This is a genomic window from Citrobacter sp. JUb117, from assembly GCF_024809055.1.
In the GTDB taxonomy this organism is placed as follows: Bacteria; Pseudomonadota; Gammaproteobacteria; order Enterobacterales; family Enterobacteriaceae; genus Citrobacter; species Citrobacter gillenii.
The window spans coordinates 230,204-345,546 of sequence record NZ_JANUFB010000005.1 but is presented as its reverse complement, the minus strand read 5'-3'; the positions used below and the strand labels follow the sequence as shown (position 1 = coordinate 345,546).

The 115,343-nt window shown below is 50.8% G+C and carries 95 protein-coding genes and 5 pseudogenes (2 of these 100 running past the window's edge); 62 read left to right on the top strand and 38 right to left on the bottom strand.

Going from position 1 to position 115,343, the window contains the following annotated elements:
- A protein-coding gene (locus tag M2374_RS13970) for a DUF1161 domain-containing protein (RefSeq protein WP_117343092.1) crosses the window boundary here: on the bottom strand, nucleotides 1–235 show its 5' portion. 71 nt of this gene lie to the left of the window's left edge; the window shows 235 of its 306 coding nt (coding positions 1–235); its start codon is at nucleotides 233–235; the stop codon falls past the left edge of the window.
- 106 nt (nucleotides 236–341) lie between these two features.
- On the opposite strand from M2374_RS13970, the gene M2374_RS13965 reads away from it, so the two are divergent.
- Complete coding sequence (locus tag M2374_RS13965; RefSeq protein ID WP_137363327.1) at nucleotides 342–1,052, top strand: YnfC family lipoprotein; 711 nt, start codon at nucleotides 342–344, stop codon at nucleotides 1,050–1,052.
- Between the two features lie 5 nt (nucleotides 1,053–1,057).
- Here M2374_RS13965 and speG read toward each other — a convergent pair whose 3' ends face one another.
- Together speG and M2374_RS13955 are read right to left on the bottom strand one after the other, a co-directional pair.
- Entirely contained in the window at nucleotides 1,058–1,618 is a 561-nt protein-coding gene (speG, locus tag M2374_RS13960; protein WP_115258532.1) for a spermidine N1-acetyltransferase, read from the bottom strand.
- Nucleotides 1,619–1,655: 37 nt separating this feature from the next.
- Nucleotides 1,656–1,997 (bottom strand): DUF1283 family protein, encoded by a 342-nt coding sequence (locus tag M2374_RS13955; protein WP_096757095.1) that lies wholly within the window; start codon nucleotides 1,995–1,997, stop codon nucleotides 1,656–1,658.
- A 153-nt stretch (nucleotides 1,998–2,150) separates the two neighbouring features.
- Between M2374_RS13955 and M2374_RS13950 the strand changes: the two genes are divergently transcribed.
- From M2374_RS13950 to M2374_RS13930, 5 genes are all read left to right on the top strand, one after another.
- Nucleotides 2,151–2,477 carry a YnfA family protein gene (locus M2374_RS13950; protein WP_181688145.1) on the top strand — a complete coding sequence of 109 codons (327 nt, stop codon included), beginning with the start codon at nucleotides 2,151–2,153 and terminating at the stop codon, nucleotides 2,475–2,477.
- A gap of 108 nt (nucleotides 2,478–2,585) precedes the next feature.
- The gene (gene rspA, locus M2374_RS13945; protein WP_096757093.1) at nucleotides 2,586–3,800 is read left to right on the top strand and encodes a starvation-sensing protein RspA; all 1,215 of its coding nucleotides are present in this window, start codon (nucleotides 2,586–2,588) and stop codon (nucleotides 3,798–3,800) included.
- A gap of 13 nt (nucleotides 3,801–3,813) precedes the next feature.
- Complete coding sequence (locus M2374_RS13940; protein ID WP_181688144.1) at nucleotides 3,814–4,833, top strand: Zn-dependent oxidoreductase; 1,020 nt, start codon at nucleotides 3,814–3,816, stop codon at nucleotides 4,831–4,833.
- Nucleotides 4,834–4,886: 53 nt separating this feature from the next.
- Nucleotides 4,887–6,266 carry an MFS transporter gene (locus tag M2374_RS13935; protein ID WP_117343094.1) on the top strand — a complete coding sequence of 460 codons (1,380 nt, stop codon included), beginning with the start codon at nucleotides 4,887–4,889 and terminating at the stop codon, nucleotides 6,264–6,266.
- Between the two features lie 155 nt (nucleotides 6,267–6,421).
- A complete protein-coding gene (locus tag M2374_RS13930; protein ID WP_181688143.1) occupies nucleotides 6,422–7,888 on the top strand; it encodes a mannitol dehydrogenase family protein in 1,467 nt (488 codons plus the stop codon).
- Nucleotides 7,889–7,964: 76 nt separating this feature from the next.
- On the opposite strand, the gene ydfZ is transcribed toward M2374_RS13930, so the two are convergent.
- The 3 genes from ydfZ to ydfG all read right to left on the bottom strand — a co-directional run bounded on the left by ydfZ (nucleotide 7,965) and on the right by ydfG (nucleotide 9,878).
- Complete coding sequence (gene ydfZ, locus M2374_RS13925) at nucleotides 7,965–8,168, bottom strand: putative selenium delivery protein YdfZ (protein ID WP_096757090.1); 204 nt, start codon at nucleotides 8,166–8,168, stop codon at nucleotides 7,965–7,967.
- A 190-nt stretch (nucleotides 8,169–8,358) separates the two neighbouring features.
- The gene (locus M2374_RS13920) at nucleotides 8,359–9,045 is read right to left on the bottom strand and encodes a GntR family transcriptional regulator (RefSeq protein ID WP_115258527.1); all 687 of its coding nucleotides are present in this window, start codon (nucleotides 9,043–9,045) and stop codon (nucleotides 8,359–8,361) included.
- Nucleotides 9,046–9,131: 86 nt separating this feature from the next.
- A complete protein-coding gene (gene ydfG, locus M2374_RS13915) occupies nucleotides 9,132–9,878 on the bottom strand; it encodes a bifunctional NADP-dependent 3-hydroxy acid dehydrogenase/3-hydroxypropionate dehydrogenase YdfG (RefSeq protein ID WP_181688142.1) in 747 nt (248 codons plus the stop codon).
- Between the two features lie 71 nt (nucleotides 9,879–9,949).
- Here ydfG and dcp point away from each other — a divergent pair, with 71 nt between their 5' ends.
- Nucleotides 9,950–11,995 carry a peptidyl-dipeptidase Dcp gene (dcp, locus tag M2374_RS13910; protein ID WP_181688141.1) on the top strand — a complete coding sequence of 682 codons (2,046 nt, stop codon included), beginning with the start codon at nucleotides 9,950–9,952 and terminating at the stop codon, nucleotides 11,993–11,995.
- A 151-nt stretch (nucleotides 11,996–12,146) separates the two neighbouring features.
- Entirely contained in the window at nucleotides 12,147–13,067 is a 921-nt protein-coding gene (locus M2374_RS13905; RefSeq protein WP_153879549.1) for a diguanylate cyclase, read from the top strand.
- Nucleotides 13,068–13,336: 269 nt separating this feature from the next.
- Here M2374_RS13905 and mgtS read toward each other — a convergent pair whose 3' ends face one another.
- Together mgtS and ydeE are read right to left on the bottom strand one after the other, a co-directional pair.
- Nucleotides 13,337–13,432, bottom strand: coding sequence for a protein MgtS (gene mgtS, locus M2374_RS13900; RefSeq protein ID WP_096757085.1), 96 nt, complete (start codon nucleotides 13,430–13,432; stop codon nucleotides 13,337–13,339).
- A gap of 243 nt (nucleotides 13,433–13,675) precedes the next feature.
- Nucleotides 13,676–14,863 (bottom strand): efflux MFS transporter YdeE, encoded by a 1,188-nt coding sequence (gene ydeE, locus M2374_RS13895; RefSeq protein ID WP_181688140.1) that lies wholly within the window; start codon nucleotides 14,861–14,863, stop codon nucleotides 13,676–13,678.
- A gap of 198 nt (nucleotides 14,864–15,061) precedes the next feature.
- Here ydeE and eamA point away from each other — a divergent pair, with 198 nt between their 5' ends.
- Entirely contained in the window at nucleotides 15,062–15,961 is a 900-nt protein-coding gene (gene eamA / locus M2374_RS13890) for an O-acetylserine/cysteine exporter (RefSeq protein ID WP_181688139.1), read from the top strand.
- 31 nt (nucleotides 15,962–15,992) lie between these two features.
- Here the strand turns inward: eamA and marB are convergent, their stop codons facing one another.
- The 3 genes from marB to marR are packed head-to-tail and all read right to left on the bottom strand — an operon-like array spanning nucleotide 15,993 to nucleotide 17,078.
- Nucleotides 15,993–16,211: a multiple antibiotic resistance protein MarB gene (gene marB / locus M2374_RS13885; protein WP_096757082.1), complete on the bottom strand. Its 219-nt coding sequence runs from the start codon at nucleotides 16,209–16,211 to the stop codon at nucleotides 15,993–15,995.
- 30 nt (nucleotides 16,212–16,241) lie between these two features.
- Nucleotides 16,242–16,625, bottom strand: a complete 384-nt coding sequence (gene marA / locus M2374_RS13880; protein WP_138140554.1) for an MDR efflux pump AcrAB transcriptional activator MarA — start codon at nucleotides 16,623–16,625, stop codon at nucleotides 16,242–16,244.
- Between the two features lie 18 nt (nucleotides 16,626–16,643).
- Nucleotides 16,644–17,078, bottom strand: a complete 435-nt coding sequence (gene marR, locus M2374_RS13875) for a multiple antibiotic resistance transcriptional regulator MarR (RefSeq protein ID WP_096757081.1) — start codon at nucleotides 17,076–17,078, stop codon at nucleotides 16,644–16,646.
- 256 nt (nucleotides 17,079–17,334) lie between these two features.
- Here marR and M2374_RS13870 point away from each other — a divergent pair, with 256 nt between their 5' ends.
- Nucleotides 17,335–18,000 carry a MarC family NAAT transporter gene (locus M2374_RS13870; protein ID WP_096757080.1) on the top strand — a complete coding sequence of 222 codons (666 nt, stop codon included), beginning with the start codon at nucleotides 17,335–17,337 and terminating at the stop codon, nucleotides 17,998–18,000.
- A gap of 53 nt (nucleotides 18,001–18,053) precedes the next feature.
- On the opposite strand, the gene M2374_RS13865 is transcribed toward M2374_RS13870, so the two are convergent.
- A complete protein-coding gene (locus M2374_RS13865; RefSeq protein WP_096757079.1) occupies nucleotides 18,054–19,244 on the bottom strand; it encodes a sugar transporter in 1,191 nt (396 codons plus the stop codon).
- A 149-nt stretch (nucleotides 19,245–19,393) separates the two neighbouring features.
- Nucleotides 19,394–20,269: a putrescine utilization regulator PtrR gene (locus M2374_RS13860; RefSeq protein ID WP_181688138.1), complete on the bottom strand. Its 876-nt coding sequence runs from the start codon at nucleotides 20,267–20,269 to the stop codon at nucleotides 19,394–19,396.
- 102 nt (nucleotides 20,270–20,371) lie between these two features.
- Between M2374_RS13860 and sad the strand changes: the two genes are divergently transcribed.
- The 6 genes from sad to M2374_RS13830 all read left to right on the top strand — a co-directional run bounded on the left by sad (nucleotide 20,372) and on the right by M2374_RS13830 (nucleotide 26,459).
- A complete protein-coding gene (gene sad, locus M2374_RS13855) occupies nucleotides 20,372–21,760 on the top strand; it encodes a succinate-semialdehyde dehydrogenase (protein ID WP_137363284.1) in 1,389 nt (462 codons plus the stop codon).
- Between the two features lie 117 nt (nucleotides 21,761–21,877).
- A complete protein-coding gene (gene glsB, locus M2374_RS13850) occupies nucleotides 21,878–22,804 on the top strand; it encodes a glutaminase B (RefSeq protein ID WP_181688137.1) in 927 nt (308 codons plus the stop codon).
- On the top strand, nucleotides 22,804–23,163 hold the full coding sequence (locus M2374_RS13845; RefSeq protein WP_117343108.1) for a DUF4186 domain-containing protein: 360 nt from the start codon (nucleotides 22,804–22,806) through the stop codon (nucleotides 23,161–23,163). The genes glsB and M2374_RS13845 overlap by 1 nt, the downstream gene beginning before the upstream one ends.
- Before the next feature lie 81 nt (nucleotides 23,164–23,244).
- Nucleotides 23,245–23,772, top strand: coding sequence for an N-acetyltransferase (locus M2374_RS13840; protein ID WP_135912062.1), 528 nt, complete (start codon nucleotides 23,245–23,247; stop codon nucleotides 23,770–23,772).
- A 106-nt stretch (nucleotides 23,773–23,878) separates the two neighbouring features.
- Nucleotides 23,879–25,330 carry a tagaturonate reductase gene (locus M2374_RS13835; protein ID WP_137400113.1) on the top strand — a complete coding sequence of 484 codons (1,452 nt, stop codon included), beginning with the start codon at nucleotides 23,879–23,881 and terminating at the stop codon, nucleotides 25,328–25,330.
- A 214-nt stretch (nucleotides 25,331–25,544) separates the two neighbouring features.
- Nucleotides 25,545–26,459 carry a bestrophin family protein gene (locus M2374_RS13830; RefSeq protein WP_181689099.1) on the top strand — a complete coding sequence of 305 codons (915 nt, stop codon included), beginning with the start codon at nucleotides 25,545–25,547 and terminating at the stop codon, nucleotides 26,457–26,459.
- 5 nt (nucleotides 26,460–26,464) lie between these two features.
- Here the strand turns inward: M2374_RS13830 and M2374_RS13825 are convergent, their stop codons facing one another.
- The gene (locus tag M2374_RS13825) at nucleotides 26,465–26,848 is read right to left on the bottom strand and encodes a GFA family protein (protein ID WP_115258515.1); all 384 of its coding nucleotides are present in this window, start codon (nucleotides 26,846–26,848) and stop codon (nucleotides 26,465–26,467) included.
- Between the two features lie 327 nt (nucleotides 26,849–27,175).
- Between M2374_RS13825 and M2374_RS13820 the strand changes: the two are divergent.
- Together M2374_RS13820 and M2374_RS13810 are read left to right on the top strand one after the other, a co-directional pair.
- Nucleotides 27,176–29,934 (top strand): annotated as a pseudogene (locus tag M2374_RS13820) (autotransporter outer membrane beta-barrel domain-containing protein).
- A 369-nt stretch (nucleotides 29,935–30,303) separates the two neighbouring features.
- Nucleotides 30,304–30,810, top strand: coding sequence for a CaiF/GrlA family transcriptional regulator (locus tag M2374_RS13810; protein WP_117343112.1), 507 nt, complete (start codon nucleotides 30,304–30,306; stop codon nucleotides 30,808–30,810).
- 104 nt (nucleotides 30,811–30,914) lie between these two features.
- On the opposite strand, the gene tam is transcribed toward M2374_RS13810, so the two are convergent.
- On the bottom strand, nucleotides 30,915–31,673 hold the full coding sequence (gene tam / locus M2374_RS13805; protein WP_117343113.1) for a trans-aconitate 2-methyltransferase: 759 nt from the start codon (nucleotides 31,671–31,673) through the stop codon (nucleotides 30,915–30,917).
- A gap of 157 nt (nucleotides 31,674–31,830) precedes the next feature.
- Between tam and M2374_RS13800 the strand changes: the two genes are divergently transcribed.
- The 3 genes and pseudogenes from M2374_RS13800 to M2374_RS13790 all read left to right on the top strand — a co-directional run.
- Nucleotides 31,831–32,385 carry a GNAT family N-acetyltransferase gene (locus tag M2374_RS13800; RefSeq protein WP_137400117.1) on the top strand — a complete coding sequence of 185 codons (555 nt, stop codon included), beginning with the start codon at nucleotides 31,831–31,833 and terminating at the stop codon, nucleotides 32,383–32,385.
- Between the two features lie 347 nt (nucleotides 32,386–32,732).
- Complete coding sequence (locus tag M2374_RS13795) at nucleotides 32,733–33,596, top strand: integrase (RefSeq protein WP_259155157.1); 864 nt, start codon at nucleotides 32,733–32,735, stop codon at nucleotides 33,594–33,596.
- Nucleotides 33,515–33,919 (top strand): annotated as a pseudogene (locus M2374_RS13790) (site-specific integrase); the annotation flags it as partial. The gene M2374_RS13795 and the pseudogene M2374_RS13790, both read left to right, overlap by 82 nt.
- A gap of 44 nt (nucleotides 33,920–33,963) precedes the next feature.
- Here M2374_RS13790 and M2374_RS13785 read toward each other — a convergent pair.
- From M2374_RS13785 to M2374_RS13770, 4 genes are all read right to left on the bottom strand, one after another.
- Nucleotides 33,964–40,014, bottom strand: coding sequence for an ATP-binding protein (locus M2374_RS13785; protein ID WP_259155155.1), 6,051 nt, complete (start codon nucleotides 40,012–40,014; stop codon nucleotides 33,964–33,966).
- Between the two features lie 317 nt (nucleotides 40,015–40,331).
- Nucleotides 40,332–43,394 carry a DEAD/DEAH box helicase gene (locus M2374_RS13780; RefSeq protein WP_259155153.1) on the bottom strand — a complete coding sequence of 1,021 codons (3,063 nt, stop codon included), beginning with the start codon at nucleotides 43,392–43,394 and terminating at the stop codon, nucleotides 40,332–40,334.
- Between the two features lie 1,011 nt (nucleotides 43,395–44,405).
- Complete coding sequence (locus tag M2374_RS13775; RefSeq protein WP_244958402.1) at nucleotides 44,406–44,720, bottom strand: hypothetical protein; 315 nt, start codon at nucleotides 44,718–44,720, stop codon at nucleotides 44,406–44,408.
- Nucleotides 44,707–44,835 carry a hypothetical protein gene (locus M2374_RS13770; RefSeq protein WP_255432753.1) on the bottom strand — a complete coding sequence of 43 codons (129 nt, stop codon included), beginning with the start codon at nucleotides 44,833–44,835 and terminating at the stop codon, nucleotides 44,707–44,709. Before M2374_RS13770 ends, M2374_RS13775 begins: the two co-directional genes overlap by 14 nt.
- Nucleotides 44,836–44,911: 76 nt before the next feature.
- Here M2374_RS13770 and M2374_RS13765 point away from each other — a divergent pair.
- Both M2374_RS13765 and M2374_RS13760 read left to right on the top strand, forming a co-directional pair.
- A pseudogene (locus tag M2374_RS13765) lies at nucleotides 44,912–45,334 on the top strand (carboxymuconolactone decarboxylase family protein); the annotation flags it as partial.
- Nucleotides 45,335–45,472: 138 nt separating this feature from the next.
- Nucleotides 45,473–46,537: an alpha/beta fold hydrolase gene (locus M2374_RS13760; RefSeq protein WP_259155149.1), complete on the top strand. Its 1,065-nt coding sequence runs from the start codon at nucleotides 45,473–45,475 to the stop codon at nucleotides 46,535–46,537.
- Between the two features lie 52 nt (nucleotides 46,538–46,589).
- Here M2374_RS13760 and M2374_RS13755 read toward each other — a convergent pair whose 3' ends face one another.
- Nucleotides 46,590–47,462, bottom strand: a complete 873-nt coding sequence (locus tag M2374_RS13755) for an aldo/keto reductase (RefSeq protein ID WP_259155147.1) — start codon at nucleotides 47,460–47,462, stop codon at nucleotides 46,590–46,592.
- A 220-nt stretch (nucleotides 47,463–47,682) separates the two neighbouring features.
- On the opposite strand from M2374_RS13755, the gene M2374_RS13750 reads away from it, so the two are divergent.
- Entirely contained in the window at nucleotides 47,683–48,582 is a 900-nt protein-coding gene (locus tag M2374_RS13750) for a LysR family transcriptional regulator (protein ID WP_117342776.1), read from the top strand.
- 89 nt (nucleotides 48,583–48,671) lie between these two features.
- Here the strand turns inward: M2374_RS13750 and M2374_RS13745 are convergent, their stop codons facing one another.
- Nucleotides 48,672–49,463 carry a carboxymuconolactone decarboxylase family protein gene (locus M2374_RS13745; RefSeq protein WP_404979225.1) on the bottom strand — a complete coding sequence of 264 codons (792 nt, stop codon included), beginning with the start codon at nucleotides 49,461–49,463 and terminating at the stop codon, nucleotides 48,672–48,674.
- Between the two features lie 299 nt (nucleotides 49,464–49,762).
- Nucleotides 49,763–50,812 carry an NAD(P)-dependent alcohol dehydrogenase gene (locus M2374_RS13740; protein ID WP_259155142.1) on the bottom strand — a complete coding sequence of 350 codons (1,050 nt, stop codon included), beginning with the start codon at nucleotides 50,810–50,812 and terminating at the stop codon, nucleotides 49,763–49,765.
- A 462-nt stretch (nucleotides 50,813–51,274) separates the two neighbouring features.
- On the opposite strand from M2374_RS13740, the pseudogene M2374_RS13735 reads away from it, so the two are divergent.
- Nucleotides 51,275–51,547, top strand: a pseudogene (locus M2374_RS13735) (aldo/keto reductase); the annotation flags it as partial.
- A gap of 34 nt (nucleotides 51,548–51,581) precedes the next feature.
- On the opposite strand, the gene M2374_RS13730 reads toward M2374_RS13735, so the two are convergent.
- On the bottom strand, nucleotides 51,582–52,475 hold the full coding sequence (locus tag M2374_RS13730; RefSeq protein WP_146716824.1) for a LysR family transcriptional regulator: 894 nt from the start codon (nucleotides 52,473–52,475) through the stop codon (nucleotides 51,582–51,584).
- A 148-nt stretch (nucleotides 52,476–52,623) separates the two neighbouring features.
- Here M2374_RS13730 and M2374_RS13725 point away from each other — a divergent pair, with 148 nt between their 5' ends.
- Nucleotides 52,624–53,415 (top strand): SDR family oxidoreductase, encoded by a 792-nt coding sequence (locus tag M2374_RS13725; protein WP_259155140.1) that lies wholly within the window; start codon nucleotides 52,624–52,626, stop codon nucleotides 53,413–53,415.
- A 203-nt stretch (nucleotides 53,416–53,618) separates the two neighbouring features.
- On the opposite strand, the gene M2374_RS13720 is transcribed toward M2374_RS13725, so the two are convergent.
- The 5 genes from M2374_RS13720 to M2374_RS13700 form a co-directional block, all read right to left on the bottom strand.
- The gene (locus M2374_RS13720) at nucleotides 53,619–54,101 is read right to left on the bottom strand and encodes a GNAT family N-acetyltransferase (RefSeq protein ID WP_259155138.1); all 483 of its coding nucleotides are present in this window, start codon (nucleotides 54,099–54,101) and stop codon (nucleotides 53,619–53,621) included.
- Complete coding sequence (locus M2374_RS13715; protein ID WP_168246960.1) at nucleotides 54,092–54,388, bottom strand: DUF1778 domain-containing protein; 297 nt, start codon at nucleotides 54,386–54,388, stop codon at nucleotides 54,092–54,094. The genes M2374_RS13720 and M2374_RS13715 overlap by 10 nt, the downstream gene beginning before the upstream one ends.
- Nucleotides 54,389–54,500: 112 nt before the next feature.
- Nucleotides 54,501–56,483, bottom strand: coding sequence for an alkyl/aryl-sulfatase (locus tag M2374_RS13710; RefSeq protein WP_259155137.1), 1,983 nt, complete (start codon nucleotides 56,481–56,483; stop codon nucleotides 54,501–54,503).
- Nucleotides 56,484–56,791: 308 nt separating this feature from the next.
- Entirely contained in the window at nucleotides 56,792–57,421 is a 630-nt protein-coding gene (locus M2374_RS13705; RefSeq protein WP_117342784.1) for a winged helix-turn-helix transcriptional regulator, read from the bottom strand.
- A gap of 279 nt (nucleotides 57,422–57,700) precedes the next feature.
- Nucleotides 57,701–58,888: an OmpP1/FadL family transporter gene (locus tag M2374_RS13700; protein WP_174360862.1), complete on the bottom strand. Its 1,188-nt coding sequence runs from the start codon at nucleotides 58,886–58,888 to the stop codon at nucleotides 57,701–57,703.
- Nucleotides 58,889–59,737: 849 nt separating this feature from the next.
- Here M2374_RS13700 and M2374_RS13695 point away from each other — a divergent pair.
- The 5 genes from M2374_RS13695 to M2374_RS13675 all read left to right on the top strand — a co-directional run bounded on the left by M2374_RS13695 (nucleotide 59,738) and on the right by M2374_RS13675 (nucleotide 69,977).
- Nucleotides 59,738–65,065 (top strand): peroxidase family protein, encoded by a 5,328-nt coding sequence (locus M2374_RS13695; RefSeq protein ID WP_259155135.1) that lies wholly within the window; start codon nucleotides 59,738–59,740, stop codon nucleotides 65,063–65,065.
- A 10-nt stretch (nucleotides 65,066–65,075) separates the two neighbouring features.
- Nucleotides 65,076–66,815 (top strand): type I secretion system permease/ATPase, encoded by a 1,740-nt coding sequence (locus tag M2374_RS13690; protein ID WP_137400132.1) that lies wholly within the window; start codon nucleotides 65,076–65,078, stop codon nucleotides 66,813–66,815.
- 2 nt (nucleotides 66,816–66,817) lie between these two features.
- Nucleotides 66,818–68,152 (top strand): HlyD family type I secretion periplasmic adaptor subunit, encoded by a 1,335-nt coding sequence (locus M2374_RS13685; protein ID WP_115258502.1) that lies wholly within the window; start codon nucleotides 66,818–66,820, stop codon nucleotides 68,150–68,152.
- Between the two features lie 157 nt (nucleotides 68,153–68,309).
- On the top strand, nucleotides 68,310–68,597 hold the full coding sequence (locus M2374_RS13680) for a VF530 family DNA-binding protein (protein ID WP_096757060.1): 288 nt from the start codon (nucleotides 68,310–68,312) through the stop codon (nucleotides 68,595–68,597).
- Nucleotides 68,598–68,609: 12 nt separating this feature from the next.
- Nucleotides 68,610–69,977 carry a glycoside hydrolase family 10 protein gene (locus M2374_RS13675; RefSeq protein WP_153879564.1) on the top strand — a complete coding sequence of 456 codons (1,368 nt, stop codon included), beginning with the start codon at nucleotides 68,610–68,612 and terminating at the stop codon, nucleotides 69,975–69,977.
- Nucleotides 69,978–70,017: 40 nt separating this feature from the next.
- Here the strand turns inward: M2374_RS13675 and M2374_RS13670 are convergent, their stop codons facing one another.
- Nucleotides 70,018–70,479 (bottom strand): helix-turn-helix domain-containing protein, encoded by a 462-nt coding sequence (locus M2374_RS13670; protein ID WP_137363555.1) that lies wholly within the window; start codon nucleotides 70,477–70,479, stop codon nucleotides 70,018–70,020.
- 375 nt (nucleotides 70,480–70,854) lie between these two features.
- Here M2374_RS13670 and M2374_RS13665 point away from each other — a divergent pair, with 375 nt between their 5' ends.
- Both M2374_RS13665 and M2374_RS13660 read left to right on the top strand, forming a co-directional pair.
- The gene (locus M2374_RS13665) at nucleotides 70,855–71,193 is read left to right on the top strand and encodes a DUF3302 domain-containing protein (RefSeq protein ID WP_096757054.1); all 339 of its coding nucleotides are present in this window, start codon (nucleotides 70,855–70,857) and stop codon (nucleotides 71,191–71,193) included.
- Nucleotides 71,194–71,195: 2 nt separating this feature from the next.
- On the top strand, nucleotides 71,196–72,335 hold the full coding sequence (locus M2374_RS13660; protein WP_259155134.1) for an HlyD family secretion protein: 1,140 nt from the start codon (nucleotides 71,196–71,198) through the stop codon (nucleotides 72,333–72,335).
- Nucleotides 72,336–72,383: 48 nt separating this feature from the next.
- Here M2374_RS13660 and M2374_RS13655 read toward each other — a convergent pair whose 3' ends face one another.
- Together M2374_RS13655 and hdeB are read right to left on the bottom strand one after the other, a co-directional pair.
- Entirely contained in the window at nucleotides 72,384–74,327 is a 1,944-nt protein-coding gene (locus tag M2374_RS13655) for a methyl-accepting chemotaxis protein (protein WP_115258499.1), read from the bottom strand.
- Nucleotides 74,328–74,483: 156 nt separating this feature from the next.
- Nucleotides 74,484–74,813: an acid-activated periplasmic chaperone HdeB gene (hdeB, locus tag M2374_RS13650; protein WP_115258498.1), complete on the bottom strand. Its 330-nt coding sequence runs from the start codon at nucleotides 74,811–74,813 to the stop codon at nucleotides 74,484–74,486.
- 400 nt (nucleotides 74,814–75,213) lie between these two features.
- On the opposite strand from hdeB, the gene M2374_RS13645 reads away from it, so the two are divergent.
- The 7 genes from M2374_RS13645 to M2374_RS13615 are packed head-to-tail and all read left to right on the top strand — an operon-like array spanning nucleotide 75,214 to nucleotide 82,139.
- Nucleotides 75,214–76,080 carry a MurR/RpiR family transcriptional regulator gene (locus M2374_RS13645; RefSeq protein ID WP_115258497.1) on the top strand — a complete coding sequence of 289 codons (867 nt, stop codon included), beginning with the start codon at nucleotides 75,214–75,216 and terminating at the stop codon, nucleotides 76,078–76,080.
- Nucleotides 76,081–76,094: 14 nt separating this feature from the next.
- Nucleotides 76,095–76,682 carry a D-alanyl-D-alanine dipeptidase gene (gene ddpX / locus M2374_RS13640; protein WP_181689096.1) on the top strand — a complete coding sequence of 196 codons (588 nt, stop codon included), beginning with the start codon at nucleotides 76,095–76,097 and terminating at the stop codon, nucleotides 76,680–76,682.
- Nucleotides 76,683–76,698: 16 nt separating this feature from the next.
- On the top strand, nucleotides 76,699–78,261 hold the full coding sequence (locus tag M2374_RS13635) for an ABC transporter substrate-binding protein (protein WP_096757049.1): 1,563 nt from the start codon (nucleotides 76,699–76,701) through the stop codon (nucleotides 78,259–78,261).
- Nucleotides 78,262–78,309: 48 nt separating this feature from the next.
- Nucleotides 78,310–79,332, top strand: coding sequence for an ABC transporter permease (locus tag M2374_RS13630; protein ID WP_096757048.1), 1,023 nt, complete (start codon nucleotides 78,310–78,312; stop codon nucleotides 79,330–79,332).
- Entirely contained in the window at nucleotides 79,329–80,225 is an 897-nt protein-coding gene (gene ddpC, locus M2374_RS13625; protein WP_181689095.1) for a D,D-dipeptide ABC transporter permease, read from the top strand. The genes M2374_RS13630 and ddpC overlap by 4 nt, the downstream gene beginning before the upstream one ends.
- Nucleotides 80,222–81,208 (top strand): ABC transporter ATP-binding protein, encoded by a 987-nt coding sequence (locus M2374_RS13620; RefSeq protein WP_137400136.1) that lies wholly within the window; start codon nucleotides 80,222–80,224, stop codon nucleotides 81,206–81,208. The genes ddpC and M2374_RS13620 overlap by 4 nt, the downstream gene beginning before the upstream one ends.
- Nucleotides 81,201–82,139, top strand: a complete 939-nt coding sequence (locus M2374_RS13615; protein WP_117342795.1) for an ABC transporter ATP-binding protein — start codon at nucleotides 81,201–81,203, stop codon at nucleotides 82,137–82,139. The genes M2374_RS13620 and M2374_RS13615 overlap by 8 nt, the downstream gene beginning before the upstream one ends.
- A gap of 27 nt (nucleotides 82,140–82,166) precedes the next feature.
- Here the strand turns inward: M2374_RS13615 and M2374_RS13610 are convergent, their stop codons facing one another.
- Nucleotides 82,167–83,057, bottom strand: a complete 891-nt coding sequence (locus tag M2374_RS13610) for a LysR family transcriptional regulator (protein WP_096757044.1) — start codon at nucleotides 83,055–83,057, stop codon at nucleotides 82,167–82,169.
- A 142-nt stretch (nucleotides 83,058–83,199) separates the two neighbouring features.
- On the opposite strand from M2374_RS13610, the gene M2374_RS13605 reads away from it, so the two are divergent.
- The 6 genes from M2374_RS13605 to M2374_RS13580 are packed head-to-tail and all read left to right on the top strand — an operon-like array spanning nucleotide 83,200 to nucleotide 88,915.
- The gene (locus tag M2374_RS13605) at nucleotides 83,200–83,907 is read left to right on the top strand and encodes a CoA transferase subunit A (RefSeq protein WP_096757043.1); all 708 of its coding nucleotides are present in this window, start codon (nucleotides 83,200–83,202) and stop codon (nucleotides 83,905–83,907) included.
- Nucleotides 83,908–83,909: 2 nt separating this feature from the next.
- Complete coding sequence (locus M2374_RS13600; protein WP_115258492.1) at nucleotides 83,910–84,566, top strand: CoA transferase subunit B; 657 nt, start codon at nucleotides 83,910–83,912, stop codon at nucleotides 84,564–84,566.
- 10 nt (nucleotides 84,567–84,576) lie between these two features.
- On the top strand, nucleotides 84,577–85,782 hold the full coding sequence (locus M2374_RS13595; RefSeq protein WP_181689094.1) for an acetyl-CoA C-acetyltransferase: 1,206 nt from the start codon (nucleotides 84,577–84,579) through the stop codon (nucleotides 85,780–85,782).
- On the top strand, nucleotides 85,772–86,695 hold the full coding sequence (locus M2374_RS13590; RefSeq protein WP_181689093.1) for a 3-hydroxyacyl-CoA dehydrogenase family protein: 924 nt from the start codon (nucleotides 85,772–85,774) through the stop codon (nucleotides 86,693–86,695). The genes M2374_RS13595 and M2374_RS13590 overlap by 11 nt, the downstream gene beginning before the upstream one ends.
- 43 nt (nucleotides 86,696–86,738) lie before the next feature.
- The gene (locus tag M2374_RS13585; protein WP_220133093.1) at nucleotides 86,739–88,133 is read left to right on the top strand and encodes a GntP family permease; all 1,395 of its coding nucleotides are present in this window, start codon (nucleotides 86,739–86,741) and stop codon (nucleotides 88,131–88,133) included.
- Nucleotides 88,134–88,144: 11 nt separating this feature from the next.
- The gene (locus M2374_RS13580) at nucleotides 88,145–88,915 is read left to right on the top strand and encodes a 3-hydroxybutyrate dehydrogenase (protein WP_096757038.1); all 771 of its coding nucleotides are present in this window, start codon (nucleotides 88,145–88,147) and stop codon (nucleotides 88,913–88,915) included.
- A 42-nt stretch (nucleotides 88,916–88,957) separates the two neighbouring features.
- On the opposite strand, the gene M2374_RS13575 is transcribed toward M2374_RS13580, so the two are convergent.
- Nucleotides 88,958–89,389 carry an OsmC family protein gene (locus tag M2374_RS13575; protein ID WP_096757037.1) on the bottom strand — a complete coding sequence of 144 codons (432 nt, stop codon included), beginning with the start codon at nucleotides 89,387–89,389 and terminating at the stop codon, nucleotides 88,958–88,960.
- A 228-nt stretch (nucleotides 89,390–89,617) separates the two neighbouring features.
- Here M2374_RS13575 and sra point away from each other — a divergent pair, with 228 nt between their 5' ends.
- From sra to M2374_RS13550, 5 genes and pseudogenes are all read left to right on the top strand, one after another.
- Nucleotides 89,618–89,758: a stationary-phase-induced ribosome-associated protein gene (gene sra, locus M2374_RS13570; protein WP_096757036.1), complete on the top strand. Its 141-nt coding sequence runs from the start codon at nucleotides 89,618–89,620 to the stop codon at nucleotides 89,756–89,758.
- 179 nt (nucleotides 89,759–89,937) lie between these two features.
- Nucleotides 89,938–91,635, top strand: coding sequence for a malate dehydrogenase (maeA, locus tag M2374_RS13565; protein ID WP_115258488.1), 1,698 nt, complete (start codon nucleotides 89,938–89,940; stop codon nucleotides 91,633–91,635).
- Between the two features lie 310 nt (nucleotides 91,636–91,945).
- The gene (locus M2374_RS13560; protein ID WP_181689092.1) at nucleotides 91,946–93,661 is read left to right on the top strand and encodes an ABC-F family ATP-binding cassette domain-containing protein; all 1,716 of its coding nucleotides are present in this window, start codon (nucleotides 91,946–91,948) and stop codon (nucleotides 93,659–93,661) included.
- Nucleotides 93,662–93,848: 187 nt separating this feature from the next.
- Nucleotides 93,849–94,126: pseudogene (locus M2374_RS13555) on the top strand (type II toxin-antitoxin system RelE/ParE family toxin).
- Nucleotides 94,126–94,410: a HigA family addiction module antitoxin gene (locus tag M2374_RS13550; RefSeq protein ID WP_096757032.1), complete on the top strand. Its 285-nt coding sequence runs from the start codon at nucleotides 94,126–94,128 to the stop codon at nucleotides 94,408–94,410. Before M2374_RS13555 ends, M2374_RS13550 begins: the two are co-directional and overlap by 1 nt.
- 104 nt (nucleotides 94,411–94,514) lie before the next feature.
- Here M2374_RS13550 and fdnI read toward each other — a convergent pair whose 3' ends face one another.
- The 3 genes from fdnI to fdnG are packed head-to-tail and all read right to left on the bottom strand — an operon-like array spanning nucleotide 94,515 to nucleotide 99,109.
- Nucleotides 94,515–95,171, bottom strand: a complete 657-nt coding sequence (gene fdnI, locus M2374_RS13545; RefSeq protein WP_096757031.1) for a formate dehydrogenase-N subunit gamma — start codon at nucleotides 95,169–95,171, stop codon at nucleotides 94,515–94,517.
- Nucleotides 95,164–96,048, bottom strand: coding sequence for a formate dehydrogenase N subunit beta (gene fdnH, locus M2374_RS13540; RefSeq protein WP_115258486.1), 885 nt, complete (start codon nucleotides 96,046–96,048; stop codon nucleotides 95,164–95,166). Before fdnH ends, fdnI begins: the two co-directional genes overlap by 8 nt.
- Before the next feature lie 13 nt (nucleotides 96,049–96,061).
- Nucleotides 96,062–99,109 carry a formate dehydrogenase-N subunit alpha gene (fdnG, locus tag M2374_RS13535; RefSeq protein ID WP_137398860.1) on the bottom strand — a complete coding sequence of 1,016 codons (3,048 nt, stop codon included), beginning with the start codon at nucleotides 99,107–99,109 and terminating at the stop codon, nucleotides 96,062–96,064.
- A gap of 288 nt (nucleotides 99,110–99,397) precedes the next feature.
- Between fdnG and yddG the strand changes: the two genes are divergently transcribed.
- The 3 genes from yddG (at nucleotide 99,398) to M2374_RS13520 (ending at nucleotide 102,343) form a co-directional block, all read left to right on the top strand.
- Nucleotides 99,398–100,279, top strand: coding sequence for an aromatic amino acid efflux DMT transporter YddG (yddG, locus tag M2374_RS13530; RefSeq protein ID WP_117342800.1), 882 nt, complete (start codon nucleotides 99,398–99,400; stop codon nucleotides 100,277–100,279).
- A gap of 460 nt (nucleotides 100,280–100,739) precedes the next feature.
- Nucleotides 100,740–101,819, top strand: a complete 1,080-nt coding sequence (gene ompD / locus M2374_RS13525; RefSeq protein WP_115258483.1) for a porin OmpD — start codon at nucleotides 100,740–100,742, stop codon at nucleotides 101,817–101,819.
- A 143-nt stretch (nucleotides 101,820–101,962) separates the two neighbouring features.
- Nucleotides 101,963–102,343: a GFA family protein gene (locus tag M2374_RS13520; protein WP_096759399.1), complete on the top strand. Its 381-nt coding sequence runs from the start codon at nucleotides 101,963–101,965 to the stop codon at nucleotides 102,341–102,343.
- Here the strand turns inward: M2374_RS13520 and M2374_RS13515 are convergent, their stop codons facing one another.
- The gene (locus M2374_RS13515) at nucleotides 102,344–103,831 is read right to left on the bottom strand and encodes an MFS transporter (protein ID WP_096757025.1); all 1,488 of its coding nucleotides are present in this window, start codon (nucleotides 103,829–103,831) and stop codon (nucleotides 102,344–102,346) included.
- Nucleotides 103,832–103,947: 116 nt separating this feature from the next.
- Here M2374_RS13515 and M2374_RS13510 point away from each other — a divergent pair, with 116 nt between their 5' ends.
- The 7 genes from M2374_RS13510 to M2374_RS13480 all read left to right on the top strand — a co-directional run bounded on the left by M2374_RS13510 (nucleotide 103,948) and on the right by M2374_RS13480 (nucleotide 113,845).
- Entirely contained in the window at nucleotides 103,948–104,526 is a 579-nt protein-coding gene (locus tag M2374_RS13510; protein ID WP_115258482.1) for a TetR family transcriptional regulator, read from the top strand.
- A gap of 207 nt (nucleotides 104,527–104,733) precedes the next feature.
- Nucleotides 104,734–106,119, top strand: a complete 1,386-nt coding sequence (locus M2374_RS13505) for a NarK family nitrate/nitrite MFS transporter (protein ID WP_096757020.1) — start codon at nucleotides 104,734–104,736, stop codon at nucleotides 106,117–106,119.
- A gap of 55 nt (nucleotides 106,120–106,174) precedes the next feature.
- Nucleotides 106,175–109,915 (top strand): nitrate reductase subunit alpha, encoded by a 3,741-nt coding sequence (locus tag M2374_RS13500; RefSeq protein WP_259155118.1) that lies wholly within the window; start codon nucleotides 106,175–106,177, stop codon nucleotides 109,913–109,915.
- On the top strand, nucleotides 109,912–111,456 hold the full coding sequence (narH, locus tag M2374_RS13495; protein WP_115258480.1) for a nitrate reductase subunit beta: 1,545 nt from the start codon (nucleotides 109,912–109,914) through the stop codon (nucleotides 111,454–111,456). The genes M2374_RS13500 and narH overlap by 4 nt, the downstream gene beginning before the upstream one ends.
- Nucleotides 111,456–112,151 (top strand): nitrate reductase molybdenum cofactor assembly chaperone, encoded by a 696-nt coding sequence (gene narW, locus M2374_RS13490; protein WP_115258479.1) that lies wholly within the window; start codon nucleotides 111,456–111,458, stop codon nucleotides 112,149–112,151. The genes narH and narW overlap by 1 nt, the downstream gene beginning before the upstream one ends.
- Nucleotides 112,148–112,828 carry a respiratory nitrate reductase subunit gamma gene (narI, locus tag M2374_RS13485; RefSeq protein WP_096757016.1) on the top strand — a complete coding sequence of 227 codons (681 nt, stop codon included), beginning with the start codon at nucleotides 112,148–112,150 and terminating at the stop codon, nucleotides 112,826–112,828. The genes narW and narI overlap by 4 nt, the downstream gene beginning before the upstream one ends.
- Nucleotides 112,829–112,948: 120 nt before the next feature.
- The gene (locus M2374_RS13480) at nucleotides 112,949–113,845 is read left to right on the top strand and encodes a PhzF family isomerase (RefSeq protein ID WP_181689091.1); all 897 of its coding nucleotides are present in this window, start codon (nucleotides 112,949–112,951) and stop codon (nucleotides 113,843–113,845) included.
- A 51-nt stretch (nucleotides 113,846–113,896) separates the two neighbouring features.
- Here M2374_RS13480 and nhoA read toward each other — a convergent pair whose 3' ends face one another.
- Nucleotides 113,897–114,742: an N-hydroxyarylamine O-acetyltransferase gene (nhoA, locus tag M2374_RS13475; RefSeq protein WP_259155115.1), complete on the bottom strand. Its 846-nt coding sequence runs from the start codon at nucleotides 114,740–114,742 to the stop codon at nucleotides 113,897–113,899.
- A gap of 157 nt (nucleotides 114,743–114,899) precedes the next feature.
- Between nhoA and M2374_RS13470 the strand changes: the two genes are divergently transcribed.
- Nucleotides 114,900–115,343, top strand: partial view of a flavin reductase family protein gene (locus M2374_RS13470; RefSeq protein WP_096757013.1) — the 5' portion only. The gene runs 129 nt beyond the window's last position; the window shows 444 of its 573 coding nt (coding positions 1–444); the start codon lies at nucleotides 114,900–114,902; the stop codon falls past the right edge of the window.

Here is a 115,343-nt window from a genome sequence, read left to right as displayed (position 1 = left end):
GCGCGTAAAGGATTTTATGCGTGTCGTTGGCACAATGTCCCACGACCAGAGAATCCGGTCGATCGGCCTGGTCGTTTGGCACGATACTTAAGGTGAAGCTGTCTTGTGCAACGCCATTATTAATAATACGCTGCTCAATATCGCTCCTGACTCTCTCGCACGATTCAGGTGCCGCCAGAACCTGTGGGGAGGCGAGGATAAGCAAACTTGCGACAATTCCTGTAGAGAATTTCATCACCAACTCCTTTCATGACAGACATTTATTAAGATTAGCATTTCTGGTGTAAATAACTGTATTTGCTAATATGATTGAGAATAATCTCTTTATGCCGGTGAAAAATGTGAAGAAACAGACCTTGTTAGGTTTCCTGTGCGTCGTGTTGATCGGCTGTGATAACGGCAAGGAGTTGGTTTCCTTCACGCCGGAAATGGCCAGTTTTTCCAATGAATTCGAGTTTGATCCGCTGCGTGGTCCGGTAAAAGATTTCAGCCAGACACTGCTGAATGAGAACGGTGAAGTGGCCAAGCGTGTGCGTGGCACTCTCTCGCAAGAAGGCTGCTTTGATACGCTGGAATTACACGATACTGAGAGCAACAGCGGAATGGCGTTAGTGCTGGATGCTAACTATTACCTGGACGCCGAGACGCTGGAAAAAAAGATCCGTTTACAGGGGAAATGCCAGTTGGCGGAATTACCTGCTGCCGGGGTGGTGTGGGACACCGACGATAACGGCTTCGTTGTTTCAGGATCGGGGAAAGAAATGCAGGTGCAGTACCGGTACGACGCGGAGGGCTATCCGCTGGGAAAAACCACCATCAGTAAAGACAACACGTTACGTGTTAATGCGAAACCGTCAGCCGATCCGCTGAAAAAACTGGATTATACGGCAGAGAGTCTATTGAACGATCGTTCGTTGGGAAACGTCACGCAAACGTGTGAATACGATGATCATGCGAATCCGCTCAACTGCCAGCTTGTCATCGTTGATGATAGCGTGAAGCCGGCAGTTGAACACCATTACACGATTAAAAACACCATTGATTACTACTAACCGCGTTACTGTGCAGTAGCCTGCAACAGGTTGGAACCGGGTGTTTTATGTTCCGCCAGATACTGATGCTGGAAGATACACATGCGGATGGTGTTACGGTACTGTCCGTTAATAAAGAACTCGTGAATTAACTCGCCTTCCACCATAAAACCAAGTTTGCGGTAGATGTGAATGGCTTTTTCATTCTCTTTATCAACGATCAGATACAGCTTATATAAATTGAGTACGGTGAAACCGTAATCCATCGCCAGTTTTGCCGCGCGTGTGGCGAGACCTTTGCCCTGGAAATCTGGCGAAATAATGATCTGGAATTCGGCACGCCGGTGTACATGGTTAATTTCCACCAGTTCCACCAGACCGGCTTTTTCACCGTTGCACTCCACCACAAAGCGGCGTTCGCTTTGGTCATGAATATGCTTGTCATACAGGTCCGACAGCTCAACGAACGCTTCGTACGGTTCTTCGAACCAGTAACGCATCACGCTGGCATTGTTATCAAGCTGATGGACAAATCGTAAATCTTCACGCTCCAGCGGGCGCAGCTTAACACTGAGGGCGCTTGTCATAACGTATCCTTTCCATTTCCTTTATTGGGCATAAAAATTATGGCGCGACGGTACGGCCGGTGCGGCGGTCAAGGCAGCGCAGGGTGTTCGGTTCCCAGTAGGCATTAATGTTGGCGCTTTGCTCGCATTTATCGCGGCTGTCAAAGGCCACGTCGGCTTTATCCCACTCTTTCTCGGTGCGCGTATTCACTTTCTGGCGTAACTGGCGCGTGTCGTTCCACTGTTCCTTTTCCATCGCCGCCTGTTGACGACTTTGGGCGCTGTCGCCGGACTCAATGACCAGTTTGCTGGTTTCAGCAAAGGCGGAGGAGGTGTATACAACTGCCGCCAGCGTCAACATGGCCGTCAGGCACAGGCGTTTGCTCAGTGTGTTGTTCATGGTGAATTCCTTTAATGAGAAAGGCAAAAAACGATAAAACAGGGTTAAATTCTACACCATTCCTGTTCCGGGTCATACCCGCCTGGCGGATATGGATAAACTGCCCGCATTCTGTCGTATCATGTGTAAACCAAACGTCACTGAATACTGTCCATGCTTAAAACGACATTACTTTTTTTCATCACCGCGCTGTGCGAAATTATCGGCTGCTTTTTACCCTGGCTCTGGTTAAAGCGAGGCGCAACGGCTTGGTTGCTTCTGCCGGCCGGGGTGTCACTGGCCTTGTTTGTCTGGTTGTTGACGCTGCACCCGGCCGCGAGCGGGCGCGTATACGCGGCGTATGGTGGCGTGTATGTGGTGACCGCACTGATGTGGCTGCGCATTGTCGATGGTGTAAAACTGAGCCTGTACGACTGCTCTGGCGCGCTGATCGCGCTGTGCGGAATGTTGATCATCGTGGCTGGATGGGGGCGCGCATAGCGCCTTTTTTTGTGATCAGCTAGCGATTTTACGATCATTATACTTGTATGGTAGTAGCTCAGTTGAGTAAGTTTCCTGCATCAGACACAGCGATGTAAGGAATAGAGAATGAAGATTGTAGGGGCTGAAGTTTTTGTCACCTGTCCAGGGCGTAATTTCGTCACGCTGAAAATTACCACTGAGGACGGGATCACGGGGTTAGGTGATGCCACACTGAACGGACGTGAGTTATCCGTTGCGTCCTATCTGAAGGACCATGTGTGTCCGCAACTTATTGGCCGCGACGCGCACCGCATTGAAGACATCTGGCAGTTCTTCTACAAAGGCGCGTACTGGCGCCGTGGTCCGGTCACGATGTCGGCGATATCTGCCGTTGATATGGCGCTGTGGGATATCAAAGCGAAAGCCGCGAATATGCCGCTGTATCAGCTGCTGGGTGGCGCGTCCCGCGAAGGCGTGATGGTTTACTGCCATACCACTGGCCGTACCATTGATGATGTGCTGGAAGATTACGCGCGCCATCAGGAGATGGGCTTTAAAGCGATTCGCGTCCAGTGCGGCGTGCCGGGTATGAAAACCACCTACGGTATGTCAAAAGGCAAAGGCCTGGCCTATGAGCCAGCGACCAAAGGGCAGTGGCCGGAAGAGCAGTTGTGGTCGACTGAAAAGTACCTTGATTTTACCCCTCAGTTATTTGACGCCGTGCGTAACAAATTCGGCTTCAACGAACACCTGCTGCACGACATGCACCATCGCCTGACGCCGATTGAAGCCGCGCGGTTTGGCAAAAGCATTGAGCAGTATCGTTTGTTCTGGATGGAAGATCCGACGCCAGCTGAAAACCAGGAATGTTTCCGACTGATTCGCCAGCACACGGTGACGCCGATTGCGGTAGGGGAAGTCTTCAACAGTATCTGGGATTGCAAACAGCTGATCGAAGAACAGCTGATCGACTACATCCGCACCACCATTACCCATGCGGGTGGCATCACCGGCATGCGTCGCATTGCGGATTTTGCGTCGCTGTACCAGGTGCGCACCGGCTCTCACGGACCTTCTGATTTGTCACCTGTCTGCATGGCTGCTGCGCTGCACTTTGACCTGTGGGTGCCAAATTTCGGCGTACAAGAATATATGGGTTATTCCGAGCAGATGCTGGAGGTCTTCCCGCATAACTGGACGTTCGATAACGGCTATATGCACCCTGGTGACAAACCGGGTCTGGGTATTGAATTCGACGAAAAACTCGCGGCGAAATATCCGTACGATCCGGCCTATTTGCCCGTCGCGCGCCTGGAAGATGGCACTTTGTGGAACTGGTAAGGAGTGGTTTGCTATGAAAAGTATTGTGATTGAAAAAGCGAATACGCTGGTGATTGAAGAAAGAGCAATTCCTACTCCAGCGTCGGGCGAAGTCAGGGTCAAGATTAAGCTGGCAGGAATTTGTGGCTCCGATAGTCATATCTATCGTGGGCATAATCCCTTCGCAAAATATCCACGCGTCATCGGCCACGAGTTTTTTGGCATTATTGATGCGGTAGGCGAGGGTGTTGATCGTTCGCGTTTAGGCGAGCGAGTATCTGTTGATCCCGTGATCAGCTGTGGACACTGTTACCCCTGCTCAATAGGTAAACCGAACGTCTGCACGTCGTTGGTGGTGCTGGGCGTCCATCGTGATGGCGGTTTCAGTGAATTTGCTGTTGTACCGGCAAAAAATGCCTGGCCGATCCCGGACTCAGTGAAAGATGAGCATGCCGTTATGGTTGAGCCTTTTACTATTGCGGCAAACGTGACCGGACAAGTTAAACCCACAGAAAACGACATTGCGCTTATTTACGGTGCGGGGCCGATGGGGCTGACGACTGTTCAGGCACTTAAACGTGTCTATAACGTAAAAACGGTGGTGATTGCCGACAGGATTGAAGAACGTCTGGCAATGGCTAAACAGTGTGGTGCTGACTGGACCATAAATAATGGTCAGCAATCGCTACAGGATTTTCTGGCTGAAAAAGGGTTAAAACCCACAATCATCGTGGATGCAGCTTGTCATCCATCTATTTTACAGGAGGCTATTACGCTGGCGTCGCCGGCGGCACGGATTGTGTTGATGGGATTCTCCAACGAACCTTGCCAGATTGTACAGCAGGGCATTACCGGGAAAGAACTTTCCATTTATTCATCACGGTTAAACGCGAATAAATTCCCGGTGGTTATTGATTGGCTGGTTAAAGGGCTTATCGACCCGAATAAATTGATTACCCACACTTTTGACTATCACCACGTTACAGACGCAATCGAATTGTTTGAGAAAGACCAGCAGCACTGTTGCAAAGTTTTACTCACATTCGCTGAATAATATTAATTACTGCGAGTAAGTGGTACGCATCTTACCTCTTAGAGATAGCCAATATGAATCAAGAAAAACACGAAAGATCAACGAAAGATCTGGTGAGAGCCGCCGTTTCAGGATGGTTAGGCACGGCTCTCGAATTTATGGATTTTCAGTTATATTCTTTGGGTGCCGCACTGGTATTCCATGAGATATTTTTCCCGGAACAATCAGCCGCCATGGCGCTCATTTTAGCGATGGGCACGTACGGAGCTGGTTATATTGCTCGTATCGTTGGGGCATTTATATTTGGAAAAATGGGTGACAGCATCGGGCGTAAAAAGGTGCTGTTCATTACCATTACCATGATGGGGATTTGTACCACGCTAATTGGCGTGCTGCCGACCTATGCGCAGATTGGTATCTTTGCGCCAGTGTTGCTGGTGACGCTGCGTATTGTGCAGGGATTGGGTGCCGGTGCTGAAATTTCTGGCGCGGGAACCATGCTTGCAGAGTATGCGCCAAAAGGAAAACGCGGCATTATTTCCTCCCTGGTTGCGATGGGAACAAACTGCGGGACGCTCAGCGCCACGGCCATCTGGGCGGTGATGTTCTTCGCGCTTGATCGCGAAGAGTTGTTAGCCTGGGGCTGGCGTATTCCGTTCCTGGCTAGTGTGGTGGTGATGATTTTCGCCATCTGGTTACGTATGAATCTCAAAGAAAGCCCGGTATTTGAGAAAGTAAATGATGGGGAAAATGCACCTGCATTGAATGACCCTTCAGAGAGTTCGCTGGGTGCGATGTTCAGCAGTAAATCTTTCTGGTTGGCAACCGGATTACGCTTTGGTCAGGCGGGTAACTCAGGTTTAATTCAGACCTTTCTTGCCGGTTATCTGGTACAGACGTTGTTATTTAATAAATCAATACCCACCGATGCGTTGATGATAAGTTCTGTTATTGGATTTATTACTATACCGCTTCTGGGGTGGTTGTCTGATAAATATGGTCGTCGTTTGCCTTATATTATCCTGAATATATCAGCCATCATTCTGGCTTATCCAATGCTGTCTATTGTGGTTGATAATTCGTATAGTCCTGGCGTCATCATGACCGCGCTGATTGTTATCCATAACTTTGCCGTATTGGGGTTATTTGCCCTCGAAAATATCACCATGGCTGAAATGTTCGGTGCTCGTAATCGATTTACGCGTATGGCCATTTCAAAAGAGGCTGGCGGATTAGTGGCCGTTGGTTTTGGTCCCGTGTTAGCCGGTATTTTCTGTAACATGACCCAGTCCTGGTGGCCTATTTTAGTGATGGTCATTATCTACTCATTGATCGGTTTAGTTTCAGCACTCCTGATGCCTGAAGTTAAAGATCGTGACCTGAGTGTTCTGGAAGATGCGGCTGAGGTGAGTAAAACCGAGAAGATCCGTGCCGGTGCGACTCAGGTCAGTTGATGCGCTAATCAGCATGGTCGGGAATTCGGCCATGCTGTCACATAACTTCAAATGATGTCATACCAATAGTAAAAAGTTTAATGCAAATCAAAACATACAACCATACAGGCGTTACTCTGAGACGGTCCTGATTTCATTGATAAGTAGGTCATACCATGCAAAACAAACTCTTGGCAGCTAAGGCTGCACTTCCTGACTACGATCGTAGCAAACTGGTCCCACGTATTGTTCATCTGGGGTTTGGTGCGTTTCACCGTGCGCATCAGGGCGTTTACGCGGATATCCTGGCGGCCGAGCACAACAGTGACTGGGGATATTGCGAAGTTAACCTGATCGGCGGCGAGCAGCAGATTTCCGACCTGAAACAGCAGGATAATCTGTATACCGTCGCGGAAATGTCGGCCGATGCCTGGACGGCGAGAGTGGTTGGCGTTGTCAAAAACGCGCTGCATGCGCAGGTTGATGGTCTTGAGGCTGTTCTTGCCGCCCTGTGCGAACCGCAGATAGCTATCGTTTCTCTCACTATTACCGAGAAAGGATACTGCCACTCCCCGGCAACTGGACAACTGATGCTGGAAAACCCGCTGATCGCCGCCGATCTGCAAAATCCGCATCAGCCCAAATCTGCGCCGGGCGTCATTGTTGAAGCGCTTGCTCGCCGCAAAGCTGCCGGTCTGGACGCATTTACCGTGATGTCCTGCGATAACATGCCTGAAAACGGTCATGTCATGCGTAACGTGGTTACTGCGTACGCGCGTGCGGTGGATGCCGGGCTGGCAGACTGGATCGAACAGCATGTGACGTTCCCGTCGACCATGGTTGACCGTATTGTTCCTGCCGTAACGCCCGATACGCTGGATAAAATTGAACAGCTTACCGGCGTGCGCGATCCGGCGGGCGTGGCGTGTGAACCGTTCCGTCAGTGGGTGATTGAAGACAACTTTGTTGCCGGTCGTCCACAATGGGAAAAAGCAGGAGCTGAGCTGGTGGCCGATGTTATCCCGTTCGAAGAGATGAAGCTGCGTATGCTTAACGGCAGCCACTCTTTCCTCGCCTATCTCGGCTATCTGGCGGGATACCAACACATTAACGACTGTATGGGGGACGACAATTATCGTGTTGCCGCCCGTGCGCTGATGTTGCAGGAGCAGGCCCCGACGCTGAAAGTGAAAGGCGTTGATTTACAGCAGTATGCCGATCGTTTGATTGAACGTTACAGCAACCCGGCACTGCGTCACCGTACCTGGCAGATAGCAATGGACGGCAGCCAAAAACTTCCGCAGCGTATGCTCGATTCCGTACGCTGGCATCTTGTGCACGGCAGCCGTTTCGACCTGCTGGCGCTGGGTGTGGCGGGTTGGATGCGCTACGTAGGTGGCGTGGATGAAAAGGGCGACGCGATTGAGATTAGCGATCCGTTACTGCCGGTTATCCAGAATGCGGTGCAGAGCAGTAAAGAGGGCGAAGAACGTGTTCAGGCGCTGCTGGCAATCGATGCTATCTTTGGTCGTGAGCTGCCGCAGGTTGAGTTGTTCAGAACCCGCGTTACCGAAGCGTATCTGGCGTTACTGGCGGAAGGGGCGAAGGTGACGGTGGCGAAGTATGCCGCGAAATTGAAGTAACGACGTAAAACGTTGATGTCGCCATCCGGCTTATACTCCAGCCAGATGGCGCGTTATCTGCTGGCACTCACACCAATCAGTTCATACCCAGACGAATCAATTCCAGAGGGGCGTATTTACCTTCACAACCCTCGATTTCCACTGTTTTCCCGCGGCGAATTTGCTCTGCGGTCAGGCCATCGGAATCAATAGCCTTGATGCGGCCAGTAATGCCAGTGTCACTGATCATGACGCGGCTGCCGGTGGTGATTGCGTTACGGTTACGATCGTATGTTTTCATGGTGGTTTCTCCTCTCCAACTTACCGTCAAAGCCCGTGGGCTTTTAGACCCACGTAACGGGCGCAATATAAATACGCTTCTCGTTAAAGAATTTTTTTGTTTTCGATCAAAATCACAGCTTTTTTTTTGCGGTTCAGAGGGGGAGATAAAGGGATGCATAAACTCACCCCGGAACGAGGTGAGGGAGTGACTAATCTTCGCTAAACCAGTCGCTATTTTCCTGACGAATCAGCTGAACAGATTCACCGATTTCCTGCAGGTGCAACATCATCGCGCGCTCAACGGCATCGCTGTCATGCTTCTCCAGCGCGGCAAAAATGTCGTGATGCTGACGCAGGAGCATTTCCGGCGGGGAGACGTGATCGAGGCTCATATAGCGAACGCGATCGATGGTTGCCTTGATGTTTTCCACTGTGTCCCAGGCGAGCTGACAATCCGCTATTAACGCCAGCTTCTGATGAAACTCATCGTCCAGCAGGAAAAAATCGTTAAGCTGTTTACGATCAATAGCGATGCGCTGCTGATGCAGATTCTGCTCGAGCTGATAACACTGGTTGTCAGTGATCATCGACGCGGCGCGACGGGCAACCGCGCATTCAATTGCCTGGCGAACAAAACACCCATTTTGCACCTGCGACAGCGAAATCTTGTTCACGTAACTGCCACGCTGAGGACGGATCTGAATCAGGCCGTTCTCAGCCAGTTTGATGAATGCTTCGCGTACTGGCTGGCGTGATACATTAAAGCGGACGGAAACCTCTTTCTCCGAAAGCGGCGTACCGGGCGCAATCAGACACTGCACGATGTCGCGACGAAGAATACGATAAATCTGCTGATTTACCGGCTGTGTAGGGTTGAGTTGCGTTTCTACGGTCATTCATTCTTACTTTTTAGAGAGTTAACCCGAATACTTTATCACTTATTCGGTGGTATCTATACCCGGCACAAGGCCGGGTATAAAAATTAACCCCGGTGGACGCTCAAGCCTGCAAAAGACTGTGCAACAGGCATCATTTCAAGGGTGTTAATGTTGACATGCGCAGGTAATGACGCCACCCACCACACGGCTTCAGTGACATCTTCCGGCGTCAGCGCGGTGGTGTTTTCGTAGGCTTTGACGGCTTTATCATCGTCGCCTTTGAAACGCACGTTAGAGAACTCCGTACCGCCAACCAGGCCCGGTTCAATATCGGTCACGCGCACGGCAGTGCCATGCAGGTCGGTACGTAAGTTCAGGCTAAACTGGCGAACAAACGCTTTTGTTGCGCCATAAACGTTACCTCCGGCATAGGGCCAGCTACCGGCGGTTGAACCGATATTGATAATATGACCACGATTACGTTCGACCATACCCGGCAGGACGGCACGGGTCATATAAATCAACCCTTTGTTGTTGGTGTCGATCATGGTTTCCCAGTCGTCAACGTTAGCCTTATGGGCCGGTTCAAGACCCAGCGCCAGACCGGCGTTGTTGACCAGAATATCTATGTTGCGCCATTCGGCTGGTAGGGCGGCCAGCATCTCTTCAATTGCGGCACGGTTACGTACGTCAAGTTGTGCGGTATACAGGTTATCGCCCAGCTCGCCTTTCAGCTCTTGCAGACGCTCATGACGGCGTCCGGTGGCAATAACTTTATGCCCATTCTCAATAAAACGACGCGTAATGCACTCACCAAAACCTGCGGTTGCTCCGGTTACTAAAACGATCATCTCACTGTTCCTCAACGCTTTTTATGTGCTATTACCATACCACGTCAATAAATCGTTTTCAGGAGTGAAAGATGTCGTTAACGAATCCTTTTTTACGTCAAAGCACTTTGCCTTATCAGGCTCCGCCATTTGATCGCATAGACGTGCATCATTACCGGCCCGCGTTTGACGAAGGTGTTCGGCAAAAGCGTGCCGAAATCGATGCCATTGTGCAAAATTCACAGCCCGCAAATTTTTCTAATACGCTGCTGGCACTTGAGCAGAGCGGGGCACTGTTAACGCGCGTCACCAGCGTGTTCTTTGCCATGACGGCAGCGCATACCAACGATGAATTACAGCGTCTTGATGAAGCGTTTTCCGCTGAGCTGGCGGCGCTGGCGAATGATATTTATCTTAACGCGGCACTTTTTGCGCGCGTAGAGGCCGTCTGGCGACAGCGTGCCGTGTTAGGACTGGATGCAGAGTCCTTACGGTTGTTGGAGGTCGTCTATCAGCGTTTTGTACTGGCTGGTGCCCAATTGAATGAAGAAGACAAAGCGCGTCTCAAATTGCTGAACACCGAATCAGCCACGCTGACAAGCCAGTTCAATCAGCGCCTGCTGGCGGCGAATAAATCAGGTGCCCTGGTGGTGGATAATGTCCATCAACTGGATGGATTAAGCCCGGAAGAGAAAGCCATGGCGGCTGCAATTGCCAGGGAGAAAGGGCTTCAGGACCATTGGGTTATCCCGCTGTTGAACACGACACAACAGCCTGCGCTTGCCGCGTTACATGACAGGCAGACCCGTGAGACGCTGTTTACCCGTGCATGGACGCGGGCTGAAAATAATGATGCCAACGATACGCGCGCCATCGTTCAGCGGCTGGCGGAAATCCGAATGCAGCAGGCGAAGTTACTTGGTTTTGCTCATTATGCAGCGTGGAAAATTGCCGACCAAATGGCAAAAACGTCGGAAGCAGCGCTCACTTTTATGCGCGCTATCGTTCCGGCTGCGCGTCGGAGAGTCCATGATGAACTGGCTGAAATCCAAAATGCCATAGATAAAGAGCAGGGCGATTTTAGCGTGCAGGCCTGGGACTGGGCCTATTATGCCGAACAGGTTCGCCGTGAAAAATATGCTCTTGATGAGGCACAGCTGAAACCCTATTTTGCGTTAGATACGGTGCTGAACGATGGTGTGTTCTGGACGGCAAACCAGCTCTATGGCATTACGTTTATCGAGCGTTTCGACATCCCTGTATATCACCCGGATGTACGGGTATGGGAAATTTTTGACCACGACGGCACGGGGCTGGCGTTGTTCTACGGTGATTTCTTTGCCCGGGAATCAAAAAGCGGTGGCGCATGGATGGGGAATTTTGTTGAGCAATCGATGCTTAACGAAACCAGACCGGTGATTTACAACGTCTGTAACTACCAAAAACCTGCCCAGGGTCAGCGCGCCTTGCTGCTGTGGGATGACGTCATTACGCTGTTCCATGAGTTTGGACACACGCTGCACGGCCTGTTTGCCAGTCAACGTTATGCCACACTCTCAGGAACCAATACCCCGCGTGATTTCGTTGAATTTCCTTCGCAAATTAATGAACACTGGGCGAGTCATCCACTGGTCTTTGCCCGCTACGCGCGCCATGTTGAAACCGGGGAAAGAATGCCAGAATCGCTGCAGGATAAGATGCAGCGGGCCAGCTTGTTTAACAAGGGCTACGATATGACCGAGTTGCTCAGTGCCGCATTACTGGATATGCACTGGCACACGTTGGAAAACGGCGAGAGGATATTGTCAGTAGCGGAGTTTGAGCAGTGTGCGCTGACTGCGGAAGGGCTGAATATTTCTGCTGTGCCGCCGCGTTATCGCAGCACTTATTTTGCTCATATTTTTGGTGGTGGCTATGCCGCGGGATATTACGCCTATTTATGGACGCAAATGTTGGCCGACGATGGCTATCAGTGGTTTGTCGAAAACGGTGGATTAACCCGTGAAAACGGCCAGTATTTTCGTGAGGCAATCCTCTCTCGCGGTAATAGTGCAGATTTGCATGGTCTGTATCCCGCATGGCGTGGGCGTGAACCAGGAATTAATGCAATGCTGCGCAACCGGGGATTAGAACAGTAGCCGGGATAATACGGTCAGCTTACAATCTGACCGTATTATCGGTGGCCGAGACTGCGGCATATTAATTACTATTAATAAATTTACATAAATTTTCTTTATAGCCGCTAAACTATTGTCTATCAGCAATACTCACACAGGGAAAGGATTCGTGATGATGAGAGAAACGGCAGAAATAGATTCAATCTTGATGGAGTTGAATCACTCGATTGATGCGCACTATAAATGGCTAGTCAAAATGTTTCACTGCGTGGTGTCATCTGATGTCACTCAGGCGGATATTTCAGGTAAGAATTCGCACTGTGCCTGTCAATTCGGACAGTGGCTTACCCCGCGTCTGGTCAAAGATGACGCAGATTACAGTTATTTGAGTAAGATAAATGCGGCCCATGAAAAAATGCATTTATTAGGTAAGGACTTGCTATCGGTAATAGTAGAAGAACGCAGTCAGTCATGGCATTTCGACAGTTTTCAGGATGCGCTTCTGGCTTTTACGTCGGCGGTGATGGATTATAAAATACATTTACTGACTATCCGCAGTAATATCGATGTATTAACCGGTTTACCTGGCCGAAGAATGCTGGATGAGTCTTTTGACCAGCAGTTACTTGACGCGCAACCGCTTAATTTATATTTATTATTGCTGGATATCGACCGTTTTAAATACGTCAATGATACCTACGGCCATCTGGTTGGTGACGTCGTACTGCGCAATCTGGCATCAAATTTATTGTCATGGACTCGTTATGATGAGATCGCGTATCGCTACGGTGGCGAAGAGTTCATCATTCTGATCAGAACAAAAACGGATGAGCAGGCATCTCTCGCGGGCTTGCGCCTGTGTCATCTCATTGAACAAAAAAAGATCCCTTACCCGCAGGGGGAGATTGATATTACGGTAACGGCCGGGATCACACGAGTTCGTCAGGGCGAAACGCTGGACACGGCTCTCGGGCGTGCTGACCGAGCCATGTATGAAGGGAAGCAGACTGGCAGGAATCGCTGCATGTTTATGGATGAACATGAGCAGATCACACGGGTGGGTGCCAAAGAGCGGATAACGACGCTGGTCTGAACAATGAGTCTTGTTGAGATGATTTGGTTTCGTTTAACGTTCATTGGGGTTGTCGATGCTATGTTGGGTGACTATTCGCTATCTGTGCAGGGAATTGCCTGATAGCGTATAAAGCAAAACACAAATCTATCCATGCAAGCATTTACCGCTGGTTTATCCGGCGGTTTTTTTTACCTGTCGTTCAGGTAGTCGGCATTCAGGACAAAAAAATGGCCCCTTGAGCAGTGATGCTACAAGGGGCCGGTTCGGTGCAGGACTATCGTCGTTCATCAATCATCCCATCTGTGGCTAAAGTAGGCGGCCAGAAAACCAGAAAATAAAATAATTCCCAGAACGGCCATAAAAACATTCATATTACCCAGCATTGTCTATGCTCCTTTATTTGTGAGTTTCCTCTCTTACCTTAATTTCACCTCGTTAAGGACTATACTAGCAATTTAATCTTAAACAAAGATTGAACCAGGTGAATTATTTCGTCTGAATAGTAAAGTTATCGCGTTATTGGCAGAGAAAAATAAATAAGGATGTCAAAATATGCGGAGCAGGGAAAATATATCGGGGTTTTCTGAAAAAACGACAGGGCAGCACATGCTCTGTCGCCAGAGAAATTAACAGACTACAGGCTGGCCCCAGGGTTTAGCTCGCATGCCTTTTAGCATCAGCGCCCAGGCCAGAATGATGGCAATCATCAGCACCACAAACAGCGACCATGACGGCAGGGTCGTCAGAATAACGCCGCTGACTAACGGGTTAAATGCCGCGCCAAGCCAGCCCAGTGACTGGGCGGAGAAATAGCTCGCTTTCATCCCCGCGGGGGCAATGTTGTCGATAAGCATATATTCGCCCGGTGCGTAAATGATTTCGCCGATGGTAAAAAACGCTGCAGAAATGCCCCACATTAGCAGACTGTTGCCGGAAAAAATAAAACCCACTAATCCCAGCACAAAGAATAATGTTCCGCCGGCCATTAACGGGCGGATGTTGGCGCTGGAAAGACGGCGCCCGACGACATATTGCAATGTAACCACCATTGCCGCGTTGACGGGCAGGACCACGGCCACCACTTTTTCTGCGAAATCACCGTCAGCAACCACCATCACGTACTGAGAAATACAGGACGCAAATGCGCCGCCCACAAACGAGGCCAAAAACGCTGACAGGGTAAACCAGCATAACGCTTTATCGCGCAGCAGTACCGAGGGGGACCAGACGGATACGTTCAGTCCCTCGGATGGCACTTCTGAACGTTTCACCCACGTCTGGATAAATACCAACGGGAAGGCTGAGCAAAGCGCTGCCAGCCAGAACGGCAGGTTGATACTTTGCATCACCAGCAGCGTGCCGAGCGGCGGACCCACGGTCCAGCCAATGTTGAGTACTGTATAGTTAAGTGAGAAAATTTTGGTCTTGTTGGTGGCAGAGAGGTTATCGGCAAACCAGGCTTTCAGCACGGTGGCAAAGACGGAGTAGGCGCAGTTGATCAGGGCAAAAAGCAACACCACTACGATAACATTATGCACCAGAGGGATCGCGATAAAGCCAGACGCAAAACCGGTAATCGCCAGCAGCATATAGCGTTTTTTATCGAACTTATCGGCCAGAATACCGAAGCCCAGGCTGAAGATAACGCCAATAGTCAGGGCGATCGTCATGGCGTAACCAATCAGATCGACGCTCAGGCCGTACTGTCGGTTGAGATAGATGGTCATAAACGGGAGCGTGGCACCCCGCCCAATCGTCAGTAATAGTGAGGAGGCGAGTAAAGCGAGGGTGGATCTTCTCAGCGTGGTATTCATTTTCTTGCCCGACAATGCATGTTGTTATGTTTTTATTAAATTTCAGACAGAAATAGCACGGCAAAAGTGTGATGTACACTCAAAAAGTTGTCTGAAAATTCCCAGTTATACCTACCTGTATTAATGATCTGTTACCCGGCAACGATTTCCGCTACTTTAACTTGTTTACAAAAATTTAATAATTTCAGGGGCGGGTGAATGTCACGTAAAGACGGGGTGTTAGCACTACTGGTCGTGGTGGTATGGGGGCTAAATTTTGTCGTCATCAAAGTGGGTCTGCACAATATGCCGCCGCTGATGCTGGCAGGGCTACGTTTCCTACTGGTAGCATTTCCGGCTATTTTCTTTGTTGCCCGCCCGAAAATCCCTCTCTCATTGCTGCTCGGTTATGGCCTGACCATCAGCTTTGGCCAGTTCGCGTTTTTGTTCAGCGCCATAAAATTTGGCATGCCCGCTGGACTGGCGTCACTGGTATTGCAGGCGCAGGCATTTTTCACCATTGTGCTGGGCGCATTCGCTTTTGGTGAGCGTTTACAGGGCAAGCAACGGGTCGGCATCGCGCTGGCAGTGTTTGGCGTGCTGGTGTTGATCGAAGCCAGCCTGAATGGACAGCACGTGACGATGCTCGGCTTTATGCTGACGCTGGCGGCAGCGCTGAGTTGGGCCTGCGGCAATATCTTCAACAAGAAAATTATGCAACATGAATCCCGCCCGCCAGTGATGTCGCTGGTGGTGTGGAGTGCCTTGATCCCTATTTTACCGTTCTTTCTGGCATCGCTCGTCCTTGATGGCCCAGGTCTCATCGTACATAGCCTTATTGCTATTGATATGACGACTATTCTCTCACTGGTCTATCTGGCATTTGTGGCGACGATTGTGGGATACGGCATATGGGGTACGTTGCTGGGACGCTATGAGACCTGGCGCGTGGCCCCGCTGTCTTTACTCGTGCCAGTGGTTGGGCTGGCGAGTGCGGCAGTGTTACTGGATGAAACGCTAAGTGGGCTGCAACTTATCGGCGCGCTGTTGATTATGGCGGGGCTGTACATCAACGTGTTTGGTTTTCGTTTACGCAGGACTGCACAGGCGAGGGGATAACAGTAGCCCCGCCGTTGCGGGGCATCATGACTTATAAACTGCGCATGTTGTAATAAGGCACACCCAGTTCGTCGGACTTGTCGCTACCGGCGCCCATATGATTAAAATCAAACGGGGACTGCTCCTGCGTAGGAGGCATAATTATCGCGTCGCGATTATTGGGTGTTATGGGCTGCGCGGTTTGTTCCGCCATGCTCTGGCCCGAAACAACAAGCAGCAGGGCCAGCATTGCAGATGACAGAAGTTTCATGATTTCCTCGGTTACGTCTTTATCAGGCGATTAGCAGTTACATTGATTCAGCGGATGCAAATACCGGGATTCGCCGTGCATATTTGTCATACGGTACTTATGGGGTGGCACATCAAAATAGTTTTTGAAGGTCCGGGTCAGCGTTTGCTGAGACTCAAAGCCATAACGCTCCGCCAGGTAGAGGATCGGTTCGTTACTTTCTTTTAATTTTTGCGCTATTTCAGTCATTTTGCGGCTGCGGATGTATTGACCTAATGAATGGCCGGTTTCTTTTTTAAACATCCGTTGCAGGTGCCATTTGGAGTAACCTGAACGCTCTGACACCTTTTCCAATGACAGCGGTGATTCAAGGTTATTCTCGATCCAGTCCAAAATGCTATGAATAGTGATTGTGTCAGTATTGCGTCTGGACATCGTCATACCTCTTTCTGTTTACGGCAGGATTTTCTTAAGCAAATGCTCAAGTGTTGCCACTTCGTCCGCCGTTAAGTTTTTTGTTAGTTCCTGGTGCAGGTCTTGCCCGACTAATTGATGGCACTGCTCACAAATTGTCGCGCCATGCTCGGTGAGTTTCACCAGCACGCCGCGTTTGTCATGTGGATTAGGAAGTCTTTCAATCCAGCCTTTACAGGCCAGTCTGTCGAGCATACGCGTCAGCGCACCAAGATCGACAGACAGCACTTTTTTCAATTCAACAGGGGTGATGCACACCGCGCAGCGGATGGAGCAAAGCACCTTAAACTGCGATGCCGTGATATCCAGCGGTGACAGGTAGTCGTTTAGCAAACGATCTTTTTTTTGATTAACCATATAGATCAAACGGCCCAGTGGGATGATTTCGTTGAACAGATCACTGGTGTTTTTCACAATGGTTGCCCTGGCAAGTAGTTAGTCACGGCTGATATTATTGCTTAGGCAAATATAAGTCAAATGAATGGGTCGGCAAATGCCACGTTTTGCTAAAACGTCTGCACCTGGCTAACCGAACGTTCGTTTCAATATTTTGATTTCACAGGCTTATGCGTAGAGGAGAAAAATGAATCCTTACATCGCGAAAATGGCTTAAACGGGTGTTTTCACCGTATACTTGCCGTTGACGATTAACGCACAGGAAAGATGAATTATGATGGATTTGTTTAAGGCCATAGGTCTGGGACTGGTAGTCCTGTTACCGTTGGCGAACCCGTTAACCACCGTGGCGTTGTTCCTCGGCCTTGCCGGCAATATGAACAGCGCAGAGCGTAACCGTCAGTCATTAATGGCGTCTGTCTACGTGTTTGCCATCATGATGGTGGCGTACTATGCCGGGCAGGTGGTGATGAATACCTTCGGGATTTCGATTCCCGGATTGCGTATTGCGGGTGGGTTAATCGTTGCGTTTATCGGCTTTCGGATGCTGTTCCCGCAGCAGAAGGCGCACGACTCTCCGGAAGCGAGAAGTAAGTCAGAAGAACTTGTAGACGAACCGACGGCCAATATTGCCTTCGTGCCGCTGGCAATGCCCAGTACTGCCGGTCCGGGTACCATTGCGATGATCATCAGTTCGGCCTCGACCGTACGTCAAGGCTCTGAGTTTCCGGACTGGGTTATTATGGTCGCTCCACCGATCATTTTTGCGGTGATCGGGGTCATTCTGTGGGGCTGCCTGCGCAGTTCAGGCGGAATTATGCGTCTGGTCGGCAAAGGGGGCATTGAAGCGATTTCCCGTCTGATGGGCTTTTTGCTGGTGTGTATGGGCGTGCAGTTTATTATTAATGGCGTACTGGAAATTATCAAAACCTACGCATAAAACCTACGCTTAAAAAAAGGGTCCGGTATAGTCTACCGGACCCTTTTTTATGGCTAGTTAGGCTGTTCTTCCAGCGCGACCGGCCACTTGCGAAAGATAATCACGGACCATATCAGCGCAGCCAGTGCGGGTATCGCACCGATGTAACCGATTGTGGACATCGACCAGTGCAAACTGACCTGATTTCCCACCAGTGCGCCCGCGCCGATACCCAGATTAAAGATCCCGGAAAACAGCGCCATGGCGACGTCGGTGGCATCGGGTGCCAGCGCAAGCACTTTCACCTGCATCCCCAGACCTATCACCATAATGGCCACACCCCAGAAAATACTCAGTATGGCGAGGTGCATCTCGCTGTCAGCGGCTGGTAATAGCAGCACCAGGCACACCGTCAGTAACGCAATAGCCGCACTTATCAGCCCGGATGCATGCTGATTACCCAGCTTGCCAAAGATGAGGCTGCCGATAATGCCCGCCGCACCCAGAACCAGTAATAACACGGTCGCAAAATTGGCACTCAGTCCGGCAACGGTCTGAACAAAGGGTTCTATATAGCTGTAAGCCGTGTAGTGCGCGGTGACCACAATGACCGTCAGTAAATAAATGCTCATCAGCGCCGGGCGGCGAAACAGCAGCGGCAGGCTTTTTAGCGAGCCTGAATGCTCACTGGGTAGTTTTGGCAGCAGTTTAATCAGACAGAGCAAGGTGACTAATGCGGCGACGCCGATAGCGAAGAAGGTTGTGCGCCAGCCAAAATACTGGCCGACGATACGGCCAATAGGCAGACCCAGCACCATCGCCAGCGCGGTCCCGGTAGCAATCAGGCTCAACGCCTGCGCACGTTTGCCGGCGGGTGCCATGCGAATCGCTAATGACGCGGTAATCGACCAGAAAATGGCGTGTGCGAAGGCAATACCAATACGGCTAATGACCAGCACGGTAAAGTTCCATGCCAGGAAAGAGAGCACATGACTGGCGATAAACAGCGCGAAAAGGCAAATCAGAAGTTTGCGTCGCTCCACCTGACTGGTAAGCAGCATAAACGGCAGTGACATCAGGGCAACGACCCAAGCATAGATGGTCAGCATGATCCCGACCTGCGCTGTTTGCATATTAAAGCTTTGCGCGATGTCGGAGAGCAAACCGACGGGAACAAACTCCGTGGTATTGAAAATAAAAGCGGCAATAGCCAGCGTAACGACCCGTAGCCACGCGACCTTGCGGGAAACAGTGTGTGTTGTCATATCAAATAAATTGGATTAGCTGCGAAAAGGTGAGGTCACGATCTTAAAACGGTTACTGGTGAAAATACAATCATTTCGTGATTCAAATCACATTTTATGCCTGATGCCTGGAAAGGAGGGCCAGGTGAGCTTGCGTCACCCGGCGTCAGCTAATCGGCATTCTGCACCAGTTGGGGGTTCAACACCTCAATAAATGCTTCCAGCTGTCGCGTCATCGCTCCCCGACGCCAGACCAGCCATGTATTGAGCCAACGCCAGTTTTCACTCAACGGCCAGGCGTTAACTTGATGGTGTCCCGGCATACTTTCCAGCATCGATCGCGGAATCAGCGCAATTCCCGCCCCGGCAATCACGCAGGCGAGCATTCCGTGATACGACTCCATTTCATGGATGGTGCCCGACATTGCGCGATCGGCGTGAAACCAGCTTTCAAAATGGCGGCGGTAAGAGCAGTTCGCGCGAAAGGCATAAATACTGCAGCCGTTAACGTCGCTGGCCCGCTGTATGGGGGCGTGTCCGTGAGGGGTAACGATCATCATCTCCTCAAGGTAGACCGGCATGCCTTCCAGTCCCGGGTGGGTGATCGGGCCATCGACAAAGGCGGCGCTCAGCGTCCCCTCCAGTACACCGTCCAGCATGGTGCCTGAAGGCCCTGTAGCCAACGCAAACTGGATTTTAGGGTAGCGTCGATTATATTCAGCCAGCGTCGCGGGAATGCGTACGGCAGCGGTGCTTTCCAGCGAACCGAGAGAGAACAGTCCCTGCGGCTCATCGCCAGCAACGACCATGCGTGCTTCCTCTACCAGGGCAAGGATCCGCTGGCTATAGCGCAAAAAATTGTGCCCGGACGGGGAAAGTCGCAGGCGCTGGTTTTCACGAATAAACAGATCGACGCCAAGGTCGGCTTCAAGCTGGCGAATACGCGTGGTGAGATTGGACGGCACACGATGTACCTTCGCGGCGGCCTGCGTAATGCTGCCGGTTTCCGCCACCGCATTGAACATTTCCAGTTGCGTCAGATCCATTATTTTTCTCTATTCGTGAATGGTGTAGTTAATATTATTCATTTTTCAGAAAGAGTAAATACGCTCATGATATGACCATACCCTGCAAAAAGAGAGACAGCTATGACCATCACATCAGCAACACATGCGATTTCCGTCAATCCTGTGAACGGCGAAAGGTTAACGGCGATGCCGTGGGCTAGTCGGGATGAGATTGCCCATGCGCTTGATCTGGCCGCCAGTGGATTTAATGAATGGAAACACACCACCGTGGCGCATCGGGCGCAGATGCTGCGCAAGGTTGGGCACGCTCTGCGCCAGCGTGCGGAAGAGATGGCGCAGTGTATCTCACGGGAAATGGGGAAACCGATAAAACAGGCTCGTGCAGAAGTGGCGAAATCCGCGGCGCTGTGTGACTGGTATGCAGAGCATGGACCTTTGATGCTTAATCCTGAACCAACACAGGTGGAGAATAACCAGGCGGTGATCGAATATCGTCCTCTGGGCACTATTCTGGCCGTTATGCCGTGGAACTTCCCGCTGTGGCAGGTCATGCGCGGTGCCGTGCCTATTTTACTGGCCGGGAATGGTTACCTGTTAAAGCATGCACCGAATGTAACCGGGTGTGCCGGTATTATTGCGCAGGCGTTTGCTGATGCCGGTATCCCGCAGGGGGTATATGGCTGGGTGAATGCCGATAACTCGGGCGTTAGCCAGATGATCAACGATCCGCGTATTGCCGCCGTTACGGTAACGGGAAGTGTGCGAGCCGGGGCGGCAATTGGTGCTCAGGCGGGGGCGGCGCTGAAGAAATGCGTGCTTGAACTGGGTGGATCCGATCCGTTCATTGTCCTTAACGATGCTGACCTCGATCTGGCCGTGAAGGCGGCAGTCGCCGGTCGTTATCAGAATACCGGGCAGGTTTGTGCGGCAGCGAAACGTTTTATTGTTGAGGAAGGGATTGCGGCAGAATTTACTCAGCGTTTTGTGGCGGCGGCCAGTGCGCTAAAAATGGGCGATCCTCTGAATGAGGAAAACGATCTCGGCCCAATGGCACGCGTTGATCTGCGTGATGAACTGCATCAGCAGGTTGAGGCTTCGCTGGCTCAAGGGGCGACGTTGTTACTCGGTGGCGAAAAAATTGCCGGAAAAGGTAACTACTATGCCATCACGGTTCTTGGCGACGTGACACCTGAGATGACCGCTTTCCGCCAGGAATTGTTCGGCCCGGTAGCAGCAATTACCGTTGCGAAGAACGCAGAGCATGCGTTAGTACTGGCGAATGAGAGTGATTTTGGCTTGTCGGCAACGATTTTCACCGCTGATGAGACGCTGGCGCAGAATATGGCTGCACGCCTGGAATGTGGCGGGGTATTTATCAATGGTTATAGTGCCAGTGATGCCCGCGTTGCGTTTGGCGGGGTGAAGAAAAGCGGCTTTGGTCGGGAGCTTTCGCACTTTGGCCTGCATGAGTTTTGTAACGTGCAGACCGTCTGGAAAAACCGTATCTAATCTTCAGGGTGTCTCCACACGGGACACCCGTCCACGCATATCATCTGCATCCTGACGCGGTGCATTCAGCTCTGTTATACTCGCAGGCCTTTCAGACCTGCGAGCAAGGAGCATGTTGTGGCCAGGGCCATGGACAATTCAATCTTAGAAACCATTGTGCAGCAGGTTCGCCCGCTGATTGGTCAGGGGAAGGTCGCTGACTACATCCCCGCATTAGCCTCCGTTGATGGTTCCAAACTGGGTATTGCCATTTGTACCGTTGATGGTCAGCACTTTCAAGCGGGCGATGCGCAAGAACGTTTTTCAATTCAGTCGATCTCGAAGGTGCTCAGTCTGGTGGTGGCTATGCGTCATTATCAGGAAGATGAGATCTGGCAGCGAGTAGGCAAAGATCCGTCAGGACATCCGTTTAACTCTCTGGTACAGCTGGAAATGGAGCAAGGAATACCGCGCAACCCGTTTATTAATGCCGGGGCGCTGGTGGTTTGCGACATGCTGCAGGGGCGTCTGAGTGCGCCACGTCAACGCATGCTCGAAGTCGTACGGGCGCTAAGCGGTGTGCCGGATATCGCCTATGATGCGACTGTTGCCCGCTCTGAGTTTGAGCATTCGGCACGTAATGCGGCCATTGCCTGGCTGATGAAATCCTTTGGCAATTTTCAACATGATGTTGCCACCGTTCTGCAAAACTATTTCCACTACTGTGCGTTGAAAATGAGCTGCGTGGAGCTGGCGCGTACCTTTGTCTTTCTGGCTAATCAGGGGCATGCCTTTCATCTCAATGAACCGGTGGTCACGCCGATGCAGGCCCGACAAATTAATGCGCTGATGGCGACCAGTGGTATGTACCAGAACGCCGGTGAATTTGCGTGGCGAGTGGGGCTGCCGGCAAAATCCGGGGTGGGGGGTGGTATCGTGGCCATCGTGCCGCATGAAATGGCGATAGCGGTCTGGAGCCCGGAACTGGATCCGGCAGGGAATTCACTGGCAGGTATTGCGGTGCTGGAACAGTTAACCCAACAGATGGGGCGTTCGGTTTACTGATGAACTCGCTCGAACCGCTGTTTTCCCGACTGGCGAAATCGACCTTTCGTTCACGGTTTCGCCTTGGTGACAAAGAACGACGCTATTGTATGGAGAAAGGCGCGCCGGTGATTGAGCAACATGCCGCCGATTTTATTGCCAAACGCCTGGCGCCTGCATTCCCGGCCAACGACGGTAAGCAGACGCCGATGCGCGGGCATCCGGTATTTATTGCCCAGCATGCGACGGCAACCTGCTGTCGCGGCTGCCTGGCAAAATGGCATGATATTCCTCAAGGGCAGGCGCTAAGTGCAGAACAGCAGCGTTACGTTGTCACGGTAATTTATCACTGGTTAGTGCGGCAAATGAACCAGCCATAGATAACATAATCCTATGATAAGACCCCTTGTGTTGCGAAAAAGTTAAACGCACTATCATGGGGACTATCTGAGGAGAAAAAAATGGCCACTGGTACCCCCTGCATCGTGCTGAGCGCACAACAAATTGTGTCGAGAATCGACGAGCTTTGTGACGTTCTTGAACAGTGCGTGAATGACGGCGCATCTGTGAGTTTTATACACCCCTTCAATCGCGATAAGTCACTGCCATTCTGGACGGGCGTTGCGCAAAGCGTTGCCCGTGGCGAGAGAATTGTGCTGGCGGCTGAAAACACGCAGGGTATCCTGGTGGGAACCGTCCAGCTTATTGTCGATCAACCTGAAAACCAACCGCATCGTGCCGACGTCGCCAAATTACTGGTGCATCCGTCTGCACGACGAACGGGTATCGCCCGGGAATTGATGAACGCGCTGGAAACGTGTGCGCGTCAACAGCATAAAACTACGCTGGTGCTCGACACGGCCACCGGTAGCGCTGCGGAGTTGTTCTACCACAATTGCGGCTGGCAAAAAGCGGGCATGATCCCCAACTACGCCCAAATGCCGGATGGAACGCTGACGGGCACCACACTTTTCTATAAATCATTGTAATTTGTTACCAGGGATTGATCAAAACAGGGTTTCAAGGTATTAAAGTTTGCTAACCTATTGGACCAATTCAATCAGGTTGTATGACTAATCAAAAAGGGAACCCATTGTGCAAACACTAAATCGTCGCGATTTTCCCGGTGCTCACTATCCTGAACGCATCATTCAGTTTGGTGAAGGAAACTTCCTGCGCGCCTTTGTTGACTGGCAAGTTGATTTACTGAATGAACATACCGATCTGAATTCTGGTGTGGTCATTGTTCGTCCTATCGAAAGTACATTTCCGCCATCACTGAGCACGCAGGATGGTCTCTATACCACCATCATTCGTGGTCTGAATGAAAAGGGCGAAGCCGTCAGCGACGCGCGTTTAATTCGCTCGGTTAACCGTGAAATCAGCGTCTATAGCGAATACGATGAGTTCCTGAAACTGGCGCATAACCCTGATATGCGTTTTGTTTTCTCCAATACAACGGAAGCCGGGATCAGTTATCACGCGGGCGACAAGTTCGACGATGCGCCTGCGGTAAGCTATCCGGCCAAGTTGACCCGCCTGCTGTTTGAGCGTTACAGCCATTTTGACGGCGCGCTGGATAAAGGCTGGATAATCATTCCTTGCGAACTGATTGATTACAACGGCGATGCGCTGCGTGAACTGGTGCTGCGTTATGCGCAGGAGTGGGCGTTGCCGGACGCGTTCGTGCAGTGGCTGGACGCGGCTAACGCATTTTGTTCTACGCTGGTGGACCGCATCGTTACCGGTTACCCGCGTGACGAAGTGGCCACGCTGGAAGCCGAGCTGGGTTATCACGATGCCTTCCTCGATACTGCAGAGCACTTCTACCTGTTTGTGATTCAGGGGCCGAAGTCATTAGCGACTGAACTGCGTCTGGACAAATATCCGCTGAATGTACTGATTGTTGATGATATTAAGCCGTACAAAGAGCGTAAAGTTGCCATCCTTAACGGTGCGCACACCGCGCTGGTACCGGTAGCCTACCAGGCAGGGCTAGACACGGTGGGTGAGGCGATGAATGACGCAGAGATTTGCGCTTTTGTCGAAAAAGCCATTTACGAAGAGATCATTCCGGTGCTCGATTTACCACGTGATGAGCTGGCATCATTCGCCAGCGCGGTGACCGGACGTTTCTGCAACCCGTACATCAAGCATCAGCTGTTGTCGATTGCCCTGAACGGAATGACTAAATTCCGCACGCGTATTTTGCCGCAGTTGCTGGCAGGGCAGCAGGCCAATGGTCAATTGCCGGCGCGTCTGACGTTTGCGCTGGCGGCGTTGATTGCTTTCTATCGCGGCGAGCGTAACGGTGAGTCTTATCCTGTTCAGGATGATGCCCACTGGATTGAGCGCTTCCAGCTGCTATGGAGTCAGCACCACGATCGTCAAATAAGCACGCAAGCGTTGGTCCACTCGGTACTGGCGGTCAACGAGCATTGGGAGCAGGATCTGACGCAGGTTCCCGGTCTGGTTGAACAGGTTTCTGCCGATCTGGACGCCATTCTGTCCAACGGTATGCGCGAAGCCGTGAAGCCACTGTGCTAAAATAGTCACATAATTACCCGGTTTAGGCCGGGTTTTTTATACTTAATTATTAGTTACAACATACAACGTGCTTCTTAAATTCAGTTACCTCTGAAACTATAGCGCCTCATTTGTTCAGACAGGTAAAAAGGCGGGATTTAGTGCGGTGAGGTGCTTGCAACATTGATCGCGATCACGTTTAATGGCGCGGCTTTCACATTTTCCGAAGATAACTATGATTGTTCGACCTCAACAACACTGGCTGCGTCTGATATTCGTCTGGCATGGTTCAGTTTTATCGAAGATTTTCTCGCGCCTGCTGCTGAATTTTCTGCTTTCCATTGCCGTTATCATCATGCTGCCATGGTATACGATGCTGGGTATCAAATTTACCCTGGCGCCATTCAGCATCCTGGGCGTCGCTATTGCTATCTTTTTAGGCTTTCGCAACAATGCCTGTTACTCGCGCTACGTTGAGGCTCGACACCTGTGGGGACAATTAATGATTGCCTCCCGTTCGCTACTGCGTGAGGTAAAAAACACATTACCGGACGACGTCGAGCTGGGGCAGTTTGTACGTCTGCAAATCGCCTTTGCCCACTGTTTACGCATGACCTTGCGTCGTAACCCGCAGGCGGAACCGTTAGCGAAATATCTCAGTGCCTCAGATTTGCAAACTGTCTTTGCCTGCCAATCACCGGCCAACCGTATTCTGCTGTTGATGGGGGAGTGGTTAGCCGTACGCAGGCGTAATGGCGATCTATCTGACATATTATTTCACAGTTTAAACAATAGATTAAATGATATGTCGGCGGTACTTGCAGGTTGTGAGCGGATTGCTAATACACCGGTGCCATTTGCCTATACCTTGATCCTGCATCGCACGGTCTATCTGTTTTGTATCATGCTGCCCTTCGCATTGGTGGTCGATCTGCACTATATGACGCCGTTCATTTCCGTGCTGATTTCATATACGTTCATTTCTCTGGACACATTGGCAGAAGAGCTTGAAGACCCGTTCGGCACGGAAAATAACGACTTGCCGCTGGATGCGATTTGTAATGCGATTGAAATTGATTTGCTGCAAATGAACGATGAAACGAATGTACCTGCTAAACATATGCCCGATAAGCACTATCAACTGACATAACCGAATCAATTTTCGCCATGTCCTTTTTGCCACCATACCGGCATCATATCGGAAAAAGAGTGAAACTGTGGCGCCAGATTCTCATCATCGGGATCGTCAAATCCCCCGGCTAACAGGGCAATAATCGGGGCGTCATCGATGGCGCCCACGGAACTACCACACTGTGGGCAAAAGGCTCGGCTGGATATTTCTGATGATCGCCAGGTAGCAGGTTGACCCGCAATGCCCGTCCATTCTACGTTTTCAGCGTTAAATTCAATCCACACTACGGTGGGCGCACCCGTATGTCTGCGGCAAATATCACAGGAGCAGGAATGTGAGTTGTTGGGATTCGTTGCGGTAAAGCGTACCGAACCACACAGGCAACCGCCAGAATAGATTTTAGACACGACGACTCTCTTCAGCGAAACGTTATCTGACACTAGCAGATGACAAGCCTCGCCACTAGAAGCACATCTTAAAAAAGCGATGGCACGCATATGTGATACCCGGTGTAAAGATAAAACAGACCATTAAATGAACGACAACCTGTGATTGTCAATACGAAGGCTTATTTATCTCCGCGGAGCGTAAGGCCATTCACAGAATAGATCATTGTCTCGATAAAACCGTTGAAAGTGTAATCATGGCGTTCGTATAAAAAATCCATGTCGTCAGGGGGATTAACCTGCTGACGCTTTAAAAGGATGTACGCACGATAATCAGGAGGATTATCTATGAAAAACTTTCAGCTAATGCCTGCAAAACGCCCCGGCCGATTAGCGATTATTCCCGGACTGCTGTTAGCGTCAACAGGTCTGCTGGTACCTGTAGACGCCATCGCAGAGGAACGGCTCTGTGAACGTGAATCCGCCGCGTTATGCACGGAAAATAAAAGTAAAACTACAGTGCAAGCCAGCCGCATATTATTGGCGGCCCAACCGTATACACCCGCCAATGCCACCAGTGATGCGATCATTAATAATAACGCCAGTGTTCTGTTATCAAATACTGAAAATACTGACGACGTCTGGAATACTTTTCGTGGCCTGATTGTTGGTAAAGATTCTGCAGGTGCGTTGGTCATTGATGGGCGCCAAATTTCTTCGCTTACAGGCTCAATTGGTCGGGGAAGTGCCGGCATTGTGACCCTGACCAATGGGGCAATCTGGATACTGAGAGGGGGAGATCTCGTTTTAGGGACTAACAGCGGCAGTGGCCGCTTATTGGTGGAGCTTGGCAGCCAAATAAGCGGAATTAATGAACTCCGCATCGGCGAATTTTATGCCGGCGCCTACGGCAGCGTCATGATTGACGGAACGGGATCTACTGTTAAAACGAACTGGGTCGTGGTGGGCGATCAGGACACCGGCAAGCTCGATATTCTTAATGGTGGGCAGGTGGTCGCAACCGAACACATGAATATTGGCTATGTTGGTAAAACAGATCGCAATAACTTGTTTGGTAACGGTGCCGTCAGGGTTGATGGTGAGGATTCGTTACTGGACGTCGCTAAGCCGATTTTGCTAGGGGGATACGGAACCGGCAACAATGATGCACGCGGCGTGCTAACCGTGAGTAATGGTGGCACGGTAAAATCCGGGAAATATTTATGGTTAGGCGTCGGTAAGGGAAGTACAGGCATTGTCAACGTAGGGTCTGAAGAGGGGGACGTCGCGCAGCGCGCTGGCGTCATTAACGTTCCGTGGATCTATCTTGGCGATACTGCCGACAATACCAGCACCGTTCAACTGAATTTTAATCATAACAGTGACGATTTTACACTCGCAGCAGATATAACCGGACGTGGTCAGGTCAATCATAATGGTCCGGGAACGACATTATTGTCGGGAAATAATGCCTACACGGGCACCACGTCGCTACGCAACGGTACGCTGCGGGCTGGCAGCACGGATGCCTTTAGCCGCAACTCAGATTTCACTGTGAATGAGACGGCGACTGTCGATCTGAATGGTTTTAGTCAGACTATCCGCTCGCTGTCGCTCGACGGTATGCTCAGTTTTGGCCAGCCGGGAACGGACGAGGCACTAAAACGTTCCAATAGTATCCTGACCGTTAGCGGTAATTACAGCAGCAACAACGGTCTTCTTATCCTCAATACAACAGAAGATGCCGTGCAACAAAAAGCGGTGGTGAACCAACTTCACGTGATGGGGAATACATCAGGGACCACTCGTGTCGCTTTGCAGGCACTGGGCAGCCAGACGGTCAGTAATCTCAATGGTGCACGGGTAGTGCGGGTGGACGGCGAGTCAGGTGGTGAGTTTGTTGCAGTTGGCCGTTTGACCGCGGGCGCCTATGATTACGCACTACTGCGGGGAAATAATACGGATGACTCCGCACTCATTCCTGATTCGAATCATTGGTATTTGACCAATACGTGGACTCCTTCTGAAGAACCTATACGCGATCCAGAAGAACCGATACGTGATCCAGAAGAACCGGCTATTGATCCCGACACACCGGTGTTACCTGTCCAACAAGAAGAACCCGCATCTCACGATTCGGTTTTACGCCCTGAATTAGGCGCCTACCTTGCGAATAAATCGGCGGGAAATACGCTGTTTACGACACGTTTGCACGATCGCCTGGGCGAAAGTCACTATATTGACCCCATAACGGGTGAGTCAGACGTGACCAGCATGTGGTTACGCAACGTCGGTGGGCATACCCGGTTTCGTGATAGTAGCGGGCAACTGAAGACGCAAAGTAACCGTTATGTTCTGCAAATAGGTGGTGATGTCGCACAATGGAGTTCAGACGAGGTTGAGCGCTGGTATCTGGGCGTCATGTTCGGCTACGCAAACAGCCAAAGTAATACGCGGTCAGACGTCAGCCATTACCGCGCTGACGGTTCGATATCAGGTTACAGCGCCGGATTGTACGCAACCTGGTATGCCAACAATGTGGAGAAAAGCGGGGGATATCTTGACAGCTGGATGCTTTATAACTGGTTTGATAACACCGTTCGCGGTGAACAACTGGCGACAGAGAAATATCGTTCACGGGGGGGGACCGCCTCGCTTGAAGCAGGATATGCCTTTAAGTTGAAGGAGACGGCACGCCTGAGTTACTGGCTACAACCCCAGGTCAGTTGACCTGGATGGACGTATCGTCTGACGATCATCAGGAGGCAAACGGCACCGTGATCCGAGATAAAGGCAAAGGGAATCTGCAAAGCCGGTTGGGGGTTAAAGCGTATTTGCGAGGCTATAACCAACGCGATGAAGGAAAAGATCGGCTTTTTCAGCCATTTATTGAAACTAACTGGCTTCATAATTCCCGAAATTATTCGATATCAATGAATGAAATACAGGGTGACGTTGATGGCGCAAAAAATATCGCTGAACTCAGAGCAGGTGTTGAAGCGAAAGTAAATACGCGTCTGCACCTTTGGGGAAACGTAGGTCAACAAATTGGCGACAGTGGTTACAGTGATTCTCAGGCAATGTTCGGTGTGAAGGTGTTATTCTGACAACACCCCGCATCCTAAATCAGGATGCGGGGTGTTTATTTCGCCACTACCATTCGCACGCGGAAAATGTATTAACCAAAAGTGTTAATTCACAAATCGAATAATAATCTTACGGTGTGAAAATATACCGACAGGCGTGTTACAAGGTTATTTCATCTAACTAAAAGACAGTGGTTAAGATCAATTGATTCCTGCGTACTATCATGTAAAAAAGTAATGGCTCGTCGAATCGCTAATATCTCTTTATTGATCATCTTAAAATCAACACTGCATTAACCCATGAGATATATTTCATTCCCGCTTTTTACAATAAAGCATTTGACGTTGCTTATCCTCTCTTTATGAATAGTGAATAAACAGGTTAATTTTATGATAAATCAGTCAAATAGGGCAGGTGAACAGTCCCAACAAAAACACCATGGTCATTTTCATATTCCAGACGAGATCCGCCATCTTGGTGATATGTCTCTTTACAGGGCGGTAGCCTGGTGGGGTTTTCTGCGTAAAACTGAGTTTACTCGGGATGATGTTAGCCAGGCGTTTCAGATAGATTTGAGACGTTCCAGTGGCATACTTAGCTATATTTGTCATCGACATGGGTATGATGATATCACATTTGAAATGCGTAAAATCCCAGTACAGGGCGGTTGTTGTCAACTTGCCGTACGAATTCTCAAGGTAGCAACGTCCCCGACATCGGTAAGAAAACCAGAAAAAAGCAGCAATACCAGAAAGGACGTGAAAACAAACAATCAACTGGACCAGCTTATGGCCCGTTGGATGTTATCAAGGCCGACTGGTAATAATGCAACACAATTGGAAGCATGGAAAGCGGGGTGCCCAATTTATGATAATATCAAATTCATCGAAGAGTAATTGTTGAATAGTCACTTTTCGAAATAAAATAATACCAACTAAATACTATTTCTATTTACCTACATTAGCCTCTGCAATGAAAGGCCAATGCAAGTATAAGGGGATTAAAAATCGCGTCTGGCAACAATAAACAAGCGTGGGAATGCCAGCAGGATTTTGCCATTTTCCTGCAGCGGATATTGCTCCTGTAGAAGTTCATGGTATCGAGCCAGATACTTTCGTTGCTCACTTTCGCTCAGATCTTGCAACCAAGGACGTAAGCCTGTCGCACTGACCCAGTCGATAATCGACTGATGTGAATCCATAATGTGGTAATAGGTCGTGCGCCAAATATCAACGTCACATCCCGCTTCAGTCAAAATATCATAATAAGCATGCACGCCGGGAAGAGGCGATCGACCGCGATCGGGATAATCCTGCTCATAGGCGACTTCACGCATTAAAATATGTGTCGGCTCCAGCCAGTTATCCGGCATTTGCACAGCAAGTACGCCGTTACGGTGTAACTGCGAGACAAGATATGGGAATAATTCGTAGTGATCGGGTACCCACTGTAATGAAGCATTCGCATAAAGCAGATCAAGAGGTTGCTCCGCCCGGAACTCGCTGATATCTGTTTCAACAAAATGACAGTTCGGTAAGGTTGCACGCGCCTCGTTGAGCATATTTGGCGAAGAGTCCACGCCTGTTATGTTGGCCGAAGGCCATCGTTGATACAGTAATGACGTGCTATTTCCCGGACCGCACCCCAGATCGGCGACTGAACGAACATTTTCTAACGCTACTCTGCTCAATAATTCTGCTGCGGGTCTTGAGCGTTCGCTGCCATATTGCAGATAAAGTGCAGGGTTCCAGTCGGCCATGTAGCTATCTCCTGTGTAAGATGAGATCGTATTCAATCTTCACGTTAAGCGTACGACATTATGGCTGTATTTGCTGAAGCGGGAAGGGCGCAGTAAAGTGTCTAGTGCGTAGAATAACGCTGAGTGATGATGTAAACATAATGGTAAGGAATGCAATATGATTGAAACATCAAGGCTCATTTTAAGGCAGTGGGGAAAAACAGATATGGCAGCATTTGCCGATCTGAATGCAGACCCAGATGTGATGCGCTTTTTTCCGGCACCGATGACGAGACAGGAGAGCGACAGTCTGGCAGAGAGATTCAGGGACGGAATAGAACAACGCGGCTGGGGTTTTTGGGCCGTTGAATCCAAAGAAACGCATGAATTTGTTGGCTGTGTCGGTCTGCACCCGCAGCCTGATAAATTTCCATTTTCTCCCTGTACCGAAATTGGCTGGCGTCTCAGCAAAACGTACTGGCATCAAGGGTTAGCCATGGAGGCCGCTGAAGCCTGTCTGCAATATGCTTTTACGGTTCTGATGCTGGATGAAGTCGTATCGTTTACATCGGTACTCAACAAACCTTCAGAACACTTAATGAAACGGCTTGGTATGAAAAAAGTGGAAGAGTTTCCGCATCCAGCGTTGCCGGCAAATCATCGGCTGTCCCTGCATGTTCTGTATCGAATCCAAAAGATTTCTGTATTGGTTAATTCTGAAGGCCAAGGATGAAAATGAGAGACAGTATTCGAGCAAAGATAGTGAAGGTATGTGAAGCCAAGATAGCGTTCAGAGTCTATCAACAACCAGACCAAGGATGACCATAAAGTGCTGGATTCTGTCTGATCTCACATTGGTGCGCATAATGTATATTATGTTAAATAGCCTATGATGGTAAACAACTTCATATCTCTCCATTGCCTTTCACGAAATCAACAGGTTAACGATTTCTAACATCCCTCCCATTTCTTGCGTTAGGTGTAGAGTACATTTACTTCACGTCCGCATCAACAATGAGGTTATCTATGTACTCGCTCAACCAACTAGTTGCCATCAACCACAAACGGCAATGGATTCTGATGGACACGGAAACCTGCTTACCGTTGTTGTACCCACTCAGATATCACATCGATCATTTGGCTTTTCGTTCATTGTCCACGCAGTCTGCTTCGCTGCAGGCCGTTAAGTTCTTTTACGAATTTTGGTTGCAGAAACACGGCGTCACGTTTTGCTATAGCTTCTATGCTTCTGGCCACAACCCGTGCATTGCTATTGAGGAAATGTCGGCATTTTCTCACTATCTGGAGAATGGTCGCGTAAGCCAATCAAATTTATTGGCATTCACTCCAGTCTCCACTTCCCATAGTTTTACCAACGCAGCGCGATTTCGTGCAGTAGCGCAGTTTATTGCTTTTTTGATTAACACGTATGTATCGCCGGTATATCGGGATGATTCTCCCAAAGCATTATCACTCCAGGCTTCCCGGTTACATACTCGCCTGCGCTTTTGTCGTGACAGTTATCGAGCGTTAACACCGGGAAAGCATTCTAACCATCGTCATATCCATCAGGGGTTTCAGAGTATGAACCGTGAAATGGTGATCAGTCTGTACACGATTATTGCTCCCTGCTCTAGCCAAAAATATAACCCATTAAATCCCTTCCCCACCAGAAACACCCAGTTTCGCAACTTTTTGATTATTCGCCTGTTACTGAATTATGGATTGCGAATAGGTGAATTATTGCTGTTGGAATGCAATTCTATAAAATCAAATATAAAAAAGGATAAGTTTAGTTTGATTGTAACTACAACTGATGAAAATCATGACCCCAGAGGATGTGCACCTTCTCTTAAAAATAATTCATCCCTCGTCCGCATTCCCGCGACTGGGGCATCTATCAGGAAATCGATAATATCCTTGATCCACTCGAAAAAAACATGATCAGTGCAGGACTGTTTGAAATGGCTGCGGCGATTCGGCATGGCGAAAACTACAGTCTCAGTACTTTGCGAAATGCGGCTATTCTGGGACTGACTTATGTCACCGGTGCCCGCCCTGTTCAGCTAGCCAGGCTGGCGACAAAAGATTTGCGCATTGATACCCGAAATCCAGAAACCGGACTGATTCGATACAGCGTACTTCTGCCCTATGCCAAGCAGCGGCGCGTGACGCCCGTGCGTCTGTTTTTGGCAATTCCGCCGGAAATCGGCGCGTTGATCATGCACTATATTGCGCGAGCGCAACTAAAACCTGATGGCAAGCTGGTTGGAGAAGTCAGGTAATCGAACCGTGTTGTGAAATCGTCTCGCTACGGTATCGGGAACTGATTCTGAGCTGTCTTTATCATTTGCGCTTCGCCTTGTCGCAATTGCCGAACAGCCCTGCTTGCGAAATTACGCACGGTGAATTCGCCGAATAGAGTCTTGATTTGTATCAGGCCTGCTTTAGAAAGCGTCAGATAGCAACCTTCCCCCCATATATAATCATCATCAATATCCACTGGCCCGGCGTCTCGCCAGTTCACTAATCTTGCTACGATTGTTGAGTCCTGGTCGGTATAAATATTAGGCATCTCGCTGCATTCATGCCATCCCAGAAGCATCTGGATATTAGGACATAATGTAATGGCATATCCCGGCGAAGACATTGTCCCGATGGAGCTTACTACACGTCTGACTATTGTCGGTGCGAGGTCTTCGTCGAGTGGGATCATTTTACCCAGCCAAACGACAGCGGGCAAACTTTGATACCATGCCATGAATTTGGCATCAGAACTATGAATTTGAGGTGCGCTAATTCGATAGACCTGGTATTCAGCTCGCCGGGTATCATGCATTTTGAATTGTGAAACCTCGGCTATTACGAATTCATCGGCACGATCTCTCCAGGGTTTTACATCCTCTTCAACCAAATTTGTCCACATTTCTTCAGCTTCACTCCACGGGGCATCCTTGACTTTCAGCGGTCGCCTAATGCCAGTTGGTCGGATTTGCATTTCAGGGCGAGGTGCTGGCGGAAGTGCTGCATCCATTTGTTCCAGTAGCGATGGTTTATCCCTTGGTGAGAGCAAGCCTGCCAAGCTCAGCTCTCCAGCGACATGACGAAGTGCCAGTATGCCAATGTAAGCATGGGGCTTAAGATAGGAGATTTGCATTGAGAGTGTGCGTAACTGAGATTCGGTCTTTTTTGTTGCTCCAGGGCCAAAGGCTGCCAGCCCTCCCCATTGCTGGATAAACGTTGCGGCACGCTGGCGTATGTTCATTTCCTCACAATCAGCCAGCTCTGCAAGTCTCCTTGCAACGGGACGAAGCATTTGTGTCCATCCTAAGTCGACTTCAATACGCATCGCCCCACTCACAGGATCTAACAGAGCATGTTCATGATCAGGGTCTCCGTCGAGTGTCAATCGATATGTCAACGGCAACGGATGAAAATCAATCGATATAGGTAGCTGCCAATATTGTGCTAGCAAGCACGCAGCTTCAGCAACAGCTATATCACGATGATTCGTAAGGCCAGAGACTAAATCACCAATTTCAGCAGCAAAGTGGTTCTGTTTTAGCAAAAGCAAAACTTGCAATGCCTGGAGTGGTTCATCAAGGGTGCCGGTCAGGAGTCGTGTTATGGTGTTCTCAAATACGATTTGCCCTCCTGTTGAATGTTCCGCCAGAATTAGTGCAGTTTTCTCTGCATGTTGTCGAGCTTCGGTGATAGGCAATCGTAATGAAAAATGGAGCAATTCCGCGAGTAACTCTTCGTCGGTTATATTTTCATTCTCAAATTCGAAAAGTTCACCAATACGGTGTTCACGAGTGAAAGACATCTGCTCTGCTAAGATAGACCAAACGGCGGGCCAGTCTGGCGACTCACAGATCACAGGAAGAATGTCGGCCATATCTGTTAGCAACGACATGGTGCTTTCTTTCCCCGCCACAATTGAACTGATGAAATCTTCATATGCTTCATGATGAATTGCTGCGCCATCGAGTAGCTTACGCGCGTGGAAGAGACGGAATCGATTTCCTCCTAACCATTGGCTCCATGACATCTCCCGGTCACTACTGGTATCGTAATCATCAACTAATTTTCTGGCTAACGTAGTGTCCCCCGCATTAACTAGCCGCTCTGCAACCAAAAAACGACAACGTGCATCCGACTGCAGGCAATGCCAGCGCTCATACATTTTCACCACCTTGTCTAATGCGGCGGACTTTGCAAGCTCACAAAAACGATAAGGCGCATGATACTCAGGTTCTGAATCATTTGATTCAAATGCCTGTTGAAGTTCGTCAAGGGTTGAAGCCTCGTCGTACTTTTGTGGCGTGTAGGAGCGGCGGGCTTCGGGGGCCTCTGAAGTCCATCGAGTAATGGCATTATCAAGTTGGTTATCGGTATAACCGTGTCTCAATGCCGCCTTGCTCAGGCGATTTAATAGCGTGAGTCGCTCGTGAGCTCGACTATGAACCTGGATTGCCGGTAATAGAATTGATACCAGTTTGGCAATCGATGAAGGCCCCGCTGCATTTGCAGCAACGTCAATATAATTGCCTACATGTGTAGGGTCACGATAATAGGGTTCAATGTAGAATGGAAGGCATAGCCCGCACCAAATTGGTGTACAGAGAAACACCATTTCAGGACGGCGTTCTAGCATACCAATTACCAGTTCATTTACCTGATTTGGCCATGGAATCAGCCCCCAGTTGCTGAGTTTCTGTGCCACGGTATAACCACTGTGCGCATTCATACGCATTGCTTCATTGATTAACACTTCTGTCAAACGATATGCGGCAGATGCTCCCTCGGTTTCCTTCATACCATCAACCTGTCGTATCAACTGACCTATTCGTTGAGCACGGTGTTCTGGGTCTGCCGCATTGGCCAAAATCAATATGTCTTTCCAGACAGAGTATAAAGGGTCCTTACGCGCTGCCAGAGCGTAGCCTAAACAGTGGTCATGTATCGAAGCAAGTAAGTTTAGTGCCCGGTCAACATCACCAATTGCAGCAAAGCTGTTTGCCAGAACTGACAGGGTCTCGAGTTGTTCGCTAGGTGTATTTTCTACCAACTCGTTTACCATATGCTCAAGTCTGGCGGCCGCCCTTTCACGGTCACCGTCAGCCTGATACATTGCCAATGCTATTTCACGCCGGAGTAGTGTATTGCCTTTTAATATTAAAGCAGGCATTACATTATCAATTTCATTTAGTACTGAATTATATTCGACCTTACCACGCAGCGCAGAAATTTTAATTAATGTACAAATCAGTGGTGATGTAGCTGTCAATGCCAATTGAGCCTGATAGGTATCGTTTCCAGAATGGCTATTGAGTTGCATTACATATCTCATCACCATGCGACAGACCATTTGAATATTTCCAGAAGGAATGCATGATGCATTTATTATGGACAGCCCCAACAAGCGTCCCGTTTCTGAAGCATGTGTCTGCAGCGGTCGTAAGATAGCGTGTGTGGAGGTGACTACGTCGGGCAGGGATTTGCCGAGCAAAACGCAAAGTTGCGCATGTTCCATGGCTGCAAGCGTCAGTGCTTTTGTAGATTCTAATTCATTGTCTCCCATCGAAATTGCAGGTGCAAAAAGGTTTTCGAATAATATTGAAGCCAGATCGGTGCAACCCGAGGTGGCATAAAATAATGCAATCGATCTTCGCCCGCCATTAGAAACATCATTAAAATCAGACAATGCCATGGCAGTCTTAAATAATTCCAATGCTAAGATATTATTTCCTCTGTCTCTAGCAGTAAATCCAGCCTGAGTCATCAAAACCGGTATCTCTTGCTCATGAATGCCATACTGATTGCAGGTATCCTGAATATTAACGTCTGCTTGCCAGTTAACAATTGCCTCGACCACTGTCCACTTTAACTGTTCGCGAATAGAGGTAATATTTTCATCTGTTGATACACTTGTGGCGTGTTTTAACCCCTCAACGGTCAAATAGTCTATTGCCTGCTTAATTTGCTCAGAGTCGCGGAAGTGAAAAACTCGTTTTGCCCATTTTTTGAATTCTTGTAGATTATGCGAGTCCCCATAGTGCTCGAATCTGGAGGTATGCAAGTGAGACAATGGCTCAAGGTGCTCAAACAGTTCTTTCGCGCGGTCAAAATCACCCTGTTCCAAAAGCAGGTCAACAACTTCATAGCCCGCATTGGGAAAGTCCTGGACGAAAGAGATCGCCGCATCAATATCGCCAACTTTTAACATCGCGCGCGGAAGTTCATTAGCATACTCCAGTGCTTGAGTTCGTCTGGATATCTCTTCACGGCAAAGTAGCAACCGTGTGGCAATTACACCATCATACGTGGAACGTGCAGCAATCAGAGCCAAGTGGATGTCCGCATCAATCTCTGAACAGGAACGTCCATGTGCAAACTGGTGTCGAAAATATGCTGGCGTTGCGAGCACCAGAAGTTCATCACGCTCTCCTGACCGGGCGAGATAGCGCAGTGTTAGCCAGGACTGTAATGAATGCTCTGGTGCATGACGAGATAGTTCAGCTAATTCACGATAAATATGTTGTGAATAGGTTTCATCTATACTGCCCAGTGTTATCTTTGGTTTGGAGAGCACAAATAGACGGAAGCTGTTATGGAATACAGTCCACCCCTTTGAGGTTTCCTTGAGTAAATGCCGGACGGTCTTTAAGGTACGCTCTATCGCCTGAGCATCTACGATTGTTGCCAGCAATTTCAGCGGCATCGGAGCTTCGATACGGGCAATGAAACCCAGAACATGCATAACATCAGGGTCGTTTGCGATTTCTCTCCAGGCGGATGCGTAAACTGATTCAATATCGCCATTAAATTCCATCCCTCCGGCGAGGATGCATGATGTGTCCTGTTCATCTGCCGATAACAGTGCCTTAATGAGATAATTGGCCGCCAGCGGATGACCGCGGCTAAGTTCATAAAGTTTTACACGCGAAATGGTTGAATCAAGACCCAAAACGTCTGCCATCTTGGCGACCGCCACTCTCTCAAGTGGATGCATTGTTACGAGACGATCCGGATGCCCAGCCTGTTCCTGTACTGCGGGTTTGAGATGCCTGAGTTCCAGTCGCTGGGTACCAAGTATAAATGTCACGCCCAAAGGGATGGCTGCAGGCAGCGGCAATTCGCCTAACAGCGAATGGGCTGGTAGTTCTTCGCGGGGGATATGATCCAGCCCATCAACAATAATGATGGTTCTTACTGTATCACGTTGATAACGCTCGCCAGCTTGTTTGAGCAGTTCACCGAATTGTTCGCGCCTTTCAAATTGGCTGCTGTCTCGAAGGCGAAGCCCAGGCAGCCCGCTGCTGCGTAACTGGGCAGAAATGTCTTCGAAGAAATCATCAGCTTCCCCGCGCCCTACACCTTGCGCAGCTCCCGGTATGAAAGCCAGATAGCGCACGACCCGAGTGTTATATTCGGTAGCCAGGGTTGTCTGTAGCAAGGTCGATTTCCCCGAACCTGGAGGCCCAATCAATGCCACATAGCCCTGGATTGTGTTGCGTATCGTCTGGAGAAGTTGTAGTTCCGTATCGCGGTTGCGTTGGACGTGAGCACCGATGGGAAAGCGATGTACGTGGCGTGTTTTGGTCGGATCTTTCCACCCTAGTTCATTTAATAGTTCTTCACAGGACCATCGGTCCCTATCTCGTTTATCGGAGACCAACTGAGGTAATATTTTTGCTATATCAGACGCCAGTCTCGCTTGTTCTGCACTGAGTTTATGAAATTGTATAAAATCTGCTGCTGAGCCATGAATTATGCGCAACGCATGAAAAAATCTCTCGAAATCATCGCCACCTAGGCAAGAATGTTGAAACAATATTTCGACTAAACCGCCCCAGTTACTGTAGCGCCATTCCTCAAGCGTGCGTTTGGGAAAATGTTCAAACTCATCAAGGAAGGCAGCACTGTGAGCTGGAGCTTCCATTCCGGGGGCGTCGTTTACTGATGGATAGTCGTTGACAACTAAACGAATTTCTACGTGAGACGTTGGGTTAGCACTACAAAGATTTTGCCAGGCGCAAACTAATGGCTTAAGCAGACCATCAGCCCCTACTAAGAGTGTCTGTACTGTAAATGTACCTGGGAAACGGGACGTTTTGAACTGGTGCCCAACGATAAGGCCATTAAATCCAAGTACTAAATCATCAGCGATACCCGCACTGCGGTCCGCCACGCCTATCCACTCCAATTGCCCACGCTCTAATTCAGCATAAATGGCTGCACCGGCTCTTTCATATTGGCCCATATAGCCACGCATTGCCCGGCGCTCGCCCTCTGCTGGGGGCAAGGTTTTTGTTTTCTCAATCTTCATTGATGAATCGGGCTTTTCATTTAAAGTCATTCGCTATGCCGCCTAATGATCTCGATTTGCCAAACCAGACAAACAATTCTGGTGTACTTTTTTGCGCAGGTAATAGAGTGCACAGATTATCGTACATTGGCATATTCTATTCTTTACTATGCTTATAAAGGTCGAAGACCCACTGTAAGCATCCCTGCATATCGGTCCATTCACTTTTAGAGATCATCCGGCATACTGGTTTTGTTCTGATAGGAGATTGCCATGCGCAAAGCACGATTTACCGAACACCAGACCATCATTATTCTGAATTCCGTCGAAGCTCGACGCACCGTTAAGGATCTCTGTCGCGAAATTTCTTATGGAGAAACAAAAAATTTAAGATCTATACCAAGACTTTTGGATTGTAATAGCCATGAGTCTATAAGTTGATATGATTGCATTGATTCTTGTGATTTTTTCACTACTGAAGGATTAAATTGTGACTTAAAATGACTCAATGAAAATCCGTTACCAACAACGATCCATATTTCTTTTCTTACTAATGAACTGGCTCTTCGTTTGTTTATCTTTTCTAAGACATCATTTATGTCGTGATTGATATTGAAAGTTCCCTCAAACAATCTTATTCTACTGTCTAATTCTATATTATGCTTATTACCTCCTAATTTTGGCCAAGGATTTCTCAGCCTAGTTAAATTGGCAAATTGTAAATTTTTATCATTACTAATCAAGTAATGTATGTTTTTTATCGCTTGGCTACCGACTTCGCAAATCGAACCTGCTGAAGATTCAGGTTTTCCTGCGGCACCGCATTTTATGTGTACATAGATAAGTTTGTCTTTGGAAGAAAGAACAAAATCAGCTGGTTCTGTATCCATATCCGTACAAAGAATCAAATCAACATTAGGGATATATTGATAAAATGGTCCCAATTGAGATAGTTGCACAGATTTAGTTCTCAGGTTTGACAGTTGATCTATCAAATAAAATATCGATGAGGGGCTAAAACTAGTTCCGATCAATCCATCCTCATCTTTTTCTGATAATCCACCTGACAACAAATCTTGTAATTCTACAAATCTCGAGAAAAATTCATCTGCAACTCTTGCATTGTCTGTGGGGAGAGTAAATTTATAAAACAGACCATTTAAGTAAGTGATTCCATTGTCAAATATTAATTTCACGGTGTTATTGTTAAAAATATCACTTTCATTAACAACTTCATTATCAACCATAAAGGTTAGAGTTTGATTACGTGTTTTTAATTCACCTTTGTCAACATAAAAATCTAGTTCCCGAGGTAAGAATATCGCTGACCTTATGGCCCCCCCCATCTTTGATAGATTACTTCCATTGGTGTTTATAACAAACGGAAGTAGTGTTTTGTCAAAAAAAGAAATGCCAAAATTATATTTTTTAAATAGATAGTTTGATGTTATTTTTTTGTGCTTGCCATTACAATACACTTTCAACAAACCGTTATAGTTGCTTAGATCAATAATACAAGCAACTGGTTTTTCAGTAGGTATACCATCAACAGTTTGAGCAAATGAATTAAGAAATGAACTAGATACTTTGTTAGCGCCTTCTAAATTGGTTTTTACATCATTAACCCATTCACAAAACCTTTCAAAACTAAATTGTCTTTCTTTTTGATCACTAACACGGCCGGATCCTACGCCTAAATAATATGAGGACATAATCGAAAGATCATCATGAAGATTAGAACCTATTGTAGTTGATACTGCATAGCTTCCATTGGCTTGAGTTGAAGTCGTTGACTCTAACCTATCAGACACATAAAGAATACTTTCTGCTTGCTGCGAATTAATCTGTATAGCCCTTGTGCTAGCTTGCGTTGTTTTAGATTTTTCATTTAGCGAAATTAACTTAAATAGCTTATCCGGGCCAACTGGTTGTCTGATACCTAATTCAATTCTTTTATTGTATTTTCTACCGCGACTATCATAAATCGCAACAATATCACCTACTTCACGTATAATTACAAACTCAAGTGATGGTTGAAAGAATAACGTATCCTTAAGAAATCTGGAACTGTCAAAACAAACTGATGTAATGATGCCAGAGTCACTATCAATTTTTGATAAAGCCCCTTCTCTTGTAAATTCCCAATATATTTTATCTAAACAATCAATTAGATTAAAGCCCTTATCTTTGTAATAAAAACATACTGACGCGAGAGGTATTTTTAAGGATGTGGAAGGGTTGAATGTTTTGAAGTCAAATTTCTTTTTATATGTCGCGTCAAAATAACTAATTTCCGGAAATGCGTCTAAATACTTTTCAACTAAAGATGCTGTATTTAAAGTATTAATGAATTTCCTTAAAGATGTTTTATCCGTCAAGTAATTATCAAATTCTTGGTAGTTCTCCCATAAATCAACGTTGGTGCACTCATTGTAGTCTATAACCAGTGGGCTTTTGTCTTTGTACCACCTTACAACACGCCCCATTGTTTGTACTAATTCCTTACCACTCCGAACACTATAGGTTAATATTAGTAGTTTTGCATTCGGAAGATCGATACCTTCATCTAACATACGTTGATGAATTAGTATTTTATAAGGGCTTTCAGATAAATTGCTTGGTACATTATATAAATTCTCATCCAGTGGTGAAGTCTCAAATTGTCTATGAATCGCAAGCGTTTTAAATTCATCTTTAAAAAGATTATAATATTCGCATATGTTTTTAAAATTATCACACTTGACAATACACAATGTATCACTATTTTTGTTTAAGTAATCCCTTACTACACTGACTAAATCTTCCTTTTTTGCTTTTGCAAAAACAGGTGCTGATATTATGCCTTCTTCTATGGCATTTTTGTATGTATATATATATGAGTGATCTGTATCAATATCAAAACTAAATAAGTCGTTTCGGTATGGTGTGGCAGTCACTATTATTTTTTTTGCTTTAAACTTACGAATAATTCCTCCCCATTCTGGCGATGGTTCGGAATGACCTTCATCAATAATTATCAACTCAAATTCATCACAGATTTTATTGATCTCATCACTGTTGATTTTTAGCAATTTTTGGAAGGTAGTGCAAAATATCCCACTGTTACTTTCTTTATTGATGTCATTATGCACATCTTTAATTGTAAGTGATTTAGATTTACCAGAATCGGTTAGTTTAGTAAAAAAATCACCTCTAATCTGTTTATACAACTGATCACAAACAGCTCTTCGATATGTAACAATTAATATGTTTTTATATTTACTGAATTGACTTAGACAACATATAACACCACTTTTCCCTGCACCTGTCGGCAAGCTTATAAGACATGATCCAGATGAGCGCGATCTAAAATATTTTGCAGCTACACCAATACTTTCCACTTGACATGATCTGAGTTTTTCTTCTACTTCAGTAGGTGTACCATTGTACATTTAAATTCCTCTTAAAATGAAAAACTGCTGGATTAGAAACTTATATAATTGTGTTTATATAAGCACGGGCAAGGGGCCGACAAATTAATTTGTCAGTTAGCTGGCTACTACGGACTGAGCTTATCTCCCTTCTGGCAAAACCAGTCAGTCTTGATTAGTACGATGAAAACAGCCATACGACTCTTTGCTCTCTTCCTCCACATGAATTCCGGCTTCGGTTAAATTAAAAGCAAAAATTTATAGTGTCGTTAGGCATGAGATCTAAGGCTGCATACGATTTAAATTAGGTTTTAAAATTTACCGCGTTAGTGCAATATGTACTTTATTCATGCGCTCTGGAATCTACCAGCACCTCACTCACAAACTTTCTGTTTTAAATCTCCATGAGTGCATCACAGCAGTCATCGGTACGAACCGTTGATTCGCTGACATCTGTAATGACGTTCTGACAGTAAGGTATCATCAGCGTTTTACGCATGAATCTCTACAAAATTCCTAGCTGATTTGCACATCCTTGTCAATAATTTAATTAAGAACGCTACCGCCCTCAGAGACATAAGCCTTGATAAAATCTATGCTATCGCAACCAATTTTTTATTCAATAGATCAATCAGATAACCATCTAATGCTATGATGTGTTCGTTGTGAAAATGTGATGTAAGATGGCTTTATGAACCGGAACTAACTGTCAGCTAATGCTAGATACATAGTTTTAGTTCATGAAGTGAATTACTCATGGAAACTTAGAATCTTTGAAAAAACAATACAGTAGCCACAAAATTATCCATGAACCTAGTTTTTACTCAACATAAGTTAACTGCAAAAGAGCATGTAAAAAAGACGTGTTAATGCAGTCTGAATCGTGCCTGTCCGTTTGATCCCTTCCCTGTCGTGACGCTGCGTGAATTCTGCAGATTTTCACCAGTAATCCTGCACACGATTTCACGCAGCACACCACGCAGACATAAAAAAACCGGCCATTGTGGCCGGTTCGTCGTGACGGTTTCTGACTTAATGGATTTTTGCCCGGGCCGCTGCTTTCTCTGACTGGCGTTCTGCAGCTCTGACAACAGCCATAAACGCTTTGACACCCGGATCCACATCCGGCGACAACATGCGCATAATTGATTTTGAATTCCTGCCGACCTCGTCAGAAATCGCTGGATAACCGCACGTGACCTTAATCAGCGTGCGTAGCATTCCTTTTGCGACTTCGATTTCACCGGCCAGGATTAACTCGTGGATCTCCTGGATAATCTGAACACGTGACCCGATGTCCTCTTTAAGCAGGTTTTCCCACATTTTTTCGATGTCATGCGCGGCCATGTTTTTTACTCCTCAGATAATCAGCCCGATATTTTTCGGCGGCGTCCAGGTCGTTATTTTGCCTGTCCTTGAAACCGGCACACAGTAAAATGACAATCTCGTCGCCGTCCTGCATCAGATACACCCGAATGGCAATGCAGGCAAATTATTTATCGTCTGAAATCGTTTTGCATTCACACTTGCCACCTACAGCACGCAAACAACGTGGTATGAAAGACGTTGAGGGTAAAGAACCGGTTGCCCCAATCCCTGTCGGGGATGAACTTCGCCGTGTCGGTACCGCAAACCAGACAAAAATCTCAGGCGCTCCCGTCCAGGGCCCGCTGTTTAATTTTACCCCAGTGATTAACCAGTTCCTGCAAACACATCTGTTTGGCGATATTTTCGCCCGCGATAACCTCGACTGGCAAAGCCGCGAGCTGGCAACGGTTGGCGCATTAGCCGCCACGCCGGGCGTGGAATCACAACTGCTGTCACATACGCGAGCCAGCATGCGGGTCGGCCTGACGGCAGCGCAGTTGCGCCAACTGGCAAAGGTGCTGCGTGAACATAGCGAAAGTGATGCAGCAACGCGAGTTGAAAAGGCGTTACAGCAGGCGCTCGATAGCAGATAAGTTAAGTTGGCTAGAGACGATACGCAGTTAATCGTCCGCATTCATGAGTCTGCCAAATAAGGGCAATCAGGGGTGCTAAATAATTAACGCTGACAACTCAGATATGATTGAACGGCAAACATAACAGAGGATGTAATATTGAAGACAATCTTAAAAACGCTGGCCATCTGCATCATGGCGGGTGGCCTGGTGGCTCAGTCGGTCTATGCCGAGCCGCTGGTCATTCAGGAACAGGGAAGCTTTTCTGCAGGTGGCACTATCATCACCGCGCCTGGAACATTTGACGCGAAAAAGCCGCTGGATTCTGCTGGCCAAACCTATCATGGCGATCATGCCTCTGTGTTCTACCAAATTCCGGAAAATCCGCATAAATACCCTATCGTCATGCTGCACGGCGCAGGTCAGTTCTCCCGTACCTGGGAAAGTACCCCGGATGGTCGCGAAGGGTTCCAGAACATCTTCCTGCGTCGCGGGTTCTCAACTTATCTTGTCGATCAGCCACGCCGGGGCAGCGCCGGTCGCACGACTGTAGAAGGTACTGTTACGCCAAAACCGGATGAACAGATGTGGTTCAACCAGTTCCGCGTTGGCGTGTGGCCAGAGTATTTTAAAGGCGTTCAGTTCTCTCACGACAAAGAAGCACTGAATCAGTATTTCCGTCAGATGACTCCAAATACCGGGCCGTTTGATATCAATGTCATCTCTGATGCGATGTCCGCCGTCGTGGATAAATCCGGCCCCGCCATCCTCTTCACCCACTCTCAGGGTGGCGGACCAGGCTGGTACACGGCGATGAAAAATGACAAGGTCAAAACCATTGTCGCCTTCGAGCCAGGCAGCAGCTTTGTCTTCCCGGAAAAAGAACTCCCTGCCCCTATGCCAAGCGCATTCGACACGCTGAAGGGTGAGCCTGTGCCAATGGCGCAGTTTATGGCACTGACCAAAATCCCGATTCTGATTATTTACGGCGATAACATACCGGATAAACCTGTCGCCATGCCCGCGCAGGACAGTTGGCGCGTACGTCTGGCAATGGCTCGCGAGTGGCGTGACGTGGTGAACAAACATGGCGGGGATGTGACGGTGACGCATCTGCCAGAAGTGGGAATCAAAGGGAATACCCACTTCCCGTTCTCTGATTTAAATAATGTGCAGATTGCTGATTTGGTGAGTCAGTTTTTGAAAGAGAAAAATCTGCAATAGAAAGAAGTCGTATTGAGCCTTCATTATTGAAGGCTCAATACTAATATCAGCATTAACGATCGTGAATTTTTACACCAAGACAGCCACGCACAAATTCAGGATTAAAGTGTTTCACGGCATCACCAACGTAGCCTAAATCGAGTGAGCTGATTTGCGCCATTTCGCTCTCAGTCAATGAGAAATCCCAGATGGCAAAGTTCTCTTCAATACGTTCCTGACGGGTGGATTTAGGGATGACAGTGACACCACGCTGTACATTCCAGCGCAGGACAACCTGAGCAACCGTTTTTTTGTGAGCATCGGCAATTTGTTGCAGCAGTTCATTCTCATAGGGCTTATGTCTTCCGCCACCTAAGGGCGCCCATGCTTCCGGCTGAACGTTGTAATACTTCATAGTTTCAAGTGCAGCAGGCTGAGCAAAGTAAGGATGCAATTCAACCTGATTCACCATTGGCTTGATTCTGACGGTTTCGCAGAAGTTTGCTAATACATGAGCATAGAAATTGGACACCCCAATTGCCTTAAGCTTACCGGCATCATAGGCATCTTCCAGTGCACGCCACGCGCTGAAATAATCACGCATGGCCTGATGCAGTAAATAAAGGTCAAAATATTCCAGCCCAGATTTTTCTAACGACGCTTCAATCCCTGCTTTGGCCATATCGTAATTGACCATGTCCTGTACCCACAGTTTGGAGGTAATAAATAGCTCTGCGCGGCTACATAACCCTTCGGCAATGGCCTCGCGCACTGCGTCACCAACGGCATCTTCATTACCGTAAACTGCTGCGGTATCGATAAGGCGATAGCCAGCACGAATAGCAGTCAATACAGACTGTTTACATTCTTCTTTATCTGTTACCTGAAAAACACCAAAGCCAGCCATCGGCATTTTCAGGTTGTTGTTTAATAATGAATAATCCACTATTGAATTCCTCTGTTATACCTAATCAATCATTCTAGAATAAAAAGACAGACATGAGTAAGGCGCGAAATCTGATATGACTTATGCACGATTTTCATAAATTACGCCCTCTGAAGCCGACCCGGTTAAAATCAGTAAATTGCCCATCCATTAAGTGCCCCTTCGCTATGCATTACGCTACACTACCCCTTCACTCTCTTTTGGCAGTAAGGGGCACAGGTTGGCACGGGAAAACCTTAATGATTTAATGGCGTTTATAGTCGTCGCGCGTGAAAAGAGCTTTACCAAAGCAGCGGCGCATTTAGGCGTTTCACAATCAGCCCTCAGCCATACCATTCGAACCCTCGAATCCCGTCTTGGGATGAAACTTCTGACCCGAACCACGCGCAGTATTTCGTTGACCGATATAGGGCAATCCATGTTGGATGACCTCGGCCCTTATATCGATGGGATCCAGGGGCGATTACAGTCACTGAAGGACCTCAACAGTAAAGCCGCCGGTACGGTACGTATATCAACGTCAGATTATGCGATCGGCTCTGTTATCTGGCCCAAGCTTGAGCCGCTACTCAAGGAATACCCGGATATTACTCTGGAGCTGATTGATGACTATGCGCTGACGGATATTGTCTCCGGCCGCTTTGATGCAGGAACGCGGCTCGGAGAGCAAATATCTAATGGCATGATCTCAGTGCGTATCGGCCCGGATGTACGCTTTGCCGTCGTGGGTTCTCCTGACTATTTTTCCCGTCACCCTTACCCGCAGCATCCTAACGATCTTATTGATCACAACTGCATCAACCTTCGGTTTCCAACTCACGGTAATTTGTATGTCTGGGAGTTCGAAAAAGAGGGTAAGAGCCTGAACGTCAAAGTTAGCGGTCAGCTTGTGTTTAGCCGAATCTATCAGAATCTACAGGCTGCCATAGAAGGATACGGACTGGCATATGTTCCCCGTGATATCGCTGAGAAACAGCTCGCCCACGGCGAACTGATTAGCGTCCTTGAAGACTGGTGTCCTTACTGGGATGGTTATTACATTTACTACCCGGAAAACAGAAATCACTCGAAAGCTTTCCAGCTCGTTATTGACGCGCTGCGCCACTACAAACATCCCTGAATATTCCCTGGCAGGATTAACGACATATGACTCCAGGGAGAAAAAAGCCAGCACCTGTTCAGGTCCTGGCTTTTGCTCATCATCATCCGTCAGGCGTGATTTCTGCCTGTAAATACCTCTTTAAATACGGGTAATGCCGAGAAAATGTTTGGCCAGCCCGCCACAAAGGCCAGCTGTGTCAAGACCTCTGAGGCCTGAGTCTGGGTCAAACCATTATCCATCGCCCGATTAAGATGATACGGCACTTGCGCCACTTGCCCGGCGGTAACCAGTGCGCTGACGGTTATCAAGCTTCGGTCCCGTGGTGCCAGACCCGGCCGCAGCCACAGGTCAAGGAATAGCGCATCCGTGGTGTATTTCACTACACCTGGTGATACCTTGCCAAAGTTTGACTCAACCATCGTGGCACGTTGGTTTTCCGACGCTTTATCAAGAGGCAGGAAATCCACTTTATCCCCTGACAATGACGCCGTATCGATATGGCGTTGCGCAAAGACGTTGCGGGCAACCAGCGCCGCAGAGGTGGCATTTGGCCAGCCAGCATAAAATGCCAGATGGGTAATTACTTCAGAGATTTCAGCAGGCTTAACGCCGCTATCCAGCGCCACGCTAAGGTAGTGCGGAAGCTCAGCCGTATCATTGCGGCTGATGAGTGCTGCGACTGTGACAAGGCTGCGGTCGCGACGCGACAACTCCGGACAATTCCAGAGGTCCTTTTCAATAAATCGTTCAGCATACGCAGCCATAGCGGGTGCGACTTCAGCGACAGCACCATGTGTATCTTCTGGTGTCATTTTCAAACTCCTGTTTTGCGTGGTTTGGGAAACGCATCCGCTCACCAATAACAGAGAAACAATCGCCAGGAATGCCCTGTTTATCATTCATGTTCTCCCGCCGAGTGACGATTATTCCGTCATCAGTTCAAATCTGGCGCTTATCGTTAAGTATGATATTTATCTTCATTACATTCTCCTCTGTGTTCCGCGCACTCGCCGTAGCCGAAAACATGAATATCAGACCCAATATGCTCCACCCTGAAAAACGGGATAATACACGTTGCGTTTTTAAATAAATAAACATGAGGAGCCACTCGTTCGAAGTCAATTGCGACTGTTTTTAAAAAAGACGCAGAGGTGTTGTGAAAGCGGTAGCAAATGCGCACTACCGCTTCCGTATCTGCTTACTCTGCGCTCAGCGAGGCCATATCAATGACGAAACGGTGGGCCATGTCTCCCTGTGCAAGGCAGGTGAAAGCATCGTTTATCTGATCGATACTAATCATTTCGCACTCAGGATAGATATCATGCTTCGCGCAGAAATCCAGGACTTCCTGAGTTTCCGCAATGCCGCCGATCAGCGAACCCGCAACGCGACGGCGTCCCATGATCAGAGGTATCGTGAGCGGTTCATCCATCAGACCAACCTGGCCGACAATGACTAACGAGCCATCAATATCTAATAATGGGGTATAGATATTCAGGTCATGCTTAACGGGCGCAGTATCAATAATTAAATCGAATGCGCAGGCTGAATCCTGCAATGACTGTGGATCAGAAGAAGGCAGAATTCCTTTCGCACCCAGTGCTTTTGCCTCTTCCTCTTTGTTCTTATTGCGGCTGATGACGGTCACCTCGGCTCCCATCGCCACGGCCAGCTTAACCGCCATATGACCCAGGCCACCTAATCCGATCACGCCAACGCGACTTCCCAAACCCACGTTCCAGGTACGCAGCGGAGAGAAGGTGGTGATACCAGCGCAAAGGATCGGTGCGGTCTTTGCCAAGTCCATATTTTCCGGTACGCGCAGTACAAACTCTTCGCGGACGACAATATGTTTGGCGTATCCACCCTGAGTGATTTCACCGCTCAAGCGGTCCGGTGCGCCATAGGTAGGCGTCATCCCGTTACGACAGAATTGCTCTTCGCCATGCTCACACTGATCGCAGTGCATACAGCTATCCACCATGCAGCCAACGGCGACATGGTCGCCTACATGATATTTTTTGACGCGCGGTCCCACGGACGTGACGACACCCACAATTTCGTGGCCCGGGATCAAAGGATAAGGCTGCGGGCCCCAGTCCCCATTGACCGTATGCAAGTCTGAGTGACAGACGCCGCAGTAAAGTATTTCAATGGCGACATCGTTTTCACGTAAATCGCGACGCTCAAAATGATAAGGAACCAGTTTCGCGTCATCAGTGTGCGCTGCATAACTAACCGTTTTCATAACTACCTCATATCGTGACGGAAAAATGGCGGTGTTTTAATATGCAATCAGATAATTATGACAGATGAAGCCGTATCGCCTGTTAACGATTGTTAATAACAACGCCCCTTTTCAATTTCAGAATCAGTAAAGCCTCTGGTTAGCGCGTGCAGTTATCTGGCAAGAGACGCGCCAATTAATGAATTGGTGCCATTTCGATGCGAAGATTATTCGTCAAAACGTTCATAAAGGTAACAACAACGACTTTCTCCGCACAACAGCACAATTGTGATATCAATAATGAACATAATTAATAAATCGCAGAGATCATCATAAACGTCCACGAGATTCACCGCTCTGTACTTAACAGTGGATTGCTGGTTTTTATCACACCGTTGTGGCTATCAGAAAATCGATCAGCGCTTTCACTGTTTTGGTTTTACCCGCGTTTTTATCCTCATCGCAACGTCTCCCCTTGATTAAGCCAATGAAAAGCTGGTCTCATTGCTGGGTGAACTGGCAGCAGAGAAAAGTGTGACGTCTGCACAAATCGCGCTGGCATGGCTGCTGGCACAAAAGCCGTGGATTGTTCCTATCCCTGGTACCACCAAGCTACACCGGCTGGAAGAAAACCTGGCGGCTGCCGACATTGTTCTTTCACAGGATGACTCACGGCAGATAACCCAGGCGCTTGAAACGATTAAAATCGTCGGTGAACGTTATTCTCCTGAACACCAGGTACGCGTAGGCCGTTAATGCCCAAACGGGTCCACAGCAAAATGCGGGCCCGTTACTCTGAATAGCGAAGTGCATCGATCAACAGCGCAAAAGCCGGCGGATGCTGCTTACGGCTCGGGTAGTAGAGGTAATATCCGGGGAAAGATGGGCACCAGTCCTGCAAAACCTGAATAAGCTCTCCTGACTTGATATAATCCTGCACCCTGTCTTCAGGTATACAGGCGATGCCAAAACCGGATAACGCCGCATCAATCCTTTCTGCCTGCAGATTAAATGTGACCTGCCCTTCCACTCTGACCCGTAACGGTTTCCCTTCCTTCTCAAACTCCCAGTGGTAAAGCCCACCGGCTGTCGGCAGGCGCATATTGATACACCGATGATTTTGTAGCTCGTGCGGCGTTTCAGGTGCAGGGTTTGTAGCGAAATAAGATGGGGCTCCCACTACGGCCATTCTCATGTCCGGCCCAATTCTTACCGCAACCATGTCCTTATCCACGCTTTCACCCAGTCGGATCCCGGCATCAAAACGCCCCTCAACAATATCGACAAAGCCGTTATCCACCACCAGCTCGAGATTAATTTCCGGATATTCCCTGAGGAAGGGTTTTAGCTTCGGCCAGACCAGACTTCGCGCGGCATGCTCCCCGGCAGATAAACGGATATTACCGGAGGCAGTACCGTTCAGTTGAACCAGCGATTCCAGCTCCTGTTCAAGATCGGCAATACGCGGTTCAAGGCAGGCAATAATTCTCTCACCAGCCTCTGTAGGGGCAACGCTTCGGGTCGTGCGGGTCAGAAGGCGGATATTCAGCCTTTCCTCCAGGGCCTTCATCGCGTGGCTGAGTGCAGACTGAGAAACCCCCAGTTTACCCGCTGCTTTGGTAAAACTTCGCTCCCTTGCCACCACAAGAAAGATTTGCAGTTCGTTGAAGTTTTCTTTGAGCATAGGCGATTTCCTTATGGAGGCATTCCCTTCATCGCACACTCATGAAGGGTGTTCATAGACACAATCATTTTAGCCCTATTACTGACAATAATGATAATTGATATTCTGGCTGTATCGAAAATAAGTCTGCATTATCAGAAGGTTTATCATGAAAATACTCGTTGCCGGGGCGACAGGAAGTATTGGTCTTCATGTCGTCAATACCGCTATTGAAATGGGTCATCAGCCCGTGGCGCTGGTCAGAAATAAACGCAAAGTAAAATTGCTTCCTCGGGGAACGGATATTTTTTACGGCGATGTTTCAATGCCTGAAACACTCACCGAATTACCGAAAGATATTGATGCCATCATCTTCACACTCGGTTCTGATGGTCAGGGTCGAATTGGTGCCCGCGCTATCGATTACGGCGGAGTACGCAATATTTTACGAATATTCAAGGGTGTACCTGTTCGTATCAGCCTGATGACCACGATTGGCGTGACTGAACGGCTCAGCACCTGGAATCAGCGCACTGAGGTTCATGACTGGAAAAGACGAGCCGAGCGTCTGGTCAGGGCCAGCGGTCATCCCTATACCATCGTCAGGCCCGGCTGGTTTGATTACAACAATGATGATGAGCACAGAATCGTGATGCTCCAGGGAGATCGTCGCCATGCGGGAACGCCGGAAGACGGTGTGATATCTCGAGAGCAAATCGCCCAGGTCCTGGTCAGTGCCCTGACCAACGACGAGGCAAAAAATAAAACATTCGAGTTGGTGGCTGAACGAGGCGAAGCACAGCAGGATCTTACGCCACTGTTTGCAAAGCTGAAGGCTGATGATCCACAAAAAAATGATGAGGTTTTAGACATAGACAATATGCCTCTCAGGGAAGAACCGGAGTGCATTATTAACGAGCTGAACCTGTATTCAAAAAAATCAACCAATCTACAACCCTGACAATTTTGTCAAATAGCGGTCAGTCTCATGACAGCTTAGGCCTGTATATTTGAATGTACAGAGGGGGATAGTTCCCCTGATATGAGTCCAGTTTCAAATATAGATTTTAGAGGAGGTTATACCCTGCCGTTTTGACAGTCAGGACTTTCATTTGTAGTGGTCAAGTAATACGCATTCTGGCGATGCGGGAACAATACGGTTGCTTAAATTTTGTAGAACAACGTATTTGTCGCTATTGGGGACTGAACGAAACCAAAATATTCATAGAACGCTCTGGCCTTGCCATCAATAGCATGTACCATGATGGCTTTGATACCCACTTGATCGGCTAAGTTGGAAATGCGCAGTACAGCATCATTAAGCAACCATTTTCCAAAACTATGACCTTGCGTACTGGCATCAACAGCAAGACGGCCCAACAGAACAACCGGAACAGGATCGGGCATATTCTGACGTAAACTACGGCCTAAGTCAGCGTGGCTTACAGATCCAGTTGCAATGGAATAGTAACCCACTACGCGCTGAGTAGACTCCAGACAAATGACGAATGTGCGCGATGCGTTGAGGTACTGATTTTTAATCGCCCGGCGACGTAGCCAATCATTTAACACCTCATTACCGCAATTGAATGGCTGTAGATCATGCCCTTCGGTCAGCAGCGCCGGCGCCGTGACGTTTATTTCCATTCTGGCTTCACATCCATCAGGCGTTGACGCCCCTCAACATTTTGTACAGGCGCTTCAAGCTGCTCAATGAAAGACTGATATCGGGCATCGTCCAGGACGAACACACGCTGATCCAGAATGATATTCTGGGCCTCATGCACGGCCTTCTCAATGATAAAGTCAGTGCGGTTTTTATTAACCAAACTTGCGGCATAATCAATCACTGCGCGTTCCTCATCAGTAGCGCGGATATTAATTTGCTTATCGCGAGTTGGCTTACGAGCGCTGGTTTGCATAAGTTTCTCCATATGGTAACAAATTGCTATACACAAACCTTAGCCCAATTGGTAGCAGATTGCTATACGAAACTTGAGTTGCACCCGCCTGATTCGGCGGGTTTTAACTTCACCTTCTACATAATCAAGGTGTTACAATATTAAACCAGAAATCGAAGCTGTCTAAATAGCCGAGGAATTCGTCAAGTTTTGCGTGATTACCGCTGACGTGTAACTCGCCCTTTTCTTCTGCTTGTTTTAGTGACTCCTCTTTGAGGATGATTTTGTTCAGGGTCGCGCGGTTCAATACAATTGAAGCATCAGCGTTACTGGCCTGCACGTTAGCACTATGATTAAGCACGCCATTTTCCAGCTCCAGCTTATAGTTGCCACCGTCATTGCCTAAATCAACATTAAAGACCGCTTTTGCATTTGCTGCCTTTTCGCCGTTGATGTGCACCGCCAAATAATCAAAGAACATCTCCGGTGACATAGCTTTAACCGTATCTGGGCTGGCCGTATTTGGTGTCGCACCTTTCACCACGCCGTTGCGTAACTCCTGGGCACCGGTCAGATAAAAATTCCGCCACGGACCTGATTCAGCCTGATATCCCATTTGCTCCAGGGCATCGGCCTCGAGGTTGCGTGCCTCTTTGTTGTTAGGATCGGCAAAGACGATATTGTTCGTAACTTGCGCCACCCAGCGATAATTGCCCTGGGCATAATCTGCTTTTGCTTTTTGCATAATGACATCAGGGCCGCCCATGTAATCAACATATTTCTTTGCCGCTTCGACGGGTGGCAATTCATCGAGGGTTGCCGGGTTGCCGTTGAACCAGCCGAGGTAAAAAACATAGGTTGCTTTCACGTCATGGCTGACAGAACCGTAATAACCGCGGCTGGCCCATGATTTTGCCAGACCGGGCGGCAACGTGAAGTTCGCCGCGATTTCATCACGGGTCAGTCCCTGGTTAGCCATGCGTAAAGTCTGATCATTAATGTAGCGATACATATCGCGCTGGCTCTTCATTAGCGTCACGACATTTTCATTGCCCCATGTTGGCCAGTGGTGTTGAGCAATAATAATGTTTGCTTTACCGCCCCAGCGACCAATCACGTCGTTGATATATTTTGACCATGCCAACGGATCGCGAATTTTTGCACCGCGTAGCGAATAGGTATTATGCAGCGTGTGAGTCACATCTTCTGCCGCTTCAATCATGCCCTTCTCTTCTACATACCACAGCATTTCTGATGGAGCTTCCGAAGCTGGAGCCATCATAAAATCGTAGGTCAGCCCGTCGATAACTTCTTTCTGCCCGGTGTGGGTGATGTAGTTGGTAGGTTCAATCAGCGTCACCGTCCCGGCGGAGGTTGTCGTCCCAAGCCCCGCCCCAACCTGTCCTTTCGCATCGGGCTGTAATAAGTTGCCATACATATAACTGGCGCGGCGACTCATGGCATTACCTGCCATAATATTTTCTGACACCGCTTCTTTCATAAAACCAGCCGGTGCATACACCTTCACTTTCCCGGATTTTACATCGGATTCATCAACGACGCCGCGAACGCCACCATAATGGTCAACATGGCTGTGAGTATAAATGACCGCCACGACGGGTCTCTTTCCACGATGTTGATAATAGAGATCCATCCCCACTTTTGCGGTCTCAGCGGATACCAGCGGATCAACCACCGTAATACCCTCTTTACCTTCCATTATGGTCATATTTGAAAGGTCCAGATTTCGGATCTGATAAACCCCTTCGGTTACTTCAAAAAGTCCACCGATATTGATCAGTTGTGACTGACGCCACAGGCTTGGGTTCACTGTATCGGGCGCTTTTTCACCTTCTTTAATAAATGCATACTGCTGCGGATTCCAGACTATATTGCCTTGTTTTCCTTTAATCAGGTCAGCCGGAAGCGGAGCAATAAATCCTTTGTGAGCATTAGAAAAATCAGTTTTATCATTGAAAGGTAACTGCCCGTACAATGAATCGTTTGCACTTTTCGTTTGTGCCGTGGCATCTTTCGCTCCCTCTTGCGCCATAACTGGCAGCGACATTAATGATGTGGAACACACACCAGCGATGACCATATAACCCACTATTTTATTAAGTTGCATAAATCCTCGGCTAATATACTTTATGAGCAGGGCTTCCCTACTCTTTTGAATGTTGAAACATTGTATAAGGGTGAAAATGTAAGTCTGTATTATTCGATAATAAAAGACTAACACCAAAAACCAATGGGGTTAATTAAAAAGATGTTTAATTATAAATTTTCATTTACTCTTAAATGAGTGTGATGATTGTCTTTTTCATATCTTACCTATTGTGGAAATACAGCCATGGTTGATGGATATAACGTACCACCACAATAGAATATTCAAGCCCTGCTGATAACTGATATTTAATTTATTTTTGGATTTACTCAGAACCTCTCAGGTAATCTGCTGATTGATGTCAGATACCCCCCACGTTCGAAATCAATATAACCACCTTTTTTTAACGCGGAGACAACATTCAAAATGCTGCTACGCGATAAGTGCGTACGCTCTTGAATATAATCTAAAATAGCGACTCGCTGGCGTGTCTCCTCGGGTAAAAGCATCATCTCCTCCAGATGATTGCGTATTACTGAATAGGTACGCTGCTGTACCACTAAATCATCACGATAGAAGAGATAACCGGTATGGTAGGAAACTATGGAGGCAACGTCTTCCCATAAACCATTTTTATGAAACAGCTCTCGCGCTTTATGCGCATCGACGCGTAGTATTGTTGACTCTGTTTCTGCACGTAATAAATGACCGTGAATCGGTTGGAGCATCTCCGCGAGACCGAACAGATGAGGTTCATAGACCGTGACGATCAGTAGGCCATCCGACGAACGCAAAATAGAAAGCTCTCCTTGCAGAAAAAGATACAACTGAGGCTGATTTTTGTGCATCCAAAGGATACGCCGACGTGGCACAACCTTGAGCTTTTCGGCTATGGGTTCAAGCGCTTGCGTCAAGCGTTGGATACTTTGTTCAGGACGTACCGGTGGTAAAATTTGCATGATAAAACCCGTACTCTTTCAATTGAGCTAACGATGTAAACCAAGATAACTTCAATGAAGATAGACCATATTCCAGCCATAGGGTTCCTATTAATAAAAGAACAATTTTATTTTTATTAGGCTATGTCATATGGAAAAGGCCACCAGCCGGTAGCGACAGACGATTAATTATGCCGCTGTACGCTCCCTGTATGACACGGGAACAGATGTTGTGAATTCAATAGTCCACAACCGTTACTATTAGCATCACTCTAAAGCCGGGTTTATTAAAATGATGCGCTAAAATTGATAGCTGTAATTAACGCTGGCAAACCAAAGCCACGGTTTTTTATATTCGCCCGCAAAAGCATCTGATTTAACCTGAGAAGACTGCATATGCAAGTACTCCACGGCAAACCCAATATTACTGGCAGGTGTAATCTGGTATTGTGCCCCGGTGCCAAATCGCCATTCGTCGCCGGTAGGTAATGACAGAGCAACATCACTTTGTGTTTTGTACGGCGAGCTGTCAAACGCAACTCCCGCATTAATTCGCCACTGCTCATCAGGGCGATACTGTACGCCTAACGCGGTATGCCATGTATCTCTCATACGATTGGCGTGTTCGTTCGATTGACCATTAACGGTTATTTGTGGGCTACCAAACTGACTCCAGTCCTGCCAGCCAAGATCGCCCATCACCGACCACTGCGTGTTGATATCGTGAACCAGACTCAACATCACCTGCTGCGGTGCACGAACTTGTGCGGAGATCGGCAGGTCATACTCAACATTTGGCAGGTTTGGGAAACGCGCTTTTCCATCGATATTGAAATGATAATCGGTCTTACTGGTCCAGGTAATACCTGCTCGGGTGCGATCGGTTAAATCCATTAGCAAGCCAAGACGGTAATTCGTCGCCCAGTCATGATCGTTTTGTTTCTCATCATTACCCCCGACATTTCGGGTTAGCGACAGAAAGCCATAGTTTAGCCCCACAGCCGCACCCACTGAGACTTTATCATTCAACTTCCAGGCCATCCCAGGGCTGAGGGTCATTGCTACCATCGTACTTTTTTTAATTAGCCGATCCCCTGCCCAGTTGCCAAAATCGATACCCAGTCCATAGTTGCCATATAATCCAATCCCCGCCGAAACGGAATCACTGAGTTGCTGTGTATAAAACAGACTGGCATTAGGAAAAATTGTCATGACGTTGCCGGGGCTTTGTCGATCCGCCGATTCGTTATTCAACGAATAGGGAATATCTCCCCCCATTGCCTGCAATCCTGTGGTAACCATGTGGTCAGGTAAGCGAGTCATGCCTGCGGGGTTAGTGAATAGCGTTGACGCATCCTGGGCCCGGGCAGCCTGCCCGGCTCCCGCTAGCGCGGTATCTTCCGTACCTATTTCGTAAAAATAGAGCGCACTTGCATGACTGAGCGTTGAAAATAGCATCCCGGAGATGAGAATGATTTTTTTCTTCATTTGGTTACCTGCATTGATGGATAATCTTTTTGTGTAAGGAGTATGGCCAACAACGTTCCCGTCTCTCTAAAAACTATAGAGTTACCCCTCTGTTTCGCAAAGATTGTCTTATTGTTTTCGGTAACATCATAATCAGGGGACTGGCGTGGTGTCGTGACAAAATCGATCCAATATTAAATTTTCAAATTCAGTACTACGACTTCACTATTACAAAACACATTTAAATCATCTGTTTTACGTAGAGTATTAAGAATAAGACTACATTGACGATCGTCACAGGGTTTGCTTACCCTCAGTGGCTTAGTTTGTTAAATAATGACCAAAATGCTTAAAGAATCATAGGTCTTCATGCCTTACCACTCCTCAATACATATTGGTCTCTGAAGCATTATTTAATGGTGGGCGCCAGCACCGCGCGGTGATAATTAACTCAAGTGTAAAGAAATGAAAATTTAATATTTTCATTATAAAGTATGAGTGAAGTCGCCACAGGAAAATCCATAGTTATGATCATAACAAAAATGTCATGTGAGATAAAAACGCCACTTTTAACCCTTGCGAAGACGTCGTCTTCGCAAAACTGTGTGCCCTGAGTATGTGATTAGATTCAATGGGTTAAAAATACTTCCATTTTTTCAAACCTAATCAATAAGTGAGGTGAATATATTAGCACGCAAACCAGGAGAATAACTTTAATAATGACGCCAGTATTTTAACTATTTGAAGAATGGAATCTGTACACGTAATAGCACACGAGAATCAAATAAGACTCATTCTCATATCTGTTTTAGTTAGTAACAGAGATGACAGATGATAGCTAATCCAAAGTAAAGATAGGGGTAATTATTTATGGCCTCACAATATGACTTTACTGTCACACTCCACGATCTCGCTTTTATTCTTAAGCAGATCAAAATATCTGAAGCAGCAACTAATCCGGATGGTTCGATCAATGGCGATGCCCTTCGAGAGTCAGTATCCAGTCCGCTATTACCCTATGGACTGCGCACGGTAGACGGTTCGTGGAATAGCCTTTTGCCCGGCCAGGAGTTATACGGCTCCGCCGACCAGACAATGCCAAGGTTAACCGCATTGAATTGGCAGGATGCCGATCTAGGCACCAGCTACTTCCAAATCGGCGGTACGGTAGTTGATGCAGACCCTCGTACTATCAGTAATTTAATATCTGATCAAACAGCCTCTAACCCTGCCGCTCAGGAGGTGTTTGACGCATTAAAGGGTGTGCCTGGTGGTGGGACCATCACCGGGGAAGGCAACACCTTAACCATCCCTAACCAGTCTCCGGATGTTGGGCTCTCCCCCGCTTTTAACGGCTGGATGACGTTCTTTGGTCAGTTTTTTGACCACGGACTGGATCTGATCCCCAAAGGTGGCAACGGGATTGTTTTCATTCCGTTGCAACCCGATGACCCGTTGTACGTGGAAGGTTCACAAACTAACTTTATGATCCTAACCCGGGCCACGGTTGATGAAAACCGTGAAACGGTCAACACGACGACGCCATTTATTGATCAAAACCAAACCTACACCTCTCACCCTTCGCATCAGATTTTCATCCGTGAATACGTATTAATTGACGGTAAACCTGAGCCTACCGGTAATTTGTTGGGCGGTGCTAACGGTGGTCTGGCGACCTGGGCTGACGTCAAACAGCAGGCTGAGACCTTACTCGGTATTACACTCACCGATCAGGATGTCTTTAGTGTTCCACTGCTGGCGACCGACCGTTACGGTAATTTGATTTTAAGTGACAGCGGTAAAGTACAAATTGTCACTAAAGGTGGCCTGGTTGAGGCTAACGGTGGCGTGTTACCCGCAGATACATTCCGGACGGGGCATGCGTTCCTCGATGATATTGCCCACACGGCTGCACCAAAAGCGGGTCTGGTCGCAGATGATGATGATGTCATTGGCGGCGAACAAGCTCCCGGAACGTATGATGATGAGCTTCTCGATCGCCACTTTATCACCGGCGACGGGCGTGGTAATGAAAACATTGGCCTGACTGCCGTCCATGCGGTGTTCCACAGCGAACATAACCGCCTGGTGGAACAATATAAAACCACCCTGCTGGAAACCGGCGATATTGACCTCATCAACCAGTGGCTGATGCCGAACCATCAGATAACTGAACTACCCGCAGATACCAGTACTCTGGTCTGGAATGGGGAGTACTTATTCCAGGCTGGACGTTTCTCTACGGAAATGCAGTACCAGCACCTGGTGTTCGAGGAATTTGCTCGTACAGTGCAACCTGCCGTCGACCCGTTTGTCTTCTCTAACACGGCGGATATTAACCCGCTGATCTTTGCCGAGTTTGCACATGTGGTGTACCGCTTTGGCCACTCGATGCTTACAGAAACCGTGGCGCGTACTGACATCGATATGCAAAACGGCGATCTCGATTTAATTACTGCGTTCCTCAACCCGGTGGCATTTAATCAAATCAACGGTGTGGGTGTTTCTGATGATGCGGCCATCGGCGCAATTGTTCGCGGCATGACGCGTCAGGTGGGCAACGAGATTGATGAGTTTATTACCGATGCCTTGCGCAATAACCTCATCGGGTTACCGCTGGACTTAGGTGCACTCAACATTGCGCGCGGTCGCGATACCGCAATGCCGACGCTGAACCAGGCTCGCGAGCAGTTCTTTGAACTCAGCGGTGACTCGCAGTTGCGCCCCTATACCAGTTGGGCCGATTTCACCACCTACCTGAAAAACCCGGCGTCCATTATTAACTTTATGGCCGCCTACGGTCAGCATGAGCTGATCCTTAACGCCACCACGCTTGAAGGTAAACGCGCAGCGGTTAACTTCCTGTTGTTTGGCGATAGAAATAATGCCCCACCAGCAGATGCGCTCGATTTCTTCAACAGCACCAACTCATGGGCTACCAAAGAAACCGGCCTGAATATGGTCGATTTCTGGATCGGCGGCCTGGCCGAGCGCAAAAACGAATTCGGCGGCATGCTGGGTTCGACCTTCAACTTTGTGTTTGAAACGCAGATGGAAATGCTGCAGGACGGCGACCGGTTCTACTACCTGAGCCGTGTTCAGGGCCTGAACCTGCTCAATGAACTGGAGGCAAACTCGTTCTCCGCACTGGTGATGCGTAACAGCGACCTTGGCGAAGCGAATTCCTCTCACCTGCCCGCTAACCTGTTCCAGACGCCGGATCATATCTTCGAAGTCAACACCGTGTTGCAAATGGAAAGTGATCCAACATGGGGGAATCCGCTGAAAGACCTGCTGACACCTTTACTGGTGCGACGGGCTCCGGGGAATGATGTGGATGGTGATACCCATGCCGACGGCGGCTACCTGAAATACATCGGCGACGGACATGTGGTACTCGGCGGCACTGCCGGAAACGACACGTTAATTGGCGGTAAAGGTATCGATAGCCTGTGGGGTGACGGTGGCGATGACCGTCTGGACGGGGGCGACGAAGCAGATGTAGTCCACGGCGGTGACGGCAATGACATTATTACCGACACCGGAACACCGGTTGGCGATGCTGATTTCCTGCACGGCGATGCCGGGCACGATGTCATCTTCTCCGGTAACGGTAACGATCTGGTCTTTGGCGGCAGCGGCAGCGACTTCGTAGTGGTTGGCGAAGATGCACAGGAGGTCTTCGGCGGTCTGGATAACGACTTTGCGTTGGGCGGTTCGGGTGCTGATACCCTGATGGGTAACGAAGGTGACGACTGGCTGGAAGGCGGCGACGGCTTCGACACGCTAGCCGGTGATAACTCTGAGCTGTTCTTCAACAGTACCATTATTGGTCATGATGTGCTGAACGGTCAGGGCAACGATACCGACTACGATGGTGAAGCTGGCGACGATATTATGGTTCAGGGCGCGGGTATTCAACGCAACAATGGTATGGCCGGTTTCGACTGGGCAATCCATAAAGGCGACCCGAACGGTGCGAACTCCGATCTCGGGATCCCGATTTTCGTTAATCAGCAGGAATTCATTCTGCGTGACCGCTTTGACCTGGTCGAAGGGCTTTCAGGATGGAAGCACAACGACATTTTGACCGGCACGGAACAGCCGATCGGCACCGCGCCGGTTCAGGGCACCCCGCTCTCCAATAACCTGACGCAGGAAGGTGCGGACAGGATCAACGGCCTACAGTCCATTCTCGGCGTCGAGCGTTCCTCTAACCCGAATGCGGTGTTGCTGAATCCGGATGACGGCAGCGACATCATCCTCGGCGGTGGCGGCAGCGACCGTATTATGGGTAAAGCGGGTAACGACATCATTGATGGCGATGCCTGGCTGAACGTGCGTATTGCCGTCACCGGCATGGCAGGACTCACCAGTGCAGAAAGCATGGCTGAGCTGAAGTCGTACATGCTGGCCGGCACCCTGAAACCGAACCAGTTGTCGATCGTGCGTGAGATCTTGCGTGAAGGTAACGGCACCGAAACTGACGTTGCGGTGTATCGCGATATCAGCACGAACTATGCTTTTACCCGTATGGCGGACGGTAGCCTTCGGGTCGACCACGCAACGCCGAATGCCGCCCTCAACCTGGATGACGGCACTGACCGCCTGCTGAATATCGAAAAACTGGAGTTTGGCGACGGTCAACAGCTGTGGGTCACCGCACAAAAAGCGACAGGTAACGTCAACATTAGCAGCGCGACACCTTCGGTCGGTGACTTGCTGCGCGTTAACGTGGCCAACTTGCTGGATGGTAACGGACTCGCGGCAAATACGGTGATCACCATGACCTGGCAGGCTCTGGTCAACGGACAATGGCGCGATCAGGCAACCGGCGTAGAGTTCAGAGTACCGGGCTCTATTCAGGGCGCTCCGCTGCGTGTGGTCGCCAGTTTTAACGACCAAATGGGCGATGCGGAAACCTTAGTCTCAGCACAAACCCAGGCCATTATGCCACGCAATCAGGCGACCACCGGCGCACCGGTGATTAACGACCTGACGCCGACTGAAAGCCTGACGTTGACCGCAGTGGTCTCCGGCATTGCTGATGCTGACGGTCTGAGTGGCGGCAACTTCAGCTACCAATGGCGAATGAGTTCCCCGACAGGGTTCATCAACATTGTTGGTGCAACATCGGCAACCTATACCCCAGGTCAGGCCGCTGTGGGACGCACGTTGCAGGTAGTGGTCACCGTCGTTGATGACGAAGGCAACCCCCCTGTTGTTCTGACATCAACCACCACTCAACCGGTGGGGGATCTGATTGTTGGTAATAACGGAAACAACACGCTGAACGGTACCGCATGGAGTGACATTCTGCGCGGTGAAAACGGCAATGACAATTTGTTTGGTGGTGCGGGTGATGACCTGCTGGTCGGAGGGGCCGGAAACGACAGCCTGTCTGGTGACGCGGGACAAGACACGCTGCAAGGCGATGCCGGAGATGACCTCCTCGATGGTGGTTTGGGGGCAGATAGCATGACCGGGGGTGCCGGTAATGACACCTACATCGTGAATGACGTTGGTGATCTGGTGATCGAAGGTCTGAACGGCGGGACGGACGTGGTTCGCACCAGCCTCAGCAGCTACGACATGACCGGTAACGTTGAAGAACTGGTGTTCACCGGCAGCGGCAGCTTTATCGGTACCGGTAATGGACTCGCCAACATCATTACCGGTGGTGCGGGCAACGATCAGCTGTTTGGTATGGGAGGCAACGATCAGCTGTTCGGTGGGATCGGGAATGACTTCCTGGATGGCGGAGACGGCAATGATAACCTGCAAGGTGGAAACGGCAACGACGTCATGATTGGCGGCGCGGGCGTCGATACCCTCACCGGCGGTAACGGTGACGACATCCTCAATGGTCAGGAAGGCAATGACAATCTGGATGGCGGTACCGGGAATGACATCTTCGCCTTTGCCGCCAACTTTGGGCGAGACCGCATCACCGGTTTTGACAGTAATCCTAATGGTGGTCAGGACTATCTTGACCTGGTTCAGTTGGGCATTAATGCGGGGAATTTTGCCAGCAGCGTGTCCATCACCGGCAGCAACGGCAATACCATCGTGACTATCGGGGCTGACAACATCACGTTGGTCGGCGTCAATTCAAGCACCGTCACGATAGGTGATTTTTATCTGGAAACGCCGAACACCCTTGCCAGTAATAACGGCAACGGTTCATTGATCGTATAAGGAGAAGACTATGTCGCGCCAGCATACGCCAACAGAACTGAATGATGCATTAAAAGGAACGAAACCTACTTTTCTTATCCTGTTATTTTTTAGTTGTGTGATTAATATGCTTATGCTGGCGCCGGCAATTTATATGCTACAGGTTTATGACCGCGTTCTGGTGAGTAAAAACACCACCACGCTGTTAATGTTAACCTTACTTATTGTCGGTTTATATACTGTCATTGCCATGATTGAATCAGCCCGTGCTAAGGTCATGGTTCGTCTGGGAAATCGGCTGGATGTGAAGTTAAGCCAGCTGATTTTTAACTCGGCGTTTAAAAGAAAGATTGCCACCGGAGAGAACAATCCCGCGCAGTCAATAGCAGAACTTGACCAGGTTCGTCAGTTTCTTTCTGGCAATAGCCTGTTTGCTCTGCTGGATATTCCGTGGACCCCCATTTATTTATTCATCGCCTTTCTTGTCCACCCTTTATTGGGATATCTCTCCCTCGGCGGGATATCCATACTGTTTATTCTCACCATAGTGTCTGAATTATCGACGAAGCGACCTATTCAGCAAGCCCATGCGTTGACCATCAACAATGCCACCAAACTCAATAAGCAGTTGCAAAACTCCGATGCCATTGAAGCGATGGGGATGCTCTCTACCCTCAAGTCCAACTGGCAAACCCAGCATGACAAGGTGCTGGTATTACAAACGCAGATCGCCGACAAAACGGCAGGATTAAGCAGTCTGAGCCGCTTCGTGCGAGTGTTATTGCAGTCCATCGCGCTGGGCGCCGGTGCGCTACTGGTGATCGGGGGACAAATTACCCCCGGCCTGATGATTGCCGCCTCGATTATTCTGGGGCGCGTTCTGAACCCGGTTGAACAGGTGATCGGCAGCTGGAAGCAGTTTGTGCAATTTCGCAGCGCGTGGCACCAGTTATCAAACCTGCTGAAGGAGTACCCGGCTCCGAAAGATGTCCTGACTCTGCCAAAACCCAAAGGCAATATCAGCGTCGAAGCCGTCTTTGCGGCCGCTCCCGGTCAGCATACTCCGCTGCTACGCAATATTTCATTTCAGCTTGAACAAGGCGAAGTACTGGGGATTATCGGCCCGTCAGCCTCAGGCAAAACGTCGCTGGCTAAAGTGCTGGTCGGCGTGTGGAAACCGTTATCGGGTAAAGTCAGGCTCGACGGCGCGGACATTTGTCAGTGGGATAAAGAACTGCTGGGTCCGTCCATCGGCTACCTTCCGCAGGATGTCGAACTGTTTGACGGCACAATCGCGCAAAACATTGCCCGTTTTACGAAAAATGACAGTGAACTTATCGTGGCGGCCGCGCTGCTTGCGGGTGTGCACGAGATGATCCTGCGCCTGCCGCAGGGGTATGACACTTTACTGGGTTCAGGTGGATATCAATTATCAGGTGGTCAGCGTCAGCGTATCGGGCTGGCGCGCGCGGTGTATAACAACCCTGCTTTTCTGGTCCTTGATGAGCCAAATGCTAACCTGGATGATGCCGGTGAATTTGCCCTCATCAAGGCGATTAATACCCTCAGAACCCAGGGGCAAACCACCGTAATCATTTCCCATCGCCCCACGCTGCTCGGTGTGGTGAACAAGGTTTTACTGCTCAATGAAGGGGCTATCCAGGAGTTTGGTACCCGTGATCAGGTCTTTACCACGTTACGCCAGGCCAATGTATTAAAACCAGTGGCGACAGCGTCTTCATCCAACAATGAACAAAAACGCGAGGCATGAAGATGAAAAAGAATACAAAAGGTTCTGGAAATCCGGGGTCTTCAGGTGTGGATACCAATATCTGGGCGCCGATTGTTCGGGGAATCGTCGTCATCGTGCTCGGCGTTGGCGGCTTTCTGCTCTGGGCGGTACAGGCGCCGTTGGATGCCGGGGTGGTCGCGGATGGCACGGTGACGGTATCAAGCAACCGGAAAACAATTCAACATCTGAGCGGCGGACGTGTAACGGATATCTTCGTTAAAGAAGGTGACCAGGTCAAAAAAAATCAGGTCCTCGTCCGTCTGGATAAAATGCAGCTCGATATGCGTTTCAGTGCCTTAAACGCGCAGTATATTTCGGCAAAAAGTATTGAAGACCGGCTGATGGCAGAGCGAGACGGCCTGGAGGAGATTGCCTTCAATAGCGCGCTGACTCAGCAATTTTCCGGGAATAAACGTCTGACAGAAGTCAGAAATTTGCAGGCCAAACTCTTTGATACCCGGCGTAAAACGATTCAGGATGAATTGTCGATGATTCAGGAAACGCTTGATGGCCTGATCGGGCAGACAGAAAATCTCAACAAAATAAAAGGTTATCGCGATCATCAGTTCACGCTGATTAACCGCGAGCTCGGCGCAATTCGTGCATTGAGTGAAAAAAACTACTACCCGAAAGCGCAATTACTGGTGCTTGAACGTGAGGCCGCTGAAATCTCCAGCAGTGTATCCGAAGATATTCTGAACATTGCCAAACTCAAATCTCAGCAAAATGAGTTGAAAATCAAAGCATATCAGGCGCGTCATCAATACCTGCGTGAGGTAGAGTCTGAACTGACCGAAAACCAAAAAGAAGTCGCCATGCTGGAAGATGAACTGGTATCTACCCGTCATGAGCTGGATAACACAGAAATTCGCTCCCCCATTAACGGTGTGGTACTGGACGTTAAGGTCAGTACCGTTGGCGGTGTAATTCAGCCGGGCGAACATCTGATGGATATTGTTGCCGCCGGACAACCGATGCAAATCGATGCCAAAATACCGGTACATGCCATTGATAAACTGGCGCCAGGGTTAACCGTGGACGTCCTGTTCCCGGCACTTAACCACGCGTTGCTGCCGTCAGTACCTGCGCATGTGTTAACCGTCTCCGCTGACCGGTTAATTGATGAAGCCACTCAACAGCCTTATTACCTCGCCGAAGTGCAGGTTTCCTCTGAAGGTGCGCGCTTGCTGGGTGATTACAAGATTAAAGCCGGGATGCCCGCCAGCGTAACGATAAAAACCGGCGAGCGGACATTTTTAAGCTACCTGTTTAAACCCTTACTCGCCCGTCTGGAACTGGCGTTTAAAGAATACTGATCGTCAATTCATTACCCTGACAGGAACCCTGGTGCTCATTCGCGAGCATCAGGCCTGTTTATGCCATTGCTGGTCGCCCTGCTTTCTTGTAACCTTCCCCTTCGCAAGCCTACTGCGTGCGTGAATGATTAATTTGCACCCCTGAACTGGACTTCATATGAATGCTCATACTTCGAAAGACCCTTTACACGGCGTAACGCTTGAAATGCAGGTCACTGCGCTGGTTGACCGCTTTGGTTGGGCTGAGCTGAGCCAACTCATCAACATCAACTGTTTTAAAAACGATCCCAGCGTTAAATCCAGTTTAAAATTTCTGCGCCGCACGCCCTGGGCGCGCGCTGAAGTAGAAGCGTTGTATCTTGATTCCCTGAATGATGACGCCCCGGAAAACACCGAGTCACCGGACTTCGATCCCTGGGCTAATAGTCGCGCTAATAAGAAATAAGAGCCCTTTCAGATGTCTGCACCCGGTTTTATTTCAGGTCATTACCAGAAAAAGCTGGCGAATCTCGTCGCCCGTTCTCGCAACATACTGCCGATAACCAACGTGAAATGGTTCGCCGTGCTCGTCGGCAGCATGCTCTTACTCGGCAGTTGCTCTTCCGAGCCGCCGGTGCCGAAAACCTCGCCACAGCCGCCGTTAACCAAACCGCAGCGTAGTCAGGAGCCGATGCGTGGTGTCTGGCTGGCAACGGTTTCGCGCCTGGACTGGCCGCCGATCTCCTCGGTTAACGGCAGTTCGTCCGCCATCCGCATTAGCCAGCAGAAAAAAGCGCTGACGGATAAGCTGGATAATCTTAAGCGTCTTGGGATCAACACCGTGTTTTTCCAGGTCAAGCCAGATGCCACCGCGCTATGGCAATCCAAAATTTTGCCGTGGTCAGATACCCTGACGGGCAAAATTGGTGAAGATCCGGGTTACGATCCGCTGCAGTTTATGCTCGACGAAGCCCATAAGCGTGGGATGAAAGTCCATGCCTGGTTTAATCCGTATCGCGTTTCTGTCAACACCAAACCTGGAACGGTAACGGAATTAAATAATACCTTGTCCCAGAATCCATCCAGCGTCTTTGTTCTGCATCGAGACTGGATCCGCACGGCGGGTGAGCGTTTCGTCCTCGACCCGGGCATTCCTGAAGTCAGGGACTGGGTAACCAGCATCGTGGCGGAAGTGGTTGAGAATTATCCCGTCGACGGCGTGCAGTTTGATGACTACTTCTATACCGAATCACCCGGTTCTGCGCTCAACGACAGTCAGACCTTCAGAAAATATGGTCAAGGATTTGCCTCGAAAGCGGACTGGCGACGCCATAACACAGAAAAGCTCATTGCGCAGGTCTCGCAGACTATCAAGAAACTGAATCCTGAAGTGGAGTTCGGCGTCAGCCCGGCAGGCGTATGGCGTAACCGTTCGCACGACCCGGCGGGTTCCGACACGCGCGGTGCGGCGGCCTATGATGAATCCTATGCAGATACACGCCGCTGGGTTCAACTGGGCCTGCTGGATTACATCGCCCCACAGCTTTACTGGCCTTTTGCCCGGGATGCCGCGCGTTACGATGTGTTGGCAAAATGGTGGGCGAACGTGGTCAAGTCAACCAACACGCGCCTGTATATCGGGGTTGCGCTGTATAAGGTTGGTGAGCCGTCAAGAAAAGAGCCCGACTGGGCGGTTAACGGTGGTGTTCCGGAACTGAAAAAACAGCTCGATATGAACGAGACTGAACCGCACATCAACGGTACGATCCTGTTCAGAGAGGATTACCTTAATCAACCCCAAACCCAGGATGCGGTAACCTATATCCGCACCCGCTGGGGGCAGTAATGTTGCCACTGTCCGCCGCTATGGCATCAAGCGGCGGATGTTAGTCGATACAGATGCACACCAGATGACCGCGCTGAAGCTGGATTGCCCCCTGCCGTTTGAGTCTGGCAAGGGTATCCATAACCGTGCTACGCGAAAGTCCAGTACGATCCCGAATGTATTGTGCTGCAGAGATCCTTTGTCTGATCTCCTCAGGTTCTTGTTGCAGCAGTTCGAGGTGTCCCCAGACCATATCTGTGGCACTCCGGCTGGTGATAAGGCGATCGCGTTGGCTCATTACCTGGATAATGTAGGCTTCAACGACCGCTACCGACTCCCATAACTGATCGCGATTCACGACCGTCATAAAATCTGTTTTCTTGATAACGTGTGTCGTACAAGGACTGACGGCCTCAATATCATAAAAATTTTGCCCGGTAGGAAGAAAAAACTCTGCCATTCCCAGCATTATCGGCGCCTGCTGGCTTGCCAGAATAAGACCATCAATGCGACGTCTTATCACGATTCTCCCCTCTGTCAGCAGCCAAATTCCGTTCTCTCCCTGCGAGTCCATAATAAAAGACCCACTGCGATATAAGGATTGTGGTTCGGAAAGTGGTAATAACGCATTGAAAAGTCGGGAAATATTTACCGACAGAAGTTCGTCACTGCGACCTGATTGTTCGGGGGGATTTGTCATAGCGTTCTCAAGATTATTTATATTGCCTCTCTTCAATAATTATCCTTCTGAACGGAAAAAGCAAATGAGGAAAATCCAATTTTGGATTGGCTTATATCGGATAATTTTCGAGAAAGTCTTATTTTATACTTTTAACATATTAACACTCTTTGCCATTAAAAATATGGCGATAATGTATCGCTAACAACGGGAGTTTTTATGGTACTCAATTATATTGCATTAGCGATGCTCATTTTCGTGTTCTTAGTTATTTTTTATGGCGTACTGATTTTGCATGACATTCCCTATGAAATTGCCAAAAAGAGAAATCACCCACATCTGGATGCGATCCATGTAGCTGGTTGGGTAAGCCTGTTTACGCTACATGCGCTCTGGCCATTTCTGTGGATATGGGCAACGTTATACAGTGATAAACAGGGTTGGCATGGTCATGTCTCGCGTAATGATACGCAGGAACTTACCGCGCGGATCGCCTCGCTGGAGAAAACACTCGAAAAAATAGCACCCGGTAATGTGCAGGAATCGAAGGTGAATTGATCGTGGAAACATTATTAGTATTAAGTTACGCCGCTATTGTTTATGCCATTTTCAAGATATTTAAAGTACCGTTAAATAAATGGACAGTCCCTACAGCGGTTCTTGGTGGGATAGTTATGCTGGGCGCGTTAATTCTCACCATGAATTACAACCACCCCTATACCGAGGATGCGCAAAAACTGGTAGTGGGTATTCCTGTTGTCCCACAGGTTACGGGCGTGGTGTCTGAAGTCACGGACAAAATTAATACACCGATCAAAAAAGGTGAGATTCTGTTTAAAATTGACCCTACCCGCTACAAAGCCAAACTGGAAAAACTGGAAGCGGACATTGTCACGGAAAAGCATGACGTTATGGCGCTGGAAGAAAAACGCAACAGCGCACGTCTTCAGTTTGAGCAGGCGAAAGCAGAGCGCGATAAGTATTACAAAAATTATCAGCGCTACCAGCAAGGAAGTCGGGCTAAGGTTAATCCCTTTACCGCCAATGATATTGATACCGCGCGTCAGGATTATCTGGCGCAGGATGCGGCGATGGATGCCGCCCATGCTGAATTGAACAGCATTCAAAAAGAACTCGACAGCAGTATTAATGGTCAAAATTCACAGATTACCAGTTTACAGGCACAAATTGATGAGGCGCGATTCAATTATGAACAAACGATTGTTCGTGCTCCAAGTGACGGTTATATCAGCCAACTCCTGGTGCGGCCCGGAACCTATGCCTCGAGGCTCCCTTTTAAACCGGTGATGGTATTTATTCCTGCCCATAAGAATCAAATTGTGGCGGCTTTCCGTCAGAACGCTATTTTACGTCTTAATGTAGGCGACGATGCAGAGATTGTTTTTAACGGGTTGCCGGGACAGGTGATCGAAGGAAAAGTGGTGAACGTGGCCCCGGTAATCCCTACCGGAGCCTATTACGCCCAAGGCACGTTACAATCGCTGAATATGGCGCCAGGAAGCAACAAAGTGCTAGTGAGCATTGATGTCGGTGAGAATCAGGCGGAACAGCAGTTGCCAGATGGCGTGGCCGCGCAGGTTGCGGTCTATTCCGCACATCATTTTGAAGCCTTGTCGTTGCTGCGAAAAATACTGTTGCGTATGACCAGTTGGATGCACTACCTGTATCTGGATCACTAATGGCGTATTCGGGCGCAGGCGTTGCGCCCGAATACCAGTTTTGCGGAATCAGGCCGCGGCTGGTTCAGGCAATTTGAATGTCGAAACCAGCAGCGCTAACTGCTCGGCCTCTTCTTTAAGCACCTGGGTACGTGCGGCAGCGTCATCGATTAACGACGCATTCTGCTGCACGGTGCTGTCCATTTCAGTTACCGCCAGCGTGACTTCTGAAACACCTTTGCGTTGTTCTTCTCCCGCTACGCGAATTTCACCCATCAACTGGCGTACCTGCCGCACATTGCTGACCAGTTCTTCCAGCCGTTCGCCGGCAGTGTGAATTTGCTGACTGCTGCTGCCCACATGAGACACCGACTCATCAATCAACGCTTTGATTTCCTGAGCGGCTGTAGCGCTGCGCTGTGCCAGCGTACGAACTTCAGAGGCGACAACGGCAAATCCTCTCCCCGCATCGCCCGCGCGAGCGGCCTCAACGGCAGCGTTCAGGGCCAGAATGTTGGTCTGGAAAGCAATGCTGTCGATCACCGCGACAATTTCTACCATTCTGCCGGATGAGCCGCTGACGTTATCCATGGTGGAGATCACCCCCTGCATCACATCGCCGCAGCGGTTGGCCGTTTGCGCGGTATTGTCGGATAACTCATCTGCCAACTGCGTATTGCTCGCATTTTGATGAACGGTCGCATTTAACTGTTCCATTGCCGCTGAACTTTCTTCCAGCGCCGCTGCCTGCTGCGTCACCCGTGAAGAGAGCTCCATATTGCTGTCTGCCAGGCTGACCGCGTTATTGGCGACCACCACGCTGCTGCTTCTGACGGTAATCAGGATGGCCGCGATTTTATCGACAAACAGATTAAACGCCTCCGCGATGGCTGAAATCTCATCTTTGCCGCGGACATCGAGACGGCGGGTCAAATCACCTTCGCCCTGCGCAATATCATCCAGAGCGCGACGTGTATCGTCCAGACGCGAGATCAGTCTGCGCACCACCAGCCAGGAGCCCACCAGCAGAACAGTCATAATCGGGATCAACACTTCCAGGACGTCCTGCATCATCACTTTTGCAAGGCCAACAATGCGTGATTCTGGCGTGACCAGGCCCACCACCCAGCCGGTGTCCGCCATCGGGAACAGCATCACTCGCGACGGTGTATTCAGCACGCCATCGTTTTCCAGCGTAATGGTTTTCACCCCGTCGGCAACGCGAAGCGACTTCAGGCCATTTTCGACCGGAGCCAGCCATTGCGCACTGCGGGACAGATCGCTAAATGTTTTCTGTTTTGCGTTATCGGCCTGCGGGAAGTACAGGATTTGTCCCTGTTTATCGACCACAAACGCATAGCCACCGGTGCTGTTGCCCTGCTGCTGCATAAAGGTCGCGACGTTATCCAGACGAATATCGGTGGTCGCTACTCCGGCAAACGTGCCCGAGTGCAGGTATGGGATACTGCAGGTCACCATATTGACGCCAGAACTGGCATCCTGATAAACATCAGACCACAAACAACTGTTCTGAGAATGCCCTTTGGCATGCTGATACCAGCTTTCGTTGTGATAGCCATTTGAACCTTCGGCGTTATAGTCGTTGGAAAAATCCAGTTTCCCCTCCGCGTTACGCGCCCAGAAAAAGCTGCGCTTCTCCACGCCCGGAGTGAAAGCATTTGGCTCCGGCCAGATCCCGCCGCCGGTAATAATCGAATTCTTATCCTCGCCAATCAGGTGCGGCACCACGCTTTGGTACAGGGATTCATCGTTAGGTAATACTTCAGCCAGACGTGACAGACTAACGGTCTCGCCCTCAATACGCGATAACACGGTACTCAGTTGGCGGGTTAACCCTTGCCCCGTCTCTTCGATCAGGGCGGTATTGATCTCAACAACCCTGGGCTGACCGCGCCAGAGCATAATCGCGACAATCACCAGGGTGGTGACGGCAAGCAGCAGAATGCCGCCAATGGTTAAACGCGTGGAAATACGAGTAGGATACCAGGCCATACAAACTCCTTCTGCAAAAGGCTAACTTTTAAGCAGTATCGGCACGGGTGTTTATATCTTTATGATGATTTATCAGAGGATGTGAAAATATATATGTGACACTGTCACGTATAGCAAAACCCAGCACTGTGGCTGGGTTTTAATAAGTGATTAATCTTATTTAGATAATTCTTTTTTGATCTCGGCTTTTATTTTACTTAATTCACTCTGTGGATTCTTTTTGCACATTTCAATGGTCAGGGGAACCGCAGTAGTGATCGTTTCGTTATAGTCTACGTAGTCTCCCCCTTTGAAGTCTTCATCTTCGTTCAGCACCCAGAAGGCAACCGGCGCCATGGTTTGTGGGTTCAAATCAATAAACTCCTGGCAGCTCATTCCTTTAGGCGTCACTTCAGTTTTTGTGGTCTCAGTTGCTGCATTGACGCTGACACTGGTTAACAACGCGGCAACCAGAATACCTGCGGTAGAAAGGGAGAATTTATTCATTGTAGTACTCCATTTATAATATAGATAATATCTACACTTGCGCTTTAAACCGTTAATGTAGCTCGGGAAAAATAATACCCCTACTATTAAAAGAATAAAGATGATGGTCGTTGATATGGCTGAAATTTATATTTCGGGTTACCAATTCTGATGTCAGTGGGGAAAATATCGCTCACAATGTGATCGTCCCGACGAAATCCACCGATTCATACCCCGCTTTCCCTACCGTTGCACCAAAACTGAACTACGCTGCACAAATGTTGATCATTAGTTAATGAAGTTACGCATTATTTAACAAATGGCGCCAGTAAACCGGGGGCGCAGACATGGCACGCGTCCTGCATTGTTAATCCAGTAACAACGACACGGCATCTGACAGGCAACTAACAGCGAGACGGTAATGACATCAAAACCTGAATTATTCGCCCGCGTAGAACATACCTTCAGCCAGCTTACGCCGAGTGAAAAGCGTGTTGCCGGTTGGCTGTTAGCACACGCTGCGCAGATCCCGTTTGAAACTGCAGACGGCATTGCTAAGGCCACGGGAACCAGTGGCATTACCGTTGGACGCTATCTGCGCAAACTGGGTTTTCGCAATCTGGAAGATGCTAAAGCCAGCCTGCGCGAACTGCCTGTTATCCCCTATCAGCCGTGGGGAATGAATGAACGGCTTGATTCCTGGCACCAGCAGCAACGTCTGCCGGACCGGGCGCAGCAGTCGCTGCTGCTGGAAATTGATGCCATTACCCATGTTTATCAACTGGCGCAAAGCGACACATTTTTACGCATTGCGCAACAGCTGGCACACGCCGAGGCCGTGTATATCCTCGGCATTCAGTCGACCCGCGGGATTGCCAACGCCTTTTTCAGCCATCTGGAATACCTGCGACCCAAAGTCAGTTACTCCGAGGGCTTGTCCGGAAGCTGGGTTGAGTCACTGAATTCAGGGTTTGACCAGCCGTATGTGGTGATAACCGATATGCGCGCCTACTCGGCAACATCACGACAATATTGCCGGGTCGCCCGCGACCGCCACATTCCGCTGGCGCTGATAACCGATGTCTGGTGTCCGTGGGCCAGAGACTACGGTATTGATTTACTCCAGGTGAAAACCGACACCGGGCATTTCTGGGACTCCCTTGCCCCCGTCAGCTGTCTGTTCAACTTATTACTCTCCGCGGTGGTGGCGCAACTGGGCGACGCTCTCGCCGGGCGCCTGCAAACCAATCGCCAACTCCAACAGCAGTTTGGTCAATTCGAACAATAAACAGGAATCGTGCTATGCCAGAAACCTCTGTTCTGGTCGATCTGTCGGTGATCTTTCCGTCACTGCATATCGATCTCAAATACGCTACCCGCGATAACATTACCGGCGCACCCGTCTACCGGGAAGCGCGCTGCCTGTTACACACCGATGCGGTCACGGGACTGGCCAAAAGCATCAGCATTGCGAAACTGGCGGGCCTGAATCTGGTGGTGTACGACGCTTATCGTCCGCAGCAGGCGCAGGCGATGCTATGGAATGCCTGCCCGGATCCGCAGTACGTTGTCGATGTCGCGATTGGCTCCAATCACAGCCGCGGCACGGCCATTGACGTCACGCTGATGGACGAACGTGGCAATATCCTCGATATGGGGGCCGATTTTGATGAAATGCACGATCGTTCCCACGCCTGGCATCCTTCCGTTGCGCCACCCGCACAGCGTAATCGACTGATGCTGAATGCCATTATGTCCGGTGGCGGTTTTGTCGGGATCAGCAGCGAATGGTGGCATTTTGAATTACCAAACGCAGCTCGTTACCCCCTGCTTGATGACTGTATTGCGTGTTTCCCTGCCCCCCAAATAACAACACCACACCCCCTTTAATTTCTGGAGCCTGGTTATGAAGACAACACACGCCTTAACATCGCTGTTTCGCCCCGCGCTGATTGCTTTAGCATTAGCGGCAGCCCTGCCCGCTGCACAAGCCGCGGTACCTAAGGATATGCTGGTGATCGGTAAAGCCGCCGATCCACAAACGCTCGATCCTGCCGTCACGATTGATAACAACGACTGGACGGTAACCTATCCGTCTTATCAGCGTCTGGTGCAGTACAAAACTGAAGGTGATAAAGGCTCCACGGAAGTAGAAGGCGATTTAGCCAGCGGCTGGAAGGCGTCTGACGATCAAAAAGAGTGGACCTTCACCCTGAAAAGCGAGGCCAAATTTGCCGATGGCACGCCGGTAACGGCTGAGGCGGTGAAGCAATCTTTTGAACGCCTGATCAAAATTGGTCAGGGACCTGCCGAAGCGTTCCCGAAAGATTTGAAGGTAGAGGCCATTGATGCCAGTACGGTGAAATTTACCCTCAGCCAGCCGTTCGCGCCTTTCCTGTACACGCTGGCGAATGACGGCGCGTCAATAATCAACCCGGCGGTGTTAAAAGAACATGCCGCCGACGATGCGCGCGGTTTCCTTGCCCAGAATACGGCGGGCTCGGGTCCTTTTATGTTAAAGAGCTGGCAAAAAGGACAGCAGCTGGTTCTGGTGCCGAACCCGCATTGGGCGGGCACCAAGCCAGTATTTAAGCGCGTATCGGTGAAAATCATCGGTGAAAGCGCCTCCCGCCGCCTGCAGTTGTCGCGCGGCGATATCGATATTGCTGATGCGCTGCCCGTCGATCAGCTTGCCGCCTTAAAGCAGGAAGGCAAAGTCAAAGTAGCGGATTACCCGTCACTGCGCGTGACCTACCTGTACTTGAACAACAGTAAAGCACCGCTCAATCAGGTGGATTTACGCCGCGCTATTTCGTGGTCAACGGATTATAAGGGCATGGTGAACGGGATCCTCAGCGGCAACGGTAAGCAGATGCGCGGCCCGATCCCCGAAGGCATGTGGGGCTTTGATGAAAAAGCCATGCAATACAGCTTTGATGAAGCGAAAGCCAAAGCCGAGTGGGACAAAGTCGCAAACAAACCAGACAGCCTGAGCTTCCTGTACTCGGATAACGACCCGAACTGGGAGCCGATTGCCCTCGCCACCCAGGCCAGTCTTGGCAAGCTGGGGATCAAGGTCAAGCTGGAAAAACTGGCCAACGCCACCATGCGTGACCGCGTTGGTAAAGGTGATTACGACATCGCCATCGGCAACTGGAGCCCGGACTTCGCCGACCCGTACATGTTTATGAACTACTGGTTTGAGTCGGATAAAAAAGGCTTACCAGGCAACCGTTCATTCTATGAAAACAGTGAGGTCGATAAGCTGCTGCGCAGCGCGTTGTCAACGACCGACCAGGTGGCCAGAACCAACGATTACCAGCAGGCGCAAACTATCGTGATTGATGAAGCGGCCTACGTCTATTTATTCCAGAAAAACTACCAGCTGGCGATGAACAAAGACGTCAAAGGATTTGTATTTAACCCAATGCTGGAACAGGTCTTCAACATCTCCACCATGAGTAAATAATCTCACCACGTTTATGCGGAGCCGCATTGGCTCCGCAAGGGGAAGCCAATGACTTTCTGGAGCATTTTACGCCAGCGCTGCTGGGGACTTATCCTGGTGGTGGCCGGTGTTTGCGTCATCACCTTTATTATTTCGCACCTGATCCCGGGCGACCCCGCGCGGCTGCTGGCGGGCGATCGCGCCAGTGATGAAATTGTTGAGAATATTCGCCAACAGCTGGGTCTTAATCAGCCGCTGTACGTGCAATTTTTTCGCTACGTCAGCGATGTGTTTCAGGGCGATTTAGGCACCTCGATTCGTACCGGACGTCCGGTGATGGATGAGCTGCGCGTGTTCTTCCCCGCCACGCTTGAGCTGGCCTTTTGCTCCCTGCTGCTGGCGCTGATTATCGGGATCCCGCTGGGGATTTTATCCGCAGTCTGGCGTAACCGCTGGCTCGACCACCTTGTGCGTTTGATGGCAATCACCGGTATTTCGACGCCGGCGTTCTGGCTTGGTCTCGGGGTTATCGTACTGTTTTACGGTCATCTGCAAATATTACCCGGCGGTGGACGCCTGGATGACTGGCTGGATCCACCGACGCACGTTACCGGGTTTTACCTGATAGATGCGCTGCTGGAAGGCAATGGCGAAGTGTTTTTCAATGCGCTCCAGCATCTGATCTTACCGTCCCTGACGCTGGCCTTTGTACATCTTGGCATTGTCGCCCGCCAGATCCGCTCCGCTATGCTCGAACAGCTTAGCGAGGATTACATCCGCACTGCCCGCGCCAGCGGTTTACCGGGCTGGTACATCATTTTGTGTTATGCGCTGCCCAACGCGCTCATTCCGTCCATCACCGTCTTGGGGCTGGCGCTGGGCGATCTGCTCTACGGCGCGGTACTTACCGAAACGGTATTCGCGTGGCCAGGCATGGGCGCCTGGGTCGTCACCTCCATACAGGCGCTCGACTTCCCGGCCGTCATGGGATTTGCCGTGGTGGTGTCATTTGCCTATGTGCTGGTCAACCTGGTGGTGGATTTACTCTACCTGTGGATTGACCCGCGCATCGGACGCGGAGGTACACAATGATGCTCTCACAAGAAACGCCCGCCACCGCGCCGAGCGCTCACCGTCGCCGCGACTGGGCCAAACTGTTCTGGATGATGAAAAGCAGCCCGCTGACGCTGATTGGCGGAGCGATCACCGTGCTGATGTTGTTGATGATGGTGCTGTCACCGTGGATAACGCCTTACGATCCCAATGCGATCGACCTCACCGCACGTCTGCTCCCCCCGTCAGCTACTCACTGGTTTGGTACTGATGAAGTGGGACGCGATCTGTTTAGCCGTGTACTGGTCGGCAGCCAGCAGTCGATCGTTGCAGGACTGGTGGTAGTGGGTATCGCCGGTGGGATTGGTTCACTGTTGGGCTGCCTGTCCGGCGTGATGGGCGGACGGGCGGACGCGATTATTATGCGCGTGATGGACGTGATGCTGTCGATCCCCTCGCTGGTGCTGACTATGGCGCTGGCCGCCGCGCTGGGGCCCAGCCTGTTTAACGCCATGCTGGCCATTGCGATTGTGCGCATTCCATTCTACGTACGTCTGGCCCGGGGACAAACCCTGGTAGTCCGCCAGTTTACCTACGTACAGGCTGCCCGTACGTACGGCGCGTCCCGCTGGCATCTGATTAGCTGGCATATCTTACGTAATTCGCTGCCGCCGCTGATCGTGCAGGCCTCGCTGGACATCGGCAGTGCGATCCTGATGGCCGCCACGCTGGGGTTTATCGGGCTGGGTGCGCAGCAACCGAGCGCGGAATGGGGAGCCATGGTGGCAATTGGCCGCAACTACGTGCTTGACCAGTGGTGGTACTGTGCGTTTCCCGGTGCTGCCATTCTGATCACCGCCGTGGGTTTCAATCTCTTTGGAGACGGTATTCGTGACCTGCTGGACCCGAAAGCCGGAGGAAAACAGTCATGAGCCAACCCGTCCTGGAAATTGAAAATTTGCACCTGAGCTTCCCCGGCTATAAAGCTGACGTGCATGCGTTGAACCATGTCTCGTTGCACATCAACCGGGGTGAGATTGTCGGCGTGGTCGGCGAGTCCGGCTCCGGGAAATCCGTTACCGCCATGCTTGCCATGCGCCTGTTGCCGGAGGGCAGTTATCGCATTCACCAGGGGCGCGTGTCGCTGCTCGGTGAAGATGTGCTGAACGCCAGCGAGAAGCAAATGCGCAAATGGCGCGGGGCGCGCGTGGCAATGATTTTTCAGGAGCCGATGACAGCCCTAAACCCGACCCGGCGCATTGGCCAGCAAATGGTAGAGGTGATCCGCCATCATCAATTACTCAGCCGCACGGATGCGCGACAAAAAGCCATCGCCTTACTGGAGGAGATGCAAATCCCGGATGCCGCCGAAGTCATGTCGCGCTTCCCGTTTGAGCTTTCCGGCGGTATGCGCCAGCGGGTGATGATCGCGCTGGCTTTTTCCTGCGAGCCGGAGCTGATTATTGCTGATGAACCGACGACCGCGCTGGATGTGACGGTGCAACTGCAGGTACTGCGCTTGCTGAAGCATAAAGCACGGGCCAGCGGCACGGCGGTGCTGTTTATCAGCCATGATATGGCGGTGGTTTCGCAACTGTGCGACCGGGTGTATGTCATGTATGCCGGAAGCGTGATCGAAAGCGGCCCGACGCAGACGGTGATTCAGCACCCGACGCATCCCTACTCCATTGGTTTGCTGAAATGCGCGCCAGAACACGGAGAGCCCCGCGCGCCGCTGCCCGCGATCCCGGGAACCGTGCCGAACTTAACCCAATTGCCTGCCGGATGTGCATTCCGCGAACGCTGTTATGCGGCCGGGACACAGTGTGACGCGGTTCCGGCATTACGCAGTCAGGGGCATGCGGATCAGCAGTCCGCCTGCTGGTATCCCCAACTGGAGACTCGTCATGACTGACATTTTGCTGTCGCTTCAGGATATACATGTCAACTTCCCGGCCCGAAAAAACTGGCTTGGCAAGGTCACCGAGCGCGTGCACGCGCTCAACGGGTTAGATTTACAGATTCGCCAGGGGGAAACATTGGGTATCGTTGGTGAGTCTGGCTGTGGCAAAAGTACGCTGGCTCAACTGCTCATGGGGATGCTCAGGCCGAGTCAGGGGCAATACGCTCGCGGCACAGAAAAACACAGCGGTATGCAAATGGTCTTTCAGGACCCACTCTCGTCGTTGGATCCGCGCTTGCCGGTATGGCGGATCATTACCGAACCGGTGTGGATCCAAAAGCGCAGCGCCGAACGTCACCGCCGCGCCCTTGCGGAAGAGCTGGCGTTACACGTGGGGATTCGTCCGGAATACCTTGACCGCCTGCCGCACGCGTTTTCCGGCGGGCAGCGCCAGCGCATTGCCATTGCCCGCGCGTTGTCCTCTGAGCCGGATGTGATTGTGCTTGATGAACCCACCTCGGCGCTGGATATTTCCGTACAGGCGCAAATCCTCAACCTGCTGGTGGCGCTACAGGCACGCAGAAACCTGACCTATGTGCTGATCTCGCATAATGTGTCGGTCGTGCGGCATATGAGCGACCGCGTGGCGGTAATGTACCTCGGGCAAATCGTCGAGCTGGGTGACACGCAGCAGGTATTAACCTCTCCCGCGCACCCCTATACACGTCTGTTGCTGGACTCGGTCCCTAAAACCGGTGCACCGCTGGCGGAAGATCTGGTGTTACGTAAAACCGAGTTGCCGGGGAATCGAACCCTACCGCAGGGATGTTATTTCCGCGATCGCTGCCCACTGGCGACTCAGGGATGTGAGAAGAAACAGGCATTATTGAAAAACGAGACCGGGAGTGAAGTCCGCTGCTGGCGGGCAGTTAGCGAAATCTGACCTCACGGGCGTAGTGTGCCTGGTGTATCAGGCGCAATATGCCTTTTTCAGCGCATCCACCAGCATTTCGGATGCAGTCGACAACTTATGATGCGAGGAACGCAGGATCCCAATACGACGCTGGATAACCGGGCCGTCCAGCTCAATACAGGTTGCGCCAAGTTCGGTCATCTGTGTGCGGCACAATGCAGGCACGGCACTGCCGCCTAAACCATTCGCCACCAGGCGTCCAATGGTCACCAACTGGTGGCTCTCCAACGCCACTTCCAGCGCATGGCCGCTTTGTACCAGTTGCTCTTCCAGCATCAGACGTACGGCAGAGGGACGTTGCAAGGTAATAAAATCCAGCGTCAGCAAGTCCTTCCATGCGATGCGTTCCCGGCCAGCCAGACGACTGGTCGGAGGGACGATGGCGATAAAACGATCCATCCCGAGCGGGGTAAAATGCAGGTGTCCGGAGTAGTCCGGTTCAAAGGCAATCCCCATCTCGACCCGCCCTTCGCTGACCATTTCAATCACCTGCTCGTTAATTACGTCGTGCACCGTGACATTGACACCGGCATAGCTGTCGCGAAAGGTCTTGAGCACCGGCGGCAGCACATTCGCGGCAAATGACGGCATCGCAGCAATCGAAATTTTGCCACGTTGCAGTGTAAAGCGCTGGCGCATGGCTTCTTCGGTATTTTCCCAGTCGGCAAGCAGCTGTCGCCCCATGGTCAGCAGCGTTTCGCCCTCCTGCGTCAGGGTCACCTTGCGGGTGGTTCTTAACAGTAAAGCGCCCCCTAACGACTCTTCCAGTCCTTTGATCGCCAGGCTTAACGCGGGTTGCGACATATTCAGCCGTTCACTGGCATGAGCAAAATTCAGAGTGTGAGCTACCGCTAAAAACGCGCGTAACTGTTTGATGCTCATTCTCATTACTCATTCCTTTAACTTGTTGAATACCTTTAATTAACATTAAATTGATAAAAAAACCCAATGAGTGAGTCACAAATTTAAAATTAACAAATCATTTTTCACCCCTAATGATGTCGCCAGGAACAACTGGAGGGGCAAGTGTATGGCTGGACTGGATAAACGGGTCGCCACGTATCAACAGGCGTTGGAAGGGCTGACTGACAACATGACGCTGCTGGCAGGCGGTTTTGGCTTATGCGGTATTCCTGAGAATTTGATTGCAGAAGTGCGCCGTCGGAACGTTCAGGGACTGACCGTGGTGTCGAACAACTGCGGCGTGGACGGGTTTGGCCTCGGCGTGCTGCTGGAAGCACGCCAGGTACGCAAAGTGGTGGCGTCCTATGTCGGTGAAAATGCCCTGTTCGAAAAGCAGGTGCTGAGCGGAGAGCTGGAAGCCATTCTGACGCCACAGGGCACGCTGGCGGAGCAGCTACGAGCCGGTGGTGCAGGCATTCCCGCCTTCTTCACCGCCACCGGGTACGGTACCCCCGTCGCCGAAGGCAAAGAGGTGCGCGAGTTTGCCGGCCGGCCTTACATCATGGAGCAGGCGATTACCGGTGATTTCGCGCTGGTCAAAGGCTGGAAAGCCGACTGGTACGGCAACGTCATCTACCGCCATACCGCACAAAACTTTAACCCACTGATGGCAGCAGCCGGACGCATCACGGTAGTCGAAGTGGAAGAAATTGTCCCTCCCGGCGAGCTGGATCCCGCCGCTATTCACACCCCCGGAATTTTCGTCAATCGCATTATTCAGGGGCAGTTCGAAAAACGTATTGAACAACGCACCCTACGCCATCAAGGAGCCTGACCATGTTAACGCGTGAACAAATGGCGATGCGTGTCGCTCGCGAGCTGCGCGACGGTTATTACGTCAACCTCGGTATCGGTATCCCGACCCTGGTGGCCAATTATATCCCCGACGGCATGGACGTGATGCTGCAATCAGAGAACGGCTTGCTTGGTATGGGGCCGTTCCCTACCGAGGACGACATTGATGCCGACATGATCAACGCCGGTAAGCAAACAGTGACGGCGCGTAAAGGCGCGGCAATTTTCGACTCCGCACAATCCTTCGCCATGATCCGCGGCGGCCACGTCGACCTGACGGTTCTTGGCGCATTTGAAGTGGATACCAATGGCAATATCGCCTCGTGGATGATCCCCGGAAAAATGGTGAAAGGTATGGGCGGCGCGATGGATCTGGTCGCTGGCGCTGAAAACATCATCGTTGTGATGACGCACGCCTCGAAAAGCGGTGAGTCCAAGCTGCTTCCCAGTTGCACTCTGCCCTTGACCGGCGTGGCCTGTATCAAGCGCGTGCTGACCGACCTGGCGCTGCTGGAAATTGCCGACGGCGCGTTCATTCTGCGCGAACGGGCGCCGGGCGTCAGCGTGGACGACATTGTTGCCAGAACCGCCGGCAAGCTGATCGTTCCCGATCATGTCCCAGAAATGCACTTCAACTAAGGATCTGACCATGATGGATGTTGTTATTGTCGCAGCAACGCGCACGCCAATTGGCAGTTTTCATGGTGCCCTTGCCCCGCTTTCTGCCGTTGAGTTAGGGACAACGGTCATCCGCGCTCTGCTGGAAAAGACCGGGGTTGCACCAGAACAGATAGACGACGTGATTTTAGGTCAGGTTTTAACGACCGGCTGTGGGCAGAATCCGGCCAGACAGACGGCAATTCGTGCCGGTTTGCCGGTAACCACCCCAGCGATGACCCTCAATTTACTGTGCGGTTCAGGACTAAAAGCGGTTCATCTGGCGGTGCAGGCCATTCGCTGCGGCGATGCGGACATCGTGATTGCCGGCGGTCAGGAAAGCATGAGCAATGCACCCTATTTTCTCGACGGTGCCCGCGCAGGATTACGTCTGGGTCATACCAGCCTGAAAGACAGCGTGGTGCATGACGGGCTGTGGGATGCGTTCAACGACTACCATATGGGTATTACCGCCGAAAATCTGGCGGATAAATTCGCCATCAGTCGCGAGCAACAGGATGCCTTCGCCCTGCACTCCCAGCGAAAAGCGGCCGCCGCCCTCGAAGCCGGTCGGTTTAACGCAGAAATCACCCCAGTTAGCGTTCCGCAAGGGAAAAAAGCACCGCGCGTGGTGGAGCGTGATGAGCAACCTCGCCCGGAGACTCAGGCGGAAAAACTGGCGCAGTTGAAACCGGCATTTCGTCCCGGCAGCGGCACGGTGACGGCGGGCAATGCGTCTTCCCTAAACGACGGTGCGGCGGCAGTAATGGTAATGAGTGCCGCCAAAGCCGCTGAATTAAACCTTCCTGTGTTGGCAAAAATCACCGGTTACGCCGTCTCGGGCGTTGATCCAGCCATTATGGGGATCGGCCCGGTGGAAGCCTCGCTGAAGTGCCTGAAGCGCGCCGGGTGGACGCTGGATGACGTTGATCTGATCGAAGCCAACGAAGCCTTTGCCGCCCAGGCGCTGGCGGTCGGCGAATCGCTGAATTGGGACAGCAGCAAGGTTAACGTTAACGGCGGTGCAATTGCGCTGGGCCACCCAATCGGGACCTCAGGTTGCCGCATTCTGGTTACCTTGCTACATGAAATGGCGCGGCGCAATGTGGCCAAAGGGCTGGCCACGCTGTGCGTGGGTGGCGGCCATGGTGTGGCGCTAACGGTGGAACGTCCAACAGGAGCACACTATGCAGACTAATCACATTAGCGTACTGGGAGCCGGGCTAATGGGCGTCGGCATCGCGACCCACTTTGCCCGTTTTGGTCATCCTATCTGGCTGTTTGATCCCGACAGCAACCGTATTGCCGAGATAACAGCTGTTGCCAGCAGTATTCTGGACGAGCTGATTGCCACCGACCAGTTTGCCGCCGCAGATAAAGCATCGGTTCTCGCGCGACTGCACGGCACAACCTCTCTGGCGGATATCGCCGCGTCTGGATTATTAATCGAAGCGATCCCGGAACGGCTAGAGCTGAAGCACGCGCTGTACGCACAGCTGGAAGCCGTTATCTCACCCGAAGCGATTATCGCCAGCAACACCAGTGGCCTGCCGCCGGATGCGTTGGCGGAAAAACTCGCGCACCCGGAGCGGTTGCTGATCGCACATTTCTGGAATCCACCGCACTTTATTCCGCTGGTTGAAATCGTGCCGGGCACAGCAACCAAACCTGAATATCTCAGTGAATTGCAGCAATGGCTGGTCGCGATGCAGCTTGAGGCGGTGGTGCTCGATCGCGCCGCACCGGGCTTTGTCGGCAACCGCCTGCAGTTTGCCCTGCTGCGTGAAGCGCTGCATATCGTCAAAAGCGGTATTGCCAGCGCCGAGGTGGTAGACCAGGTGATGCGTGCGTCGCTGGGCCGCCGTTACGCGATGGTCGGCCCGCTGGAAGCGGCGGACATGACCGGACTTGCCACGGTGCAGGATATTTGTCGCCATCTGCTTCCAACACTCGCCACCGGCAGCGACATGATGTCGCTGGTCGCCGACAAGGTTGCTCGCGATGAAACCGGTTTACGCAGTGGTCAGGGGTTTTATCACTGGGATGATTCGCGCAAGGAATACATCCAGCAACGCAGAGAGCATCAGCTGCGTTTTGCCCTGAAACCGTAACTTCTCTTTCTGTACCCCACTATAACAATGATATTGAGGAGTCATGATGAGTGTATTAATCGCCCTGGCCGCGCTGGGCCTGCTGATGCTGGCAGCCTATCGCGGATACAGCGTCATCCTGTTTGCCCCCATCGCGGCATTAGGTGCTGTTTTGCTGACTGAACCCAGCGCCGTCGGTCCTGCCTTTACCGGCCTGTTTATGGAAAAAATGGTCGGTTTTGTGAAGCTGTACTTCCCGGTGTTCTTACTGGGTGCAGTGTTTGGCAAGTTAATCGAATTATCGGGTTTTTCCCGTTCAATCGTCGCCGCCGCCATCAACGTCCTCGGGCGGCGTCACGCCATTCCGGTGATCGTGCTGGTGTGCGCGCTGCTGACTTACGGCGGTGTCTCGCTGTTCGTGGTGGCGTTTGCGGTGTATCCGTTTGCCGCTGAGCTGTTCCGTCAGAGCAACATTCCGAAGCGACTGATCCCGGCAACCGTGGCGCTGGGCGCCTTCTCTTTCACCATGGATGCACTGCCCGGTACACCGCAGATCCAGAACATTATCCCGACCAGCTTCTTTGGCACCAACGCCTGGGCCGCGCCCTGGCTGGGGCTGATAGGCTCGCTGTTTATTATCTTTGTCGGCCTGATTTACCTTGAGCGTCAGCGCCGAAAAGCGCAGGCAAAGAACGAGGGCTATGGCACCGAACTGCTTAACGAACCGGAAACGCCGGATAATATTAATCTGCCAAACCCGATTATTGCGATTTCGCCGCTGATTCTGGTGGGGGTGTTTAACCTGTTGTTCACCCGCTGGATCCCGGTGTTTTATGGCTCGACGCATCAACTGGAGCTACCGGGTCTTGCCAAACCGATTACCACTGAAGTCGGCAAAATTACCGCTATCTGGGCGGTGGAAGCCGCGCTGATTGCCGGGATCCTGCTGGTCGTGGTTTTTGGTTTTCGCAATATAAAAGGTCGCCTGGCGGAAGGCAGCCGAACGGCGGTGGGCGGTGCGATCCTCGCGGCAATGAATACCGCTTCAGAATACGGTTTTGGCGCAGTGATCGCCGCGTTGCCGGGCTTCCTGGTGCTGTCAAAAGCGCTAGCGGCCATTCCCGACCCGTTGCTCAACGAAGCCATCAGCATCACCACTCTGGCCGGGATCACCGGTTCAGCATCCGGCGGGATGAGTATTGCGCTGGCGGCAATGTCCGACACCTTTATCGCCGCCGCACATGCCGCCAACATTCCACTGGAAGTCTTTCACCGCGTGGCCTCTATGGCCAGTGGTGGCATGGATACTCTGCCGCATAACGGGGCGGTAATCACGCTGCTGGCCATCACCGGTCTCAGTCACCGTCAGGCATATGGCGGGATCTTCGCCATCACCATAATCAAAAGTCTGGCCGTTCTGTTTGTGATCGGCGTCTTCTACACCACCGGCATTGTTTAAGGAGAATCATCATGAACTTAACGGGAAAAGTGGCCCTGGTTACCGGCTCCACCAGCGGTATTGGATTAGGCATTGCGCAGGTGCTGGCGAAAGCTGGCGCCACACTGATTCTTAACGGCTTTGGTGATGCTGAGGCGGCAAAAGATGCCGTGGCGAAGTATGGCAAAACACCGGGGTATCACGGGGCGGATCTCAGCGATGCAGCGCAAATTACCGAGATGATGCGCTACGCCGACAGCGAGTTCGGCGGCGTGGATATTCTTGTCAACAACGCCGGGATCCAGCATGTTTCACCGCTGGAGACGTTCCCGGTCGATAAATGGAATGCGATCATCGCGATTAATCTGTCCTCCGTTTTTCACACTACCCGTCTGGCGCTGCCCGGCATGCGTCAACGCAACTGGGGTCGCATCATTAATATCGCCTCTGTGCACGGGCTGGTGGCGTCAAAAGAAAAATCGGCCTATGTCGCGGCTAAACACGGCGTGGTGGGGCTAACCAAGACCACCGCACTTGAGACAGCGCAGACCGGCATAACCTGTAACGCACTGTGTCCCGGCTGGGTGCTGACGCCGCTGGTACAACAGCAGATCGACAAGCGCATTGCCGAGGGCACCGCGCCGGATGTTGCGCGCGATGCTCTGCTCGCGGAGAAGCAACCGTCACGCGAGTTTGTCACCCCGGAGCAACTGGGAGAACTGGCGCTGTTCTTATGTTCAGACGGTGCGGCGCAGGTGCGCGGTGTGGCGTGGAATATGGACGGCGGTTGGGTGGCGCAGTAAGTTATGTCAGCCGGATGCGCTCTCGCATCCGGCACATCATCGTTAAGACTTCAGCTGGTAATCCAGCGTAATTTCCGCGTTCAGAACCTGTGACACCGGACATCCGGCTTTCGCTTTCTGGATAATACCGTCAAAGGTTGCGGCATCAATGCCGGGCACGGAAACGTCACTGTGCAGCGCCACTTTGGTGATGGCAAAACCCGCATCCACCTTATCCAGAGAAACATCGGCAGTGGTATCAATGGCGTCTGGCGTGAAGCCCGCCTCACCCAGCATTAACGAAAGCGCCATCGAGAAGCAGGCCGCATGAGCCGCGCCAATCAACTCTTCAGGATTGGTGCCTTTCGCACCTTCAAATCGCGTATTAAACCCATACGGCTGCTGGTTCAACACGCCACTTTCGGTCGACACGGTCCCTTTACCGCGTTTAATGTCGCCTTCCCAGTGTGCCTGACCTTTCTTATGGATAGTCATTACCGCTCTCCTGTGTTGTCGTCGGAGTAACAAGTATAGGACGCTGAGGGAAACACATGACGCATATTGGATAGTTCTGTATTAACAGCTTAAGCATTGACCTTTCAGATGAAATGACCGACCATCCAGAAAGCCGTTATTTTAGACACCGGCTGTTAATCAGGTTGTATTTCGTCCGCGCTTACGCGGGCTCGCCCTTGAAACCAGTAACAGGATTAAGGAGTTAGAATGAAATCGAACCGTCAGGCCCGTCATGTTCTTGGACTGGACCACAAAATCTCCAATCAACGTAAAACCGTGACCGAAGGCGACAAAACCAGCGTGGTCAACAACCCTACCGGAAGAAAACGCCGCGCTGACGCCAAGTAATACCCCGCACGTTATACTGAATAATGATGATATACACCATTGCAACCGCGGTGGTGTTTTTGCTTATAAAACCCCTTAACCCATTCACAATGCTTTATACTTCGGCCGTTTCCCTGGCGGAAGGCAACCTACGATCATAAACAGTGCCAGGGAGGGTTATTCAAAAAAGAGTGAGTGACATGGAAAACGAAACTAACAAACTGCGTTCCCTTTACATCCCTTACGCTGGCCCGGTACTGCTGGAATTTCCCTTACTGAACAAAGGGAGTGCTTTCAGTGTGGAAGAACGCCGTAACTTCAACCTGCTGGGGTTACTGCCGGAAGTGGTCGAGACGATTGAAGAGCAGGCCGAACGCGCCTGGATCCAATATCAGGGATTCAAAACGGAAATCGACAAACATATCTACCTGCGCAACATTCAGGATACCAACGAAACCCTGTTTTACCGACTGGTACAAAACCATCTTGATGAGATGATGCCGGTTATCTATACCCCGACGGTGGGTGCCGCCTGTGAGCGTTTCTCCGAGATTTATCGTCGCGCGCGCGGCGTGTTTATCTCCTACCAGAACCGCCATAACATGGACGATATCCTGCAAAACGTCCCGAACCACAATATCAAAGTTATCGTCGTGACCGACGGTGAACGTATTCTGGGTCTTGGCGACCAGGGGATCGGCGGGATGGGCATTCCTATCGGCAAACTGTCGCTGTACACCGCCTGTGGCGGCATCAGCCCGGCCTATACCCTGCCGGTAGTGCTGGATGTCGGTACCAACAATCAGCAGTTGCTGAACGATCCGCTGTATATGGGCTGGCGTAATCCGCGCATCACCGACGATGAATACTACGAATTTGTTGATGAGTTCATCCAGGCGGTGAAACATCGCTGGCCCGAAGTGCTGCTGCAGTTTGAAGACTTCGCGCAGAAAAACGCCATGCCGTTGCTGACCCGCTATCGTGATGAAATTTGCTCGTTTAATGACGATATTCAGGGCACGGCGGCGGTTACCGTCGGGACGCTGATTGCGGCCAGCCGCGCGGCGGGCAGCCAGTTGAGCGAACAAAATATTGTCTTCCTTGGTGCGGGGTCCGCCGGTTGCGGGATTGCCGAGCAGATCATCGCGCAGATCCAGCGTGAAGGATTAAGCGAAGAGGCCGCGCGTCAGCGTGTGTTTATGGTTGACCGCTTTGGTCTGTTAACCGACAAAATGCCGAACCTGCTCTCGTTCCAGACCAAACTGGTGCAAAAACGCGAAAACCTGCAGCACTGGGATACGAAAGAAGATGTGCTGTCTCTGCTCGACGTGGTTCGCAACGTGAAGCCGGACATTCTGATTGGTGTCTCCGGTCAGACGGGCCTGTTTACCGAAGAAATTATTCGCGAGATGCACAAGCACTGTCCGCGCCCAATCGTCATGCCGCTGTCTAACCCGACATCACGCGTGGAAGCCACGCCGCAGGATATTATTGCCTGGACCGAAGGCAATGCGCTGGTGGCCACCGGTAGCCCGTTTGCCCCGGTCGCCTGGAAAGATAAAATCTACCCGATTGCCCAGTGTAACAACGCCTATATCTTCCCGGGTATCGGTCTTGGCGTGATCGCCTCTGGCGCCAAGCGCATCACTGATGAAATGCTGATGTCGGCCAGCGAAACGCTGGCACAGTATTCACCGCTGGTGTTGAACGGCGAAGGGCTGGTATTACCGGAACTGAAGGATATTCAGACCGTTTCCCGCGCCATAGCCTTTGCCGTAGGTAAAATGGCCCAGCAGCAAGGCATGGCAGTGAAAACATCGGCTGAAGCCCTGCAGCAGGCGATTGACGAGAATTTCTGGCAAGCAGAATATCGCGACTACCGTCGTACCTCTATCTGACGGTTTACCCGGCGGCGCCCTGCCGCCGGGTGTTCAACACTTGCACAATTCAGCGACTTGCGATTACACTTTCACCATCGATTAACATTCGGGAAAAAACTAAGGAGGATACTTATGCTGTACTGTGAACGTTTGATCGTTTCACATGCTTTTGGCGATCGCCAGTGCTCAAGCGTTATCGGTATCGTGCTGCGATAACTTCTGCTTGAGCGAAGCTAACTTCTAAATCCCCTTCTCTCGGGCTTACCGGGTTATCGTCAGCGATGTTTGACGAGGCGTTTTTACGTCTGTAACTCTTGAGTAAGCAACAATGAGCACATTACTAACCGCACAATCCTTACACGTTGATACGGCATTTGGCACGCTATTCGACGATCTCACTTTTACCCTGAAAAAAGGCGACCGCATTGGGCTTATCGGCTACAACGGCTGCGGAAAAAGCACGCTGTTAAAACTGCTGGATGGCACGATTTCTCCCACCAGCGGATCCATTGCCCAGGCACATCACTGTCATCTTGCGCGCGTAGAACAGCATTTACCGGATGAGATCCTGCCGCTAACGCTCCAGGAAGCCGTACTGGCACAACTTCCCGAGCATGAACGCGCGGGTCAGCAATGGCGGGTTGAGTCACTACTCGCAGAAATGGGCTTTACGCCGGAGAATTTGCACCTCACCGCACAAACGCTGAGCGGCGGCCAGCACACGCGCCTGCTGCTGGCCCGCGCGCTGATGCGCAATCCCGACCTGCTGTTGCTGGATGAACCGGGTAACCATCTGGATTTGCCCACATTGCTGTGGCTGGAGCAGTTTTTACAGCACTGGTCCGGCAGTTTTGTGGTGGTGTCTCACGATCCACAATTGCTGGATGCAGTGACGCACGGAACGTGGATCCTCCGGGATCATTCCCTGCATGCGTTCGATCTCCCCTGTAGTGCGGCGCGCCAGGCGTTGGTGGACAGAGATGCCAGCGATGCCCTGCGCCATAAGGCAGAACAAAAGGAAATCGATCGCGTTACTGCCAGCGCCAAACGCCTGGCCACCTGGGGACGGGTCTACGACAACGAAGATTTGTCTCGCAAAGCCAAACAGATGGAAAAACAAGTGCAGCGCCTGAAGGATGACCAGACGGATGTCACCGCCGGAAGTCAGTGGTCACTAACATTGAATGGCGATGCCCTGCGTGCTGACCGCTTGCTGGAAATGACAGACCTCCCCGTCTCTCCGGCAGCGGATGCGGCAACGCTGTTTTCCATTGCCGGTATTCGCATCAAAAGCGGCGATCGCGTGGCGATTGTCGGGCGTAACGGCTGTGGAAAATCGTCGCTATTAAAGCTTATCTGGCAGCAATATCAGACGCAAATGACCTCGACATCGCTGGTGCTGCACCCGCGGGTGACGCTGGGGTATTACGACCAGTCGCTCAACCAGCTTGCGGATGACGATTCGTTGTTCGAGGCTCTCGAGCCATTTGCCCCGCAGCCGGATGTGCGCAAAATGGCACTGATTAGCGCGGGGTTCCCGTGGATCCGCCACGCTCAACGGGTCAGCACCTTAAGCGGCGGCGAACGTTCGCGCCTGCTGTTTATCGGGCTGACACTTGCCCGCTATAGCCTGTTGATGCTCGACGAGCCGACCAACCATCTGGATATGGAAGGCAAAGAAGCGCTGGCGCACACGCTGCAACACTTCAGCGGCGGCGTGCTGCTGGTCAGTCATGACCGTCAGCTTATCCGCCAAAGCTGCAACCGCTTCTGGTTTATTGATGAGGGTGAACTTAGCGAATGGCACGACCTGGAAGCGATTAACGCCCGCATTCAGGAAACCGCCAGTGAGCTAGCGGCGAGCAAAACGGTGGCAGAGGTTGTTTCTGATCCGCATCATCATGGCGACGAAATACTGGAGAAACTTCTCGAGCTGGAGCTGCGGCTGTCCGATGACCTGGCACGCAAAACCAAACATCAAAAACCGCAGTTGCAGGCACAATGGCGCAAGGAGATTGAGCATCTGAATTCACTGCTGGACTAAAACGGTTGCCGGATGGCGGCATTATGTCGCCGTCTGGCGAATCTTGCGCGCCGCTTTCCATTTATCCCCCCGCCCGCTTTTCCTTTTACCGCACTCGCTGCACACTTTGGCAAAATTCGGCTATTAGTGTTGCGTTCAGCGGAACACTAATGATAATGTTCCTTTTGAGGGAACAAGGAAGGTATGGATGATCATGAACTTCAGACACAAAGGATTGCGCGACTTGTTTCTTCAGGGGCGAACATCAGCGTGACGGCGAAGCATGTCCGGCGATTGCGGCACCGACTTGCCGTTATTGATGCAGCGAGCCATGTAACAGATATCAATATGCCTGGTTATAAACTGCATGCGTTAACGGGCGATCGCGACGGCGTTTGGTCGATTTCTGTTTCAGGCAACTGGCGTATTACGTTTGAATTCGTTAATGGCGATGCATATATACTGGATTACGAGGACTATCATTGATGAAAATGGCTAATCATCCCCGTCCGGGGGATATTATTCAGGAAGCGCTGGATGAGTTAAACGTCAGCCTGCGCGAATTTGCCAGAGCAATGGAGATTGCCCCCTCAACCGCGAGCCGACTGTTAACGGGCAAGGCAGCATTAACCCCGGAAATGGCGATCAAACTTTCAGTGGTGATCGGCAGTTCGCCCGAAATGTGGTTGAATCTGCAGAATGCCTGGAGTCTGGCTGAAGCGCAAAAAAGCGTGGATATCTCACGTCTGCGCAAACTGGTAGCACAGTAACGGTATTGTAGGCTGAATAAACCTGCGCTATCCGGCAGGTCTTAATGGACAAAAAAATGGCGCTACATCGGTAGCGCCATTTTTATCAGCAGAACGTCAATGGGTTATTGCAGCCCTTGCTCGTTCTCTTTTTTGGCTTCGGCTTTTTCGACTTCGCGATACCAGCGTGGGTGATGCTTCTTCGCCCAGCGGCGGCTGACCTTCCCTTCGACCATGCCTTTAATCGATCCTTTCACCCAAAATGCCATGTACATATGGATGAGGATGGCGTGCATCAAAATAATACCCGCCGCAGCGTGGATCAGCAGGCTGTAACGCACAACCTGCATTGGGAAGAACTGCGCAAAGTACGGACGCCAGATAATCACCCCGGTGATCAACAGCACAAAAATCATGCTCATGATCGACCAGAACATCATTTTTTGTCCGGCGTTGTACTTACCGACGTCCGCCACTTTGTGTTCATTGCCCTTCAGCACTTCCACAATGTTTTTCAGCCACGGAATATCTTTCTTATCCGGGATGTTGTGGTGCACAAAGCGCACAAACATGAACATCAGCGCGACGAAAATCAGCAGACCGAAGAATGGGTGCAAAATGCGGCCCATTTGCGGTGTACCGAAGGTCTGCGTCAGCCACTGCAGCGTCGGGAAGAAAAACGAAATCCCCGACAGCGACACCAGAAAGAAGCAGATCACCACTGTCCAGTGACAGGCGCGGTCGATAAACTTCGTGCGCACAATCATTTTCGACTTACTCATGATGATCCTCCTCGTCGTCGTCCACTTCCTTGTTCGGGCCAATACCGATGTAGTGATAAATCAGCCCGGCGAAGGTGGCGATAAATCCGGCGGCGGCCAGCGGTTTCAGTGCCCCTTTCCACAGATTGATAGAAGTATCTATCTGCGGATCTTTTGGCAAACCGTGGTACAACTCCGGCTGGTTGGCGTGATGCAGGACGTACATAACGTGCGTTCCACCCACACCCTGCGGGTTGTAGACACCGGCATGTTCGTAGCCGCGCGATTTCAGTTTCTCCACGCGCTGCTCGGCCATTTCCAGCATCTCTTGCTTGGTGCCGAAATGTATCGCCCCGGTCGGACACGTTTTCACGCAGGCAGGTTCCTGCCCGACGCTCACGCGATCCACACACAGCGTACATTTATACACGCGGTTATCCTCTTTATTGAGGCGCGGAATATTAAATGGACACCCGGCAATACAGTAACCGCAGCCAATGCAATGCTCTGACTGGAAATCAACAATCCCGTTGGCGTACTGGATGATGGCTCCGGCAGACGGGCACGCCTTCAGGCAGCCCGGATCTTCACAGTGCATACAGCCGTCTTTACGAATCAACCATTCCAGCTTGCCATTCTGTTCGGTTTCGGTAAAACGCATCACCGTCCAGGATTTGGCGCTGAGATCGGCAGGGTTGTCGTACACCCCGACGCAATGGCCGACTTCATCACGGATATCGTTCCACTCTGAACATGCCACCTGACAGGCTTTACACCCAATACAAGTGGAAACGTCAATCAGCTTCGCGACTTCTGCTTTGTAATCACGTGCCTGAGGAGGCGGCGTGATGGAGTTGGTAGCGGACCTTTTGATGATGTCCTGCGTTTCCATAGACATATGATCGCCTCCCTTACGCCTTCTCGATGTTAACTAAAAACGCTTTGTATTCCGGCGTTTGCGAGTTTGCATCACCGACATTTGGTGTCAGGGTGTTGGCGATAAAGCCTTTACGCGCGACTCCTTCAAAGCCCCAGTGAATCGGGATCCCCACCGTCTCTACCTGCTGACCGTTGACGTTCAGCGAGCGCAGACGACGCGTCACCACCGCAACCGCACGAATGAACCCGCGCTTGCTGCTGACTTTCACGTGATCGCCGTTGGCAATCCCTTTCGCCGCCGCCAGCGTTTCGCTGATTTCCACAAACTGCTCTGGCTGGGCAATCGCATTCAACAACGCGTGCTTGGTCCAGGTGTGGAAATGTTCGGTCAGACGATAGGTCGTACCAACATATGGGAAGTCATTCTTGTTCCCCATACGTAACGCATCCGCTTCGTACAAACGTGCAGCCGGGTTAGAGATGACGTTCGGGTGCAGCGGGTTGGTGCCCAGCGGCGTTTCCATCGGCTCGTAGTGTTCCGGGAACGGCCCTTCCGCCAGCTTGTCGATGGCGAACAGACGACCCAGACCTTCCGGTTGCATGATAAACGGATTGGTCGCGCTACCTGGCGGTGCGTTGTTGAAGTCCGGGATATCGTTACCCGTCCACTTCGTTCCGTTCCACTTGATCAGCATACGCTTCGGATCCCACGGTTTACCCTGCGGATCGACCGATGCGCGGTTATACAGCACGCGGCGGTTCAGTGGCCATGCCCATGCCCAACCCAGCGTATTCCCCAGCCCCGACGGGTCAGAGTTATCGCGGTTAGCCATCTGGTTGCCCTGCTCGGTCCAGCTACCGGTGTAAATCCAGCAGGAGGATGCCGTGGTACCGTCATCACGCAGCAGCGCAAAGCTGTTCAGCAACTGGCCTTTCTTCGCAACCAGCACGCCGTTGGCATCATAGAGATCTTCCAGCGCATAGCCGTTGTTCTCTTTCGCCACTTCTTCTGAATGCGGTTCGTCCGGCTGCTTGTAGCTCCAGCTCATTTTTAGTACTGGCTCTACGCCTTTACCACCTTCAGTGCGATACATATTGCGCAGACGATGGTAAATACCGGCCAGAATTTCGCCGTCATTGCGCGCTTCGCCCGGTGCATCCTGACCTTTCCAGTGCCACTGCAGCCAGCGTCCAGAGTTGGCAATTGAGCCGTCTTCTTCCGCAAAGCAGGTTGATGGCAGACGGAACACTTCGGTCTGGATAGTCGACGGATCGACATCGTTCGACTCGCCATGGTTTTGCCAGAACGTTGAGGTTTCTGTCACCAGCGGATCGATAACCACCAGATACTTCAGTTTGCTCAGCGACTGCACCACTTTGTTTTTGTCCGGGAAGGACGCAACCGGGTTAAAGCCCTGACAGATGTAGCCGGTGACTTTCCCGCTATCCATCATGTTGAAGTATTTAATGACGTCGTAGGACTGATCCCACTTCGGCAGCCAGTTAAAGCCCCAGTCATTGTCTTTCTGCGCCGCATCGCCGTAGAAAGATTTCATCAGGCTAACGAAGAACTTAGGATAGTTACCCCAGTAGTTCACCTGATCGGCCAGCGTGGCTTTTGGCGTATTCGCCGTCAGATACGTTTGCAGATCGGTCTGTTTCTCAGACGGCAGCGTCAGATAGCCCGGCAGGCTGGTAGACAGCAGACCTAAGTCGGTTAACCCCTGAATGTTGGAGTGACCGCGCAAAGCGTTGACGCCGCCACCGGCCATCCCCATGTTACCCAACAGCAACTGGATCATCGCCATGGTGCGGATGTTCTGCGCGCCCACGGTATGCTGAGTCCAGCCCAGTGCGTACAGGAAGGTGGTGGTACGATCGGCCGCGCTGGTAGAGGCCAGCACTTCACACACTTTCAGGAAGTCGGCTTTTGGCGTACCGCAGATGTTTTCCACCACGTCCGGCGTATAGCGGGAAACGTGCTGTTTCAGCAAGTTCCAGACACAGCGCGGATGGGACAGCGTTTCATCGCGTTTGGCGTAGCCGTTTTCATCGAACTGGTAGTTCCACGACGATTTATCGTATTGACGTTTTTCTGCGTCGTAGCCGCTGAACAGACCCTCTTCGAAAGCAAAATCATCCCGCACCAGCAGGCTGGCGTTGGTATAGTGCTTAACGTATTCAGCGTTAATTTTGTTGTTTTCAATCAGGTACAGCAACACACCGGAAAGGAACGTAATGTCCGTACCGGAACGAATCGGCGCGTAAATATCCGCGACGGAGGCTGTACGTGTAAAACGGGGATCGACAACAATCAGCGTGGCATCATTGTTGTTCTTGGCTTCCATCGCCCAGCGGAATCCCACCGGATGTGCTTCAGCGGCGTTACCGCCCATCACCATCACGACGTTAGCGTTTTTGATATCAACCCAGTGGTTGGTCATCGCACCGCGACCAAATGTTGGAGCAAGACTTGCTACCGTTGGTCCGTGTCAGACGCGCGCCTGGTTATCTACCGCCAGCATGCCGAGTGAGCGCACAAATTTTTGCGTCAGCATGCCGGTTTCATTACTTGCCGCAGATGCGCACAGCATCCCGGTTGAAAGCCAGCGGTTTACCGTTACACCCTGCTCATTCTTCTCAATGAAGTTGGCGTCACGGTCAGCTTTCATTAATTTTGCAATGCGGGTGAATGCTTCATCCCAGCTAATGCGCTGCCATTTATCGGAACCCGGTGCACGATATTCAGGATAACGTAAACGGTTTTCACTGTGTACGTAGTCCAGCAATCCTGCGCCCTTCGGACATAATGCCCCACGGCTCACCGGATGATCCGGATCCCCCTCGATATGGTAAATCGATTCTTTGGCATTTTTTGCTCCATCACCCAGGCTATACATTAATAGCCCGCAACCTACGGAACAGTATGTGCAGGTGTTTCGGATCTCTTTCGCGCGTATCAGCTTGTAATTTCGCGCCTGAGCCAGAGCCATCTTGGGTGCAAAACCCAGTGCGGCTACTGTTGTTCCCGCCATACCGCCCGCGCAGATTTTAAAGAATTGTCTGCGGCTGACGTCCATTGCTTTCCTCTTTTTTGCAGGGATGCGTACACTGGCACCTTCTCGTTGCACTAAAGCGGCAGCTTGAAAGGTGATGTGTACAACTTCGCGACGAAACTAACAGCTATATCCATAAATTTTTTGCGTCAAATCAATAACGAAACGGTTCCGCTACTAAATAGTGCAGTTTGTTTAACCCTCATACCCACAAGGGGTTAGCCAAAAGCTAATTCGTTAGCGTGCTACGACCTAAAAGTGCTATACATTTCAGCTCCATTTTTTTGCCAGTACTATGGACAGACAAACCGAATGACAAAACAAAAAGCAACGTTGATTGGGCTTATCGCCATCATACTCTGGAGCACCATGGTTGGGCTGATCCGTGGCGTTAGCGAGGGACTGGGGCCTGCAGGCGGCGCTGCCATGATCTTTTCTTTAAGCGGTCTGCTGCTAATATTCACCGTTGGCTTCCCGAATATCCGTCAGTTTCCTGTTCGCTATTTAATCGCCGGCAGCGTACTGTTCGTTAGCTATGAAATATGTTTAGCGTTAGCGCTGGGCTATGCCGCCACCCGCCACCAGGCGATTGAGGTCGGTATGGTTAATTATCTCTGGCCCAGCCTGACCATATTGTTTGCGATATTATTTAATGGTCAAAAAACAACCTGGCTGGTTATCCCCGGATTAATCGTGGCATTGACCGGCGTTTGCTGGGTATTAGGTGGAGATAATGGACTTAACTTAGGTGAAATTATCAGCAACGTCGCCAGTAGCCCGCTCAGTTATTTTCTCGCTTTTCTTGGCGCATTTATCTGGGCGACCTATTGCACTGTGACCAATAAATATGCAAAAGGCTTTAATGGCATCACCGTGTTCGTTTTACTGACGGCCACCAGTTTGTGGATTTATTATTTTATTACGCCACAACCTGAGATGGTGTTCAGCACGCCAGTGACCATTAAACTGTTTACCGCCGCATTAACCTTAGGATTTGCCTATGCGGCGTGGAATATAGGTATCCTGCACGGGAACGTCACGGTTATGGCCGTTGGCTCTTATTTCACACCGGTCCTCTCTTCAGCACTTGCCGCCGTGCTGCTGAGCGCCCCGCTGTCATTTTCGTTCTGGCAAGGTGCACTGATGGTCTGTGCTGGCTCTTTGCTGTGCTGGCTGGCAACACGCCGCGCCTGAAAAAAGACGCCGGGTGGAGCCTAAAAACGAAATCCGGTTATATTATCGTCACATTAATGGATATTTATTGTTCATTCTGCTTGTGTTTTATGTTTTATTTTGTTTAATTAAATGTTAAATATATGGTAATTAATTAACCCGTGAAAGTATTGCATGGTTATCTATATCCCTCTAAATGTATATATTACACATGCGAAATTAACGCTAATTAAACCATAGTCAGCATAATAGTTCCTTGTGTAAATATACCCATATCGATAAATCACATATTACGACTAATATAATCAGTTGTATTAAGTAGATCTAGATCACACAACTTCAAATATTCTGCAATATTATGAAACTTATTATTGAACTCATACCACAAGGTCATTTAAAAATAGTTCGCCATTGACGAACCCCTTCGTTTAGCAATGGTTTAGGAATCACACCAAGAAGAAAATTATAAGGATTATTTAGAATGAAACTTAAATTAGTTGCAGTGGCAGTGACTTCCCTGTTGGCAGCAGGTGCGGTAAACGCAGCTGAGGTATATAACAAAGACGGCAACAAACTGGATCTGTACGGTAAAGTTCACGCTCAGCATTACTTCTCTGACGACAACGGCAGCGATGGCGACAAAACTTACGCACGTATGGGCTTCAAAGGCGAAACCCAGATCAACGACCAGTTGGTTGGTTATGGCCAGTGGGAATACGAATTTAAAGGCAACCGTTCTGAAAGTCAGGGTTCCGAAGCAGACAAAACCCGTCTGGCATTCGCTGGCCTGAAATTCGCTGAATACGGTTCTTTCGACTACGGCCGTAACTACGGCGTAGCTTACGACATCGGCGCATGGACCGACGTTCTGCCTGAGTTCGGTGGTGATACCTGGACCCAGACTGACGTGTTCATGACCCAGCGTGCTACCGGCGTTGCAACCTACCGTAACACCGACTTCTTCGGTCTGGTTGAAGGTCTGAACTTTGCCGCGCAGTACCAGGGTAAAAATGACCGTAGCGACGTTCAAGAAGCGAATGGCGACGGTTTTGGTCTGTCTACCACTTATGAGTACGAAGGCTTCGGTGTAGGTGCAACCTATGCGAAATCTGACCGTACCGACGAGCAGAACAACCGTAACAACATCTTCAAAGCTAATGGTGAAAACGCTGAAGTATGGGCTGCTGGCCTGAAATATGATGCGAACAACATCTACCTGGCAACCACCTACTCTGAAACCCGCAACATGACCACTTATGGTTCCAACGTTGCCGGTATCGCTGAGAAAGCGCAGAACTTTGAAGCTGTGGCTCAGTACCAGTTCGACTTCGGTCTGCGTCCGTCCATCGCTTACCTGAAATCCAAAGGTAAAGACATTGCCGTCTTCGGCGACCAGGATCTGGTTGAATACGTAGACCTGGGTGCGACCTACTACTTCAACAAAAACATGTCCACCTTCGTTGATTACAAAATCAACCTGCTGGATGACAACAACTTCACACGTATTGCTGGTGTAAGCACCGACAACGTTGTGGCTGTTGGCCTGAACTACCAGTTCTAATTTTGTTGTAAGTGAAATACAAAGCCAGTCCTCTACGGGCTGGCTTTTTCTCTTGAAGTAGACTCGGTCATAAGGAGTATGACGTGCAGACGTTCACAGGTCGTTGTCTTTGCGGACAAAGTAATTTTACCGTTAACGTCGACATGCTTGATGTCTATGCCTGCCACTGCACGCTGTGCCAGAAGTGGTCTGGCGGCATCGCCATGTATCTGGAAGCCAGCGGTCATCCGCTGATGTCGCCAGAATCTGCGGAACCTTCGCACTTTCCTTCTTCAAATCGTGGTGAACGTTTCTTCTGTTCCGGTTGCGGGTGCCCGCTGTGGTTTACGCTGACCGACAGCGAACGCTACTTTATTCCGTGGACATTGCTGGAACTGAACGAAGTAGACCGCCGCCGCCTGATTTTAGCGGCAGAGATCTACACCGAAACACAGCCTGCGTTCTGGAGACTGACGGGGCAATACGCTCGACTGAGTGGAAAAGAAGTCGAAGAGATGGATTACCCCTGCCATTTAGCCCACTAGTTATTGCTGTTTCACTTTTGCCAGACTGAACCACATTCCTACCGCCAGGACGATCAGCATGCTGCCCGCGCTGCTCAATGCCACGCTATGCGACCAGGTAAAGGCGTCTCTGGCGGCCGTCAACAGCGCCTCACTGAGTGAGGGCGGAAGCGAGTGCGCCAGCTGTACCGCTTCCCCCATCGATGATGAGGCGCGCTCAAGCTCCTGCGGGTTAAGTCCTGCAGGCGGCAGAATTGACGCGGAAAAACTGCGGCTTAGCAGTAAACCAAAAATCGCGATCCCCAGACCCGCACCCAACTCGTAGGCCATGGTTTCGATAGCCCCGGCAGCGGCCGCTTTTTCTGCGGGTGCCGCCGCCATAATGGCCGCCGTGGAGGCTAACAGCGCGCTGGCGGCACTGAAGCCCAACAGGGCCATTAATATCCAGGCCTGGATCTGCTGGGTGCTAAAATCGGTCATCGCCAGCCCATAGAAGCTGACGGCACTCAGCGCCATGCCCGCGGTAGCCACGCAACGTAGTCCCAGACGCGATACCAGCATCCCGGCAATCGGCCCGCTGAATCCACTGGCCAGCATCACCGGCAGCATAAAGAGACCCGCCTGATACGGTGTTAATCCGTGCACAAACTGCAGTTCCTGGGCCATTAATAGTTCAAAGCCTACCAGGGTTATCATCGCGGTCATTGCCATGACAACGCCGCTTAAGATAATGCGATGGGTAAACAGTCGCATATCGATCATCGGGCGCGATGCGGCAAGCTGGATGCGCACGAACTGCCCCAGCAGTAAAGCACCCACCAACAGCGTCAGCACAATCACGCCCGTCGCGATGTGTCCCTTCAGCGCCGTTTTCGCGCTATACACCAGCAGCAGAATGGCGACAATCAGCATAATCGCATGACCGAAATTTAATGACTGATCGCGACGACCGGTTTGGCGCGGAACGTAACGCGCGGTCAATGCCATCACCACTAACACAATCGGCACATTGATTAAGAATACAGAACCCCAATAGAAGTGCTCCAGCAGCATACCGCCAACCAGCGGACCAAATGCTGCCCCGCCGGAACCGACCGCCGCCCAGACGCCAAGCGCCATATTACGGTGGCGCTGTTCAGCAAAGGTCGCACGAATACCGGCCAGCGTCGCCGGGACGATCATTGCCGCACCAATTGCCAACACGGCGCGCGTGGCGATAAGCCATCCGGCGGTATGGGCAAAGGCTGCAGCCAGCGAGGCCAGACCAAACAGGCCTCCGCCCAACAGCAGCAGGCGTTTAAAGCCAATGCGATCGCCCAGTGCCCCCATCGGCAGCACCATCCCTGCCATCACCAGGGAATAAATATCAATGATCCACAGCAGCTCGTTACCACTGGCACCCAGCGTCATACTCAGCGTGGGCGCGGCAACGTGCAGCACCGTTGCATCAATCGCAACAGGGATGTAGACCAGCACAATAATCACTAACGTTAACCACTGACGAAACATAAAACTCCCTACAAAACTTAAACTGGACACATGTCCAGCTTTAACGATCCTACGGAAAATTGAACATATGTCCAACTTTTTGTTAGACTGCCTTCAACGTAGGTAGAGGGGGATGTATGAGTTATTTGAATCGGGATGAACGTCGGGAAGTGATTCTGCAGGCGGCAATGCGCGTCGCGCTGGAAGAAGGGTTTAGCGCCATGACGGTACGACGCATTGCAACCGAGGCGAAAGTGGCGACCGGCCAACTGCATCACCATTTCACGTCAGCCGGTGAGCTTAAGTCTCAGGCGTTTGTTCGTCTGATTCGTACCCTGCTTGATGCGGAACAGGTCAGCGAAGGTGCGACCTTCCGCGAGCAACTCCACGCTATGCTTGGCAGTGATGACGGCGGGTTTGAGCCGTACATTAAACTCTGGCGAGAAGCGCAGATCCTGGCTGACAAAGACCCCGAAATCAAAAGCGCCTACCTACTGACCATGCGCATGTGGCATGAAGAAACAACGGCGATCATTCTTCGCGGCCAGCAAGAAGGTGAGTTTTTGGCCGAACCGGATGCCGCCGACGTCGCCTGGCGCTTGATCGGTCTCGTGTGTGGCCTCGACGGTATGTATGCGCTGGGGATGTCAGAAATGGCGGATCCGGCCTTTACACGGCATCTGGATCGAATGATTCGTCTGGAGCTGTTTAGTTAATGTTATTGATACATTAATAATGTATCTTTTATATTTACAATTAGTAACACATAAGCAACGCTTAATTCTCCACTCACTCCGCACTATTGCGCTTTTTTATCTATCCTTTCATTCAATATTCTTAACGCTTTTCAATAATTTCTAATCAGGGCCAGTACGGCTCTGTATGCGTTTATTTCTTGAACGACGTGCGCATGTGAGGATAATATGTCACCTTCAAATGAGAAAAATAATCGTTATCTTTTAACCGACTGGAAACCAGAAAATGCCGCCTTTTGGGAAAATAAAGGCAAGCATATTGCCAGAAGAAACCTCTGGATATCAGTCAGTTGTCTCCTTCTTGCGTTCTGTGTCTGGATGCTATTTAGCGCCGTAGCAGTAAACTTAAATAAAATTGGTTTTAATTTCACCACCGATCAACTTTTTTTATTAACCGCATTACCGTCCCTTTCTGGTGCAATATTACGCGTCCCCTACTCCTTTATGGTGCCTATATTTGGCGGCCGCCGCTGGACGGTTTTTAGCACTGCGATTCTTGTTATCCCGTGCCTGTGGCTCGGATTTGCGGTGCAAAATACAGCTACTCCGTTTGGCGTATTTATCGTTATTGCGCTGATGTGTGGTTTTGCTGGCGCCAACTTTGCCTCCAGCATGGGCAATATCAGTTTCTTCTTCCCGAAAGCGAAGCAAGGCAGCGCACTCGGCGTTAACGGCGGTCTCGGCAATCTGGGCGTCAGCGTGATGCAATTGATCGCTCCACTGGTGATTTTTCTGCCTATTTTTACCTTCCTCGGCGTCCAGGGCGTGCCGCAACCTGATGGTTCGTTACTGTCATTGACCAACGCCGCCTGGATTTGGGTGCCGTTGCTGCTGCTCTCCACTCTGGCAGCGGGCATTGGCATGAACGATATCGCCAGTTCCAAAGCCTCTATCGCCTCACAGCTGCCGGTACTGAAGCGTTTTCATCTGTGGCTGTTAAGCCTGTTGTATCTCGCCACCTTCGGTTCATTTATCGGTTTTTCCGCCGGGTTTGCCATGCTGGCCAAAACCCAGTTTCCTGACGTAAATATTCTGCAACTGGCGTTCTTTGGGCCGTTTATCGGCGCACTGGCGCGCTCTGCGGGCGGCGTTATCTCGGACAAGTTTGGCGGTGTGCGGGTGACGTTAATCAACTTTATGTTTATGGCACTGTTTAGCGGCCTGCTGTTCCTCACCTTGCCGGGTTCGGGTTCTGGAAACTTCACCGCCTTCTACCTGGTGTTTATGGGACTGTTCCTGACCGCCGGTCTGGGCAGCGGCTCAACTTTCCAGATGATTGCGGTGATCTTTCGCAAAATAACCATTTACCGCGTGAAATTGCACGGTGGTACGGAAGAACAGGCCCAGCGCGAAGCGGTAACCGACACCGCAGCGGCCCTTGGTTTTATCTCGGCCATTGGCGCAGTGGGTGGTTTCTTTATTCCGAAAGCCTTCGGTACCTCGCTGGCGCTGACTGGATCACCAGTGGGCGCCATGAAAATATTTTTAGTGTTTTACATCGTCTGCGTGCTGGTGACCTGGCTGGTCTATGGCCGCAAATCACAAAAAAAATAACAACTATTTGGCCTGCAGATCGTAGGCAGCGTCCATTAGGAGCAGGAGAAATGTCATGAGTAAACTGTTGGATCGCTTTCGTTACTTTAAACAAAAGGGCGATACGTTTGCCGACGGGCACGGGCAAGTCATGCACACCAATAGGGATTGGGAAGACAGCTATCGTCAGCGCTGGCAGTTCGATAAAATTGTCCGCTCGACCCACGGCGTCAACTGTACCGGCTCATGCAGCTGGAAAATCTACGTTAAAAACGGCCTGGTCACCTGGGAAACCCAGCAAACTGACTATCCACGCACCCGCCCGGACCTGCCCAACCATGAACCTCGCGGATGCCCGCGCGGTGCCAGCTATTCCTGGTATCTTTACAGCGCCAACCGCCTGAAATACCCGCTGGTGCGTAAACGCCTGGTCGAACTGTGGCGCGACGCCCTTTCCCGCCAGCCCGACCCGGTGCTGGCGTGGGAATCCATTATGCACGATCCGCAAAAGTGCCAGAGCTACAAACAGGTACGCGGACGTGGCGGATTTATCCGTTCCAACTGGAAAGAGTTAAATCAACTGATCGCCGCCGCTAACGTCTGGACGGTGAAAACCTACGGCCCGGATCGCGTAGCCGGATTCTCCCCCATCCCTGCCATGTCGATGGTCTCCTACGCAGCGGGGACACGCTATCTGTCGCTGCTCGGCGGCACCTGCCTGAGCTTCTATGACTGGTACTGTGACTTGCCTCCAGCCTCACCTATGACCTGGGGCGAGCAGACTGACGTGCCGGAATCCGCCGACTGGTATAACTCCAGCTATATCATTGCCTGGGGCTCAAACGTTCCGCAGACCCGTACGCCAGATGCTCACTTCTTTACCGAAGTCCGCTATAAAGGCACCAAGACCATCGCTATTACGCCGGACTACTCGGAAGTTGCCAAGCTGTGCGATCAGTGGCTGGCACCGAAGCAAGGCACTGACAGCGCGCTGGCGATGGCCATGGGTCACGTTATCCTCAAAGAATTCCATCTTGATAAGCCCAGCGACTACTTCATCAACTATTGCCGCCGTTATACCGATATGCCGATGTTGGTGCTGCTGGATGCCCGGGAAGACGGTAGCTTTGTACCAGGACGGATGATGCGCGCCTCGGACCTCGTCGACGGACTGGGTGAAAGTAATAACCCTGAATGGAAAACCGTGGCCTTCAACAACGCCGGTGAACTGGTGGTACCGAATGGTTCTATTGGTTTTCGCTGGGGCGAAAAAGGCAAATGGAACCTCGAGTCGCTGGCTGCCGGCACGGAAACAGAACTGTCCCTGTCATTACTCGGCCAGCATGATGAGGTGGCGGGTGTGGCGTTCCCCTATTTTGGTGGTAACGAAAATCCGCATTTTCGCAGCGTGAATCAGGAGCCGGTGCTGGTGCGTAAACTACCGGTTAAGCACCTTACCCTCACTGATGGCCGCCGTTGTCCGGTGGTCAGCGTGTACGATTTAGTCCTGGCGAACTACGGGCTCGATCGCGGACTCGATGATGACCTCGCGGCCCGTGATTACAGTGAGATTAAAGCCTACACCCCGGCCTGGGGCGAACAAATCACCGGCGTGCCTCGCCGTCATATCGAACAAATTGCCCGTGAATTTGCCGATACCGCGCACAAAACCCATGGTCGTTCGATGATCATCCTCGGGGCAGGCGTCAACCACTGGTACCACATGGACATGAACTACCGTGGGATGATTAACATCCTGGTGTTCTGTGGCTGTGTCGGTCAAAGCGGCGGCGGCTGGGCGCACTATGTAGGACAGGAAAAACTGCGCCCGCAGACCGGCTGGTTACCGTTGGCCTTTGCGCTGGACTGGAACCGCCCTCCGCGTCAGATGAACAGCACCTCGTTTTTCTACAACCATTCCAGCCAGTGGCGCTATGAAAAAGTCACCGCCCAGGAGTTGCTCTCTCCGCTGGCCGACGCGTCGAAATTTACCGGACATCTGATCGATTTCAACGTCCGTGCCGAGCGTATGGGCTGGCTGCCTTCTGCCCCACAGCTCAACCTGAACCCATTAACCGTTAAAGCCCGAGCGGAACAGACGGGATTATCTCCAGCGGAATACACCGCGCAGGCGCTGAAGTCCGGTGATATCCGCATGGCCTGTGAGCAACCGGACAACGGCAGTAACCACCCGCGTAACCTGTTTGTCTGGCGTTCGAACCTGCTTGGCTCCTCCGGCAAAGGGCATGAATACATGCTCAAATATTTGCTGGGTACCGAAAGCGGTATTCAGGGTGAAGCACTGGGCGATAGCGAGGGTATTAAACCTGAAGAGGTGGAATGGCAAACGGCGGCCATCGAAGGCAAGCTTGACCTGCTGGTCACGCTTGATTTCCGTATGTCCAGCACCTGCCTGTTCTCCGATATCGTGTTGCCGACCGCCACCTGGTATGAAAAAGACGACATGAATACCTCGGATATGCATCCGTTTATTCACCCCCTGTCAGCGGCGGTTGATCCGGCCTGGGAATCCAAAAGCGACTGGGAGATTTACAAGGGCATTGCCAAAGTGTTCTCCGAGGTCTGCGTGGGGCATCTGGGCCAGGAAACCGATGTGGTGCTGCAACCGCTCCAGCATGACTCTCCGGCAGAGCTGTCGCAGCCGTTTGATATTCAGGACTGGCGCAAGGGTGAATGTGACCTCATTGCCGGTAAAACGGCGCCCAATATTACGGTTGTCGAACGCGACTACCCTGCCACTTACGAACGCTTTACCTCGCTCGGTCCGCTAATGGATAAACTGGGTAACGGCGGGAAAGGCATCTCGTGGAACACCCAGGCTGAAGTCGATTTCCTCGGTAAGCTGAACTACACCAAGCGTGAAGGCCCGGCGAAAGGCCGACCGCTGATCGACACCGCGTTGGACGCGTCTGAAGTGATCCTCGCGTTGGCGCCAGAAACCAACGGTCAGGTGGCGGTGAAAGCCTGGCAAGCCCTGGGGGCGATGACCGGGCGTGATCACACGCATCTGGCTCTGAACAAAGAAGACGAGAAGATTCGTTTTCGCGATATTCAGGCACAGCCGCGCAAAATCATCTCCAGCCCAACCTGGTCGGGTCTTGAAAGCGAGCATGTCTCCTACAACGCCGGCTATACCAACGTACACGAACTGATCCCATGGCGCACCCTGTCCGGTCGCCAGCAGCTGTATCAGGATCACGCGTGGATGCGTGCCTTTGGCGAAAGCCTGGTGGCTTATCGACCGCCAATCGATACCCGTAGCGTGACGGAAATGCGTGAGGTTCCACCGAACGGCTTCCCGGAAAAAGCGCTGAATTTCCTGACGCCGCACCAGAAATGGGGCATCCACTCCACGTACAGCGAAAACCTGCTGATGCTGACGCTGTCGCGCGGCGGGCCGATTGTCTGGATCAGTGAAACCGACGCCAAAGAGCTGGGGATCGAGGATAACGACTGGATCGAAGCCTTCAATGCCAACGGCGCGTTGACCGCCCGTGCGGTGGTCAGCCAGCGTGTGCCGCCGGGAATGACCATGATGTACCACGCACAGGAGCGAATCATGAATATCCCCGGTTCTGAAGTTACCGGCATGCGCGGTGGTATTCACAACTCAGTGACCCGCGTGTGTCCGAAACCGACGCACATGATCGGCGGCTATGCGCAGCTGTCCTACAGCTTTAACTACTACGGCACCGTCGGCTCTAACCGCGATGAATTCATCATGATTAGAAAAATGAAAAATATTGACTGGCTGGATGATGAAGGTCGCGATCAGGTACAGGAGGCGAAAAAATGAAAATACGCTCACAGGTAGGCATGGTTCTTAATCTGGATAAGTGCATCGGCTGCCACACCTGCTCCGTCACCTGTAAAAACGTCTGGACCGGACGTGAAGGTATGGAATACGCATGGTTTAACAACGTCGAAACCAAACCGGGGATTGGTTACCCCAAAAACTGGGAAGATCAGGAAGAGTGGCAAGGCGGCTGGGTTCGCGACGTTAACGGTAAAATCAGACCGCGCCTGGGCGGCAAAATGGGCGTGATCACCAAAATTTTTGCCAACCCGGTGATCCCGCAAATTGATGATTACTACGAGCCGTTCACCTACGATTACCAGCATCTGCATAGCGCACCGGAAGGCAAACATCAGCCCACCGCCCGTCCGCGTTCGCTGATTGATGGCAAACGGATGGACAAGATTATCTGGGGGCCAAACTGGGAAGAACTGCTCGGCGGCGAGTTTTCTAAGCGCGCGCGCGATCGTAACTTCGAGAAGATGCAAAAGGAGATGTACGGCCAGTTCGAAAACACCTTCATGATGTATCTGCCGCGCCTGTGTGAACACTGCCTGAACCCGAGCTGTGTGGCGACCTGCCCGAGCGGTGCCATCTACAAGCGTGAAGAAGACGGCATTGTGTTGATCGACCAGGATAAATGCCGCGGCTGGCGTTTGTGTATCAGCGGTTGCCCGTATAAGAAAATCTACTTTAACTGGAAGAGCGGCAAGTCGGAAAAATGTATTTTCTGCTATCCGCGCATTGAATCCGGCCAGCCGACGGTGTGTTCAGAAACCTGCGTCGGACGCATTCGCTATCTCGGCGTCCTGCTGTACGACGCCGACCGCATTGAAGAAGCGGCCAGCACCGAGCATGAAACCGATCTCTACGAGCGCCAGTGCGACGTGTTCCTCAACCCGAACGATCCAGCGGTCATTGAAGAAGCGCTGAAACAGGGTATTCCGCAAAACGTGATTGACGCCGCCCAGCGCTCGCCGGTCTACAAAATGGCAATGGACTGGAAGCTGGCTCTGCCGCTGCATCCGGAGTATCGCACCCTACCAATGGTCTGGTATGTGCCGCCGTTGTCACCGATTCAGTCGATCGCCGACGCCGGTGGCCTGCCGCACAATGGCAATATCCTGCCCGCGGTAGAATCGCTGCGTATTCCAGTGCAATACCTCGCCAACATGCTCAGCGCGGGCGATACCGGCCCGGTGCTGCGCGCGCTGAAACGTATGATGGCGATGCGCCACTACATGCGCTCGCAAACCGTTGAAGGTGTCACCGATACCCGCGCTATCGACGAAGTCGGGTTGAGCGTGGAGCAGGTCGAAGAGATGTATCGCTATCTGGCGATTGCCAACTACGAAGACCGCTTCGTGATCCCGACCAGCCACCGCGAAATGGCCCGTGATGCCTTCCCGGAGAAAAACGGCTGCGGCTTTACCTTCGGCGATGGCTGCCACGGTTCAGATACCAAATTCAACCTGTTCAACAGCAGCCGCATTGATGCTATCGACATCACCGAAGTGCGCGATAAAGCGGAGGGTGAATAATGCAGATCCTCAAGGTTATCGGGCTGTTGATGGAGTATCCGGATGAATTGCTGTGGGAATGTAAGGACGATGCGCTGGCGCTGGTCGCCAGTGATGCACCGATGCTGAGCGAGTTCACCCGCGAATTGTTAAGTGCCCCGCTGCTGGATAAGCAAGCCGAATGGTGCGAGGTGTTTGACCGGGGGCGCGCCACCTCGCTGCTGCTGTTTGAACATGTTCATGCGGAATCACGCGATCGCGGTCAGGCGATGGTTGACCTGCTGGCTCAGTACGAAAAGGTCGGGTTACAGCTCGCCTGCCGTGAGCTGCCTGATCACCTGCCGCTGTATCTGGAGTATTTGAGCGTGCTGCCGGAGGCAGAGGCTAAAGAGGGATTGCAAAATGTCGCGCCGATCCTGGCGCTGCTTGGCGGGCGCTTAAAGCAGCGTGATACCCCATGGTATCAGCTGTTTGACGCCCTTCTCATGCTGGCGGGCAGTCCGCTTTCAAGTGACAGTGTCACGAAACAGGTCGGCGCAGAAACCCGTGACGATACCCGACAGGCGCTCGACGCTGTATGGGAAGAGGAACAGGTGAAGTTCATTGAGGATAACGCCACCGCCTGTGACAGTTCACCGTTGCAAAGCTACCAACGGCGCTTTAGCCAGGACGTGGCGCCACAGTATGTTGACGTCAGCTCGGGAGGCCCGAAATGATACAGTACCTGAACGTCTTTTTTTACGACATCTACCCGTATCTGTGCGGGACAGTGTTTATCCTCGGCAGCTGGCTACGCTACGACTACGGCCAGTACACCTGGCGCGCCTCCTCCAGTCAGATGCTGGACAAACGCGGCATGGTGTTGTGGTCAAACCTGTTTCACATCGGCATTTTGGGGATTTTCTTCGGCCATCTGTTTGGCATGTTAACCCCGCACTGGATGTACGCCTGGTTCCTGCCTATCGCAGTGAAGCAGCAAATGGCGATGATTGCGGGCGGGATTTGCGGCGTGCTGACGCTGGTAGGCGGCGCGGGTTTGCTGGTTCGTCGTCTGACGAATTCGCGAATTCGCGCGACATCCTCTACCGCTGATATTCTGATCCTGTGTGTTCTGCTGGTTCAGTGTATCCTCGGTCTGACCACCATTCCGTTCTCAGCACAACATCCGGACGGCAGTGAAATGCTGAAACTGGTGGGCTGGGCGCAGTCGGTGGTGACCTTCCAGGGCGGCGCGTCTGCGCATCTGGATGGCGTGGCGCTAATTTTCCGCGTCCATCTGGTTCTGGGGATGACCATCTTCCTGCTGTTCCCGTTCACTCGTCTGGTCCACGTGTGGAGCGCGCCGGTCGAATATTTCACCCGTCGTAACCAGATCGTCCGTTCTCGCCGATAAATTCGCGTTGTATTGCCAAATCCGGCCTACAGGGAGATTCCGTAGGCCGGATAAGACGCAGGGCGTCGCCATCCAGCATTTTGCACGTTATGATGCTTCTCCACTCCAGGGAGAACGCCAATGAAACCACAGGTTTACCACGTCGATGCCTTTACTCCACACCCGTTTCGCGGCAATTCCGCAGGCGTTGTGCTGCATGCTGACGGACTGAGTGAGGCGCAGATGCAGCTGATTGCGCGTGAACTGCGTCATTCTGAAACCGCTTTTCTGCTCACCAGCGACGACAGTGACGTGCGTATTCGCTATTTCACGCCAACGGTCGAAGTACCTATCTGTGGGCACGCCACCGTCGCCGCACACTATGTTCGCGCCAGCGTGCTTGGACTGGGCAATACGACCGTCTGGCAAACGTCGTTGGCCGGGCGTCACCGCGTTGATATTCATGCTGAAAATAACGGCTATCGCATCAGTCTGGAACAGGGTACGCCGACTTTTGAGCCGCCGCTGGAGGGACCCACGCGTGCAGCCATCATCGCCGCCCTGCATCTGACCGAAGACGATATACTGCCGGGACTGCCGCTCCAGATTGCCTCGACCGGACATTCGAAAGTGATGATCCCGTTGAAACCGGAGGTCGACCTCGACGCCCTGTCCCCGGACCTGTCGGCATTAATCGCGATCAGCCAGCACATTGGCTGCAACGGCTTCTTCCCGTTTCAGATTCGACCAGGGGAAAATGCCACTGATGGTCGGATGTTTTCACCGGCGATTGGCATTGTGGAGGATCCGGTCACCGGCAATGCCAATGGTCCAATGGGCGCATGGCTGGTGCACCACAACCTAATGGCTCATGACGGAAAAATCTTGCATGTTCAGGGGCATCAAGGCCGTGCGCTGGGACGCGACGGCATTGTCGAGGTGACGGTGGCAATCCAGGACAATCAGCCGCAAAAAGTGACGATTACCGGTGCGGCGGTGATCCTGTTTCATGCCGAATGGGCGATAGATTTTAATTGAGTCGGTAAGCCGGATAAGACGCATCGCGTCGCTATCCGGCAAATCATCACCCTATTTACCCGCCTCCGGATGCGTATCAAACGCCGCCATCACCGTTGCCAGTTCCGCCTCGGTAAAGCCGTGTTTGGCATCATCAACTCCCAGACCAAAGCGGTCCTGTAACAGGGCATACAGGCTCGCGACGTCAGGTAAGTTAATCTGCTCTACCGCATGGCCCGCTTCATAGTGCGTAAAATGGAAGTTGGTCAGGGTCAGCTTACCGCCGTCTGGCAGATGACGACACATCAGCAGGTGATGGCGAAAATGCGACTGTGGCCAATGCGCGGACCAGAAGTTACCTATCAGATGATCGCTCTGATGCTGAGTGACCAGATCGAAGTGGTACATCGATTGCCAGTGCTCATGATGACGGAACTGCAGGATCCAGTCCTCGTCTTCCCGAATCAGCCGATATTCACCGTGCGGTGTCTGCTGTTCAATGTCGGCCTGCAGACGAATCGGCGCGGTTAGCGTTTGTCCGCCAAAACCAACATCGGCAATCCACGTTTCACCTTGCAATTCGACCAGTAACAGTCGATGCGTGCGCGGCGGCAAGCTGGGCGGATTTGCCAGCACCACCCGCCCAAGTAAACTGCGCACGGTAAAGCCAATCTCCCGCAGCGCACGCTCAAATACCCCATTCTGCTCAAAGCAATAGCCGCCGCGACGCGCGCCCACCAGTTTCTCTTCCAGCGACTGATCGTCGAGCTGCATTTCTCGCGGCAGCAGCACATCGAGATTTTCAAACGGAATCGCACCGTTGTGCAGTAAATGCAGCGTCTGCAAAGTGTCAATGTTGACGTTAGCCGTACCTGACCAGCCAATACGGGAAAAATAAGCGGTTAAAAAAGGCGTCATACGGGATCCCTGTGCGTTGAATGTTGTACTTATAACGCATTTTTCATTTTTCGCCGTCGATTTTGTGCGCTCCCGCCGTATGCCGGGCGACAAAATCGCTAATCCCGTTAATATCTATATTAATTGTGTGCACTATCCACTCAACTGAGGATCCACCATGAGTCATTTCCGTCCGGTTGAATTACACCATGCCAGCCGACTGTTAAATCACGGTCCAACGGTCTTGATAACCAGTCGTGATGAAAATACGCAGCGGCGAAATGTGATGGCGGCGGCGTGGTCCATGCCCGTTGAGTTTGACCCGCCGCGTATTGCCATTGTGGTGGATAAGACCGCCTGGTCGCGTGAACTCATTGAACGTAGCGGCATGTTTGGCATTGTCATTCCCGGCGTGGCGGCAACTAACTGGACCTACGCGGTGGGCAGCGTTTCTGGTCGCGTGGAAGATAAATTTAACTGCTACGGCATTCCGGTAGTCAAAGGTCCGGTGCTGGGCTTACCGCTGATAGAGGCTAAATGCCTGGCGTGGATGGAATGTCGCCTGCTGCCTGCAACATCTGCGCAAGAGAAGTATGACACCCTGTTCGGTCAGGTTGTTTCC

Excerpts from the sequence above, each read along its gene's own strand:
- speG (WP_115258532.1), bottom strand. The coding sequence starts at position 1,618 with ATGACAAGCGCCCTCAGTGTTAAGCTGCGCCCGCTGGAGCGTGAAGAT.
- M2374_RS13955 (WP_096757095.1), bottom strand. The coding sequence starts at position 1,997 with ATGAACAACACACTGAGCAAACGCCTGTGCCTGACGGCCATGTTGACG.
- M2374_RS13950 (WP_181688145.1), top strand. The coding sequence starts at position 2,151 with ATGCTTAAAACGACATTACTTTTTTTCATCACCGCGCTGTGCGAAATT.
- rspA (WP_096757093.1), top strand. The coding sequence starts at position 2,586 with ATGAAGATTGTAGGGGCTGAAGTTTTTGTCACCTGTCCAGGGCGTAAT.
- M2374_RS13940 (WP_181688144.1), top strand. The coding sequence starts at position 3,814 with ATGAAAAGTATTGTGATTGAAAAAGCGAATACGCTGGTGATTGAAGAA.
- M2374_RS13935 (WP_117343094.1), top strand. The coding sequence starts at position 4,887 with ATGAATCAAGAAAAACACGAAAGATCAACGAAAGATCTGGTGAGAGCC.
- M2374_RS13930 (WP_181688143.1), top strand. The coding sequence starts at position 6,422 with ATGCAAAACAAACTCTTGGCAGCTAAGGCTGCACTTCCTGACTACGAT.
- ydfZ (WP_096757090.1), bottom strand. The coding sequence starts at position 8,168 with ATGAAAACATACGATCGTAACCGTAACGCAATCACCACCGGCAGCCGC.
- M2374_RS13920 (WP_115258527.1), bottom strand. The coding sequence starts at position 9,045 with ATGACCGTAGAAACGCAACTCAACCCTACACAGCCGGTAAATCAGCAG.
- ydfG (WP_181688142.1), bottom strand. The coding sequence starts at position 9,878 with ATGATCGTTTTAGTAACCGGAGCAACCGCAGGTTTTGGTGAGTGCATT.
- dcp (WP_181688141.1), top strand. The coding sequence starts at position 9,950 with ATGTCGTTAACGAATCCTTTTTTACGTCAAAGCACTTTGCCTTATCAG.
- M2374_RS13905 (WP_153879549.1), top strand. The coding sequence starts at position 12,147 with ATGATGAGAGAAACGGCAGAAATAGATTCAATCTTGATGGAGTTGAAT.
- mgtS (WP_096757085.1), bottom strand. The coding sequence starts at position 13,432 with ATGCTGGGTAATATGAATGTTTTTATGGCCGTTCTGGGAATTATTTTA.
- ydeE (WP_181688140.1), bottom strand. The coding sequence starts at position 14,863 with ATGAATACCACGCTGAGAAGATCCACCCTCGCTTTACTCGCCTCCTCA.
- eamA (WP_181688139.1), top strand. The coding sequence starts at position 15,062 with ATGTCACGTAAAGACGGGGTGTTAGCACTACTGGTCGTGGTGGTATGG.
- marB (WP_096757082.1), bottom strand. The coding sequence starts at position 16,211 with ATGAAACTTCTGTCATCTGCAATGCTGGCCCTGCTGCTTGTTGTTTCG.
- marA (WP_138140554.1), bottom strand. The coding sequence starts at position 16,625 with ATGTCCAGACGCAATACTGACACAATCACTATTCATAGCATTTTGGAC.
- M2374_RS13870 (WP_096757080.1), top strand. The coding sequence starts at position 17,335 with ATGATGGATTTGTTTAAGGCCATAGGTCTGGGACTGGTAGTCCTGTTA.
- M2374_RS13865 (WP_096757079.1), bottom strand. The coding sequence starts at position 19,244 with ATGACAACACACACTGTTTCCCGCAAGGTCGCGTGGCTACGGGTCGTT.
- M2374_RS13860 (WP_181688138.1), bottom strand. The coding sequence starts at position 20,269 with ATGGATCTGACGCAACTGGAAATGTTCAATGCGGTGGCGGAAACCGGC.
- sad (WP_137363284.1), top strand. The coding sequence starts at position 20,372 with ATGACCATCACATCAGCAACACATGCGATTTCCGTCAATCCTGTGAAC.
- M2374_RS13845 (WP_117343108.1), top strand. The coding sequence starts at position 22,804 with ATGAACTCGCTCGAACCGCTGTTTTCCCGACTGGCGAAATCGACCTTT.
- M2374_RS13840 (WP_135912062.1), top strand. The coding sequence starts at position 23,245 with ATGGCCACTGGTACCCCCTGCATCGTGCTGAGCGCACAACAAATTGTG.
- M2374_RS13830 (WP_181689099.1), top strand. The coding sequence starts at position 25,545 with ATGATTGTTCGACCTCAACAACACTGGCTGCGTCTGATATTCGTCTGG.
- M2374_RS13810 (WP_117343112.1), top strand. The coding sequence starts at position 30,304 with ATGATAAATCAGTCAAATAGGGCAGGTGAACAGTCCCAACAAAAACAC.
- tam (WP_117343113.1), bottom strand. The coding sequence starts at position 31,673 with ATGGCCGACTGGAACCCTGCACTTTATCTGCAATATGGCAGCGAACGC.
- M2374_RS13800 (WP_137400117.1), top strand. The coding sequence starts at position 31,831 with ATGATTGAAACATCAAGGCTCATTTTAAGGCAGTGGGGAAAAACAGAT.
- M2374_RS13795 (WP_259155157.1), top strand. The coding sequence starts at position 32,733 with ATGGACACGGAAACCTGCTTACCGTTGTTGTACCCACTCAGATATCAC.
- M2374_RS13785 (WP_259155155.1), bottom strand. The coding sequence starts at position 40,014 with ATGACTTTAAATGAAAAGCCCGATTCATCAATGAAGATTGAGAAAACA.
- M2374_RS13780 (WP_259155153.1), bottom strand. The coding sequence starts at position 43,394 with ATGTACAATGGTACACCTACTGAAGTAGAAGAAAAACTCAGATCATGT.
- M2374_RS13775 (WP_244958402.1), bottom strand. The coding sequence starts at position 44,720 with ATGGCCGCGCATGACATCGAAAAAATGTGGGAAAACCTGCTTAAAGAG.
- M2374_RS13770 (WP_255432753.1), bottom strand. The coding sequence starts at position 44,835 with ATGCAGGACGGCGACGAGATTGTCATTTTACTGTGTGCCGGTTTCAAG.
- M2374_RS13745 (WP_404979225.1), bottom strand. The coding sequence starts at position 49,463 with ATGATAAACAGGGCATTCCTGGCGATTGTTTCTCTGTTATTGGTGAGC.
- M2374_RS13740 (WP_259155142.1), bottom strand. The coding sequence starts at position 50,812 with ATGAAAACGGTTAGTTATGCAGCGCACACTGATGACGCGAAACTGGTT.
- M2374_RS13730 (WP_146716824.1), bottom strand. The coding sequence starts at position 52,475 with ATGCTCAAAGAAAACTTCAACGAACTGCAAATCTTTCTTGTGGTGGCA.
- M2374_RS13725 (WP_259155140.1), top strand. The coding sequence starts at position 52,624 with ATGAAAATACTCGTTGCCGGGGCGACAGGAAGTATTGGTCTTCATGTC.
- M2374_RS13720 (WP_259155138.1), bottom strand. The coding sequence starts at position 54,101 with ATGGAAATAAACGTCACGGCGCCGGCGCTGCTGACCGAAGGGCATGAT.
- M2374_RS13715 (WP_168246960.1), bottom strand. The coding sequence starts at position 54,388 with ATGGAGAAACTTATGCAAACCAGCGCTCGTAAGCCAACTCGCGATAAG.
- M2374_RS13710 (WP_259155137.1), bottom strand. The coding sequence starts at position 56,483 with ATGCAACTTAATAAAATAGTGGGTTATATGGTCATCGCTGGTGTGTGT.
- M2374_RS13705 (WP_117342784.1), bottom strand. The coding sequence starts at position 57,421 with ATGCAAATTTTACCACCGGTACGTCCTGAACAAAGTATCCAACGCTTG.
- M2374_RS13700 (WP_174360862.1), bottom strand. The coding sequence starts at position 58,888 with ATGAAGAAAAAAATCATTCTCATCTCCGGGATGCTATTTTCAACGCTC.
- M2374_RS13695 (WP_259155135.1), top strand. The coding sequence starts at position 59,738 with ATGGCCTCACAATATGACTTTACTGTCACACTCCACGATCTCGCTTTT.
- M2374_RS13690 (WP_137400132.1), top strand. The coding sequence starts at position 65,076 with ATGTCGCGCCAGCATACGCCAACAGAACTGAATGATGCATTAAAAGGA.
- M2374_RS13685 (WP_115258502.1), top strand. The coding sequence starts at position 66,818 with ATGAAAAAGAATACAAAAGGTTCTGGAAATCCGGGGTCTTCAGGTGTG.
- M2374_RS13680 (WP_096757060.1), top strand. The coding sequence starts at position 68,310 with ATGAATGCTCATACTTCGAAAGACCCTTTACACGGCGTAACGCTTGAA.
- M2374_RS13675 (WP_153879564.1), top strand. The coding sequence starts at position 68,610 with ATGTCTGCACCCGGTTTTATTTCAGGTCATTACCAGAAAAAGCTGGCG.
- M2374_RS13665 (WP_096757054.1), top strand. The coding sequence starts at position 70,855 with ATGGTACTCAATTATATTGCATTAGCGATGCTCATTTTCGTGTTCTTA.
- M2374_RS13655 (WP_115258499.1), bottom strand. The coding sequence starts at position 74,327 with ATGGCCTGGTATCCTACTCGTATTTCCACGCGTTTAACCATTGGCGGC.
- hdeB (WP_115258498.1), bottom strand. The coding sequence starts at position 74,813 with ATGAATAAATTCTCCCTTTCTACCGCAGGTATTCTGGTTGCCGCGTTG.
- M2374_RS13645 (WP_115258497.1), top strand. The coding sequence starts at position 75,214 with ATGACATCAAAACCTGAATTATTCGCCCGCGTAGAACATACCTTCAGC.
- ddpX (WP_181689096.1), top strand. The coding sequence starts at position 76,095 with ATGCCAGAAACCTCTGTTCTGGTCGATCTGTCGGTGATCTTTCCGTCA.
- M2374_RS13635 (WP_096757049.1), top strand. The coding sequence starts at position 76,699 with ATGAAGACAACACACGCCTTAACATCGCTGTTTCGCCCCGCGCTGATT.
- M2374_RS13630 (WP_096757048.1), top strand. The coding sequence starts at position 78,310 with ATGACTTTCTGGAGCATTTTACGCCAGCGCTGCTGGGGACTTATCCTG.
- ddpC (WP_181689095.1), top strand. The coding sequence starts at position 79,329 with ATGATGCTCTCACAAGAAACGCCCGCCACCGCGCCGAGCGCTCACCGT.
- M2374_RS13620 (WP_137400136.1), top strand. The coding sequence starts at position 80,222 with ATGAGCCAACCCGTCCTGGAAATTGAAAATTTGCACCTGAGCTTCCCC.
- M2374_RS13615 (WP_117342795.1), top strand. The coding sequence starts at position 81,201 with ATGACTGACATTTTGCTGTCGCTTCAGGATATACATGTCAACTTCCCG.
- M2374_RS13610 (WP_096757044.1), bottom strand. The coding sequence starts at position 83,057 with ATGAGAATGAGCATCAAACAGTTACGCGCGTTTTTAGCGGTAGCTCAC.
- M2374_RS13605 (WP_096757043.1), top strand. The coding sequence starts at position 83,200 with ATGGCTGGACTGGATAAACGGGTCGCCACGTATCAACAGGCGTTGGAA.
- M2374_RS13600 (WP_115258492.1), top strand. The coding sequence starts at position 83,910 with ATGTTAACGCGTGAACAAATGGCGATGCGTGTCGCTCGCGAGCTGCGC.
- M2374_RS13595 (WP_181689094.1), top strand. The coding sequence starts at position 84,577 with ATGATGGATGTTGTTATTGTCGCAGCAACGCGCACGCCAATTGGCAGT.
- M2374_RS13590 (WP_181689093.1), top strand. The coding sequence starts at position 85,772 with ATGCAGACTAATCACATTAGCGTACTGGGAGCCGGGCTAATGGGCGTC.
- M2374_RS13585 (WP_220133093.1), top strand. The coding sequence starts at position 86,739 with ATGATGAGTGTATTAATCGCCCTGGCCGCGCTGGGCCTGCTGATGCTG.
- M2374_RS13580 (WP_096757038.1), top strand. The coding sequence starts at position 88,145 with ATGAACTTAACGGGAAAAGTGGCCCTGGTTACCGGCTCCACCAGCGGT.
- M2374_RS13575 (WP_096757037.1), bottom strand. The coding sequence starts at position 89,389 with ATGACTATCCATAAGAAAGGTCAGGCACACTGGGAAGGCGACATTAAA.
- sra (WP_096757036.1), top strand. The coding sequence starts at position 89,618 with ATGAAATCGAACCGTCAGGCCCGTCATGTTCTTGGACTGGACCACAAA.
- maeA (WP_115258488.1), top strand. The coding sequence starts at position 89,938 with ATGGAAAACGAAACTAACAAACTGCGTTCCCTTTACATCCCTTACGCT.
- M2374_RS13560 (WP_181689092.1), top strand. The coding sequence starts at position 91,946 with ATGAGCACATTACTAACCGCACAATCCTTACACGTTGATACGGCATTT.
- M2374_RS13550 (WP_096757032.1), top strand. The coding sequence starts at position 94,126 with ATGAAAATGGCTAATCATCCCCGTCCGGGGGATATTATTCAGGAAGCG.
- fdnI (WP_096757031.1), bottom strand. The coding sequence starts at position 95,171 with ATGAGTAAGTCGAAAATGATTGTGCGCACGAAGTTTATCGACCGCGCC.
- fdnH (WP_115258486.1), bottom strand. The coding sequence starts at position 96,048 with ATGTCTATGGAAACGCAGGACATCATCAAAAGGTCCGCTACCAACTCC.
- yddG (WP_117342800.1), top strand. The coding sequence starts at position 99,398 with ATGACAAAACAAAAAGCAACGTTGATTGGGCTTATCGCCATCATACTC.
- ompD (WP_115258483.1), top strand. The coding sequence starts at position 100,740 with ATGAAACTTAAATTAGTTGCAGTGGCAGTGACTTCCCTGTTGGCAGCA.
- M2374_RS13520 (WP_096759399.1), top strand. The coding sequence starts at position 101,963 with ATGCTTGATGTCTATGCCTGCCACTGCACGCTGTGCCAGAAGTGGTCT.
- M2374_RS13515 (WP_096757025.1), bottom strand. The coding sequence starts at position 103,831 with ATGTTTCGTCAGTGGTTAACGTTAGTGATTATTGTGCTGGTCTACATC.
- M2374_RS13510 (WP_115258482.1), top strand. The coding sequence starts at position 103,948 with ATGAGTTATTTGAATCGGGATGAACGTCGGGAAGTGATTCTGCAGGCG.
- M2374_RS13505 (WP_096757020.1), top strand. The coding sequence starts at position 104,734 with ATGTCACCTTCAAATGAGAAAAATAATCGTTATCTTTTAACCGACTGG.
- M2374_RS13500 (WP_259155118.1), top strand. The coding sequence starts at position 106,175 with ATGAGTAAACTGTTGGATCGCTTTCGTTACTTTAAACAAAAGGGCGAT.
- narH (WP_115258480.1), top strand. The coding sequence starts at position 109,912 with ATGAAAATACGCTCACAGGTAGGCATGGTTCTTAATCTGGATAAGTGC.
- narW (WP_115258479.1), top strand. The coding sequence starts at position 111,456 with ATGCAGATCCTCAAGGTTATCGGGCTGTTGATGGAGTATCCGGATGAA.
- narI (WP_096757016.1), top strand. The coding sequence starts at position 112,148 with ATGATACAGTACCTGAACGTCTTTTTTTACGACATCTACCCGTATCTG.
- M2374_RS13480 (WP_181689091.1), top strand. The coding sequence starts at position 112,949 with ATGAAACCACAGGTTTACCACGTCGATGCCTTTACTCCACACCCGTTT.
- nhoA (WP_259155115.1), bottom strand. The coding sequence starts at position 114,742 with ATGACGCCTTTTTTAACCGCTTATTTTTCCCGTATTGGCTGGTCAGGT.